Source organism: Micromonospora sp. NPDC047762 (assembly GCF_043204655.1).
In the GTDB taxonomy this organism is placed as follows: Bacteria; Actinomycetota; Actinomycetes; order Mycobacteriales; family Micromonosporaceae; genus Micromonospora.
Genome location: NZ_JBIDCQ010000001.1, coordinates 851,878 through 966,086, shown reverse-complemented (window position 1 = coordinate 966,086; position 114,209 = coordinate 851,878). Strand labels below are relative to the sequence as shown.

Here is a 114,209-nt window from a genome sequence, read left to right as displayed (position 1 = left end):
AACTCGGCGTCTTCCTCCAGGACCCGCCGGGCGGCCTGGCGGGTCCACTCGTTGCGCTCCTGACGCTCGAGGTATTCCTGGATCGCCACCTCGACGGTCTTGTGCATCGAACGGTGTTCCGCCTCGGCCAGCTCCCGAAGGCGCTGCTCGACCTCGGGCTTGAGCGTCAGGGTGAAGGCCATACCGTTTTTGTATAACTCTTCCGGGGGTACGTCAACCAGACTCGACACCGTCTCTTGCCTCCATCTCCGCAGCCAGCACGTTCGCGTTTCGACCAACGCACATGCAGAGACCGAGGTACGGAGACAAAGGGTCGAAATGTGTAGCGATCGTCACGTGTTCATCTCCCGGCGCGGCGGCCAGGCGTGACGGCATCGGTCGAAGGTCAGGACCACGCGTGTCGCAGCGCGACAGCGGCCTCCAACTCCAGCAGCTTGATCTTGCGCGGCAGGCCTCCGCCGAAGCCGACCAGCTTGCCGCCCGCCCCGACGATCCGGTGACACGGCACGATCACCGGGACCGGGTTGCGGTTGCAGGCCACTCCCACCGCCCGCGCCGCCCCAGGGTCGCCCACCAGGCGCGCCACCTCGCCGTACGTCAGCGTCTCCCCGTAGGGGATCCGCGTCATCTCCCGCCACACGGCGCGCTCGAAGTCGGAGCCGCGCGGCACCGACACCGGAACAGTGAACGCGGTCAGCTCACCGGTGAAGTACGCCCGCAGCTCGTCGACGGCCTGCCGGGACAGCGCGTCATCGGGCTCGTCGGTGGCCGCCTCGAGCCGGCCGAAGTGGGCACCGCAGACGTTCGTGCCGTCGGTGGCCACGGAGAACTCGCCGATCGGCGAGTCGAGCACGGTCCAGCGCATCCACCGATTCTCCCCGACGCGGACCATCCCGCCGGCCCGGCCTCCGGCGGCGGGCCGAGCGCCACTCCCGACCCGCACCGGTAGATCATCTTCGTGTCCTGTCAGCCCGTTCGGCGTTGCGCGGCGTCGATACCGTCAAGGTCGTGGCAACGGGGACGCTCATCTTTCTGATCATCGGCGGGGCGGGCATCGGTGTGCTCGCGCTCGCGCTGCTCGGCACCGAGCTGCTCCACTTCGGGCACGCCGACGTGGACGGGCCGATCTCGGTCGAGACGGTCGCCGGCTTCGCCGGGGCTTTCGGGTTCGGCGCGGCCATCGTCAACGAGCTGCTCGGTGCGCGTACACCTGGCATGGTCGTCGGGGCGGTGGCCGGCGGCGTGCTCGCAGCCGTGCCCACCGGCTGGTTGGCGTCCCGGCTGAGTCGGGCGGCGCGGAACATGCGCACCGACCCCACCCCCACCCGCGACGACCTGGTCGGCGCGCTCGGCCTGGTCGTCACCCCGGTGCCGGCCAACGGGTACGGCGAGGTCCGCATTCGCCTCGCCGGCCAACCGGTCAAGCTCAGCGCCCGCGCGGACCAGCCGATCCCGATCGGCGCCCAGATCTTCGTCGTGCAGGCGCTCAGCGAGACCAGCGTGCACGTAGAGACCTACTGATCTCCCCCTCACAGACGGGACTATTTATATGGCCCTACTCATCGCCATCGGTGGCGCGGTCCTCCTCGTGCTCATCCTGGTGTTCTTCGTGCTCTCCCGGATCAAGGTGGCCGGCCCGAACGAGGCGTTCATCGTCACCGGTCGCAAGGGCCGCACCACGCAGACCGCCGACGGCGGGCGGTCCACCGACACCTCCGGTCAGAAGGTCGTGCTGGGCGCCTCGGTGTTCGTGCTGCCGGTGGTGCAGAAGCTCCAGTCGCTCGACCTGTCCAGCCGGCGGATCGACGTCGGCATCCGGGGCGCGGTCAGCAAGCAGGGCATCCGCGCCGACCTGCATGGCGTGGCGATCGTCAAGGTCGGCGGGACCGAGGACGCGATCCGGGCCGCCGCCCAGCGGTTCCTGCACCAGCAGGACGAGATCGACAACTTCACCCGGGAGGTGCTGGCCGGCGCGCTGCGCTCGATCGTCGGCCGGCTCACCGTCGAGGAGGTCATTCGGGACCGGGCGGCGTTCGCCAGCGCCGTGGCCGAGGAGGCCGAGCACTCGATGACCAACCAGGGTCTGGTGTTGGACACCTTCCAGCTCCAGGACATCCTCGCCGAGGGCTCCTACCTGCAGGACCTGGGTCGACCTGAGGCCGCCCGGGTGCTCAAGGACGCGGCGATCGCCGAGGCGCGGGCCCGGCAGCAGGCCGAGCAGGAGCGCCTGCTCGCCGAGGAGGCCATCGCCGAGGCGAACCGGAACCTGGCCCTCAAGCAGGCCGGCATCCAGGCCGAGATCGACGCGGCGAAGGCGAAGTCCGCGGCGGCCGGACCGCTCGCCCAGGCCGAGCGGGACCAGGCGATCCTTTCCGAGCAGCAGAAGGTGGCCGAGCGCAACGCCGAACTCAAGCAGCGCCAACTCGACACCGAGGTTCGCAAGCCGGCCGACGCGGCCCGGTACAAGGTGGAGCAGGAGGCCGAGGCGTCCCGCAACGCGGCGGTGCTGCACGCGGACGCACAGCGGCAGTCGGTCATCGCGGCCGCGCAGGCCTCCGCCGAACAGGCGCGGCTCACCGGTGAGGGCGAGCGTGCCCGGCGTGCCGCACTTGCCGAGGCGAACGCGATCGAAGGCGCCAAGGAAGGTGAGGCCGAGCAGCGTCGGCGCTCCGCCATCGCCGAGGCGGTGGAGCGGGAGGGCCAGGCGGAGGCCGCGGCCATCCTCGCCAAGGGTGAGGCCGAGGCCGACGCGATGGCGCGCAAGGCCGAGGCGTTCGCCGCGTACGGAGAGGCGGCCGTGCTGGACCTGCTGGTCAAGGTGCTGCCGCAGGTCGTCGAGGCGGCCAGCGCGCCGATCGGGGCGATCGACAAGATGACCGTGATCTCCACCGACGGCGCGTCGTCGCTCACCAGGTCGGTGGCCGGCAACGTGGCCCAGGGCCTCCAGCTCGGCAGCGATCTCACCGGGATCGACCTGCCCGGACTGCTGGCACGGCTCGGTGCCGGACGGAGCGACGCCACCGCGCCGGTCACCGGGGGCGGCACTGTGGACGGCAGCGCAGTCTCGCGCTGAGCGCGCACAACCGGCCGACAGTCAGGGCTCTGGCCGGCACCGGATGACCCACGAACGGCCGGCGCCCGCCGGCACCGCCTCCCAAGGGAGGGGTGCCGGCGGGCGCCGGTGGTAATTCGGTGGCTAATTCAGGCGAGGCCCAGGACGAAACGCTCGCCCGCCGAAAGGCCGAAGTCCTCGCTCCAGAAGTCGAAGTCCTTGTTCGGGATCAGCTGGCTGGTGCCGGCGCTGCCGGCGCTGACCGCCTGCCCGTCGACGTTCGCGTAGATCCAGCCCGACCCGTCCGTGGTCCCGACACCCCGGTGCCAGAAGGTGAAGGCCTCCCAAGCATTGATTCCGGCGGCCGAGGCAACCATCGGCTTCGATCCGGCGGAGGTCGCCGAGACGAACTTGCCGTTGGCCAGCGAACGCAGGCCGAAGTAGCCGTTGTAGTCCAGGTCGTACAGCTCGAACTTCTCCCAGGTGCTGACCTTCGTGGCCACCGGGATCAGCGGCTTGCTTCCGGCACCGTCAGCGGAGACGAACTTGCCGCTGGCGGAGGACTTGAAGCTGACGAGCAGGTTCGTCTCGAGGTCGAACTTCTCCCAGGTGCTGGCGTTCGTCGCGCTGGCAATCAGCGGACCACCGTTGCTGGGCGCACTGACGTACTTGTTGTTGACAGTGGCCCTCAGGCTCACGGTGCCGTCGGTCTGGTGAACCAGCTGGAACCTCTCCCAGGTGCTCACCGACGCGGCAGCGGCGATCAGCGGCTTGCTGCCGGCACCGTTGGCGCTGACGTACTTACCGTTGACGTTCGCCCGCAGTGCGACCAGGCCGCTGCCGAGGTCGACGATGTCGAGCTTCTCCCAGCCGCCCAGCACCGGGCCGACGGAGGCCAGGGGCTTGCTGCCCGCACCGTCAGCCGAGACGAAATAGCCGTTGGAACGCGCCAGCAGACCGTGCGCGGTACGCGCGGGAGACAGAGCCGCCGCGACGTTGAGCAGACGGTCCACCCCGCCCTGCGGGTTCAACACAGCGCCAGCGAGCCCCCGGGTCACGATCGTGTTGCGCACCTGGTTCGGGGACCACGTCGGGTTCGACTGAAGCAGCAGCGCAGCGGCTCCGGCCACGTGCGGCGCCGCCATCGAGGTCCCGCTGAAGGCCACCGACCCGTTGGTGGTTCCGCTCGCCGCGGAGACGATGTCCACGCCCGGAGCCCAGACGTCGACACACGGACCGTAGTTCGAATCGAAGTACTCGGTCGAGGCCCGACGGTCGAACCTGTCGGTGGCGCCGACGGTGATCGCCGCCGACACCCCGGCCGGGGTGTAGTAGCAGGCATCGTCCGCGTCGTTGCCGGCGGCCACCGCGTAGGTGAGACCGGTGGCGATGGAGTTGCTGACCGCCATGGAGATCGCCGGGTAGTCCGGGTTCTCCGGCCCACCGAGGCTCATGTTGACCACGGCAGGCTTCTGCGCGTTGGCGGTCACCCAGTCGATCCCGGCCACGACTTCCTCGGTGGTGCCAGCACCATCACAGTCGAGGACCCGGACGGCGACCAGGCTCACGTCCTTGGCCACGCCGTACTTCGTGCCGCCGACGGTGCCCGCCACGTGCGTGCCGTGACCGTGGCAGTCCTGCGCCACATTGTCCCGCTCGATCGCGTCGTAGCCGTTGGAGGCACGGCCACCGAAGTCGGTGTGGCTGATGTCGATGCCGGTGTCGACGATGTACGCCTTCACCCCGGCACCGGTGTTGGGGTAGGTGTAGCTGCCATTCGGCTTGGGCGAGACCTGATCGATCCGGTCCAGGCCCCAGGAGGGAGGCGAGCTCTGCGTTCCGCTCGCGTGGACGCGAACCACCGGCTCCACGGATGCGACATCCGGGTCGGCGGCCAGCCGGCCTGCCTGCTTCGCGGTCATCGCGGCGGAGTAGCCGTTGACGGCGCTGCTGTACAGCCGGCGGACGCTGCCGCCGTTCTCCTTGGCCAGAGCCGAAGCGGCGGCCTTGATCTTGGCGGGCGTGGTCTTCTTGTCCTTGAGAACCACGATGTAGCGACCCGGCACGACCTCGGCGGGCTTGGCCTTGGCCAACCGGCCGTCCTGCTTGGGAGCGGTCAACTTGCTGGCGGGCTTCGGTGCCAACGGAGCGGTCGGTTCGGCCATGGCGGCCCCACCGGTCGCAGCGGTGACGATGATGGTTGCGGAGGCGAGAGCAACGCTCGCCACCGCCGAGCGGCGTATTACGCCACGGCGTTTCACTAGGTGATCTCCCCGTTTGATCGTCGCCCGTCCAGTCCGGACGGCGGACGGGCGGTGGGGTCGGCGGCGGTGTCGATGCACCGGTAGCCGACGGACGCCCAGTCATCATGGACGACGATGAAAGCGCTACACCTCAGCCATTCGGTCGATCCGCTCGCGTTTCGTCGTCGACCGGACAGCTGAGCATCGCCGTCGGCCACGTCCTGAAGTGACGGTTCCCGCCACCTCACCGCGGATCGCGCTACCTGACCAGCATCGCGTTGAGCGCGTCAGCCGAGGATGCCCTCGGCGCGGGCCCAGCGCAGCAGCTCGGCCTCGGCGGCGTCACGGTCCAGCGGACCCTGCTCGAGGCGTTGCTCCTTGAGGTGCTTCCAGGCCCGCCCGACCACCGGCCCCGGCGGTACGCCGAGCAACTCCATGATCGCGTTGCCGTCCAGGTCGGGTCGAACCCGCGCCAGGTCCTCCTCAGCCGCGATCCGCGCGATCCGATCCTCCAGCGCGTCGTAATCCGCCGCGAGCTGCGCGGCCTTGCGCCGGTTGCGGGTCGTGCAGTCGGAGCGGGTCAACTTGTGCAGTCGGGGCAGCAGGTCACCGGCGTCGGCGACGTAGCGGCGCACCGCCGAGTCGGTCCACTCGCCCCGCCCGTACCCGTAGAAGCGCAGGTGCAGCGCGACCAGCGCGGTCACCTGCGCGGTGACGTCCTTGGGGTAGCGCATCGCCTTCATCCGGGCCTTGGTCAGCCGGGCGCCGACCACCTCGTGGTGGTGGAAGCTGACCCGGCCGTCGGACCCGACCGCCTTCGTCGCCGGCTTGCCCACGTCGTGCAGGAGGGCGGCCATCCGCAGGATGAAGTCGCAGCCCTCCTCCTCGTAGGAGACCGCGTTTTCGACGACCGTCAACGTGTGCTCGTAGACGTCCTTGTGCTGGGCGTGCTCGTCGATCTCCAGCTTCAGCCCGGTCAGCTCCGGCAGGAACCGCTCGGCCAGCCCGGTGTCGACCAGGAGCCGCAGCCCGGTGATCGGGTCCGCGCCGCAGAGCAGCTTGGTGAACTCGTCGCGGATCCGCTCGGCGGTGATCCGGTCCAGGTCGGCGGCCATCTCGGTCATCGCCCGGTGCACGTCCGGGTGCACGGCGAAACGCAGCTGGGCGGCGAACCGGGCAGCCCGCAGCATCCGCAGCGGGTCGTCGCCGAACGACTCCCCAGGCGTGCTCGGGGTACGGATCACCTTCGCCGAGAGATCGTCCAGCCCACCGTGCGGGTCGGTGAACCGGTGGTCCGGCAGGCTGACCGCCATCGCGTTGATCGTGAAGTCGCGCCGCTTCAGGTCCTCGTCGAGGCTGGTGCCGTACACGACCACCGGGTTGCGGCTGACCTGGTCGTACGACTCCGCGCGGAAGGTGGTGATCTCCAGTCGGAGGCCGTCTCGCTGGGCGCCGATGGTGCCGAACTCCCGCCCGGTCTCCCAGATCGACTCAGCCCAGCCCTTGATGATCCGCAGGGTCTCGTCGGGGTGCGCGTCGGTGCAGAAGTCGAGGTCGTCCCCGAGTCGACCGAGCAGGGCATCCCGCACCGAACCGCCCACCAGGTGCAACTCGTGACCGACGCGGACAAAGCGGCGGCCCAACTCGTCGGCGACCGGGGACACCCGGAGCAGTTCGGCGACGGCGTTGCGCTGCGCGGCGGTGAGTTCGCGGCGGTCGGCGGCGTGAGGAGCGGAGGCTTCGGACATGGGATCGCCAGCTTATCGGGCCGGGGTGTGATCCGATCCGCCGGGCGCGGGTAACGGGTGGGGGTTGACTATGGTCTGTGGCGTGCGGGTCGGTGCCCGACTCGACGTACCCCTGGGAGGCTGGAGATGAGCGGCGGGCTCTACCGCAGCGCCAACGCCACGCCGGACGGTAACGTGCCGCCGGCTGACGGGGCGGTCTTCATCTCCGCGGAGCCGCTGAACCAGCCTGGGGTGGAGGCGACGGCACCCCCACCCGAGGTCGTCGGCGAGACCAGCGCCGCCGCCAACAGCGCGATCATGGCCGTCGGCAGTCTGGTGAGCCGGGGCACCGGCTTCATCCGGAACCTGATGATCGGCGCCGCCCTCGGCAACCTGATCGGCAACGCCTACACGACTGCCATCTTCCTCCCCAACCAGGTGTACGAGTTCCTGCTCGGCGGGGTGCTGACCAGTGTGCTGATCCCGGTGCTGGTCCGTCGGCGCAAGAGCGACGCGGACCGGGGCGAGGCGTACGCCCAACGGTTGCTCAGCCTCGCGGTGCTGGCGCTGGCGGTGGCGGCCCTGATCGCCGTGGCGTCGGCGTCCTGGCTGACAGCCATCTACGCCAGCGGCAAGGACGAGGCCTACACCACACTGATCACACGCCTGTCCTGGCTGATCCTGCCGATGCTGTTCTTCACCGGCGTCAGCGCGTTGATCGCAGCGGTGTTGAACACCAGAGGTCACTTCGCCGCGCCGATGTGGGCCCCCATCCTCAACAACCTGGTGGTGATCGGCGTCTTCGGTCTCTACATCCTGGTCTACGGGGCGAAGGGGCTGCAGCCGTCGGAGGTGGGCACCGGTCGGATCCTGCTGGTCGGTGGCGGCACCCTGCTCGGCGTGGCGGTGCAGACCGCCGGTCTACTGCCGGCACTGCGCAAGGTCGGCTTCCGGTGGCGGTGGCGGTTCGACTTCCGCGAGCTGGGGTTGCGCGAGCTGGCCAAGCTCGGGGCCTGGATGTTCTGCTACGTGGCGGTCAACCAGCTCGGCCTCTTCGTGGTGGTCAATCTCCTCACCCGGGCCGCGGGCACTGACCAGGCCGGCATCCTGATCTACAACAACGTCTTCCTGCTGCTGATGATGGCCCACGGCATCATCGCCGTCTCGATCATCACCGCGCTGATGCCCCGGATGGCAGCCGCCGCAGCCGACGGGCGGTTCCACGACGTCACCGCAGACCTTTCCCGAGGTGTCCGGATGGTGTCGGCGGTGCTCGCGCCGATCGCGGTCTGCTACGCGGTGCTGTCCATCCCGATCTCGGTGGTCGTCTTCCGGTACGGCGCGTTCAGCGCCGAGAACGCGTCAGCCACGTCCACCGTGCTGCTGTTCGCCGCGATCGCGCTGGTGCCGTTCGCGATCAGCCAGCTCTTCACCTTTGCCTTCTACGCCCTGCCGGACACCCGCACCCCGGCCCTGATCAACATTCCGGTGGTGGCGCTGCGGGTCGGCGTACAGATCGTGCTGTTCGCCGCGTTCGCCGCGCACTTCGCGGCGGCCGGAATGATGATCGGCAACGCGGTCTCCTACGTGGCGGCGGCTGTCGCGTCCGCCTGGTTGCTCCGGCCCCGGGTCGGCCGGATCGGCCTGGGCGTCATCATGCGTACCCTCGGCCGGGTCGTGGTCGCCGCACTCGGCGCCGCGCTGGTCGGGTGGTTGGTGATCACTCTGCTGCCCGGCGGCGACGAGCCGAGCTGGTTCGAGGCGGCAACCCAGCTCGTGGTCGGCGGCGTGGTGATCGGCGGGACCTATCTGGGTCTGGCCATGCTGCTGCGGATCGGGGAGATCACCGAGGTGGTCGGTATGGTTCGCCGCCGCCTCGGTCGCTGAAAGTCCGCATCCGATTACAACAAGTTGACACTCATACGGAATGTGACTACGGATCACCAGGCTGGGGATGCGCCTGTGGATAACTCCGCGATTCGCCGGTCAACCGCCGCTTCGGCCTGTGGATAACCAACCGTACGGCTGAGGGTGGCGGCCCGATCGGTGGGAACGCACGGGGCAACGCGAGCGCCACGCCAGCCCAGCCCCGGCGTCGGTCACTTGCGGTGAAGCCGTAGATTAGCTAGTACATGTGCCAGCAACGTGGCTGACAACGGTCGTAACCGGACGAGCTCTTCGACAGCCGGAACCCCGCCAGGTACGGCGGGAAGATGACATGTCGGAGAGACGGGCAACCCGGGTAAGGTCGCTCTCGACGGGTACGGCAGGGGCCGACGCTGGGCGTCGGCACCGGTCGGCCGGTTCCTTCAACGGCAGAGCGGGAAGCCACATGCCCAGCAGTTCGGGTTCATCGATCGACACGATCACCGAGGGAGGACGGGTGACCCAGGTCGGCGAGGGTCAGGAGGCAGACGAAAGCGCTCCTCCGGTCATGACCTTCGGTGCTCCCACGGCCGGTGAAGTCCTCGCCGAGCGGTACGAACTGGTTGAGCACATCAACAACGACAGCGCGGGTCGGCTGGTCTGGCGCGGGGTCGATGTCATCCTGCGCCGTCCCGTTGCCGTCGTGCTGCGTTACCCGGGTGGCGACTCCGCCACCGAGATGCTTCAGGCCGCCGTCGCGGCCAGCCGGGTCATTCACCCCAACCTGGTCGGCGTCTACGACGCCATCGACGAGGCCGACCGGGCCTACGTGGTGCGCGAGTGGGTCGATGGGCAGTCCCTGCGGGACCTGGCGACCGACGGCCCCCTGGACCCGGCTCGGGCCACCGCGATCGGAAACGCCGTCGCGAGCGCGCTCGCCGCGGTGCACGCCACCGGCATGGTGCACGGCAACGTCCACCCCGGCACCGTCATGATCAGCGATGAGGGTCGGGTGGTCCTGGCCGACGCCCGCACCGACGGCGCCGACAGCCAGGAGAACGACATCCGGGCGGTCGGGGGGGTCCTCTACTTCGCGCTGACCGGCTCCTGGCCGCACGCCGAGGCCCCACTGCACGGCGCCACCGCCGGCCACGGCCGCGCCGCCATCCCGGACGCTGTTCGGGACGCCGGGGGTGCCATCGCGGCACCGCGCCAGGTCCGGGCGGGCGTTCCGGCGTACCTGGACGACCTGACCATGGACCTGCTCGACGCCGAGATCGCGCCGCCGTCCTCCGACGTGCTCGCCGCGGAGCTGGCGCGACTGGACGTGCCGGCCGAGGATGAGCACTACCTCGACAACAGCGGGCCGCTGCGGTTCGCCGCCGAGACCGGGGAAGAGCCGTCGCCGCTGGCCGCGGCCGGGGGTCGCAAGGTCGCCGTCGGCATCGCTGGTCTGCTGGCCGTCGCCCTGGTCGGTCTGCTGATCGGGATCATCGCGTTGGGCGGCGACGACGAGGACCCGCAGTCCAACCCGGTCGCCGCGCCGACCTCCAGTGCCCCGGCCGGCGACGCCACCCCGGCCGCCGCGGCGACGCGCAAGCTGACAGTGAAGAACGTCCGGATCATCGACCCGGACAGCAAGGACCGCAGCGAGGTGAAGGACGCCGAGAAGGTCATCGACGGTGACGAGGACAAGGGCTGGGAGACGGAGACGTACGTCAACAAGCCCAACTTCGGCAACCTGAAGAAGGGCATGGGCGTCTGGATCGATCTCGGCGAGCCGCACACCGTCAAGTCGGTGCAGGCAGTGTTGTCGGCCACCAACGCGTCCGCTCGACTGCTCGCCGGCACGACGACCTGGCCGTCCAGCTCCAGCGGTGACAAGCAGTTGGTCGCGAGCTACAAGACCGCCATCGGCCAGCCGTTCGAGGACCACGACGGCACCACAATGACGTTCAACGGCTTCGACGCCGACACGAAATACCAGTACCTGCTGTTCTGGATCACCGAATTGGCTCCGGTCGAGGGTGGGTTCAAGCTGGGGGTGCAGGAGATTACGGTCCAAGGGTCGTGAGCCGGGCGCCACGATCCGGGCATCGCACGCACTGGACGTGGTGATGGACGGGCGCGCGGCCGCGAGTGACCTGGAGCTGCTGCGCGCGCACGTCGCCGGAGACCGGGACGCCTTCGCCGAATTGTTCCGCCGGCACCGGGACCGGCTGTGGGCGGTGGCCCTGCGGACGCTCGGCGACCGCGAGGAGGCAGCCGACGCTCTCCAGGACGCCCTGCTGTCGGCGCATCGGGCGGCGGCCCGGTTCCGTGGCGACTCAGCCGTCACCACCTGGCTGCACCGGATCGTGGTCAACGCCTGCCTGGACCGGATCCGACGCCGGCAGGCGCACCCCACAGTGCCGCTGCCGGACGGCAACCGGGCCGACGGCGGATCGGGCACCGGCGGGCTCGAACCGGCGGCGCCGGCAGCGGACCACGACACCGCGCTCGTGGTCCGCGAGGCGCTCGCCGCACTGCCCCTTGAGCAACGCGCCGCGCTGGTGCTCGTCGACGTCCAGGGTTATCCGGTCGCCGAGGTGGCACGCATCCTCGGCGTCGCCGAGGGGACGGTGAAGAGCCGGTGTGCCCGGGGCCGGGCCCGGCTGGCCGTGCTGCTCGGGCATCTCCGCCCCGCCGTCGTGGCGACGCCTTCGCACCGACCGGACCCCACTGCCCCGATCGCGGGCGTGCCCGGCGTCACGCCCGGGAACCCAGGCCCGGTGGAGGGCGTCGGATCGGGGTCAGGTCGATACCGGCGGGACGCCAACCAGGAGGACACGTGACGACCGAGGGGTTCCGGGCGGTCGACGCCGACCTCCTCGCTGACTACCTCGGCGGGGCGTTGGACGGCACCCCGCAGCAGGACGAGGTCGCTCTGCTGGTCTCCACCGACCCGTCCTGGGCCGAGGCGTACGGGCTGTTGGCCCCTGCCGTGGCCGAGGTGCGGACGGATCTGAGCCGCTGGGCCGAGCCGTCCCCGGAGATGCCGTCGGAGATCACCGACCGCCTCCTGGCCGCGTTGGCCGCCGCGAAGCCGACGAGCGACGCCTCGACCGGGCAGACCGGCGATCCGGGTGTCGACACAACCACGCCGTTCGTCGTACCGGCGCAGGGTGGAGTCGGTCGCCGACCGACCGCTCCGACGCCCGCAGAGCGCTGGGCGTCCACCGGGCCGGGCCGTCGACGGCGCGGCTGGGCCCGCCGTGGCGCACCCGTGGCCGCCGCCGCGATCGCCGTCGTCGCCGTCGGGCTGGGCCTCAACCAGCTCTCGATGCGGGCGTCGGACGACTCCGCCGGCACCGCCATGAACCAGCCGGCCAGCGCGCCGGAGGGCGTCGCGGGGGCCGGGACGGCCCGCACCACCGGCCCGGCACTGCGCAGTGGTACGAACTACACCCCGCAGACCCTTGGGGACGCCCACGGCCCTGATGCTCCGGCTGCCAGCCGGGCGACCGGCAACACCCCGGGCGGGCAGCCGCACGTGGATGCCGAGGGCGGACGCCGTCCGTCTCCCGACGGGTCGGACCAGCTCGCCCGGCTCACCGACGAGGCCGCGCTGACCAGCTGCCTGGCCAGCGTCGCGGCGGAACACGGGTCGGCCCCCCTGGTGGTCGAGGTGATCGACTACGCGCGGTTCCAGGGCGATCAGGCACTGGTCATCCACTTCACCGACGCGAACGGGGCCCGGTGGGCCTGGGTGAGCGGCCCGGAGTGCGGCGTGCCCGGGTCCGGCTCGGACAGCCGGTATTCGGCGCGGGTAGGGTGAATCCACGGTCGATGGCACGATGACCCCCCACGTGACCTGACCCACCGGATGCCCGGCTCGGGAATCCCCGGTTCGTACGATGACGTTCTGGAAGTCAGCTGCCGGCCCCACCCAGGCGTCGGCGACTCGGATCAGCATCGGTGCTCGCGCCGACGCCGAACACACACAACTCGGGAGACGGCAGTGGACGAGGTCCGCAACCTGATCATCATCGGCTCCGGGCCGGCCGGCTACACAGCGGCGGTCTACGCCGCACGTGCCAACCTGAAGCCGCTGATCATTGAGGGCGTGCAGTCCGGTGGCGCGCTGATGACCACGACCGAGGTGGAGAACTTCCCCGGCTTCGCCGACGGCATCCTCGGCCCCGAGCTGATGGACAACATGCGCAAGCAGGCCGAGCGGTTCGGCGCCGAGTTCCTCACCGACGACGTGACCCGGGTCGAGCTGGTGGACACCGGCGACGCCGGCTCCGGCGCGGTGAGCACCGTCTGGGTTGGCGAGACGGCCTACCGGGCGCGATCCATCATTCTCTCCACCGGTTCCGCCTGGCGTCCGCTGGGCGTGCCCGGTGAGCAGGAATTCCTGGGCCACGGTGTCTCCGCGTGTGCCACCTGTGACGGCTTCTTCTTCCGCAACCAGCAGATCGTGGTTGTCGGCGGCGGCGACTCGGCGATGGAGGAGGCCACCTTCCTCACCCGCTTCGCGGAGTCGGTGACCATCATCCACCGCCGCGACTCGTTCCGGGCCAGCAAGATCATGGCCGACCGGGCGCTGAGCAACGAGAAGATCAAGGTCGAGTGGAACAGCACCGTCGAGGAGATCCTCGGCGAGGACGGCAAGGTCACCGGCGTACGCGTCCGTAACGTGCACACCGGCGAGACCAAGGTGATGGACGTGACTGGCGTCTTCGTCGCCATCGGTCACGACCCTCGCAGCGAGCTGTTCCAGGGCCAGGTCGAGCTGGACGACGAGGGCTACGTGAAGGTCCACGCCCCGAGCACCCGCACCAACGTGCCGGGTGTCTTCGCCGCCGGCGACGTGGTCGACCACACCTACCGTCAGGCGATCACCGCAGCCGGCACCGGTTGTGCCGCAGCGCTCGACGCCGAGCGGTTCATCGCGACGCTCAGCTGAAACAAGGAACACATCCCGGAGGAGGGGCATAGTGGGAACAACCAAGGCGGTCACCGACAAGAGCTTCGTCGCTGACGTGCTGCAGGCCGACAAGCCGGTGCTTGTGGACTTCTGGGCGGAGTGGTGCGGGCCGTGCCGCAAGGTGTCGCCACTGCTCGAGGAGATCGCCCGGGAGATGGGTGACCAGGTCACCATCGTCAAGCTCAACATCGACGAGAACCCGGAGACCGCCCGGGCCTACCGGGTGATGTCGGTGCCGACCCTCACCGTCTTCAAGAACGGTCAGCCGGTGCAGTCGATCGCTGGCGCCAAGCCGAAGGGCGAGCTGGTCCGGCTCATCGAATCGGCCCTCTGAGCAGCAGAAACATCAACCGAACCCCGTACCCGCTCGTCGGGTGCGGGGTTCGGTGTCTTCCCGGCCGTACCGTCGACGTATTTCCCGGCCCAGCCACCTCGCCGCCTGAGAGCGCATAGCCTCAAGCCTGGGCCGCCCGGCCAGCGAGTGTCGTGCAGAGGGGGTCGTGCGTGCGTCCGATCCGACCCGGTGACCGGGGACCCGCGGTCACGGAGATCCGTACCATCCTGACCGGCCTCGACCTGCTGGCCGCCGCCGACCCGCACACCGACGAGTTCGACCTCGACACCGAGCGGGCGGTCCGCGCGTTCCAGCAGTCGCGGGGGCTCAGCGTGGACGGCCGGGTCGGAGCGGAAACCTGGCGCGCCCTGGATGCCGCCCGTTGGCGGCTCGGCGCCCGCACCCTCTACCACGCGGTCCCCGAACCGCTCACCGGCGAGGACGTCCGGTCGCTCCAGGAGCGACTGCTGGAGATGGGGTACGACACGGGCCGCGCGGACGCCATCTACGGTGTCCGGACGTCGCGGGCGCTGGCCCAGTTCCAGCGTGAGGTCGGGCTCACCCCCGACGGCTCCTGCGGCCCGCACACGATGAACGCGCTTCGCCGGATCGGCCGCAAGGTGGTCGGTGGCCGCCCGCAGTGGCTCCGCGAATCCGACGCGATCCGGCAGTCCGGGCCGGCGCTGGTTGGCAAGACTGTCGTCATCGACCCGGGGCACGGGGGCACCGACCCCGGGATGGTGGTGCCCGACGGCTCACTGCGCTGGACCGAGGCGGACCTGGTGCACGACCTGGCCAGCCGACTGGAGGGACGCCTCGCCGCCTCCGGAGTGCGGGTGCAGCTCACCCGGGGCCCGTCGCCCGACAGCTGCCTGCCGGACACCGACCGGGCCCTGCTCGCCAACTCGCTCGGCGCCGACGTGTTCATCTCGCTGCACCTGGACGGGCACGCCAACCCGGATGCGGAGGGCGTGGCGACCTACCACTACGGCACCGACAACGGGGTGACCTCGGCGACCGGTGAGCGCCTGGCCGGGCTCGTGCAGCGGGAGATAGTCGCCCGCACCGGGCTGCGGGACTGCCGCACCCACGCCAAGACGTGGGAGTTGCTGCGACTGACGCGGATGCCCGCCGTCCGGGTCGAGGTCGGCTATCTCACCTCTCCGACGGACCGCGCCCACCTCGTCGACCCCCGGTTCCGGGACCGGGTGGTGGAGGCGATCGTGGCCGCTGTGCAGCGGATGTACTACCCGATCGAACGAGACGTCCCGACCGGATCGCTCGACGTCAGCGAACTGCGTGCCGTGGTGACCGCCGGCACCGTGGTGGACTGATCAGCCGGCGTCAGCCGTTGGTGGAGCGGGTGGCCGGGGCGGGACGGACCGGGCGGAGCAGGGTTTCCGGGCTCATCGACCCGAGCAACTTCTCCAGCGCGTACTCGACGTCGGACTTCCAGCTCAGCGCCGTACGCAGCTCAAGACGCAACCGAGGGAAGCGCGGATGCGGACGTACGGTCTTGAAGCCCACGGAGAGGAAGAAGTCGACGGGGGCCACGCAACCGCCGGCAGGGTCGTCCGCGTCGCCGAACTTGGCGTCGCCGAACGCCTCGATCGCCTTGATCCCACGCTTGGTGAGATCCCGGGCGACACCCTGCACCAGCATCCGGCCCAGCCCGCCGCCTGAGAACGCGGCGACCACGTTGGCGGTCATCAACAGTGCCGCGTCCGCGGAGACCGGTGAGGTCGGAAACGCCATCGAACGGGGCACGTAGGCGGGCGGGGCGTACATCACGAAGCCGGCCGGCATGCCGTCGACGTACGCGAGCTTGCCGCAGGAACCCCACTCCAGCAGCGTCTGGGAGACCCACGCCTCCTTCTCCAGGCCCGGATCGCCAGCGGCGCAGGCGCGCTCCGCGGAGACCGGATCGAGCTCCCAGTAGACGCACTGTCGGCAGGGGCGCGGGAGGTCTTCCAACGTGTCGAGGGTCAGGCTGACCAGACGTCGCGACATATGGCGCATCCCCACAATAGGCTCGGTGGTGAGACCGGCATGGAACGACAGCGCCGCCTTCCTGCCCCCGACGAGCGATCGTACGCCGCCGATCGACCATACGGGAGGGGACGCGCGAATGCCCACCGCGACGGGGGACGCCGAGGACGGTCCGCGATGTGGTCGATCTGCTGCGGTACGGCGGCAGCACGACTCAGGCGGACTAGGATCGACAATCGGTGTGTCCGCCGCCATGGTCAGCGGTGTGCGGGGTACCCGGGGCGGGAGCCACTCGAGCAGCGATCGAGGTGAGGTCATGACCGGCACGACACTCGACGACTACACCGACCGGTACGCCCGGCGGGTACGCGGGATGACCGCCTCCGAGATCCGAGCACTGTTCGCGGTGGCCAGTCGTCCGGAGGTCGTCTCGCTCGCCGGTGGCGCACCGTACATCGCCGCCCTTCCGCTGGACGCGGTCGGCGAGATGCTCGGCCGGCTCGGTTCCGAACACGGCGTGAGCACCCTTCAGTACGGCATCGGTCAGGGCACCCTCGAACTCCGCGAGCGGATCTGCGAGGTGATGTCGCTCTCCGGGATCGACGCCGCGTGCGGGGCCTCCCCGGAGGACGTCGTCGTCACCGTGGGCGGGCAGCAGGCACTGGACCTGGTGGCCCGACTCTTCCTCGACCCGGGTGACGTGGTGCTCGCCGAGGGGCCGACGTACGTCGGTGCGCTCGGCGTGTTTCAGGCCGCCCAGGCGCAGGTCGTCCACGTACCGATGGATGCGGACGGGCTGATCCCGGAGGCGCTGGAGACGGCCATCGCCGACCTGGCGCGCGCGGGCCAGCGGGTCAAGTTCCTCTACACGATCCCCACCTACCAGAACCCGACCGGCGTGACGCTCAGCGAGGAGCGCCGGGAACGGGTGCTCGACATCTGCGAGCGCGCCGGCCTGCTCGTCGTCGAGGACGACCCGTACGGCCAACTGGGGTTCGAGGGTGAGGCCCCGGCCCCCCTGCGGGCCCGCCGCCGCGACGGCGTCTTCTACCTCAGCACCTTCTCCAAGACCTTCGCCCCCGGGCTGCGGGTCGGCTGGATCCTGGCGCCGCACGCGGTCCGCGACAAACTGGTCATCGCCAGCGAGGCGCAGATCCTCTGCCCCAGCGGTTTCGCCCAGGCCGCGGTGGCCACCTACCTGAGCACGATGCCCTGGCGGCAGCAGCTCAAGGTCTACCGCGAGGTCTACCGGGAACGCCGCGACGCCCTGCTCGACGCAATGGCCGACCTGATGCCCGAGGGCACCAGCTGGACCACCCCGGCCGGCGGTCTCTTCGTGTGGGCCAGCCTGCCTGACGGGCTCGACTCCAAGGCCATGATGCCGCGAGCGGTCGCCGCCCGGGTCGCCTACGTTCCCGGCACCGGCTTCTACGCCGACGGCACCGGCACCGACGCCATGCGGCTCAACTTCAGCTTCCCGCCTCCGGAGCGGATCCGCGAGGGCGTCCGCCGGCTGGCCGGGGTGATGGAGCAGGAGATCGCGATGCGCCGGGTCTTCGGTGCCGTGGGTGGTGGTGCCGCCGGGCGACGCGGCCGGGCCGGCTCCGACGTGCCCGGGCCCGACTTGGCATGATGCCGGCATGGCTACGACCGCCGAGCACCTCCTCGTGACCGATTCCGCCATCTCGGCCGACCTGCGCGTCGTGGTGCTCGCCGGTGGGCTTTCCTACGAACGGGACGTGTCGCTGCGCTCCGGTCGCCGGGTGCTCGACGCGCTGCGCGCCGTCGGGGTGGAGGCCGAGCTGCGGGACGCGGACGTGGCGCTGCTGCCGGCGCTCGCAGCCGACCCGCCGGACGCGGTGGTGATCGCACTGCACGGCGCGACCGGCGAGGACGGCTCACTGCGCGGGGTGCTGGATCTGTGCGACGTGCCGTACGTCGGCTGCGACGCTCGGGCCTCCCGGGTCGCCTGGGACAAGCCCTCGGCCAAAGCGGTGCTCCGCGAGGCCGGCATCCCCACCCCCGACTGGGTGGCGCTCCCGCACGATCGTTTCTCCGAGCTCGGCGCGGTCGCCGTCCTGGACCGGATCGTCGACCGTCTGGGCGTACCCCTGATGGTGAAGCCGGCACAGGGCGGGTCCGGGCTGGGCGGGGCGGTGGTCCGGGACGCCGCCGCACTGCCCGCCGCGATGGTCGGCTGCTTCGCGTACTACTCCACCGCGCTCGTGGAGCGGTACGTGCCGGGGATGGACGTGGCAGTCTCCGTCGTCGACCTGGGCGACGGCCCGCAGGCGCTGCCCCCGGTGGAGATCGTGCCGCGTAACGGCGTGTACGACTACGCCGCCCGCTACACCGCGGGGCGGACCACCTGGCACGCCCCCGCCCGGCTGGACCCGGAGGTGGCTGCCACTGTCGCTGACGTGGCCCTCGCCGCGCACACCGCGCTCGGTCTACGGGACCTCTCCCGCGTCGACGTGATCGTGGACGCGGACGGCCAGCCGCACGTGCTGGAGGTCAACGTCTCCCCGGGGATGACGGAGACTTCACTGCTTCCGCTCGCCGTGCAGGCGGCCGGGCTGGACTTCGGCCGACTCCTCGGCACCCTGGTCGCCCGAGCAGCCGCCCGCCTCACCAGGCACTGACCTACCCGCCAACCCCTTCGGCGGGGCGGACCAACCGCGGGCCGACCATGAAGTTGGCCTTGGCCTGCCGAGGTCAACCTCATGGTCGGTTCCAGATCAGTGAGTCGCGCGTACGTCGGGAGTGCCGCTGCCGTCGGTGCGCGCCTCGCCCGGAGTGCCGACGCCCTTCTCGGGAGCGTTCCTGCTGACGGCCTCTCCGAAGGCTTCTCCGTTGGCCGGGTCCGACGCTGCCGCGCTGGCGGATCCAGCCTCGTCGGCGCTGCCGCCGGCCGGGCCGACGTGCGGCCCGCCGGTGGGCTTCTCCGCCGAGCCGACGCCGTGAGGTCTGTCGGTGGGCATCTCCGCCAGGCCGGCGCGGAGTCCGTCGGTGGCCGTCGTGGCGGCGCTGCCGGATGCCCCGCTGCCGGATGGTGCGGTGGTGGAGTCCCGGGTGCTGGCGGCCGGAACGCCGGGCAGGTCGGTGGCAGATGCCGTCCGAGCGGGTTCAGCCGCCGGACGGTTGACCGTGCCCGACTGGGCGGGCTCAGCCGCGCGGCCGGTGACGGTGGTCGTCGTCGAGCCGGCACCGGCGCCGGGGTCCGCTACCGGCTCGGCCCGGGGGGCGCCGTCGGCGTCGGTCGGATCAGGAGTGGAGTCGAGGGGCGGTTCCGGGATCTCCTCTGCCGCCTCGATGACCGAGACGGCCTCCGTCCCGGCTGCTGCCGCTGAGGCAGCCTCCGCTGCCGCAGCGGCGTCCGCGGCGGCGGACTGGGCCAGCAGGCTGGACGGCGCCTGCCACTGGATGCGGGGCGGCTCGGCGAGCGGGCGGCCACCGAACTCGGCGAGCCAGGCCGCGACGAGCGCCAGATTTTCCCGCCACTGCGCCTCGGAGATCGGCGGCAGGATCGAGTCCCACAGGGACAGGAACGTGCCCCGCAACTGAAGGCGGCCGTACGGACGAGCGAGGAACCACATGTGCAGATGAGCCGAGCCGTCGCCCCAGCGATTGACGTGCACCCGTGCCACGCCGTCGAGCGACCGGATGGCCCGCTCCAGACGTACCGTCATCACCCCCAGCTCGGCAGCCAGCAGGTTCGGCAGGTCGCCGAGGTCGAGGTGGGTGCGCGATTCCAGGATGAGCACCATGGGCAGGCCGGTGGGCCGGTCCATCGCGCGGACCCGCCACCGCTCGCCCACCCAGATATAGGCGTCGTCGGGTGCGTTGCAGGCGGTGCATTCCCGGAGACCCTCGCCCTTCCGGGGCGGTTCGACCGGGACCGGATCATCGAGTTGCTTCACGTGGAGGTCACCCTCGAAGGGAAATGACGGCCACTGGGTGAAGTCCGGGACTGAGGGAGGGTTGTCGTGCACGACGCTGACCCTAACCGAGTCTGGCACCGCTGTCCCTACCTGATCGAGCGGTCCCGGGCCACCGGATCGGTGCCCACCGCCGGCCGGCTGCTCGTGCTCGCGCAGGCACCGAGAGGCGATATCCACAGGCTGCCGAGATCCTGAACACAGGCCGTCATCCACAGGCTCACACCCGCTCCCACGCGCTGTTTCACGTGAAACGGGGGGTGCCTGTGGACAACCGGTGTGGATAACTTTTCGGCCAGTCGGTCGTTGTCCGCGAGCCTCCAGATCGGCGGGTTCGACGGCCACCGGAGACGGAATCCAACGGGTGCCTTCCGAGGGGCTCCGCCGTGCCACAGTCGGAGCGGTATCCGGCCGCCGGCGACCGTCCGCCGGCTCATGTGGCCTACGCAGGCACCGACGGGTTGGCTCGTTCGCCGACCCGCACCAAGCACAGACCTCGATCGTGCGGTCTGGATGCCCGGAGGCCCGGATGCTCTGAACGCCGAAGGACGGAGAGATCGCACCGCAGCACCGACATCGAGTCTCTGAGGTGAAGGGGTCACGCCGCTTGTACTAGCCACCCCAACCCCGGGTTTCGATCGGTGCCAGCGAGCCGCTGTCTCGGTTTCACGTGAAACCGCGTGCCCGGCGGCCGAGGCGATCCGGGGGCGGGCTCGCGCTTACGGCCATCACCGCCGACGCCGCGCGTACCCACGGTCGGTAGGCGCGTACGCGGCCTAGCGACGTGTACCTAGTTCACGAGGTGTCGCGGTGTCGCGGTGTCACGCTCGGCGGCCCAGCACCCGGCGGTCCAGCGGCCCAGCCAAGGTCGCTGTGAGGCTGCTCCGGAAGACCCAACCCCGATCGCGGGCCTCGGCCCCCTACCGATAGCCACGGAGACGTCGTTTCGCGCCACTCAGCGGCCCGCTGGCGCTTTGATCGGCGCTAGGGGCAGTTGCGGACGAGTGGACCTTCCCGGAGGCTTCTGCGAGGCGTGTAGAGGTTCCATCAACGCCCGCACTCACCCAGCGGCCGCCGCCAGTCGCGAGCCACGCGCCCCGTCGCCAGTCGCGCCACCGCGCCCGCCCGTCGCTGCGTCCGCTCCGCCACCAGCCGCTCACGACACCAGGCCACGTCGCCCACCGCCGCGCGCACCGCCTAAGGGCGCCCTCGCCGCTCGCCGATTGCTTTCGCACCTGCCGGCCAGCGCGACCAACCGGACCCTCCGGCCCCGCCCCCGTTCAACTTCCTGTTCTCCTGCGGCAGAAGCGGGACCCCTGGTTGGCTGGGCGACCCGAGGATGGCAACGGGTCCACGATCAGGCCGATCTCGGAATCAGGTTTGACGCCTGTTTCACGTGAAACAGGCGTCGACGCCGGGGATGCAGAACGGCCGCGCTCCCGGTGGGGTGGCGCGGCCGTAGGCGAGCGGGCGGGTCAGTCCTCCCCGCTCTCCTCCTGTTGCACTCCGATGATCCCGACGATCCGCTCAAGGTCGTCCACCGTCGCGAACTCGATCGTGATCTTGCCCTTGCTCCGGCCGATGTCCACCTTCACGCGGGTGTCGAACCGGTCGGACAGTCGATCGGCGAGATCGGTCAGGGCCGGCGCGTGCGCCTTGGGTCGCCGCTTCGCGGCCTGACCTTTCGCCGGCCCGTCGTTGAGCGCCAGGGCCACGATCTCCTCGGTCGCCCGAACCGACAGCCCCTCGGCCACGATCCGCAGAGCAAGCTGTTCCTGCGCCTCCGCCTCGTCGAGGCTCAGCAGGGCGCGGGCGTGCCCCGCCGACAGGATGCCGGCGGCCACTCGGCGCTGCACCTGTGCGGGCAGGTTCAGCAGTCGGATCGTGTTGGAGATCTGCGGGCGACTCCGGCCGATTCGGCGGGCCAACTCCTCGTGGGTGGCCCCGAACTCCTCCAGCAGTTGCTGGTAGGCGGCGGCCTCCTCCAGCGGGTTCAGGTTCGCCCGGTGGATGTTCTCCAGCAGGGCGTCGCGGAGCATCGCGTCGTCACGGGTGTCTCTGACGATCGCCGGGATGCTCTCCCGCCCCACCGCCTGGGCGGCCCGCCAGCGCCGCTCGCCCATCACCAGTTCGTACTTCTCGTCGTCGAGCTGCCGAACGACAATGGGCTGGAGGAAGCCGACCTCCTGGATCGAGGTCTTCAGCTCCTCCAACGCCTCCTCATCGAAGACCTGGCGGGGCTGCTTCGGGTTGGGCATGATCGCGTCGACCGGGATCTCGGCGAATCGAGCACCGGGCACCGGGCTCAGCACGGGCTCCGGCTCGCGGATCGGCGCGCCAACGGGCACAGCGGCGACGGCTTCGGTGCTGCCGCCGTCCAGGTGCTCGTTCTCCGGCTCGGCCGTCGCGGTGCCAGCGACACCCGGCGCGGGCCCGGTCGGGATCAGCGCCCCCAGGCCCTTACCCAGACCGCCCCGAGGACGGTTCTTCATGCGACGCCTCCCAGCGACTCGTCCGCACTACGCATTCCGGCCCACCGGCTCCTTGACGCCTCGCTCGGCGATCTCCTGGGCGGCCTCGAAGTAACTCGTGGCGCCCCGCGAACCGGGATCGTAGGTCATCACCGACTGGCCGTAGCTCGGCGCCTCGGAGACCCGGACGTTGCGGGGGATGACCGCCTGGAGCACCTTGTCGCCGAAGTGGTTCCGGACGTCCTGCTCGACGGCGTCGGCCAACCGGGTGCGACGGTCGTACATGGTCAGCAGGATGGTGGAGACATCGAGCTTCGGGTTGAGGTGCTGGCGTACCAGGTTGATGTTGTTGATCAGCTGGTTGAGCCCCTCCAGCGCGTAGTACTCACACTGGATCGGGATCAGCACCTCCTGCGCGGCGACCAGCGCGTTGACAGTGAGCAGGCCGAGCGAGGGCGGGCAGTCGATGAAGACGTAGTCGAACTCGCCCGGGTAGGCGGCGATCGCCCGGTCCAGACGCGACTCCCGGGCCACCACCGACACCAGCTCGATCTCCGCACCCGCCAGGTCGATGGTCGCGGGTACGCACCAGAGGTTGGGGATGCCCTCGACCGCCTGCGCCACCTCGGCCAGCGGCACGCTGTTGATCAGGCAGTCGTACACGTCGGGGATTCCGGTGTGGTGTGGGACGTTGAGCCCGGTCGAGGCGTTGCCCTGCGGGTCGAGGTCGACCACGAGCACCCGGTTGCCGTGCAGGGCGAGCGCCACCGCAAGGTTGACGGTGGTGGTGGTCTTACCCACGCCACCCTTCTGGTTGGCGACGCACATGACCCGGGTCCGGTCCGGCCGAGGCATTGTCACCTCGCCACTGGGATTCAGGATCTGCACGGCGCGCATCGCCTCCATAGCCAACGGTGGGTCATCCTCTTCGCGCGTCGGGGTTTCACGTGAAACGTACGTGGGATCGGCCGCCACGGCGGCCAGCGACTCGGTCGAAGCGACCGGGGCGTCGGCGACCACCGGCCCGGCGTCCCGAACGGCCGCCGCAGTGGGTTGGTGGGGGACGGCCGGCTCGAAGCGAACCGCCGCGGCGGTGTTTCGGCGACCTGAGGTGGACCGCACCTCGGCGGCGTTGACGGGTCGACCCGACGCCTCCGGCGTCCGGCGACCACTCGCCGGCTCCGGAATGGTCGAGCCCTCCGGCCGCCCGGCACCCGAGGGCGGGTCGAGCACGGCCGGCGGATCGCCGTCGGTAGGTCGGGTAGATGGCCCGGTCGCGCCGGGCGACCAGCTCGGGTAGTCGGTTTCACGTGAAACGGGATCGCTGGGCGACCCGGTCACGCGTGGATCGTCGTACCTGCCGTCGTCATGCACCTGTCATCCCTGCCCGCTTCGGATGGTCGGTCCGCGCCCCGGTCAACTTGGCCGCATCCTCGCCCGCAGCCCCGGGGCGTACGGCCCGCGGGAGCGGTCGGAGACCCGCGACGTCCGTCACCCGCTCCACACTATCGACGCGCGGTCAGCCTACGGCGGACGGGCGCGGCCGGTCCACGTCGGGTTCTCATCCCCTCGTCCATCCGTACCGGTACAACGAGGCAACCCACCGGCCGGAAGCCCGATGGCGCGAAGTGTCAACCTCGGCGGGAGCGTCCACTCCGGGCGCGCTTCTTGGCCGCCGGGCGGGCCGGGCCGACCATCCGCTCGCGCACGATCTCCACGACCGTGGTGGGCGGATCGATCACGCCGACGCCGCAGAGCTGCACGGCCGGCTCCCCGCCGCCGAGTCGCGCCACCACCTCGGCGTGCTCCTCGATCTCGGTGGCGGCGGACGAGCCCTTGAGCGCCAGCAGCCGACCACCGCGAACCGCCAGAGGAAGGCTCCAGCCCGCGAGCCGATCCAGGGGCGCGACGGCGCGCGCGGTCACCACGTCTCCGCTGATCGGCTCCCGGCCGCTCGACCCGCTGGCCGCCTCGTCGGCCCGACCGCGGAACACCCGCACCGACCTGGCCAGCCCGAGTCGCTCGACGACCTCGATCAGGAACGACGTCCGCCGGGCCAGCGGCTCGATCAGGGTGACAGTGAGGTCGGGGCGGGCGATGGCCAGGACGAGACCCGGCAGACCGGCGCCGGAGCCGACGTCGAGCACCGTCGCCCCGGCCTGGATCCGCTCCGCCACCGCGGCGCAGTTGAGCAGGTGCCGGTCCCAGATCCGGGGTGCCTCCCGGGGGCCGATCAGGCCGCGGACCACCCCGTCGGTGGCCAGCAGTTCGGCGTACGCGGCAGCCAGGTCGAGACGGTCACCGAAGAGCGTCAGCGCGGCCGGGGCCAGCTCGGGCGGCAACGCCGCGTCGGCCGGGGACGGGGCGGTGTCGCGCCCTGCCGAGTCGGCATCGGCGTCGCCCGTGGCGGGGTGGACAGCGGACGGCCCGGGCGGCGTGCCGCCCGGGCCGGACACGGCATCGGCCGTGTTGTCGTCGTGGGTCACCCGGTCAGTCCGCGGGCCGTACGACGATGCGCCGGTTCGGCTCCACACCCTCGGACTCGCTCGCCACGCCGGACATGGCGTTGACGACGTCGTGCACGCACTTGCGCTCGAACGCGGACATCGCCTCCAGGCGGACCGGCTCGCCGTACTCCTTGACCTTCTCGACGGCGTTCTTGGCGACCGCGGCGAGTTCCTTACGGCGGTTCGCCCGGTAGCCACCGACGTCGAGCAGCAGACGGCTCGGCGTACCGGTCTGCCGGAAGACGGCAAGACGGGTCAGTTCCTGGAGCGCCTCCAGGGTGGCGCCGCGCTGACCGACCAGATTCTGCAGCCGCTCGCCGACCACCTCGACCATCGGACGGCCGGCGGCGACCAGCTCGTCGATGTCGCCGTCGTAGTCGAGGATGTCAAGCAGGCCCTCGACGTAGTCGGCGGCGATCTCGCTCTGCCGGAACAGGTCGCCCTCGCCCAGAGCCTTCTTCACCCGGGTGCCGGCGGCGGTGTCGGTGTCGTCGTCCGCCTCGGTGTCATCGGCTTCGGTGTCGTCACCGTCCACCGCGATCGTGGCGGTCTCCTCCTCGTCCACTGACTGCTCGGCGCGGGGGATGCTGGTCTCGGTCACGGTCTCATCTCCGTACTCGCTCGGCCGGACCGTCGGGTCCGACTGGTTTCCCGGGGCCGGCTGGAGGTTGCCGGTGCCCACAGGCACGTCTGTACGGGCAGTGTCGCCCGTGGCCGCGCGGTGCGCGGTCGGTTCCGCCCGGCGCCGGCCGTACGGCGGCTGCGCGGTGCGGAACGGGCCGCCGCCGGATCGCCGGCGACGGCCCTCGCTGGTCAGCCCTGCCGCTTGGCGGGGCGGCTCTTCTTCGGGTTGTTCACCGGCTTGGCGCCCGGCTTCGGCCCGGCAACCTTGGGCGCGGTCGCCTTGACCGGGGCCGGCGGGGTGGCCTTTCCGCGACCGAACAGGCCACCGGACTTGGCCGGCTGCACCGGGTTACGGCTGGCGGCGGGCGCGACGGCCTTCTTGGCGGTCACCGGCGGCGGGAACTTCCGCAGCACCCACTGCTGCTGGCCCAGGGTGAAGAGGTTGTTGGTGACCCAGTAGATGATGACGCCGATCGGGAAGATCGCGCCGGAGATCAGCAGCGACGCGGGGATGCCGTAGAGCATCAGTCGCTGGATCATCCGCTGCTGCGGGTCCTCGGCCCAGCCGGTCTTGAGGATCATCTGACGGCTGGTCAGGTAGGTGGTGGCGATCATGACCAGGACCAGGACACCAGCGATGATCTTCACGGTGTTGCCGTTGGCGCCGAGGCTGGCCAGTTCGTCGGCCGTCGAGCCGAACTTGCCGGCGATCGGGGCGGTGAAGAGCTTGGCCTGCGAGGCGCTCTGGAACTGGTCGGCGGTCCAGCCGTAGAGGGTCTGGTTCTGCTTGTCCGGGTCGAGCCGGCGCAGCACGTGGAAGAGGCCCAGGAAGACCGGGATCTGAAGGAACATCGGAAGGCAACCCATCAGCGGGTTGGCCTTCTCCTTCTTGTAGAGCTCCATCATTTCTTTCTGGAGCGTCTCCCGGTCACCCTTGTGCTTCTCCTGAAGCTCCTTGACCTTGGGCTGGAGCGCCTGCATCGCCCGCTGGGACTTGATCTGCTTGACGAAGACCGGGAACAGGATCACCCGGACGGTGACGACCAGGAAGATGATGGACAGGATCCAGGCGAAGTTGGTGCCGATCACCGCCCCGACGGGCACCCCGATGGCGTCCCAGGCAGAGTGCCAGGTCAGCAGGATCCACGAAATCGCGTAGTAGATCCAGTCGAGACTCAGACTCAATTCGGGGCTCCAGTCACATCAGCACGGCGGCGGCCGCCCGGCTCCGGCACCGGGTCATGTCCACCAGGGTGAAAGGGGTGGCAGCGCAACAACCGCCGGGCCGCCAGTACGGCTCCCCGGAGCGCGCCGTGCCGAACGACCGCCTCCTGGGCGTACGCACTGCACGACGGGTAGAACCGACAGCGAGCCGGCAGTGCCGGACTTATCCACCGACGGTACGCGATGATGGGCGCGATCAGCACCTTGGCACCGGTTGTCGACGGCCGTCGGCTGCTCTGCTCGGTGCCGCTCATCGGGCCCGCCGTTCGCGCGGCGACCGGGCGACCGCGATGGCGGCGTCCAGGTCGGTGGCGAGCCGAGGGTACGACGCCTGCGCGGCGGCGGGGAGCGCCCGGACGACAAGGGTGCTGCCGGCGGGCAGGTCGGTCAGCCGTTCCCGGACCAGCGCCCGCAGTCGGCGCCGGACCCGGTTACGGGTCACCGCGTTGCCGACCGCCTTGGACACGACGAAGCCGGCACGGGACGGCACGGACGACTGCTCCGCACTGGTGTCCCGTACCGGCTCCGGCAAGGTCGGTGTGCTGGGGTCGACGGTCACCGGCACGCTCAGGTGGACCACGACGGCACCACGTCCGGCGCGTCGACCACCGCGAACCGCTGCGGCGAAGTCAGTGCTGCGCCGCAGTCGCTGTGCGGCGGCCAGCACGACTGCCCACGTCCCCTGGACCGGCCCGGTCGGCTCAGGCCGACAGGGTGGTGCGACCCTTGGCGCGACGGCTCGACAGGATGGCACGGCCGGCACGGGTGCGCATGCGCAGCCGGAAGCCGTGGGTCTTCGCGCGCCGGCGGTTGTTCGGCTGGTAGGTGCGCTTGCTCACGTCAGGCTCTCCGTTTTCGTACGCGCCCCGCGCGACGGGATCGCCGGGGTCGTGTGGTGGTCCAGGCCACCTCGACGGTGGCCCACGATCGGTGCTGTCCGGCGGAGCGGGACCTCGGCGATGCGGGGATTCGACCGCGGACAGCAAGCACCCATCACCCTAGCAGAGGGCGAGAAAGCAGCCATTCCAGCCTACGCAGGGGTGCAATGACCGTCAAACACCCCGAGCAGGGGGACAACGGGACGCGCCCGAGGCCGAAGGGCGGTTTTCACTGATGCCGACAAGGCCGTCGCCGCGTCGCCGGTTGATGGCGCAGGGACAACGCTGTTACCGTGCCCGATTGCGGTGAGCGTCGGAAGCTCCGGTCGTCGCGCAGGCAAGACCGGACATGGCAGTGAATCGTTCGGCACGGTGAACCCGCTTCAGCGCCCGATCAGGCAGGGGCAGGTCCCACCCGCGTCCGGCGGCGGCCACAATCGGTCGGTACACAGGCTGTGGATAACTTGTGGATGACCACCGGTCGACCGTCCGGGTGGGTGTTGTTCCACCCGCGAACGCGGCGGGCCCGGGACGGCCGGCTGGCAGACAGCGGCGGCCGGGAGCAGAAGCGAGGGGGTGGCACGACGGTGGCCGGTACGACCGACCTTGCCGCGGTGTGGTTAGCGGCGACCGACGAGCTCGCCGACGAGATCATCTCCGCCCAGCAGCGTGCCTATCTCCGACTGACCCGACTGCGAGCGATCGTCGAGGACACCGCACTGCTCTCCGTTCCGGACGCGTTCACCCGCGACGTGATCGAGTCACGGCTGCGCCCGGCGATCACCGAGGCGCTCACCCGCCGGCTCGGCCGACCGATCCAGGTCGCGGTCACCGTTCGGGTGGCCGAGGACGCCACCGGCCGACCGGCCGGCACCGTCTACCGCAGCGCCCCGGAGACCGGGCAGCTCGACATCGACGGCCCGGGTGTCGCGCCGTTCGACGACGACCAGGGCCCTCGACCCTCGGCCGACGCGATGATCCCTGAGCAGTCGCCAGCGCCGCGTCACCCCGATCCGGGTCCGCTGCCCGCGCCGGCTGGTCCGCCGCTCGCGCCCCCGGTGGAGGGGCATCGCGCCGGGTTGATTCCCGCCAGCAGGGACGGGCAGGAGGCGCTGTTCAGCGCCTCCTTCGCGGAGCCCCTGCGGCCCTCCCGGCCGGGTCCGGACCGGCGCGGTTACGACGAGCAGGCCGCCCGCCTGGACCCGTCCGGCCCCGACACCCGGCCCTACGATCCCCGCTACCGGGACGACTCGGCGTCACCGCGCGACCAGCACGTGATCCGTTCGCTCCCCCGGGACAGCGGGACGGACAGCGGCCCGGGTCGCAGCGCGGTGGACCATCGGCCCGGTGGCCGGGACGACCGTCGGTTGCCCGGCGCCGACACCGGCGGCAACCGGCTCAACCCGAAGTACATGTTCGAGACGTTCGTCATCGGCTCGTCCAACCGCTTCGCCCACGCGGCGAGCGTGGCGGTGGCGGAGTCGCCGGCCAAGGCGTACAACCCGCTGTTCATCTACGGGCACTCCGGGTTGGGCAAGACGCACCTGTTGCACGCGATCGGGCACTACGCCACGACGCTCGGCAACGCCCGCTCGGTCCGGTACGTGTCGACCGAGGAATTCACCAACGACTTCATCAACTCGCTCCGGGACGACAAGACCAGCGCGTTCCAACGGCGCTACCGCGACGTCGACATCCTGTTGATCGACGACATCCAGTTTCTGGAGAACCGCGAGCGCACCCAGGAGGAGTTCTTCCACACCTTCAACACCCTGCACAACGCCAACAAGCAGATCGTGATCACCTCTGACCGGTCGCCGCGCCAGCTCGCGACCCTTGAGGACCGGATGCGAACCCGGTTCGAGTGGGGGCTGCTGGCCGACATCCAGCCGCCGGATCTGGAGACCCGGATCGCGATCCTGCAGAAGAAGGCGGCGCAGGAGCGGATGTACGCCCCGCCGGACGTGTTGGAGTTCATCGCCTCGCGGGTGTCGAACTCGATCCGGGAGCTGGAGGGCGCGCTGATCCGGGTGACCGCGTTCGCCAGCCTGACCCGGTCGACCGTCGAGCTGTCGCTGGCCGAGGAGGTGCTTCGGGACTTCATGCCCGACGGCGCCGGTCCGGAGATCAACGCTGACCAGATCATGGCCTCGACCGCTGACTACTTCGGGGTGAGCCTGGAGGATCTGCGCGGTCAGTCGAGGTCCCGGGTGCTGGTCAACGCCCGCCAGGTGGCCATGTACCTGTGTCGGGAGTTGACTGAGCTGTCGCTGCCCCGGATCGGGCAGGCGTTCGGTGGCCGGGACCACACCACTGTGATGCACGCCGACCGGAAGATTCGTCAGCAGATGGCGGAGCGCCGCTCGCTCTACAACCAGATCGCCGAGCTGACCAACCGCATCAAACAGAACAGCTGAGGCGTACGACCGCCCGCACGGCGGTGCACAGCCGCAGGACACGCCCGACCGGATCTCCGGTCGGGCGTTCTTTTTGGTCAGTCAGCTGGACTCTCGACATGGTGCAGACCACAGCATTGAGGCCGTGACCGTCTCGATCCCCACTCGTTGTCCACAGCTCGTTGTCCACCGTCGGTGGATAACTACGGACCGTCCTTCGTCAGTTACCCACAGGCTGTGGAGAAACCCTGTGTACGAGGCTGTGGACGCCTGGGGACGACGGTCAGGTTATCCACCGATCATCATCAACCTGTGTACGAGCTGTTGAAGGTTCTGGGGATGACGGCAATGGTGATCTTCCCCGCGATCCACAGGCTTGGGGAGAAAGTCGGTGGATTACCGGTGGACAACCGGTGGACAACGGTGGACAACCGGCCGTCGTCGCCGGGCTGTGGACACACAAGCCGGTTGTACCCCGGGTTCTCCACAGCTAAATCACCGGTGGATAACCTGTCTGACCTGCGCAGACCTCGGTTTTCCACAGTTTGCACAGGTGCGATGAAGACGATGAGTTATCTCTTCTAAGAGAACAAAAACCAATCATCACCGTTGGGCTTTCTGTGGATCGGGCCGAACGCTGTCGGATCAACCGGTCAGCATCGACACGATCCATGGGGTCGGGCGCACAGCCGATGTCCCCGCGCCCTAAGGTGCGATGGGTACCCGCACGGTCGGGCGGGACGGTAGGCAGCGGTCGGCATGAGAGAGTTGTCGCTGACGTCGACGCGGAGGCATTGATGAAGTTCCGAGTGGAGCGCGACGCGCTCGCCGAGGCTGTGGCGTGGACCGCGAAGAGCCTGCCCAACCGGCCATCCGTACCGGTGCTCGCCGGGGTGATGCTCCGCGTCACCGACGGCAACCTGCGGGTCTCCGGGTTCGACTACGAGGTCTCCAGCCAGGTGACCGTCGAGGTGCAGGGCGACGCCGACGGTGCCGCGCTCGTCTCCGGCCGCCTGCTCGCCGAGATCACCAAGGCGTTGCCGGCCAAGCCGGTCGACATCGCCGCGGTCGGCGCGCATCTCGAGTTGGTCTGTGGCAGCGCCCGGTTCACGCTGCCCACCATGCCGGTGGAGGACTACCCCGCGCTGCCCGAGATGCCGCAGAGCGCCGGCACTGTCGACGCCGCGGCGTTCGCCACCGCGGTGGCCCAGGTGGCCATCGCCGCCGGTCGTGACGAGACGCTGCCGATGATGACCGGCGTCCGCGTGGAGTTGTCGGGCGACACCCTGTCGATGCTCGCCACCGACCGTTACCGGTTGGCGCTGCGCGAGATCCAGTGGCGGCCGGACGACCCCGAGGTGAGCATCAACGCCCTGGTGCCCGCCCGCACCCTGAACGACACCGCCAAGGCCCTCGGCCCGCTGGGCGGCGAGGTCACCCTCGCGCTCGCCCAGGGCGCTGCGGGCGAGGGCATGGTCGGCCTCGCCGGCGGCACCCGACGTACCACGAGCCGGCTGCTCGACGGCGCCAACTACCCGCCGGTGCGGTCACTCTTCCCGGCCACCCACAACGCTGCGGCGCGGGTGCCGGTCAGCACGCTGATCGAGGTGGTCAAGCGGGTCGCGCTGGTCGCCGAACGGACCACCCCGGTGCTGCTCAGCTTCAGCGCCGACGGCCTGGTGGTCGAGGCCGGCGGTTCCGAGGAGGCACGGGCCAGCGAGGCGATGGAGGCGACCTTCACCGGTGAACCGCTGACCATCGGCTTCAACCCGCAGTACCTCATCGACGGTCTGGCAAACCTGGGCGCTCAGACGGCCGTGCTCTCGTTCGTCGACGCCTTCAAACCCGCGGTGATCTCTCCCGCTGGCGAGGATGGCGAGGTCATTCCGGGGTACCGGTACCTCATCATGCCGATCCGCGTCTCGCGCTGATCGCGCCCAGCAACACCCAGATCCACGGAGGTAGAAACACATGCAGCTCGGCCTGGTAGGACTCGGCCGTATGGGCGGCAACATGCGGGAGCGGTTGCGTTCGGCCGGGCACGAGGTGGTCGGCTTCGACCACAACGCGCAGATCAGCGACGTCACGACCATCGCGGGCCTCGCAGAGAAGCTTGAGTCGCCCCGCGCGGTCTGGGTCATGGTGCCCGCCGGTGTCACCGACGCCACCATCGACGAGCTCGCCGAGGTGCTCGGCGAGGGCGACATCATCATCGACGGCGGCAACTCGCGCTTCAGCGACGACGCGCCCCGCGCGGAGCGACTCAACCAGCGGGGCATCGGCTACATGGACGTCGGGGTCTCCGGCGGCGTCTGGGGCCGGCAGAACGGCTACGGGCTGATGGTCGGCGGTGCCCAGGAGCACGTGGACCGCCTGATGCCGATCTTCAACGCGCTCAAGCCGGAGGGTGAGTTCGGCTTCGTGCACGCCGGCCCCGTCGGTGCCGGGCACTACTCGAAGATGGTGCACAACGGCATCGAGTACGGCCTGATGCACGCCTACGCCGAGGGCTACGAGCTGATGGCCGCCTCGGAGCTGGTGACCAACGTGCCGGGCGTCATCAAGTCCTGGCGGGAGGGCACTGTCGTCCGTTCCTGGCTGCTCGACCTGCTCGACCGGGCGCTCGACGAGGATCCGGAGCTGGCCGATCTGAGCGGCTACACGGAGGACACCGGCGAGGGCCGGTGGACCGTCGACGAGGCGGTCCGGCTGGCGGTGCCGCTGAACGTCATCACCGCTTCGCTCTTCGCCCGGTTCGCCTCGCGGCAGGACGACTCGCCCGCCATGAAGGCCGTCTCCGCGCTGCGTCAGCAGTTCGGTGGCCACGCCGTCCACAAGCGCTGAGCGGTATCCACAACCTGTGTACGTTCACCGGCTGGAACTGGTCGACTTCCGCTCGTACGAGCGGGTGGCCGTCGACCTCCAGCCGGGAGCGAACGTCCTGATCGGGGCAAACGGCGTCGGCAAGACCAACCTCGTCGAGGCGCTGGGCTACGTGGCGACCCTGGACTCGCACCGGGTCGCCACCGACGCGCCTCTGGTCCGGATGGGTGCCACGTCCGCGGTGATCCGCTGCGCTGTGGTGCACGACGGCCGCGAACTCCTGGTCGAGCTGGAGATCGTGCCCGGCAAGGCCAACCGGGCGCGACTGGGCCGGTCACCGGCGCGGCGGGCACGGGACGTGCTCGGTGCGCTCCGGCTGGTGCTCTTCGCCCCGGAAGATCTTGAGCTGGTCCGGGGCGATCCGGCTGAGCGCCGCCGCTACCTGGACGACCTTCTGGTCAACCGGCAGCCCCGGTTCGCGGGCGTGCGGGCCGACTACGAGCGGGTCGTCAAGCAGCGCAACGCCCTGCTGCGCACGGCGTACCTGGCCCGCAAGACCGGTGGCTCCCGCGGTGGTGATCTCGGCACCCTCGCGGTCTGGGACGCCCACCTGGCCCAGCACGGGGCGGAGCTGCTCGCCGGCCGCCTGGAGCTGGTGGCCGCGCTCACCCCGCACGTGGCCAAGGCGTACGACGCGGTAGCCGCCGGTCGGGGTGCGGCGAGCATCACCTACCGGCCCTCGATCGAGCTGGTCGAGCCGACCACCGATCGGGCCGCGCTGGCCGAGGCGCTGACGGCGGCTCTGGCCGCGTCCCGCTCCGCCGAGATCGAGCGGGGCACCACCCTGGTCGGCCCACACCGCGACGAGTTGGCGCTGAGTCTCGGTCCACTGCCCGCCAAGGGGTACGCCAGCCACGGCGAGTCGTGGTCGTTCGCCCTCGCGTTGCGGCTGGCCGGGTACGACCTGTTGCGCGCCGACGGCATCGAGCCGGTGCTGGTGCTCGACGACGTCTTCGCGGAGTTGGACACCGGCCGCCGGGAGCGGTTGGCGGAGCTGGTCGGCGGGGCGAGTCAGCTGCTGGTCACCTGCGCCGTGGACGACGACGTGCCAGCCGCCCTGCGCGGCACCCGCTACCAGGTCGGCGAAGGGACGGTACGCCGTGTCGGATGAGTCAGGCAGCAAACGACCAGCGGCCGGCGACGGCCCTGCTGCGCGTACCCCGAAGGCGGCGCAGGGTTCGGCGGGCGGTGAGCCGGCGGCGGCCGCCAGCGGGCCGGAGCTGGCCCGGGCGGTGCTAGACGCGGCGCTGTCCCGACGGCAGGCGGCGGCCCGCGCCCGGCGTACCCCCGGCGGCGGCGACGCTGCCGGCGGCTCGGGGCGGCGGTTGCGCGGCTACTCCGGCCCCGGGCCCGACCCGCGCGATCCGCAGCCGCTCGGCGCCGTGCTCAACCGGCTGGTGAAGGCGCGTGGCTGGCAGCAGCCGGCCGCTGAGGCCACCGTGTTCGGCGCCTGGGAGCGGGTCGTCGGCGCGGAGGTCGCGCAGAACAGTCGCCCGGTGAAGTTGGAGAACGGCGAGCTGACGGTGGAGGCGCGTTCGACCGCCTGGGCCACTCAGCTGCGGCTGCTCGCCGGCTCGCTGCTCAAGCAGATCGCCAGCGAGGTCGGGCACAACGTGGTGCGCAAGTTGCACATTCACGGCCCCGCCGCGCCGTCGTGGGGAAAGGGGCCGCGCCGGGTACGCGGCCGGGGTCCCCGCGACACCTACGGCTGAACAGCGCCGTTCAGCCTCGCCGGTCGGCCTCGCGTGCTGCCCGCTTGCGTTCCCGCTGTTCCCGGGTGAAGCGCTTGCGCTCGGCCAGGTCCCGTTTCCACGCTTCGCGGGCCTCGGCCGAGCCGCCCTGCACCGCGCCCTGCACACCCTCGGCCGGGCCGGCGAGGTGCCGGAAGGCCCACCGCATCAGTCGGCCGCCCTCGCCCGGGGTCCTGGTGACCGCGCCGTCCTCGCTCATCTGCCGCCCTCTTCCGCGCGTCGCCTCGCCGGTGCTCGCCCGTCGTCCGAGCAGACCTTTGGGGCACCAATGGTTGGTGTGCCAATGATCGGTACGATAGTCACCGTGCGCAGAGAGGGCAACCGATGAGCGAACGACCTGGTGGCGTCGACCCGCTGGCCCTGGAGCAGCAGGTCTGCTTCGCCCTCTCGGTCGCCGCGCGCAGCGTGGTGGCCGTCTACCGGCCGCTGCTGGAGCCGATGGGGCTGACCCATCCGCAGTACCTGGTGATGTTGGCGCTCTGGCAGCACGCGCCACTGTCCGGTCGTGACCTCAGTCGCCTGCTCCAGCTCGACCCGGGCACGCTGTCACCCCTGCTCAAGCGGCTGGAGACGGCCGGCTACCTGCGCCGGGAACGCGACCCGAGCGACGAGCGCAGCCTCGCCGTCACCCTCACGGCCAGCGGTGCCGCGCTGCGGAGTCAGGCCGAGCTGATCCCGGCCGCGATCGTGCAGCGGCTCGGGCTGCCCGTCGAGGACCTGCAACATCTGCACGCCGTGCTCACGCAGGTGATCTCGGCGGCCAACCGGCCGGCCGCCTCGGAGTCTGACGCGGCGGCTCAGGCGTCGGCGTAGACGGCGAACCCGCGCTCGGCGCAGCGCCGGTAGAACGCCGCCAGCACGCCCAGCTCGGCGCAGGTGAAGTTCCACTGCGGCGGGTCACCGCTCTCGTCGCGCAGCGCGTCGAGCCGGCTCTCCAGCCAACGCAACTGCTGCTCGGCCAACCGACCGTCGCCGAGCAGAGAGCGCAACACGATGCTCACCGACTCGAAGGTGACCGCCTCGCCGGTCGGACGGTGCGCGGCCACGAACCGTTCGATGCCGCCCGCGATCCAGGAGCAGCCGTCCGGGTCGATCACCGGGTCCTCGTCCTCGGCGGCGGCGTCTGTGGCGTACAACACACCTTCGAGGCCGAGAAGCAGATCCACCAACTCGGTGTACGCGGTCGCCCGGATGGTGCCGGTCTTCGCGATCAGCTCGGCCAGGGCCGCGGTCGGCGCGGAGATGCGCGGCAGGTCGACGATCTCGCCGAAGTCGACGAACTCGGCCGGCGCGACCGGATCGTAGAAGCGGCCGGTCCGCGGCCAGTGCACCGCGACGTTGTCCAGCCCCATCTGTCACCTCTTAAAGAGCACGTGTCGGGTCGATCGGGTCGATCGTCCCGGTTCCAACCGGTAAAGATCAAGGCCGGTTCCGGGGCGCCGCAAACGTACGGCACCGACGCTTCGGCCGCGACCCCCGACCCGCCCGACCGCGGGTCAACCCGTCCTGGGGCGGCGCGTGCGATGGGGGTCAGGCGTGTGGGGGGAGTCGTGGGCGGCAGGGTTCTGCCGGCTATGGACTTCTCAGCCGCCTCGCTGAGGGTGCCGAGTGGTGGTTCTGTCCCCCGCGCACAGTAGGATTGACAGCGAGACGAAGACCCGGTGCGGGAGTGCGACGGGGCCGGTGGGCCCCAGATTCATTCTCCACGTCGGGTCGAGCCGATCGCGATCCGCGGGCAACCGCGGCGACCGGCGCGTTCGACCCGCTGTCCGGAGTTCTTCGGCACAGGTCTGCGCGCCGACGTCGCGTCCTGTCCGCCGAACCCGCGCCCGACGCGCCCTACCGGCGTGGCTGACGCGAGAAAGTGGCCGAGGGTGGCAGCGCAGGACAAGCAGGAGTACGGCGCAGAGTCGATCACCGTTCTCGAGGGGCTGGAGGCCGTTCGCAAGCGGCCCGGTATGTACATCGGGTCCACCGGCGAGCGCGGTCTGCACCACCTCGTCTGGGAGGTCGTCGACAACGCGGTCGACGAGGCGATGGCCGGCTACTGCGACACCATCGACGTGGTGCTGCTCGCCGACGGCGGCGTCCGGGTCACCGACAACGGCCGTGGCTTCCCGGTCGACCTCCACCCGAAGCTCAAGAAGCCGGGTGTCGAGGTCGCGCTGACCGTGCTGCACGCGGGTGGCAAGTTCGACGGCAAGGCGTACGCGGTCTCCGGTGGTCTGCACGGCGTCGGCGTTTCCGTGGTGAACGCGCTGTCGACGAAGATGGCCGTGGTGATCCACAAGTCCGGCTTCGTCTGGCGGCAGCAGTACACCAACTCCAAGCCCAGCCAGCTGGAAAAGGGCGAGACCACCGACAGCACCGGCTCGGCCGTCTCCTTCTGGCCCGACCCGGACGTCTTCGAGACGGTCGACTTCGACTTCCAGACCATCTACCGCCGTCTGCAGGAGATGGCCTTCCTCAACCGGGGCATCACCATCCACCTGCTCGACGAGCGGGTCCCGGAGGACGAGGAGGGCAAGACCCGCGAGGTCACCTTCCGCTACGACGGCGGTATCGCCGACTTCGTCCGGCACCTCAACGCCTCCAAGAACCCGATGCACAAGACGGTGGTCGAGTTCGAGGCCGAAGAGGAGGGCATGTCCCTCGAGATCGCCATGCAGTGGAACGAGTCGTACGGCGAGTCGGTCTACACCTTCGCCAACAACATCAACACGCACGAGGGCGGCACCCACGAGGAGGGCTTCCGGTCGGCGCTGACCAGCGTCGTCAACCGGTACGGCACCGACAAGAAGCTGCTCAAGGGCGACGAGAAGCTCTCCGGCGAGGACATCCGCGAGGGCTTGGCCGCGATCATCTCGGTCAAGCTGACCAACCCGCAGTTCGAGGGCCAGACCAAGACGAAGCTGGGCAACACCCCGGTGAAGAGCTTCGTGCAGCGGGTCTGCAACGACCGGCTTGTCGACTGGTTCGACCGCAACCCGGCCGAGGCCAAGACGATCATCCAGAAGGCGTCCCAGGCGGCCCGGGCGCGAATCGCCGCCCAGCAGGCGCGCAAGCTGGCCCGACGCAAGTCGCTGCTGGAGTCCGGCTCGATGCCGGGCAAGCTGGCCGACTGCCAGTCGACCGACCCCCGCGAGTCCGAGGTGTTCATCGTCGAGGGTGACTCGGCCGGCGGCTCGGCCAAGCAGGGCCGCGACCCGCGGACCCAGGCGATCCTGCCGATCCGCGGCAAGATCCTCAACGTGGAGAAGGCCCGGATCGACCGGGTGCTGAAGAACAACGAGGTCCAGGCGCTGATCACCGCGCTGGGCACCGGCATCCACGACGACTTCGACATGGAGAAGCTGCGGTACCACAAGGTGGTGCTGATGGCCGACGCGGACGTCGACGGCCAGCACATCCAGACGCTGCTGCTCACCCTGCTGTTCCGCTTCATGCGTCCGCTTGTCGAGATGGGGCACGTCTACCTGGCCGCCCCGCCGCTCTACAAGATCAAGTGGAACAAGAAGGGCGACGACGCCCAGTACGCGTACTCCGACCGCGAGCGGGACGGTCTGATCGCGCTGCGCCAGCAGAAGAAGCCGAATGCGAAGCCGGACGACATCCAGCGCTTCAAGGGCCTCGGCGAGATGAACTATCCCGAGCTGTGGGAAACCACGATGAACCCCGCGACGCGTACCCTGCGTCAGGTCACTCTCGACGACGCGGCGACCGCCGACGAGTTGTTCAGTGTGTTGATGGGTGAGGACGTCGAGGCGCGCCGGTCGTTCATCCAGCGCAACGCCAAGGACGTGCGGTTCCTGGACATCTGACGGGCTGCGCCGGATCGGCTGGGCATCGCTCGGCCGATCCGGCGGTCCACAGAGTTATCCACAGCTTGGCCGGTATCCACAGCCGTTATCCACAGCACGAAAACGACTCTGAGTCTGATAAGGGTACACAGTGACTGATTCGCCCGAGTCCACACCGAACGAGCCAGAGGTCCCCGCCGAGGCCATCGCCGCGGTGGTCGCGCACGACCGGATCGAACCGGTCGGGCTCGAGGTGGAGATGCAGCGCTCCTACCTCGACTACGCGATGAGCGTCATCGTCGGTCGCGCGCTGCCGGACGTCCGGGACGGCCTCAAGCCGGTCCACCGCAAGATCCTCTACGCGATGTTCGACTCTGGCTACCGCCCGGACCGCGGCTACGTGAAGTGCTCCCGCGTCGTCGGTGACGTGATGGGTCAGTTCCACCCGCACGGCGACTCGGCGATCTACGACGCGCTGGTCCGGATGGCGCAGCCCTGGTCGCTGCGCTACCCGCTGGTCGACGGCAACGGCAACTTCGGCTCGCCGGGTAACGACCCGGCCGCCGCCATGCGATACACCGAGTGCAAGCTCGACCCCCTCGCCATGGAGATGCTGCGGGACATCGACGAGGACACCGTCGACCTGCAGGACAACTACGACGGCCGGGCCAAGGAGCCCACCATCCTGCCGTCGCGGATCCCCAACCTGCTGGTGAACGGCTCCGAGGGCATCGCGGTCGGCATGGCCACCAAGATCCCCCCGCACAACCTGCGGGAGATCGGCGCGGCGGTGCAGTGGTGCCTGGAGCACCCGGAGGAGGACGAGGAGACCACCCTCGAAGCCCTGCTCGGCATCGTCAAGGGCCCGGACTTCCCCACCTACGGCCTGATCGTCGGCACCACCGCGATCCAGGACGCGTACCGCACCGGTCGCGGCTCGATCCGGATGCGTGCCGTGGTGGAGGTCGAGGAGGACAAGCGGGGCCGCCCCTGCCTGGTCGTCAGCGAGTTGCCCTACCAGGTCAACCCGGACAACCTCGCCGAGCGGATCGCCGAACTGATCAAGGAGGGCAAGCTCGCCGGGATCGCCGACATCCGCGACGAGTCCTCCGGTCGTACCGGCATGCGGATCGTCCTGGTGCTCAAGCGCGACGCGGTCGCCAAGGTCGTGCTGAACAACCTCTACAAGCACACCCAGCTCCAGGAGACCTTCGGCGCCAACATGCTGGCCCTGGTCGACGGGGTGCCCCGCACGCTCAACCTGGCCCAGTTCATCCGCTACTACGTCGAGCACCAGATCGACGTGATCCGCCGGCGGACCGCGTACCGGCTGCGCAAGGCCGAGGAGCGGGCACACATCCTGCGGGGTCTGGGCAAGGCGCTGGACGCGCTGGACGAGGTGATCGCCCTGATCCGGCGCTCTCCGACGGTGGACGACGCCCGGCAGGGCCTGATCCGGCTGCTGGAGATCGACGAGATCCAGGCGACCGCGATCCTGGACATGCAGCTGCGCCGGCTCGCCGCCCTGGAGCGGCAGCGGATCATCGACGACCTGGCCAAGCTCGAGATCGAGATCGCCGACCTCAAGGACATCCTCGCCAAGCCCGAGCGGCAGCGGAAGATCGTCTCGGAGGAGCTGGGCGAGATCGTCTCCAAGTGGGGCGACGACCGCCGGACGCAGATCATCCCGTTCGACGGCGAGGTCTCGATGGAGGACCTCATCGCCCGCGAGGACGTGGTCGTCACGATCACCCGCACCGGGTACGCCAAGCGGACCAAGGTCGATCTGTACCGCTCGCAGCGGCGCGGCGGCAAGGGCGTCAGCGGCGCCACGCTGCGGCAGGACGACATCGTCAGCCACTTCTTCGTCTGCTCGACCCACGACTGGATCCTGTTCTTCACGAACAAGGGCCGCGTCTACCGGGCCAAGGCGTACGAGTTGCCGGAGGCCAGTAGGGTAGCCAAGGGCCAACACGTGGCCAATCTGCTCGCCTTCCTACCCGACGAGCAGATCGCGCAGATCATTGAGATCCCGAACTACCAGGTAGCCCCCTATCTGGTACTGGCCACGAAGAACGGCCTGGTGAAGAAGACGCGGCTCGAGGAGTTCGACTCCAACCGTTCCGGCGGCATCATCGCGATCAACCTGCGCGATGAGGACGAGCTGGTCGGTGCTGCGCTGGTTGCGCCGGAGAACGACCTGCTGCTGGTCTCCAAGAAGGCACAGGCGATCCGGTTCAACGCCTCGGACGAGGCGTTGCGGCCGATGGGCCGGGCCACCTCCGGTGTGATCGGCATGCGCTTCACGGACGACGACGTCCTGCTCGCCATGGAGGTCGTGCGGGAAGGTCTGGACGTTCTGGTGGCCACGAACGGGGGATACGCGAAGCGGACCCCGATCGAGGAATACCCGGTGCAGGGCCGGGGAGGTAAGGGCGTGTTGACTGCAAAGATCACCGAACGGCGCGGTGGTCTGGTTGGCGCTGTGGTGATCGATCCGGACGACGAGCTGTTTGCGATCACCAGCAACGGTGGTGTCATTCGGACTCCGGTGAAGCCTGTACGGCGTACACGTGACCGGAACACAATGGGGGTCAAGCTGATGGACCTCCCGGACGGCGTGACTATCGTGGCGATTGCTCGCAATGCCGACGAGCCTGACGAACAGGACTAGTTGAATGACGGAGACACAGGCGAAGTCGGGGAACACGGGGACCTCGGCCAAACCGGTCGACGAGGAGGCCGCCAAGGGCGGCACACCAGCGACCGGCCGCGCGGCCGTGGGCCGGGCGACGGTCCCCGCCGACGCGCCTGCCCCGAAGTTCACCAGGGCTCCAGGTATGACACCCCCGCCGGAGCAACCGGGCGAGGACGGCGAGTCCGGCGACAAGACCGAGGCGTCCAGCGCCGAGGCGCCGACGTCGGCCGCCGCCAGTCCTCCGGGTCCGGCGGCGGCACCCTCGGCACGTCCGGCGACCACCCAGCCGATCGGTCTCCGGCCCGGTCAGGCGGCGTCAAGCGGGTCCACCGGCACTCAGCCGCGGATCACACCCGGGATGACCCAGCCACAGCCGGACGCGGCGCGGGCGACCGCCACCGCCGGCCGCCCGGCCAGCGGCGGTGGCCTGCCACCGGGGATCGGCAACGCGTCCGCCGTCGGCGCTGCCCGCGTCGGTGACGCGGTGCGTGCGGCGCGTACGTCGGTCAGTTCGGCCGCCTCCCGCGGACCGCGACGGGCCCGGCTGAACCTCAAGCGGATCGACCCGTGGTCCGTGATGAAGTTCGCATTCGCGGTGTCGGTGGTGCTCTTCATCGTCGTGGTGGTGGCCACCTCGGTGCTCTACCTGGCGCTGGACGCGATGGGTGTGTTCCAGAGCGTCAACGAGAGCCTGAGCGATCTGGTCAACGCCGGCGGTGGACAGAGCACCAGCGGCTTCCAGATCACCGCCAAGGGCGTGATCCTCAGCTCGGCGCTGATCGGCCTGGTCAACGTGGTGCTGTTCACCGCGCTGGCCACCCTTGGCGCGTTCGTCTACAACGTCTGCGCCGACCTGGTCGGCGGGATCGAGCTGACCCTCGCCGAGCGGGACTGAGCGACCGGGACGCCGGGGCACCGCGGAAAGCGGTCGCTCCGGCGTCCCGTACTCGGGTAGGTTTTCCAGGCGGCGACGGGCCTGGCTCGCAAGCCGGACCCCCGATTTGGGGCCGGCGGAGCGGATGGGTTAATCTTGCTCGTCGCAACGCGGGGCTATAGCTCAGTCGGTTAGAGCGCAGAGCTGATAACTCTGAGGTCGATGGTTCGATTCCATCTAGCCCCACCGCATGTCGTCCGACGGTAGTCGAGCGCGAGGGGTCGCCCCATGTTCAAGAAGCTGCTGATTCTGGCTGGCGTCGTCGGTGTGGCCGCCGTCGTGTTCAACAAGATCAAGGCGTCGAACGACGAGCGTGCCCTGTGGCACGAGGCGACCACCGCGCCCGACCTGCGCTGACGCTCGCGCCGCGCGCCAATCGCCGCGCAATTCGCGGGGCCCTAGCTCAACTGGCAGAGCACTGCCTTTGCAAGGCAGGGGTTAGGGGTTCGAGTCCCCTGGGCTCCACCACTCACAGCCTGTGAACTGCACCGGAGCTAAGTTCGAGATCATCGGGCACAGATTCGGCACAGACCAGGAATGATCCCTGTTGCTGGCACGGCGACTACCGCCGCCGGGCATACAAGAAGATGACTGTGTGCGCTGGTTGCGGCAGCCGGGCTGCTCGGGGCGAAGTGCTCCGGTCGGCGCCCGACCCGCTTTGCTCGGACCCGGCGCCTGAGGCTCAGAGTCAGTCGCGCTCCTGTGACGAGGCGGGCACTTCGGGCGCCTTGGTGCTTTCTGCAACCCGCGCCGTCCATTGACGGAGAGCCTCAGCGAAAAGTTCGGCGTCTCGGCGCCGGCCGGCTTCGATCTCGAACTCCCGGTCGCCGTCCCGGATGCGGAGGCGCAGGCCGGGGCGTCGGGTGCCGAGCCAGGCAGTGATCGCTGCGACGATGCCGGCGACCACTCCTTCCGGCTGCAAGACGATCTCGAGGAACTGTAGCCAGCCGTTGTTCAGCTCGCCAGGGCGAGCGGGTTGGCGGCCTTCGTAGATGGTGACGGCTCGGGTGTCCTCGTCGTCGCGCAGCCAGCGGCGTAACGAGCCCAACTGTTCACCGGTCTCGTCGCCTGGAACACTGATCTGGAGCCGCAGAGCCGCTCCGTCGGTATCGGTCACGCTGGCCCCATCCGCATCCATGTGGTCTTGACGTCAAGGTACTTCTCCACCGCCATCCGGCCTTTGTCCCGACCGAATCCGGACTGTTTGACGCCGCCGAACGGCACGCGGACATCGTCGTCTTCGAAGCAGTTGATCCAGACTGTGCCAGAGCGCAGCCGGCGGCTCATGGTGTGGGCGGTGACGAGGTCGGCGGTCCAGACGGCGGAGGCCAGGCCGTATCGGGTGCCGTTGGCGATGGTGATCGCTTCCTCGACGGTGTCGAAGCGGAGGACGGCCAGGACCGGGCCGAAGATCTCCTGTTGGGCGATCTCCATGTCCGGGTCGACGCCGGTGAAGATGGTCGGTTCCAGGTAGTTGCCGCCGGGCACAATGCCGAGGCGGTTGCCACCGGTGTTCAGCGTCGCGCCCTCGACAATCGCCCGTTCGATGTACCCCTGCACCTCACGAAGGTGTTCCTCGCTCACCAGGGGACCCATCGTGGTCGAGGTATCGAGCGGGTCGCCGACCACCACGCGGGTCATCCGGTCGAGGAGCCGCTCCAGGAAACGGTCGTGGATGTCGCGGTGTAGCAGCAGGCGCGAGCCAGCCGTACACATCTCGCCCTGGTTGAAGAAGACAGCCCAGAGCGCCATGTCGACCGCCGCGTCGAGATCCGGGCAGTCGGACATCACGATGTTGGCGGTCTTCCCGCCGAGCTTCAGCCAGACCCGCTTCAGGTTGGAGTCCGCCGCGTACCGCAAGAACTGCCGGCCGACGTCGATCGAGCCGGTGAAGGTCACGACGTCGATGTCGGGGTGCAGGCCGACCGCCCGGCCGGCCTGCTCGCCGGTACCGGTGACGACGTTGAGTACCCCTGGCGGGATACCGGCGTCGAGGGCCAACTCCGCGACCCGCAGTGTGCTCAGTGGGGTGTGCTCGTCGGGCTTCACGACCAGCGAGTTGCCCACCGCCAGGGCTGGCGCGACGTTGTAGCCGATCATGGAGAGCGGAAAGTTCCACGGCATTACCGCGCCGACCACACCCGCCGGTTGCCTGGTCACCAAGGCGAGGACGTCGTCGCTGCTAATGGCCTCGTCGACGAGTTTGTCCGCGAGCTCGGCGTACCAGCCCAGGGTTCGGCTGAGACCGTCGACCTCGATAGTCAGCGCGTCCTGAACGGGCTTGCCCATCTCCCGGCAGATCAGCTCCGCCAGTTCCTCGCGATGTGCCGTGACGAGGCCGGACCAGGCCAGCATCCGCGTCTTCCGCTCCCGGACAGGTAGCCCGGACCAACGGCGGTCGGTAAACGCGCAGCGTGCCGCGGCGACGGCCCGATCGACGTCCTCGGACCCACCGGCGGCGACTGCGGCCAGGGGTTTGCCGTCGCGCGGGGAGCGGCATTCGTAGGTCGTCTGGGATAGCCCCGAGCGGCGTTCCCCGTCGATCAGCATGCCGACCTGGGGAAGCCGGCCGGTGTCGGGTTCGAGGGACAGGACCATGGCAGTCTCCGTTCTCTTCCGCGGACTACTGGCGGGACGCCTTCCAGACCTGCAGCAGGCGCCATAGCTCAGCGATCGGGGTGACGTGGTCGTCGACCCGCAGGTCGACGAGACGATCGGTGTAGCCGCCGTATCCGCCGTCCTTGCTGACGACGAGTAGCGACGCCGACTGCTGACCGTTCCGGTCACCGCCGGCGGCCTGGGCGGCCTCCAAACCGGCGACCAGCCGGCGGGCCAGCGTGTCGCCGCTGCCGGCTTCGTACCTGGCCAGGCAGGAGTTGAGTGTCGCCTCGCTGACCAGCGTGTTTCCGGTGCAGATGACTCCATGTCCGGAGATGTCGCCGGCCCACGAGACGCAGGCCGGCCCGGTGTAGGAGGCGACCGTGCCGTCCGCGCTCAGCACCGCGAGTTGCCGGCGGACTCGGTGCTCGTCAGCGAAGAGCAGCCGCTCGATGACCTCTTCCGGCGTTACACCATCCTCGAGCAGGTCCAGGCCGAGGTTGCCGAACCGAGGGTTGGCAAAGAACTGGGTCGTGATCACCCCGACATCGGCCCGCGCGAACGGAACGATGGATCCAACCGCGAGGTATTTGGACTCGACGGCCACGCCGATTTCGCCGGTCGCGTGGTCGACAGCGGCGATGGAGAACGTCATGCCACACCACCGTTGCGCCGCACGGTCAGGGTTCGCATGGCTTCTACGTGCAGGCGCCCGGTGTCCGCGTACGTCATCTGGCCGTCAATGATCTGGCCGGCGAGTGAGGTGTTGGCGAAGAGCGTGCCGTCTCTCCAAAGGCCGGCGACGAGTGCGCGCAGCGCCTCGTCCGGAGCGAAAGCTCGGTAGAACCCTTCCTCGAAGGCATGGTGGGTGATCCCGCGCCGCTGGTTGCTTACCCAGTCGGCCATGTCGTGGACGGTGGGCATCTTCCAGCGATAGATGCCCGAGGAGAGGACGGTCGAGGTCAGGCCGGGCACCGTCTCCGAGACGAACGGTAGGCCGGCCGCGTCGCAAGCGGCACGCAGCTGTTTGCTGCAGGTCATCACCACCTCGGCGGAGCCGATCACCGCGCCGTCCTGCCCGCGCAGTTCCAGGTCGTCGGGATAGCCTGCCCGGAACAGGGCGCGATCGTGGAAGTGGGCCACCCGGTCGAGCAGCCCCAGCAATGTCGGCCAGAAACCAGGGCGTGCCCCCAGCACCGCACCGAACACGTGCTGAGCACCGGCCCGGGCCATCGCCTCGACCAGATCGCGCAGCCCGGCCTCGCTGTCCAGGCCGGGGATAAGGGGGGCCACATGGAAGGAGACCGGAATCCCCCGGTCGGCGAGGCGACGAGCTGCCGCCAGCCGCTCCAGCGGTGGAGGCGTACGGCCTTCCAACACATCAGTCGTGTACGGGTCGAGAGTGATGAGCGAGAAACAGACCTCGACCAGACCGCGTTCGGCGAGTCGGACCAGCAGGTCTGCGTCCCGCTCGACAAGAGTGCCACGGGTGAGCAGAAAGATCGGTTGCTCGTCGGCGAGCACTTGGCGGAGCAGTTCACGGGTGCGTTCCTGCTGTTCTTCGATCGCCTGGTACGGGTCTGTCGTCGCTCCGATGTCGACGATGCCGTCAAGCTGAGACACCGCGCGGTCCAGGCTTACCGGCCCGGCGGTCATCGGCCGTACGTGTGCCCCGTAGTCGGAGGGACCTCGGTAGAGGCAGTAGGCGCAGCTGAACTGACAGCCCTGATACACGTCGGTGAAGTACCGCCAGTGATGGCCGCGCAGTGTCTCCAGACTTGTCTGAAAGGCGTGCACTGGCAGGTGTCGATAGACGGTCAAGATGCTTCCTTTCCCCGGCCGCCCCGTAGGAGCGGCGCACAAGGCGGAACCCGATCGAATCGAGCGCGGTGCTCATCGAGTGGCTAGCGGAGAAGTCGACCCGGGCGTGGTGTGTGTAGTCGGCCCAGGAACCACCCCGGACCGTCGCGACGCCGACCGCTGGGTCATCGGGCAGACACCACTCCCAGACATTCCCGCAGAGATCCTCGGCGCCACAGGCAGCCGCGCCTTCCGGAAAGATGCCCACCGGTGACGTTCGCCCGATCGACGAGGGCCGGGTGTTGCATCTGCCCGGCTGCCAGTCGCCCCAGGGAAACGGCAGGCCCAGAGCCGAACGGGCGGCCGCGTGCCATTCCCGCTCGGTGGGCAGGCCGACCGTGGAGCCGGTGCGCCGCCCCAACCACTCGGCGAAAGCCGCCGCCTCGTACCAGGTCACCGATTCTCGGGGTGCGTGCGGATCGTCGGCGAATCGGCCGGACGAACCGTCCCGGCCGTCCGGCGCCGAGCGAAAGGCCTCGAACTGTGCGTTGGTGACCGGGTATTTCGCGATCTGCAGATCCATGCCGGGCACTCGGACCCAGGTGATGTCCGGCAGCCCGTCCGGTCCGCATCCGACGCCCCGGCGCCGGTCCTCGCCGAGCTGTCCGAGCACGCGCCATGTATGGGCACGTCCCGCTGGGTGCGGGTCGCTCTCCCGGTTACGGCAGGCCCGCACGATGGCGGAGTGGGTGTCTGCGTCCAGCTCGGCTGGGGTGCGGCGCTGGGCGCCCGCAGTCAGGGCGAGCCGGAGAGCCAGCACCGGCTCGGCCGGCGCCAGCCAGCGCGCCACCCGGTCGACCGGCTGGACAGCGTCGCCCAGCAGGGCCGCGGGGGCCAGCCAGTCGTTCGGCACCCACCAGGCGTCGCGCGGGAAGAACTCCTCGGCGTCGAGGTCGAGGTCCATCGCGGACCGAAGGCAGACATACGCGAAGACGTCGCGTATCAGCCGATGCGCGAAGCTGATTCGGTTAAGACCCAGTCGCAGCACACCGGCATCCACGGCGGCCTGCAGATAGCTGTCGGCCTGGCGATCGCCGATCAGGATGCGAGCGTCGGCGTGGCTCAGGACCAGCACACCGGCCTTGTTCATTGCGTACGCCAGCGGTCTCATCGCCTGATGCACCGCCGCCGCGTTGCCCGCCGTACCGGTGCGGCTCGCGTGTTTACGCAGCAGCGCCCACACGAATCGATCCAGCAACTCGGCGCGGGCGCTCGGCAAGTCGCCCTCGAGCAGGTACAGCTTCGCGACCAGATAGGCGAGGTACGGGTTGCGGCAGAGTCGGAGCAGTGACGAGGATCCCGCCACTCGGTGCAGAGTCTCGCTCTCCGCCGGATCGGTCAGTCCGGAGAGGCCAGGTCCTTCTGCCCAGAACGCCTCGGGGTGCCCCGCGTCGGCGAACCGCTGCCACAGCGCGATGATTCGATCGTCGCCGCCGACGCGATACCAGGCCTCGCTCCCCGCTTTTGCGCCGCCGTGCAGGACGAGGATGTCACGTATCTGCGGCGGATCGAGCTCGCGCAGGTGGAAGATCTGGGCCCGCGCGGTGACAGCCGGAACCCCCGCTGGTGAGCGGGTGGTGAGCAACCAGCGCGGGCGGGTGGCCAGGAGGTCCAGAACCTCTGTGCGCAGGGCCTCGCCCGCGACATTGTGGGGAAGCTCATCCAGGCCGTCGATCAACAGACGGACGGCAGAACGGTCGGCCCCGGCCGCCTGCTGACGGGTCAAGTCGGCGACGAACTGGGCGAATCGCTGCCGATGGCCGTCAGTGTGCCGGCCGGTGAACTGCTGGAGCGGCACCAGCACCGGGATCGGGTCATCATCGGTCCGACCGGCGAGCACGGTCAGCAACAACGTGCTCTTTCCGCTGCCCGGCGGCCCCACCACCACGGCACGGTCCAGGTCACGCAGGGCGGCCCCGACATCGGGTATCCGCTGCGGTGTGGCCGTGGCCTCCGCACTCGCCTCCTCGGGCGGCAGAGCGAAGAGCTCCTCCGGGCCGGGGTCCACGTCCGCTCCGGCCACCGCCGCCGGCATCTCACCGGTGCCCCATCGGTCGGCGCTGAGCACGATCGTTGACGGCGGCTCCTCGAGCCGTTTCGCGCGCTTCGGTGCGCGGAGCGGGACATCGGAGATCGGTGGGCGGGCACCGGCCGGCGCACGAAAGCGAGGGTTGCGGACCAGGGCCAGTGCACCGCCCTGATTGCGGTGGCGTTGCTGCGGTGCAGGGTGACCGCGCCGGGCCATGCGTGCGGCTACCGCATCGAAGGCCACGATCAGCGGTAGCAGCTCGCCGGCAGTGCCGAGCCCTTCCTCGAAGACCTTGATCAACTGACCGGTGAAGGCGGTGTACAGCTCGCTGTCGGGTGCGAGCGCCGGCTTGGTGGCGGACGTAGAGGTCATCACGTACGAGCCTTCGACGTCGGCCTGCTCGACCCCGCCGGTGCCGGCGTCGCTGAGCACCTGACCCAGCACTCGGCCGCTGTAGCAGCAGTCGAGGATGACCACCTTGGTTGTGGCTGATGAACCGTTGATGATGCGCGCCACCTGGGCGAACTCCGCAGAGGTCCAGAAGCGGCCGATCCGAGTTCCACCTACCGCGAGATGCAAGGTCAGATCCTCGCCGACAAGAATGCCGTGCCCGGAGAAGTAGACGGCTAGGACGTCGTTGGCGGTGGAGGCGGCTTCGGCGATCGGGCTGAGAAGCTCGTCGACGGTTTCCGGGTTGTCGACCGTACGGCAGGTGGTCTCGTCGAATCCACTGTGCCGTTCGTCGCGCAATAGGGTGGCGAGCCGGTCGACGTTGCGCCGGATGGACGGCACATCGGGCAGTTCGGGATCGGTGTAGGTGTGCGCGCCGATCAGTACGGCACGCGAGCGGGCGAAGTCCGGAAGACGGCTGCCGGTGCCGGCCACCCGGTCGCTCACTTGCCCTCGAGCAGCGCATCGACCAGCTCGACTACATGAGCGAGGGCCCGGTCGAGCAAAAGCGGCTCCATGGTCAGCGGTGGCGCGATCCGTACCCGGGTGCCGCCGGCGCCGGTGAGGAGCAGTAGACCGCAGCAGAGTGCGCGGTCAACGAGCTCGACCGCGTACTTGTCCGGCATGGCGAAGCTCAGTACCGGTCCGACGCGGAACACCGGAGAGGCACCGGGACGGTCGGCGAGGCGGCCCGCGGCGACGTCGAGCTGGGCGGCGATCCTGGCGACCGGCTCGGTCTGCGGAACCCGATCCAGGTAGCGGGCCACCGCCCAGGCGGCGTACATGCCGAGCGCACTGGTCTGAAAGGTGTGCATGAGCGCGTGGCGGCCGGGGAAGGTCTCCTCGAACCTGCGGTCATAGAAGATCACCGAGAGCGGGAAAAGCCCGTTCGTCATCGACTTGCCGAAGAGCAGGATGTCCGGGTGCAGCGACAGGGCCATCGACGGGCTGAGCGATCCGTGTCGATAGAAGCCTGCCTGGATCTCGTCGGCGATCACCGTCACGCCGGCCTGGGCAGCGGATGTGGCGCACTCGCGCAGCCAGTCGACATCCAGAGGCACGTAACCGTTCGCACCCTGCACCGGCTCGTAAAGGAAAGCGGAGATCCCGCGCCAGTCCGTCGGCACCTCACCCGGCCTGATCGTCAGGATTCGTGCCTCGAGGTCGCTGACAAAATCGGTGTGCTGCAGGACGCCCGGCCGGGACTCGGACATCGCGACGGTGTCGACACCGAGGCCGTGGTATCCACCGCGGACCACCACCACGGTTCCGGGCCGGCGATGCTGCGCCAACGCGATCGCCGTGGAGACCGCGAAGCTGCCGCCGATCTGGTAGAGCGCGCGGTGCTCCGGGAGGTCCAGGCGATCACGCAACCATTGCGCGAACAGCTCGCCCTCGGCCGGCTGAAAGTACGGTGCGAGGTCGGCGCGGGCAGCGCCGAACGGGTCGATCTCCGGGTTGCGGTGTCCGAAGTTGACAGCGCCGTAAGTGCTCACGCAGTCGAGGATCCGGCGTTCCGCACCGCTCGGATCGGTCAACGTCAACCACGCATTGTCCGCGTCGGTGAGCGTCCATTGTTTCGCGAAGAGAGGAGTTTCGCTGAGCGCCGAAGGAAAGGGCGGCATGCCGTGACCTCGAGTCAGACGGTCGGGGGATCCGTCGCTACGAGTACACACGTTACAGCGATGGGTGATCGGTTGCTATAGGGCAGAGCTCCGTTGTGGACTTCCGATCGCGCCCACCTCCTGCCGCTCCGGTACCCCGGTGAACCGTCGGCATGCGGCTCACCTCCCGGCGCCGCTGACGGGCCGACCAGAGCCTGCGAGTGGGTCAGGGGTCGGCTGATTTATGGACCACGAACGGGGTCCCAGTGACGGTTTGATGAGGGTTTGGGCCACTCGAGGACGGGCATCTTCGAATGTGCAGATCAATATCGACGAGCCGGATGCGACCGAACAGTTCTGGGCCGGGATGCGGGAGGCGGCCGCCGCAGCGGCACGCCACCGGGACAACAGCCTGTATGAGGCCATCGTCAAGATCGGCAAGTCGGCTCTTGCTCAGGGCGTCGCGCTGGTGCCGTCTGGCGGCCTCTTCCTCTGGTGTCCGGTCTGTAGTGCCCAGAGCGGCCAACAGTGCATCAACACGCCTCGCCACCCGTTGGGCGAGAGCAGGCTCCACCCGGAGCGAACGGAATTGGCGGAGAAGGCGATGAGCGGAGAGGTTCCGCTTCCCAAGCCCTTCGATTGAAGGACGGGGGCGGCAGGGCTTTTCGCCGGCCGCCCCGTCACCTACCGCAACGCCGCCCGAGCGCAACGCCCGATGCTCAGCCCCTGGAACCGCTCGCGCCGTCGCTGTCCGCAGTGGTGGTGTGAGGTCGGGCCGGCGGCACATGTTCCACCAGCTTGGTGAGCGCGCCGTTGGCGAAGGTCGCGCCGAGCGCCGACCCGGCCCCGATGGTCCAGCCCACCGGCCCGAGCGGGGTGCAGCCGAAGAACTGGCTCACCCCCGGGGTCTGCACCACCACGACCAGGACGCCCAGTGACGCCACCGTGGAGGCCAGCACGGTCGGGCTGGTGCCGCCGGCCAGGATGGTCTGCCCGAGTTGGGTGCCGACCAGGGAGACCAGGGCGACGGTGCCGGCCCGCTGGCGGCGTCCGGTGTAGCGGGCCAACGTCCAGCCTGCGGTGGCGCCCAGCGTGGTGGCTGCCGCCCGCAGGCCGATCTCCCTGGTCAGGCTCTCGCCGAGTGCCGTGTCCGGACCCTCCTTGAGTAGCGCGTCGGTCCGGTCCGACGCGGGTGGCCGGACCGCGATGGCCAGCGCCGGCGCCAGGTCGGTGAGCAGGTTGACCAGCAGGAGTTGTCGTCCGGTGAGCGCGGAACGGCCGGTCGCGGCAGCGGTGAGCACACTGAACGCGATCTCGCCGAGGTTGCCGCCGACCAGGATGCTGAGCGCGTGCCGCACCGACGACCACATGGCCCGCCCTTCGATCAGGGTGGCGATGATGGTTTCCAGCCGGTCGTCGGTGACCACCAGGTCGGCTGCGGCGCGGGCGGCCGGGGTGCCCCGTTGGCCCAGGGCGATGCCGACGTCGGCCAGCCGGATCGCCGGGGCGTCGTTGGCGCCGTCACCGGTCATCGCCACGGTCCGTCCGCACTTCTGCAACGCCTGGATGATCCGCACCTTGTGCGCAGGGGTGCAGCGGGCCACCACGTCGGTGTTGGCCAACCGTTCGGCGAGCGCGTCGTCGTCCAGCTGGTCGAGTTCAGCGGCGGTCACCACCCGCTGCTCGTCGTGTTCACTGATGGTGGCGGCGATCGCCTCGGCGGTGGCCGGGTGATCACCAGTGATCATGATGGTGTGCACGCCGGCCTGCCGGATCCGGCGTACCGCCGGGGCTGCGCTCTCCCGGACGCCGTCCGCCAGGGCCAGGAAGCCCACGAAGGTCAGCCCTCGGACGTCGGAGTCGGTCACCTTCGGGTCGTTCACCGGGCACTCCGCGACGGCCAGGATCCGGTTTCCCGCACCAGCCCGGTCGGCGAGCATCCGCTCCAGCTCCGCGCGGCCGGCGTCGTCCAGTGGCTCCTGACGACCGTCCATGCGTCTGGACGAACAGCGCGGCAGCACCGTCTCCGGAGCACCCTTGACGCTCAACAACAGGTGACCATCGGTCTGTCCGATGCTCGCGTGGTAGCCGCGGGACGGCTCGAACGGCAGCCCTCCGGCGGCCCGCCACCCGGCGGCGCCAGTCTGCTCCACCACCCCGGCCTCCCCGGCGCCCCGACGGACCGCCCGGTCGGTCTGCAACGCCAACTCCTCCGGGTTCTTCGCGGCCGGGGTGGCCCGCAGCGCCGCGGCCAGCGTCATCCGGAGGCGGTCGTCCAACCGGTCCAGCGGGGCGTACCGGTCGCCGACGCTGTCGCCGACCCCGGCCAGCAGCAACTGGCCCTCGGTGAGGGTGCCGGTCTTGTCGAAGCAGAGCACGTCCACCCGGCCCAGCGCCTCGATGGTGCGCGGGTTGCGGACCAGCGCGCCGTGCTCGGCCAGCCGCCGGGCCGCGGCCAGCTGCGCCGCGCTGACCAGAAACGGCAGCCCCTCCGGCACCGACGCCACGGCGAGGTTCGCGGCGGTCGCCGCCGTTTCGGCCAGGGGTACGCCTCGAAGCAGGCCCGCGCCGGCCACCGCCACCGCGGAACCGGCCGCCAACGGGATGGCGGCGCTGGTCAACGCGCCCAGCCGAGCCTCCACCCCACTGGTGGGGGGTGCCTGGCGCACCAACGCCAGGCTGCGCCCAGCCTCGGTGTCGTTGCCGGTCGCCACCACCACGGCGGTGCCGTGCCCGGCGGCGACTGTGGTGCCCTCGTAGAGCATCGAGTGTCGGTCGGCGATGGCGGCGGCGACCACCGGTCGGTTGGACTTGGCGACCGGCAGCGACTCGCCGGTCAGCGACGACTCGTCGGCCTCCAGTCCCACCGACTCGAGCACCCGGCAGTCGGCGGGCACCGAGTCGCCCGGTTCGAGGGCGATGACGTCCCCGAGGACGAGGTCTTCGGCGGCGAGAACCTGCTCGGCACCGTCCCGACGGACCCGGGCGGTCACCGCCGACCGCGACAGCAGCTCCGCCAGCGACCTCTCCGTGTTGCGCTCGTGCACCGCGCCGATCAGGGCGGACCCACCGACCACGCTGCCCACCAGCGCGGCGTCGACCAGTGAGCCGAACGACGCGGAGAGCACCGCCCCGGCGGCCAGCACCGGCGTGAGCGGGTTGGACAACTCGTCCACGAAGGCACGCAGCAGCCCACCACTTCCGGGGGCGCCGCCGCCGTTGTCACCGGAACCATGGCTTCGGCGCTGCGCCTCGGCGCTGGTCAGGCCGTCCGGGGTGGAGCGCAGGTGGTCGAGCACGGTGCCGGCCGGCATCAGGTGCCAGGCGGTTGCCACGGGCGCCGGGGTGTCCGACTGGTCGTGCAGCCGGCGGGCCTGCCAGACGCCGTTGGCGAAGGCCAGCCCGGCCGCGCCGTTGACAGCGACGAGCGCCCGGTGCGGCAGTTGGGTCGGTGGGGCCGTGAAAGCGCCGAGCGCCCCGAGACCGGTGCCGGCCATGGCCAGCCGGATGTTCTGCTGAGCCGTGCGCCGCGCCACCCCGGTCGCCTCGATCACCAGCGCCACCACCCGCAGGTCGGCACCGACCAGCAGGTGCGCACCCCACGGCGGCAGCTCCTCCGGTGCGGCGAACCCGAGACCGCAGTCGGACGCGCCGAGTGCCTTGCGGTCCGCGGAAACCAGCATCACCACAGCGCCGTCGCGCTGCAACGCGCGTACCGACTCGGCCAACTGGTCCCCGCCGGGGAGTATCGCGTCGGCGAAGCCGTACCGCTGCTCGTCCCCGCCGGCGACGAGCAGCCGCAGGCCGGCATGTCGGGCGGCGGAGGGCAGGCCGTCGACGCCGGGCGCGGGTTCCGGCTCGACCCGCAACAGGGCGGCGAGCCGGTCGCCGTGGACGAGCCCGAGGAGTTGGCCGCCGGCGGAGCGCAGCCGGGCCGCGTCCGGGATGTCGTCGAGGTCGTTCGCGGGCATCCGGTCCAGCGGCCCGAGCCGCCAGCCGTCTGCCGTGCGGGAAGCGGACGGGTCGTCCGGGTCGAACAACGCGAAGGCCCGCTCGGCCACCTGGTCGACGTCCGCGTCGGGGGCCGGCGCGAGATCGGCCAGGACGCCCCGGTCCGAGCCGAGCACGGCGGCGTCGAGCACGAGGGTGTCGATCCGGTCCAGTTCGCGCAGCACACTCCGGTCCATCGCGATCACACCACGCCGGGCCAGCATCCGGCCAAGCTGAGCCGCGTACCCCTCACGACCGCTGCCCGGCGCCTTCGGCAGTGCGGACAGTCCCAGCGCGGTGGCCCGCTTCGGCCCGGCGAACGGCACCGCCGCCGCACCTGCGGCCGCACCGGCGGCGAGCATGCGGTTGATGTACCGCTCGACCGGGCCGTCCGGCTTCGGCCGCGGACGTTCGATCACCGGCCAGCGGGCGGTGGCCCGTTCGGCGTCGCCGGTCAGCCGTGGTTCGGCCTTCTCCCAGGCGGAGAGCTGGGCCCGGTCCTCACCCCACTGCACGACCCGTTGGGCGCCGTCCAGGACGATGCCCGTCCAACGGCCGGTCAAGCCCTGCACCACCGCCTCGGCCAGCGGAAACAGGATGTCGGCGCGCGGGTCGGAGCGCAGCCGTCTGCCGAGGAACCCGTGCAGCTTCGGCTGAAGATCCACTGCGGAGAGCAGGCCGGCCACCTCACCGGGCAGCGGCGCGAACGGCAGGATCCGGGTGGCCGCCGAGATGGTCAGGCCCAGTGCGTCCGAGGCGAGCGCGCCGAGGGTGCGCGGAGTGCGCGGCCCTTCCTCCGGTGGGTGCGGGGGTGGGATCTCCGGGTCGGGTTCATGGTCGCAGGTCCGCTCGACGCGGTCGATGGTGGCGATCAGGTCCCGCAACGTCGGCTCGGGGGTCTGAACGGCGACCACCACCCGGCCGGAGGGTGCGTTGACCCGGGCCCAGGCCACCCCGGGCATCTTCTCCAGCGCGCCCTCCACCTGACGGGCCAGCCGGTTGCCACCGTCCTGGCAGACACCGTGCACCTCGATGTGGTGCCGGCCCGGCCGGGACCAGACCCGACGCCGCGTCAGCCCGGCCGTCCGGGCCAGCCGGACCGCGGCCGAACTGACCGACCGGGACGCCTCGCCGACCAGGTGCGGCACGCCGAAGGACGGCAGGATGCGGCCGGCAGCGCGACCCGCCGCCGTCATCGAGGCGTACGGCTGGACGGGCGCCGGCCCGGCTCCCTGTTGCCGCTCGTCCTGACCTTGGTCATGTCGCCCTCCCACCGCACTCACGTCCGGCGGCCTGGCTTCCCGACCTGCCATCCGTTATGCCCCCTGAGTGGCGGAATTTTCCGCCGTCGCTGGCGCATGGACGGGATGGGCCGTGGAACCCGACGACCATCACCGGACATGGGAGGCCGGCATGAGCACGCTGACGCGACATCTCAACGGTTCACGCGAGAACGTCACGATGTACAACCGGCGGGTGCAACTGCCGATGCTGGGTGAGGTGGCGGTGCCGCCACCGGACAAGGTCGTCTACTACGCCGGGCTCGGAGTGCTCGCCGCGCTACAGGTCATCGAGTGGCCGATAGCTGTGGTGATCACCGCTGGTCACGTGCTGGCAGACCAGCATTTTTCCGGACTGGCGCGCGGTCTCGGAGAGGCGCTGCAGGACGCCTGACGAGAGCCAGTTCACCGGACGGTTGACATGAATCAGGGTTGAAGTCGCATGCTCGGTCGATGTCGAGCACAGCCGTCACCGCCACACCCGCCACACCCGCCGCACCGGGACTCTTCGCACCCCGACTGCGCGCGATGACGGTGGGCAGCGTCGCGCTGATCTCACTCCTCGCGTTCGAAGCGTTGGCGGTCGGCACGGCGATGCCCACCGTCGCGCGCAGCCTGGACGGGCTGGCGCTCTACGGGATCGCGTTCGGCGGCCCGTTCGCCACCGGTGTGCTGGCCATGGTGGTCTCCGGCATCTGGTGCGACGCGCGGGGGCCCAGGGGGCCGATGTGGCACGGCGTCGCCTGGTTCGTGGTCGGGTTGCTGATCGCCGGGACCGCCCCCGTGATGAGCGCGCTGGTCGTCGGGCGGGTCGTGCAGGGTTTTGGCTCCGGGCTGCTTTCGGTGGCGCTGTACGTGATCGTCGGGCAGGCGTACCCGCCGGACCTGCACCGGCGGATCTTCGCGGCGTTCGCGGCGGCGTGGGTCGTACCGTCGCTGGTCGGGCCGGCGGTTGCCGGCCTGATCGTGCAGCACCTGGGCTGGCGGTGGGTCTTCCTGGCGGTGCCGGCGGTGGCGGTGCCGGCGGGGCTGCTGATTCATCCCGGCCTTCGGTCGCTGGGCCGGATTGCGGCGACGAGCCCGCCGGCGGGTGCGGCGGCACGGATCGGTTGGGCGTGCGGGGCCGCGGTGAGTGCCGCACTGCTGCACATCGGGGGACAGCAGCGCGGCGCCACGGCTTTGGTTCTTGTCGCGTCCGCCGTGGTCGGCCTGCTGGTCTGTGCCCCGCGCCTGTTGCCGGCCGGGTTCCTTCGGGCCGCACGGGGGCTGCCCACCGTCGTGGGGCTGCGTGGCCTGGCGTCGGCGGCCTTCGTCGGCAGCGAGGTGGTGATCCCGTTGATGCTCTCCCGGGAACGGGGTCTCTCGCCGACCGCGGCCGGGCTGGTCCTCACGGTCGGCGCGCTGGCCTGGTCGGCGGGCTCCTGGTTGCAGGGCCGAATCCCGGTGCCGGCGTCGCGGGCCAGTCTGCCGCGAGCCGGGTTGAGCTGCATCACCGTCGGCACCGCGACTGTGGCGCTGGCCGTCCGGCCCGAGCTGCCGGTGGCCGTCGCCGTGCTCGGTTGGGCGATCGCCGGCCTGGGCATGGGGTTGCTCTACCCGCCGTTGTCGGTGCTCACCCTGGAGTTGTCCGCGCCGGGTGAGCAGGGCCGCAACAGCTCGTCGCTGCAACTGAGCGACTCCCTCTTCGCGGCGACCGTGCTCGCGCTGACCGGGGCCGTGTTGGCAGCAGGAAATGCGCCGGGCCCGGCCAACTACACGACGACGCTCGTGGTCACCGCGGGGCTGGCGCTGCTCGGGGCGCTGCTGGCCGGCCGGGTCGTGGTGGGCGGGGGTGTGCGACCGGCCGGGTGATCAGCGGATTCGGCAGCGTCCCACCTGCTCGTACCGGAAAGATGGCGGGCGATGAACCTCCTGACCATTCTGCCGCTCGCCGTGGTCATGGTCGCCGGGACGCAGTTGGTGGTGGCGGTCTTCCTCGCCTCGTCGGATCGGCCCCGGGCTGCGTCGCTGGGCTTCCTCGCGGGCGCGGGGCTGGTGGTCGCCGCCGGGGTGACTGTGGCCTGGCTGGTGGCCAAACTGGTGGGTGGAGTGGCCGCCGACGCCAGCGCCGTCGCCGGGAGGGTCGATCGCGGCCCCGCCATCGACCTCGTCGTGCTGGCCCTGCTGGTGTGCCTGGCCGTGCTGATCTGGGTCCGCCGGGGCCGCTCCGGACCGCCGCGCTGGCTGGGCAGCATCGAGCATGCCGGTCCGCCGCAGACGTTGCGGCTGGGTGCGCTGCTCTTCGTGGCGACGCCGACCGACGACCTGACCATGGCCACCGTCGGGGCGAGCGTGGCCCGACACGATCTGCCGTGGTGGCACCTGGTGCCGTTCGTGCTGCTCACCGTGCTCCTGCTCGCGCTGCCTCTGCTGGCGTTGCTGCTGTTGGGGAGCAGGGCCTCGCGGGTGCTGACCCGGATGAGGGAATGGGCCGAGGGGCACGCCTGGATCGTCAACGAGATCGTGATCGCGTTCTTCGCGCTGCTCACCGCGTTGGACCTGATTCGATCGGGATGAGTGGCCGCCCGCCGTCACGGGTTGCCGCAATGTCTCGTCAACGCCAGGTAAGGGCCGCACGGGTTTGCAGGAGGACGAGATGAAGGTTCTGGTCACCGGGGCGTCCGGCAATCTGGGCCGTGCCGTGCTGGGCCGGTTGCGCGACGACGGGATCAGCGTCCGGGCCACCAGCCGCCGGCCGCCCGCCGGCTCGGACGTGGAGTGGGTGGCGACCGACCTGGCCACCGGGGACGGGCTGACCGAGGCGGTGACCGGGGTGGACGCCGTGCTGCACCTGGCGTCCGCGCCGCGGGGTCGGCAGACCTACCAGGTGGACGTGTTGGGCACCCGCCGACTGGTGGTGGCCGCCGGCACGGCCGGTGTGCGGCACATCGTCTACATCTCGATCGTCGGGGTTGATCGGGTGCCGATCCCGTACTACCGCCACAAGCTCGCCGCCGAACAGGTGATCGCGGCCGGTCCGGTGCCGTGGTCGGTGCTGCGGGCCACCCAGTTTCCCCAGTTCCTGGACGAGATGCTGACCGCCTGCGGGCGGCTGGGCCCGGTGATCGGGGACCGGGCGGTGCTCGCCCAACCGGTCGACCCGGGCGAGGTGGCGGCGCGGCTGGCGGCCCGACTGGTCGCCGGCCCGTTGGGCGGCGTCGAGGAGCTGGGTGGGCCCCAGGTGCTCCGTTTCGACGAGGCCGCCAGGGCGTGGCGGTCGGCCCGAGGCTCGCGCCGACCGCTGCTGCCGGTGCGGATTCCCGGCCGGCTCGGTCGCGAGCTGCGGGCCGGTGGTCTGGCCACCGAGGCGCTGCCCCGGGGCGTGCGTACCTGGGCCGACCATCTGGCCGACACGTACGGGGGAACCGGCCGGAAATGAGAGCAACAACGGTTCATGTTCGTCTTACCGTGACGCCATGTTCGCTGTCGTCACCACTGTGATCCTCTACGTCTTCGGCTTCGTCTTCCTCTACGGCGTGATCCGGCTGGGTGTCCGGCACGCGTTCGAGGATCTGGAGCTGCAACGGGCCAAGGCCCAGCGCGAGGAGGAGGTGGCGGCTGCCCGCGACCGCTCCTTCATGCGCGACAACGCGTTCCTCGCCGGCAGTTGAGCGCCGGATCGATCCGGCCCAGGCCGGTGGCGTCGCCGGGGGGCCGGGGAGCCGCTGGGCGGTTCAGCGTCGCGGATGCGAGGATCGCACCCGTGATGGGAACGCTGAAGACCGAACCGGCCCGCGCCCGCCTGGATCTGCTCGCCCCGCCGGTCGCGGAGGCCATCGCGCAGTGGCCGGCCGACGCGCCGGTGGACGTCAACGACGTGCTGGTCGCGCCGATCGACGCCGACCTCGCCGACACCGCGGCGTTCTGCGCGGCGTACGAGGTGGGGTTGGACGTGTCGGCCAACTGTGTCGTGGTGGCGGGCAAGCGCGAGGGAGTGGTGCGCTACGCGGCGTGCATCGTCCTGGCCACCACGCGGGCCGACGTGAACGGGGTGGCCCGCCGGACGCTGGACGTCCGCAAGGCGAGCTTCGCCCCGATGGACGACGCTGTCGAGTTGACCGGCATGGAGTACGGCGGCATCACCCCGATCGGGCTGCCGGCGCAGTGGCCGATCCTGGTGGACTCGCGAGTCATCGCCACACCGCACGTGATCGTCGGGTCCGGCGTACGGCACAGCAAGATAGCGCTGCCGGGGCCGGCGTTGGGCGCGCTGCCGGGAGCTCAGGTGGTGGAAGGGCTGGCCAGGCCGGCCTGACCAGGCATCGGCATCGATGTTGTTGCACGTGAAACATCGTGATCATCGATGCCGGACGCCCGGCCCCCCGGTGACTCAGTGTGAGTGCGCTGCGGACTCGCGCTGCTCGACCTCGGCGAACGCGGCGAGCAACGTCTGCACCTCCTGCGCGCCGGAGACCGCGTACTTCCCGGCCAGCACGAAGGTCGGCACGCTGGTGATGCCCAGGTCCCGTGCGGTGGCCAGCGCGGCGGCGACGTCGGCGACGCGCTCGTCGGAGTCGAGGAACCGGCGCGCGTCGGCCGCGTCCAGGCCGATCTCGCCGGCCAGGGCGGCCAGCGCCTCCCGCGAGCCGACGTCGACAGCGTTGTTGAAGTGCGCCTGGTAGAGCGCCTCCACCATCTCGGCCGCCCGGCCCTGGTCGGTCGCCCACGAGACGAGGCGGTGCGCGTCGAAGGTGTTGGCGATCACCGCGCGGTCGTAGTCGAGCCGCAGCCCGTCGGCCGCCGCGACCTGGGTCACGTGGTCGACCATCTGCCGGGCGCGCTCCGGGCCGCCGAACTTCCCGGCCAGCGCCTGCACCAGCGGCAGGGGCTGCGGCACCGGCGACGGGTCGAGCTGGAACGGCCGGTAACGGACCGTCACCTCGCCCTCGTAGCTGGCGAGGGCCTCATCCAGGCGGCGCTTGCCGATGTAGCACCACGGGCAGATGACGTCCGCGTAGATCTCGATCTCCATGCTCGGTGGCAACCCCTAGGTCAGCCGAGTTGTTCCCGGATCTGCCGCTTGAGGCGGCCCAGGATCGCCGTGCCGCCACGGACTCGCAGTGGGCTGATCGCCTGGGCCAGCCCCATCCGCTGATAGAGGTCGTCCGGCACGGCCAGCACCTGCTCGGCGCTCGCCCCCGCCAGCCCCACGGCGAGGATCCCGGCGAACGCCCGGGTGGTGGGCGCTTCCGGAGGGCAGTCGAAAAGCGTCTCCACCGTGCCCTCCGCGGTCACCTTCGCCCGCAGGAAGAACGCCGTCTGACACTCGGGCACCTGCTCCATGCCCTCGCGCTCCGCGGCGCCCTCCGGCAGTGCTGGGATGACGTCCGCGTACTCCAGGAGCATCTCCAGCACCAGGTCGCGCGGCGCGGCGGCGAACTCGTCGACGATCTCGGCCAGTCGGGCCGGCATGTCAGCCATGCGTCGAGGCTACCGCCGTCATGCCGGGGCCCCGTTCACACCGTCGGTGACTGCTCGCTGATCTCGCTGAGCGCGCTGGTGGGGTCGAGCTGCATGGCCAGGTCGCCGAGCGAGACGATCCCCACCAGCTTGCGGTCACTGTCACAGACCAGCACCCGTCGGATGCCCCGATCCCGCATGAGCGCCGCCGCCTCACCCGCCGTGCAGTGCTGCTCGATCATGACGACCTCGCGGGTGACGATCGAGCCGATGGTGGTGGCCGCGGGGGAGCTGTTCTCCGCCACTGCCCGCACCACGATGTCCCGGTCGGTGAGCATGCCGGCGAGGCTGGCGCCGTCGGTGACCACCACATCACCGATGTCGGCCTCCTTCATCACCCTGGCCGCCTCGTCCAGGGTGGTCTCCACCGGCAGGTACACGACCTGCTTGGTCATCACGTCGCTGACCCGGTAACCGGTCATGAGAGCCTCCGAAGACGTATCCACCCGATCCGACTGCACTACCCCGTGACGCCGTCGCTACACCAGGTTCGCATGTTCCCGCCGCACCTCGTCGACGAGTCGATCCACCGGACCGGCCAGCGGCGGCCGACCACGACGGCCCGGGGATGCCGATCAGCTCGGCGTCGGTGAACTTGACCCGGCCGAGACGTGCGGCACCTCCGCGTCGGCCGGATCCTCGCGCAGGGTCCGCTGCAACAGGGTCGACATGCGTAGGAGCATCCGCGCAGCCTGCGGCCGGTACGGCAGGATGAGCGATCCATTTCGATCCGAACCGGACCCGACGCCGGCAACCATCGACGCCGTTGCTCGCGTCTGCAAGGACACCAAGCCCTCGTACCTCGACCTGAAGGATTGGCCCGTGTGGACCCTCTGCTGAGTGAGTTCGACTCGTTCGTCCGTGCCCGCACCCCGGCGTTACTGCGCTCGGCCTACCTGCTCACCGGCGACCAGCACCTGGCCGAGGACCTCGTCCAGTCGGCCCTGGCCCGGACCCACCGCTCCTGGAACCGCCTGCACCACAGCGGCAACGCCGAGGCGTACACCCGCAAGACCATGTACCACCTACAGGTGTCCTGGTGGCGACGGCGCCGGGTACCCGAGTCGATGCCGGGCGATCTGCCCGAGCCACGCGGAGGCGACTCGGCCCCGGACCACGCCCACCAGACCAGTCTGCGGCTCACCCTGCGGGCGGCACTGGCGAAGCTCTCCCCGAAGCAACGTGCCGTGCTGGTGCTGCGGTTCTTCGAGGACCGCACCGAGGCTGAGGCGGCGGACCTGCTCGGCGTCACGATCGGCACCGTGAAGAGCCAGACGGCCAAATCACTGGCCAGGCTGCGCGCCGTCGCGCCCGAACTCGCCGAGCTGTACGTCCTGGAAGGGAGTACCCAATGAACGACCAGCGCCTCCGGCTCGACCTGACCGCCCTGGCCGACGAGGTCACCTCCGTCGACCTGCGGGACCGGACCCTGCGTACGTCCCGTCGGCTCGGTATCCAACGGGCGGTTGCCACGTCGGCCGCCGCGCTGGTGCTGATCGCCGCAGCGGCCGGCACCGCCTTCGCCATCCGGCCGGACCAGTCCCCACCCCCGCTGCCGGCTGACACCCCGTCGGTCACCGCGTCGCCGTCGCCGACTCCGACGCCCACCCCGACGCCGTCCGGCAGCGCCGGCGACACGCCCGGCGCCCCGCCCAGCGGCGGGTCCAGCACGAGCACCCCATCCGTGCAGTTCGGCAAGCTCTTCTACGGCCCCGCGAGCGTCGCCCAGGTAAAGATCGCGAACCTGCGGTCCTGGCGTCCGGGTGACAGTTCGGTGCGTTTGCTGGCTCTGCCCGACATCGCGTTCAGGGGCAACTTAAGCGTCTCGTCGGACGGCCACCGGGTGGCTTGGGTGGACGACAACGCCGACCTCGTCGTCGCCGACGTTGACGGCTCGGACAAGCAGAAGATCCGCTCGAGTGTCGATCCGTATTGCGTCGGCGCGGCTTGGTCGCCGGACCGGCGGCAGTTGCTGTTCCGCGAGTTGGCGGAACGGGGCGGACCCGGTCGGCACGGCATGTTGGACATGCGCTCGACGGAAAAGGCCGTGCGCTGGTGGACCAGTGAACTTGAACCTTGTAACGCCGTCTGGTCGGCGGACGGTCAGACCATCGCCATGACGATCGACTACGGGGTCACGCTCTACGGTGCGGACGGCACGAAGAAGCGAGTCGTCCCCGGCTTCTCCCGGGACGGATGGCAAACCGACGACGTCGTCAGTCTCGCCCCGGATGGCTCGCTGGTCGCGCTGCTGCGGCACAAGCCGGATGGGGATGCCGGCGACGTGGCTCGCGATCTGCGGGTCAACGTGGTGTTGGACACCCGTACGGGCAAGCAGGTCTCGTTGCCGTTGGGCGGGCGCACCCTGCACCAGGTGTACTTCCAGTCGGACGGTTCGATGGTCGTGCGGGTCAAGACCAGTAACGGGTACGCGGTGCTGCTGGTGGACGAGGACGGCAGGAAGATCTCCGAGACAGCCGAGCCGGCGAGCCTGAAGGACATGCAGATCCTGGCCGTCGTCGACTGACCGATCAGCGCGGAAAAGGGCGGGTCACCCTCAGGTGGCCCGCCCTTTCTGCGTCTGCGCACCGCCGGAAAGTCGGTGTTGATCACGGTCGGTGAACTGCGGAAAAGGTTGCCGGTGCGAGTGGATCCGACTGTCCGGTAGTAGCGCGCCGCGACGGCAACTAGCCACGGCCAGGCGCTCGTCTTGGGTGGTGTCAGGCACGGTAAGCCTCCACAAAGGACAACGACGATGAACCTCGGCCCGTTCACCCACACCACCCGTCCCGCCTCGGCCCGCCGTTCCGGCGCGCTCGCCGGTACCGCCGCACTGCTGCTTCTGGCGTTCGGCGCTGCGGCCTGCGGCACCGCCGACCCGAAGACCACGCCCGCTCCGACCGAAACCGCCGCCGCCACCGCCGTTCCCGCGACCGGTGACACCCCGGCCGCCGGCACGGGCGGCTCCGTGCCGGATGCGGCCTCGGCCGTCGCGCCGGCCCGCCCGGCGGTCGGCTCGACGCAGTGGCCGCAGCTCACCTGGTACACCGCTGAGGAGCACGGCCAGAAGCAGAACGATCCGGCCCGGATCTGGCGGCGTACCCCCGGTGGGAGCTGGCAGTTGGTGCGTTCGGGCCGCCCCGAGAACAGCAAGAACCTCAATGGCCCGCTCGCCGTCTCGCCGGACGGCCGACGGGCAGCCTGGATGGAAGCCTCTGCCCGCCGACTGGTGATCAGCGAGTTCGACGGCACGAAGCGGCACGTCATCCCAACCCAGGGTCAGCAGACGTGCGCGCCGAGCTGGCTCGACTCCGGGCGGGTGCTGTACGGCCTGGGGCCGGAGAAGGAGCTAACGCTCATCGCGGTCAACGCCGACGGGACCGGGCAGAAGGTGCTCGCCACCCACCACCCGAAGTGCCCGACGGTGTCCGGTGGATGGATCGCCCAGGTCGGCGCGCAGACCGTGGCGATCGCTGACGAGCGAGGCGTCCGACGTGCGATCAGCCCGCGCCTCCCCGCCGGCCTCGTCATCGGCGGAGTGGCGGCGATCTCCGGCAACGGCCGGACGCTGGTGATCAGCGCCCACACGACCAGCCCCGGGGGATGTGCCTGCAGCGAGCGGTTCCGCAACTACCGGATCGACGCGGTCAGCGGGGCCGTCACCGAGCTGGCGCCGCTGGACCCGGCGTGGAAGCAGCCGACCGGGCACGGCGAAGCCATCGACGGGGTCGTCCTGGCCGACGGCGGTCTGGTGGTGCAAGTCAACGCGGCGACGCCGGCGGACGGCGCGCCGGCGTACCGGCTGGTCCGTTACGCCGCCAGCGGTCGGGTGCTGGCCACCGCGTCGGTGCCCGCCGGCCAGCCGTGGGGTGGTCTGCTGGGCTGAGCTCCCGGTGCAGCGTCACCGGGTATGAGGGACCGGCCACTCACGGGGGTGGCCGGTCCGCCCGTCGTCGTCCGCGCAATGACCTCCGACACGTAGTGGATTCGGGGCGGTGCCGGGCGTTGCTGCGGTGACAGACTGGTCGCCGCAGGCAACGGGTGGCGTGAGGAGGCGCGGGTGCGCTGGGGCAGTTTTGTCGCGGTCGGGGACAGCTTCACCGAGGGTATGGACGACGCGTACCCGGACGGCACTTTCCGAGGCTGGGCGGACCTGGTGGCGACCCGGCTCGCCGCCGACGCGGGGCCCGACTTCCGGTACGCGAACCTGGCCATCCGGGGCCGGCTCTTCCCCAGCGTGGTCGCCGAGCAGGTGCCCTCCGCCGTGGCGATGAAGCCGGACCTGATCAGTTTCGCGGCCGGTGGCAACGACGTGCTGCGGCGCACCTTCGACCCGGACACGCTGGTCGCCCGCTTCGACGAGGTGGTCCGGCAACTGCGTTCGGGTGGCGCGGACGTGCTCCTCTTCCGGTTCGCTGACGTGATGGCCCGACTGCCCGGCCAACGCCTCGTCGCCCCCCGGGTGCAGCTGCTCAATCAGGCGGTCGGTGAGACCGCCGAGCGGCACGGCGCCATCATGGTCGACCTGTACGCCGACGACACGTTCCTCAACCCCATGCTCTGGAGCACCGACCGGCTGCACCTCTCCCCGGCCGGGCACCGCCGGGTCGCCGGGCAGGTGCTGAACGCCCTCGGGGTTGGTTGCGACGAGGAGTGGCTGATGGTTCCGCCGCACCCGGCGCCGTCACCATGGTTGGCCGCCCGCGCTTCCGACCTGCGGTGGGCCGGTCAGTACCTCGCCCCCTGGGTGAAGCGGCGGCTGACCGGTCGGTCGTCCGGCGACACTGTGACGGCGAAGCGCCCGCAACTCGGCCCGCTCGTCGACTGATCATGCTCACAGTGCACACGGCGGCCCTGCTGCGCCGTGACCCGGACGGCGAGCCGTTGCCCGACCACGCCGTGCTGGTCAGTGGCGACCGGATCGAGGCCGTCGGCCCACTGGCCGAGCTGAGTTCGGCGTACGCCAACGCCCGGGTTCGCCGCTGGCCCGGCTCGCTGGGGCCGGGTCTGCTGCACGACAGGCCGCTGCCGCCCGCCCCGACCCCGCGTGAGCGGGTGCACGCGCTGCTGCGTACCGGGGTGACGGCGGTGCTGGCGGAGCACCTGACCGACCCTGCCCTGCGGGCCGCAGCCGAGCGTGGCGACCTGCTGGTGCTGGCCACCGCCGTGGCGCCGACGCTGCGTCCGGGCGGGCGGGCCGACCTCGCGGTGCACGGCCTCGACGGCACCTGCCTGGTGACAGTCGTCGCTGGTCGGATAGCCCACCGACGCGCCTGAACGGCGTACCTTGGGGATCATGTCTGTGCCGAACGATCCCGATCCCCGCCTCCAGTCGTACGCGGACCCGCAGCGGCTGGTCACCACCGAGTGGCTGGCCGAGCATCTGGGCGATGAGGGCCTCGTCGTCGTCGAGTCCGACGAGGACGTGCTGCTCTACGAATCCGGTCACATTCCCGGTGCGGTCAAGGTCGACTGGCACCTGGACCTGAACGATCAGGTGACCCGGGACTACCTGGACGCCAAGAGCTTCGCCGAGATGTGTGCCGCGAAGGGCATCGGCCGGGGCGACACCGTCGTCTTCTACGGCGACAACTTCAACTGGTGGGCCGCGTACGCCCTCTGGGTCTTCTCGCTCTTCGGTCACGCCGATGTGCGACTGCTCGACGGCGGCCGGCAGAAGTGGATCGCCGAGGGGCGCGAGGTGACCCGCGACAAGACGGCTCGCCCGCGCGCCGACTATCCGGTGCCGTTGCGTGACGACGCCCCGCTGCGGGCCTTCCGGGAGCAGGTCATGGCGCACGTCGCGTCCGGCCGGCCACTCGTCGACGTCCGGTCGCCGGGCGAGTACACGGGCGAGATGCTGCACATGCCGGACTACCCGCAGGAGGGCGCGCTGCGCGGTGGGCACATCCCGGGCGCGGTCAGCAAGCCGTGGAAGTCCGCCGCCAACGAGGACGGCACGTTCAAGTCGGCCGACGAGCTGAAGGTGATCTACGCCGACCAGCTCGGGCTGAGCCCGGACGACGACGTGATCGCGTACTGCCGGATCGGCGAGCGGTCCAGCCACACCTGGTTCGTGCTGCGGCACCTGTTGGGCTACCCGCAGGTGCGCAACTACGACGGCTCGTGGACCGAGTGGGGCAACCTGGTCCGGGCACCAGTGGTCAAGGGTGACCAGCCCGGTGGCCTGACCGCCTGACCGGTTCGTCGTGTGATCGACTCGGGTTCCCTGATGTCGGGCTGTCCCCTTCGCTGGGACACCGCGGTATCTGTGAACCCGAGTCGATCACGCCGACCCGACGCGACCCGTCAGCTGGCCAGCGCGATCACGCCGCGCAGGTCGCGGACGATTCCGGTGATCTCGCCGGTCTCCGGATACCAGCGCGCCAGGGCGGCCGGTTCCAGTCGGAGCAGCACCGCGCCCCTGTTGTCCCAGCCCAGCACCTCGCAGCAGCCCTTGCCGCGCTCCCGGCCCAGGTCGAGCAGGTGGAGCACGGCGCCGGTACGCGCGTCCAGCACCGCCGCTCCCTCGGCGCCACTGATCTCGCCGCTGGTGATCCAGGCTGCCCGGGCCAGTCGCTCGCCGTGCAGCCAGCCCCGGCCGTAGAACTCGTTGACCTGGTAGGGCGACGGCAACGCCGAGGCGTTGATCGGCTGTTCGGAGCGAAGTTCACCCTCCCGGGCGGTCCGGCTGCGGAGCTTCAGGCTGGTCCCCTCGCCGTACATGTCGATCAACGGGGCCTCGCGGCCGGCGGCCGGGTCGGGCGCGATCAACTCCCAGGTCGAGACGTCGATCGCGCTGGCCGCCCCGGTGGCGCGGTCCACCGCGTACGTCCGGTCGTCGCCCCCGACCAGCACCCGGTCGTGCGCCCACACCACCTGCTCCAGGTAGCCGTCGAGCGGTATCCGGCGGACGGCCGCCGTGGTGAGATCGATCATGATCAGCTCTTTGGTCTGCGCGAACGCGGCCGACCGGCCGTCCGGCGACAGCACTCCCGGCTTGAGGGCCGCTGCCTCGTTGCCGCTCGCGTCCCGGGTGGGTGCCAGCGGCACCACGTCGAGGCTGCGCACCACGCCGTCGTTGCCGAGCACCCGGACCGGGCCGTCCTCGCGACCCTCCTCGTCAAGCGGCTGGAACAGTGCCAGTGCCCGCTGGACCGGTCGCTCAGAGAGCGGCACCGTCGCCGGGGCACCGAGCTTCGCCAACGGATCGGGCGGGTAGGTCAGCTCGGCGGGCGGTTTCTGCACCGGACCACCGTGGGTGGGATCGGCGGTCGGGGTCACCGTCGGGCCGACCGGTGGAACCGGCGCCGGATCGGCGGGCGGTCGCAGCGCCGCAACAGTGCCACCGCCGAGAAGGAGCACGGCCAGCGCGACAACTCCGACGGCCCGCCGGTTACGCCGGGTACGCCGAGCCCGCTCCCATCCGGCGGCGGCCGGCTGGCTGGGGAGCACGTCCTCGACGCTGACGGTCAGCAGTTGGCGCAGTTCCTGCTCGTTCACGGGTTCACCTCCAAGCCGCTCGCCAGATCGGCCGAGCCCTGGCTCGGTCGGGCATCGCGGGCGAGGTCCGGGGCGACCTCGCGGAGTCGGCGCAGCGCCGCGTGGCACTGGCTCTTCACGGTGCCGACGGTCACCCCGAGCGCCTCGGCGGTGGCGACCTCGGTCAGGTCCTCGTAGTAGCGCAACACCAGCACGGCCCGCTGCCGTGGTGGCAGCAGGCCCAGCGCGTCGTGCATCGTCAGCCGTAACGCGCCGTCACGGTCGTGGGCCACCTGGTCCGGCGGTGCGGCGCTGAGCCATTCCCGCCGTCGGCGACGCCACCACGACACCGAGTCGCGGTAGAGGATGGCCCGCACGTACGCGGAGGGGTCGCCGTTGCGGACCGAGGACCAGCGCAGCGCCAGCTTCAGCAGCGCGTCCTGGAGGAGGTCCTCGGCCTGATGCTGGTTGCCGCAGATCAGGTAGGCCGCGCGGAGCAGCCGGTGCTGGTGGTTCTCCACGAAGGCGAGGTAGCCGTCGCGTCCGTCGTCCTTCGGCGGCGCCATCCGCCCCCCTCCCGGCCGTCGCGCTGTACGCGTCAACTGGCAGACGCACGGGAGGTGGGAAAAGGTTGGGTCAGCCCGGTGGCGTTCCGGTCAGATAGCGCTGGAGCGTCGGCGCGATCCAGGAGACCAGGTCGTCCGGCGTGGTGTCCACCATGGGCGGCAGGTGGACGATGTACCGGGTGAAGGCGAGGCCGAGGATCTGACTGGCCACCAGGCCGGCCCGTCGGGCGGTCAGCGCCGGGTCGCCGCCGAACGTGGCCACGGCGGCGGTGAGCTGGTCGGCGAAGATGCCGCGCATGCGTTCGGCCGCGCCGGGGTTGGTGCTGGCGGCCCGCAGCAGCGCCACCAGGGTCTCGTCGCCCTCCCAGCGGGCGAGGAAGTGCCGGACCAGCACCTCACCGAGTCGGGCGGGTGGCACCGAGGTCAGGTCGGGCAGGCGTAGGTCGAACTCGGCCGCCGCCGCGAACAGCCCCTCCTTGCTGCCGTAGTAGCGCATCACCATCGAGGGGTCGATCTGGGCGTCCGCGGCGATGGCTCGGATCGTGGCGCGCTCGTAGCCGTCCGCCGCGAACCGTTCCCGGGCCGCTCGCAGGATCGCCGCCCTGGTGGTGTCGGAGCGTCGGGGCGGGGTCGACTGGGCGGACTGGGTCATGCCAACGACCGTAGGCCAACAAGTGTTGACACGCAATTAGGCGGGCCCTAGCGTTGCCAACAAGTGTTTGCCAACAAGTGTTGGCAACGGTCTTCTGGAGGTGGCCATGCTGCCCACGAGCACCGACGTCCTGGTGGTGGGCGCGGGCCCCACCGGTCTCGCCACCGCGTTGACGCTGGCAAGGCGCGGCGTCGAGGTGACAGTGCTGGACCGGTTGGCCGCGCCGCCGACGACCTCCCGCGCCGCCGTCGTGCACGCGTACACCCTGGAGGTGCTGGACCGGATCGACGCCGCGGCGCCGCTGATCGCCCAGGCGGTGCGGACGCCGCGCTTCACGGTGCGCGACCGGGACCGGGTGCTGCTGTCGGTGCCGTTCCACGAGTTGCCGTCCCGCTTCCCCTACGCGCTGCTGGTCTCCCAGGCGGTCACCGAGGCCGTGCTCAGCGAGAAGTTGGCTGAACGCGGTGTCCAGGTACGACGGCCGTGCCAGCTCACCGGGCTGAGCCGCGCCGGTGACGGCATGCTCGCGCAGGTCGACGGGGCGGCGCTGCGGGCCCGGTTCGTGGTCGGCGCGGACGGCCTGCACAGCACCGTCCGACAGTTGGCCGGCATCGGCTTCACCGGCAGCAGCGACGAGGAGTCCTTCGTGCTCGCCGACGTGCGGGTGCGCAGCGTGCTGCCCCGCGACGAGGCGGCGCTCTTCCTCGCCCGCCCCGGGCCGCTGGTCTGGGCGCCGCTGCCCGGCGGGGTGGTCCGGCTGGTCGCCGCCGTGGCGGACGCCCCGCCCGAACCGGACGCGACCTACCTCCAGGCGCTGCTCGACGAGCGCGGCCCGGCGCGACGACCCGACCGGGTGACCGAGGTGCTCTGGGGCTCCCGGTTCCGGGTGCACCACCGGATCGCCGACACCTTCCGAGTCGGACCGGTGCTGCTGGCCGGCGACGCCGGGCACGTGCACAGCCCGGCCGGCGGGCAGGGCATGAACCTCGGGATCTGCGACGCGGTGGCACTCGGCACCGCGGTGGCGGACGTGCTCGACGGTGGCCCGGAGACGCTGCTCGACGACTACACCGCCCGGCAGCGGCCGATGGCCGAGGACGTGCTGAGCTTCGCCGCCGGGCTGACCAGGATGGCCGGTGTATCCCCGGCTCGTCGGCCCGCCCGGGACGTGCTGCTCCGGCTGCTCGGTGCCGTTCCACCGGCCCGCCGACGCATCGCGCTGCGCCTGTCCGGGCTGTCGCACCGGGAGCGGACGCCGGGCTAAGCCGCGCCGCTCGACACGGCGGACACGGCGGACACGGCCGGTCGCAGTGTCCGCCACGCGGCGACGGTGACCAGCGCGAACGTCGCCGCCGCAGCACCCGCCACCGGCGCCGTGCCGTACGACGCGGCGGCCAGCCCGGCGAGCGCCGCCCCGAGCGGTGCGGTGAGCAGACCAACCATCCGCTGGGCCGCACCGACCCGGCCCAGCAGTTCACTCGGCACCTGCCGCTGCCCGTACGACGCCCACAGGCTGTTCCACACCACTGTGCCGGCGGCGAACACGGCCAGCGCGATCCCGCCCGACACCGGATGCCGAGCCAGCGCGAAGCCGGTCAGCGCCACGGTCTCCACGGCCAGCACCGCCCGCAGCGCCGGCACCGTGCCGAGTCGGGCGGCGAGCCGTCCCGCCCCGAGCGCCCCCGCCACGCCCCCGACGATGGCTGCGGCGGCGAACAGCCCGTACCCGGCCGGTGGCACCCGGAGCACGTCCAGCGCGTAGAGCACCAGCACCGCCATGATTCCGCTGATCGCCAGGTTGCTCGCGGCGGTGAGCACTGTGACCCGCCACAGGGTCCGGTGCGCCACCAACCACCGCAGCCCCTCGACGATCTCGCACCACACCGAGCCGCGCCGCCGTGCCGTTCCCGGGGTGCTGGCGGGAGGTGCACCGAGGGCCAGCACGAGCAGGGCCGCCGCCGCGAAGGTGACGGCGTCGACTGCGAACGGAAGTGCCGGGGCGGCGGCGAACAGGACACCGGCGGCGGGCGCCCCGAGGAAGCCACCGGCCACCGCCGACCCCGCCTGGAGGCGACCGTTCGCCCGGGGCAGCGCGTCCGGTGGCACCAGCGCGGGGAGCAGCGCGAACGACGCGGAGTCGAAGAGAGTGCCAAACGTGGCGAGCAGAAACGCCGCCACCAGCAGCACCAGCACGCTGACCCGGTCGAGCGCGACCACCACGGCCAGCGCCGCCACCACTGCCGCGCGTACCCCGTCGACCACCGCCATCGTCCGACGGCGGTCCCAGCGGTCCGCGTACACGCCGCCGAGCAGGCCGAAGAGCAGCGGCGGCAACTGCCCGGCCACGGTGACCGCCGCGATGATCCGCGGATCACGGGTCACGGTCGCGGCCAGCAGGGCCAGCGCCGGGGCACGCAGCGCGTCCCCGAACCGGGATGAGACGGCCGCGGACCACAGGAGTTGGAAGTCCCGGCCCAGAGCGGAGGAAGTCATGCCGGCGACCGTGCCGGTTCGACCGGGTCGAGGGTCAAGCCGCCGGGCAGCGAGGGGACCGCGCCGGTCGGTGATCATGGGTACGGTGAGCGCCGGTATCGGGACGGGGAGACAACAGGCGTGGATCACACTTTCCAGGTCGACCTACGTGGCGTGGTTGACCTGCTCAGTCATCACCTCTACGGCAGCCCGCGGGTCTACGTCCGTGAGCTGCTCCAGAACGCGGTGGACGCGATCACCGCCCGCCGCAGGACCGAACCGGACGCCCCGGCGCTGGTACGCATCGAACCTCCGGACAGCACCGGCGACGGCACCCTGCGGGTGCACGACACCGGCATCGGCCTGACCGAGGCGCAGGTGCACGAGCTGCTGGCCACCATCGGCCGCAGCTCGAAGCGCGACGAGCTCGGCTTCTCCCGGCACGAGTTCCTCGGCCAGTTCGGCATCGGTCTGCTCTCCTGCTTCCTGGTGGCCGACGAGATCCAGGTGCTCACCCGGCACCGCGACGAGCCCACGGTTCGCTGGACCGGGTACGCCGACGGCCGCTACGCGGTGACGGTGGCCCCGCCGGAGGCCGCTCGCGCCGAGCCGGGCACCACCGTCACGCTGGTGCCCCGCCGCGACGCGGACCAGTGGTTCACCACCGCGACCGTCACCGACCTGGCCCGGCTCTTCGGCGCGCTGCTGCCGGTCACCGTCCGCGTCGGCGACGTCGTCACCACCGCCGGGGATCCGCCCTGGCCGACCACGCCGGGTGCGCCGCTGGACCGCGCGGCGCTGATCCGGTACGCCCGGGAGACGCTCGGCGTGGACCCGTTCGACGTCCTGCCGCTGGCCGTGCCGGAGGCCGGGCTGACCGGTGTCGCCGTCATCCTGCCGACGCCGGTGAACCCGGCGGCCCGGGCCGGGCACCGCGTCTACCTCAAGCGGATGCTGCTCACCGAGAACGCCGACGGGCTGCTGCCGGAGTGGGCGTTCTTCGCGCACTGCGTGGTGGACGCGACCGAGCTGCGCCCGACCGCCAGCCGGGAGGCCCTCTACGAGGACACCCTGCTGACGGCGACCCGGGAGGCACTCGGCGACCAGGTGCGCGGCTGGCTGGTCCGGTTGGCCCGGCACGACCCGCACCGGCTGGCCGAGTTTCTCCAGGTGCACCACCTCGGCGTGAAGGCCCTGGCGCTGCACGACGACGAGATGCTCCGCCTGGTCGACCGGTGGTGGCCCATGGACACCAACGTCGGCACGCTCACCCTCGCCGAGTTCCGGGAGCGCTACGGAGTGGTCCGTTACGCGGCCAGCCTGGACGAGTTCCGTCAGCTGGCCGCTGTCGCCGCCGCGCAGGACCTGGCGGTGGTCAACGCCGGCTACACGTACGACACCGAGCTGATCGAGCGGCTGCCGGTGGTGGACCGCTCGGTGCTCATCGAGCGGCTGGAGCCGAGTGACCTCACCACCCGGTTCGACGCGCTCGACCCGCAGGTGGAGTTGGCGTTGCGACAGTTCCTCGCGGCGGCGCAGCGGGCCGTCGAGCGTTCCGGCTGCGAGGTGGTCATCCGGGCGTACGACCCGGTTTCCCTGCCCGCGCTCTACCTGGTCAGCCGGTCGGCGGCGTTCAACGACCAGCTCGCGGCCAGCCGGGACCGGGCCGACGAGCTGTGGGGTGGAGTGCTCGACGCGCTCGCCGCCACCGCCCCGCCGGACCGTCCGCAGTTGGTGCTCAACCACCGCAACCCGCTGGTCCGACGGGTGACCATGCTGAGCGACCCGGAGCTGGTCGGTCTGGCCATCGAGGCGCTGTACGGGCAGGCGCTGCTGCTCGGCCACCATCCGATCCGCGCCGCCGACGCGGCGTTGCTGAACGATTCCTTCCTCGGCCTGCTCGGCCGGGCTGTCCCGGGACGGGAGTGAGCATGAGCGACGAGGATCTGTGGCGGGTGCTTCGCGGCATCGCCGACATGCCGTACGGGGCGGGGCAGATCGCCGCCCTGGAGCAGTTGCTGCGCCGGGTGGATGCCGCCGACGACCGGCACCTCGCATTCGTCACCCGGATGCAGGCCACCACCGGCTACATCTACGGCGGTGAGCCGGCCAAGTCCTTCGTGACCTTCTCCTGGTGCCTGTCCGAGTTCGACAGCGACCCGCAGCCGTACCACCAGGGGCACCTGCACAACCTGCTCTGGCACTTCAAGTACATGATCAACGGCCTGCTGAACTTTCCGGAGGTGCCGCTCGACCGCACGTACGCCGTGCTGGACGACATGGAACGCCGCTACCGGGCCGGCGGGCACAGCCTGCAGGCCGTGCACAAGCACCGGTTCCGGGTCGCCGACCACGTGGGTGACGTCGAGGCCGCGGCGCACTGGTACCGCCTCTGGCAGACCACCCCGCGCGACGCCCTGTCCGACTGCGCCGGTTGTGACCCCACGAGCCAGGTGGGCTACCTCGCCGACACCGGGCGGGACGTCGAGGCGGTGGAGCTGGCCGAGCCGGTGCTCGCCGGCCGGCTCAACTGCAACGAGCAGCCGCAGTCGATCCTCACCGCGCTGCTCCTGCCGTACCTGCGGACCGGGCGGGTCGAGGAGGCGCGGGACGCGCACCGGGAGGCGTACCGCCGGCAGCGCGGCAACCTCGCCAACCTGTGGGACATCGCGGACCACGTCGAGTTCTGCACGCTGACCGGCAACGAGGCGCGAGCGATCGAGCTGGTTGAGCGGCACCTGGACTGGCTGGACCGGCCGCCGTCGCCGGCCGCCGCCATGCACTTCGCGGCGGCGGCCGCCGCCGCGCTGCGTCAGGCCGGCCCGTCGGCCGTGTACCGCCGGGCCGCCGAGGGCCGGCCGGCCGCCGAGGTGTCGGCGGCCTCGTTGGCGGACGAGCTGGCTGAAACCGCTGCCGGTCTGGCCGCCCGCTTCGACGCCCGTAACGGCACGAGCCACCAGTCGGAGTGGATCGCCAGTCGGCTGGCCGTGCAGGCGAGCGGCGAGCATGTGCCGCTGTCCGCGAGCGTCCGCCGCCGTCCAACCCGACCGGTCGGGGACGAGCCGGCCGGCGCGCCGGGGACACCAGCGTCGTCCACGGACCGGGCCCGGCGGGTGCGAACCGGCAGGGCTGAACCACAGGTCGTGACAGTGCCCGCAGACGCCGGCCCGGACGATCTGCTGGACCTCGCGGAGCAGAGCTGGGGCCGGCACGACCGGGGCACCTTCCGGGCGGCGCTGGTTGCCTTCGACGACCGGTTCGGCTCCGCCGAGCTGCCCGCCCGCACGTCCGCGCACCGCCTGGCCCTGCGCGCGTCGGAGCGTGGCGACGAGGACGACATCGAGGGTGCGATCACGCTGAATCGGGCGGCGTTGGAGCTGTACCGGGAGGCGGGCGAAGAGGTGGCGGCCCAGACAGTCGCCGGGCGGCTCGGCGTGCTGTTGACCCGGTCCGACGAGGACACCGAGGAGGGCCTGCTGCTGGCCCGGGAGGCGGCCGACGTCCTGGACCGGCTCGGCGACGCCCAGCAGCGGGCGGCCGGACACGACCGGGTGGCGTTGGCGCTGCTGCACCGCGAACGTTGGGCGGAAGCGCTCGCCGCGCTCGACCGGGTACCGGCCGACGCGGGCGGCGATCGGCACCTGACCGCCCGGATCGCCCTGCACCGGGGGCACCTGCTGGAGCAGTTGGACCGCGTCGACGAGGCCCGTACCGCTGTCGACGAGGCACGCCGGATCGGCCGGGAGTTGGGTGTCGGCGAGGTGGTCACCGGTGCCTGCCTGGCGTACGCGCGGCTGGTCGACGATCCGGCGGACGCCGTGGCCGCCTGCGACGAGGCGTTGGAGGCGGCACCGGCGGACGCGGAGCTGCCGGTCCGGGTCGCCCGCGCCCGAGCGTTGCTGGCGGCCGGCCAGGCTGCGGACGCGGTCGACGACTTCGTCGAGGCGGTGACGCTGTGCGTGGAGCGAGGCGCCGAGGGGGACGCGTTCCTGCGGTGGGAGCTGGCGAACGCGTACCGGATCGTGGGCCGGCTCGCCGAGGCCGCCGAGGTCGCCGAGGAGGCCGTGCTCGGTCTGGACCGGTTGGGCGCTCAGGCGGAGGCCGACCGCTGCCGGCACCTGCTGGCCGGCGTCTACGCCGGACTTGGTGAGATCGATCCCGCGTTGGCGCTGTTGGAACAGTTGGCCGGCAATCTGGACGGACCGGACAACCTTCCGCACCGGGCGCAGGTTCTGGAGGAGGCCGGGGGGATCCTCTACGACGCAGACCGGGACGCGGCGGCGGCCGAGCGGTTCGCCGCTGCGGCCGAGGCGTACCGGCTCGGTGACCTGCCGCTGGACGAGCTGCGTGCCCGGCGACGGGAGACGTACGCCTGGTTCTGGGCCGACGACCGGGACGCGGCGTTGCGCACCGTCGAGGTGGTGGACGCGTTGGCGGCGAAGCTGGCCGGGCAGACCGAACCGCCGGTGCTGTACGAGCTGGCACTGGCGGCCGAGGCCGGAGCGCGGGTGCTCACCGGTGAGGACCGCCCGGACGAGGCCCTGGACCGGCTCACCGGGGTGCCGGACCGGTTGCGCTCGATCGAGGCGTTCGGCGAGGCCGCCCAGGTGGAGGCCCTGATCGGTGAGTTGCTGCTGCGCCTGGACCGGCCGGCCGAGGCGGAGCCGCTGCTGCGCCGCGTACTCGGCGGGTTGCCGGCCGCCTCGCGGCAGGTCCGCCAGACGGCCTGGCTGCTGGCTCGGGTGTTGGATCTGCTCGATCGGCCCACGGAAGCCGCGGCGCTGCGCGCGGAACACGACCTGGACGAGGGCGATTGACCTCGCCGGCCGCCCCTGGCCAGGTCAGGGGCGGCCCGGTCCGGGACGGACGGGACTGACCGGCAACCATCGCGGGCGCCTCGCGGTCTAGGCTTGTCCGGTGACGGTGGAGCAGCAGGCACGGGGTGCGGCGGGCGCGGGCCGGCGCAGGTCCCGCAAGGACGAGATCCTGGAGATCGCGGTAGGTCTGTTCGCGGCGCGTGGCTATCACGGCGTCTCGATGGACGACATCGGCGCGGCCGCCGGGGTCACCGGTCCGGCGCTCTACCACCACTTCGCCGGCAAGGAAGCCATGCTGGCCGCCGCGCTGATTCCCGTCAGTGAGGGGTTGCTGGCCGGTGGGCGGGAACGCGCCGTCGGGCGCTCGGACGACCCGCGCGGCGTCCTGGAGTCGCTGATCGACTTCCACGTCGAGTTCGCGCTGGCCAACCCGGCCGTGATCGCGTTGCACCTGCACGAGCTGGACCGCCTGCCCGAGGAGCCGCGGCGGCGGATCCGTCGCCTGCAACGGCTCTACGTCGAGGAGTGGGTGACAGTGCTCACCGCGCTGCACCCGGGGATGCCCGACGGTGAGGCCCGGGTGCTCGCGCACGCCGCGTTCGGCCTGATGAACTCGACGCCGTTCCTCGGTGGTGAGGTGGACCGGCGACGCCGCGCGGAGCTGCTGCGCGGGGCGACACTGGCCGCGCTGCTCGCCTGAGCCGACTCGTCAGAACCGTGCCGGTCATGATTCCCTGACATCGTCCCACCATCCGGACGCCGGGAGGAAACATGATCGAGTCACTGCTGGTCGCCAATCGGGGCGAGATCGCCCGCCGGATCATCCGGACCGCCAAGCGGCTCGGCATCCGCGTGATCGCGGTGCACTCGGAGGCCGACGCCGACCTGCCGTTCGTCGCGGAGGCGGACGAGGCGGTCCTCATCGGCCCACCGAACCCGGCGCAGAGCTACCGCAACACCGAGGCGATCCTCGCCGCCGCCAAGTCAACGGGCGCGCAGGCGATCCACCCCGGGTACGGCTTCCTGTCGGAGAACGCCGAGTTCGCCCGTACCGTCGAGGCGAGCGGCCTGATCTGGGTCGGACCCGACGCGGACGCGATCACCGCGATGGGCGACAAGATCAACGCCCGGAACCTGATGGCGGCGGCCGGTGTTCCGGTCGCGCCGGGCACCACCGACCCGGCCGCCGACCTGGACGCTGCGGTGACGGCCGCAGCCGAGATGGGCTACCCGGTGATGGTCAAGGCCGCCGCCGGCGGTGGCGGCATGGGCATGGGCGTGGCGGTGGACGAGGCCGCGCTACGCACCGAGTACGACAAGGTGCGCGCGTTCGCCGAGCGGATGTTCGGCGACGGCTCGGTGTTGATCGAGCGGTACTTTCCCCGGGTACGGCACGTCGAGGTGCAGATCCTCGGCCTGGCCGACGGCCGGGTGGTGGCGCTCGGCGAGCGGGAGTGCTCGGTGCAGCGGCGCAACCAGAAGTTGGTCGAGGAGTCCCCGTCGCCGGCTGTCTCGCCGGAGCTGCGATCCCGGCTCCTGGCGGCGGCGGTGCGGGCCGGCGAGGCGGTCGGATACCGCAACGCCGGCACCGTGGAGTGCCTGTTCGACCCGGCCACCGGCGAGTTCTTCTTCTTGGAGATGAACACGCGGTTGCAGGTGGAGCACCCGGTGACCGAGTACGTGTACGGCATCGACCTGGTCGAGGAGCAGTTGCGGGTGGCCTCCGGGTTGGCGCCGACGTTCGACCCGGACGCGTTGACCCCGAGTGGGCACGCCATCGAGATGCGGATCAACGCGGAGGACCCGAAGCGCTTCCTGCCCGGCCCGGGTGTGATCAGGACGTGGGTGGAGCCGACGGGTGAGGGTGTCCGGGTGGACTCCGGCTACATCGAGGGCAACACGGTCACCCCGTTCTACGACAGCCTGCTGGCCAAGCTGATCGTCAGCGGCGCGACCCGCGACGAGGTGCTCGATCGCGCGAAGGCAGCCGTCGCGGCGTTCCAGATCGAGGGTCCGAAGAACAACGTCCCCTTCTTCACCGAGTTGCTGGACAACGAGGAGTTCCGCTCCGGCGCCTACGACACGGGCATCGTCTCCCGCATGCGCTGACCCCCCGCCCCCACTCCCCGGTGATCAAGAGGTCTGCGTCAGGTTCCGCGCCGCGGGTGACGCAAACCTCTTGATCAACAGCCGGGGGTGGCATGCTGGGAGGACCCCCTAGGCACTGCTTTCGTCACAGTGAGGTGACCCCTTATGGCGGACCTGCCAGATTTCGTCTCGATCCGCGAGGTCGGGCCGCGCGACGGGTTGCAGAACGAGGACCCGATCCCGACCGACGCCAAGGTGCGACTGCTCGATGCCCTCTCCGGCACTGGCGTACGCCGAATCGAGGCGGTGTCGTTCGTGCACCCGAGAGCGATCCCGCAGATGGCCGACGCCGACGAGGTGTGGCAGCGGGCGGTGAAGGCCGACGGGGTGCGGTACTCCGCGCTGGTGCCGAACACCCGGGGCGCCCAGCGGGCCCTCGCCGCCGGATTCACCGAGATCGAGGTGGTGGTTTCGGCCAGTGACACGCACAACCGGCGCAACGTCAACCGGTCCACTGACGAGTCGCTGGACGACATCGCCGAGCTGATCGACCTGCTGCACGGCGCGTCGGCGCGGGTCGAGGTGATCGTGGCGACCAGCTTCGGCTGCCCGTACGAGGGGGACATCGACCCGCAGCGGGTGGCCGGGATCGTGGACCGGGTCGTCCGCGACGGCGCGGACCGGGTCGCGTTCGGCGACACCACCGGCATGGGTACCCCACGTCGGGTCCGCGAGCTGCTGACCGCGGTACGCGACCGCAACGCGCACGTGCCGGTCCTGCTGCACTTCCACAACACCCGGGGTACGGCGCTGGCCAATCTGCTGACCGCGCTGGAGCTGGGGGTGACCGAGTTCGACGCCAGCGTCGGTGGCCTCGGTGGCTGCCCGTACGCGCCGGGGGCGAGCGGCAACCTGGCCACCGAGGAGGCCGTGCACATGCTGCACGACATGGGCATCGACACCGGCATCGACCTGCCGGCGCTCATCGAGGTGGCGGAGTTGGCCGAGGAGTTGCTCGGCAAGAAGCTGCCGTCGGGTGTGCTGCGGGCCGGTCCGCGTACCCGGCTGACGCCGCTGCCGAGTTGAGGACGCGACGAAGGGGCCGACGCACGCGCCGGCCCCTTCGTTTTTTCGCGGGTTCGGTCAGTTCACCGTGGTGAGCGCGCTCGGCCAGCTGTCGCGGAAGATGTCCGCGCTGCGGTCGGTGGCGCTGAACGTGCCGGCGAAGAGGTTGCTGACCCGGTTCGCCTCGGCGCTGCTCGGGTACGGGTTGGTGCAGCTGGTGCCGGCGCTGCCGCCGGACATCAGCAGCGAGCAGTTCCCGTTGTAGTTGTCCGGCAGACCGAGGATGTGCCCGATCTCGTGGGTCATGATCCGCAGCACGCTGTACTGGGCGGCCTGCTGGGTGTCGATGTAGACCCGGCCGTTGCCGAGGCTGGTCCGCTGGGCGTACGAGCCGCCGCCGGTGATCTGGTAGATGCGCAGGTTCGAGCCGCAGTTGGCGGAGAGCGTGAGGTTGACTGTGGCGTTGTTCCAGATCGAGGCGGCCTGGTTGGCCGTGCCGGCGTAGCTGCCCGCCTGGCTGGTGTTGTAGCAGATCGTCATGGCGGCGGACGCGGGCGACGGGTTGGCGACCGTGACGCCGAGGGTGGCGAGTGTCGTCGCGAGCACCGCGACGGCGAGCCGATTGAGTCGTGAGGTCATCGCTGACTCCAATCTGAGAGGGGTGCCAGGAGCCTAGCGATATGTATTCACGTTTTTCAATGTCTTGCTCTCGGCTCAACTGTCTGGTTCGCTCGTAGGTCGCCGACAGTCGCGCCGATGCGCTAGCCTAACGATCGTTCAGGTCAGTATGGCGGAGGAGTCGGCGTGACGCTCGACGGTGAGGCACTGGAGCAACTGCGCAAGCGGGCCCGGTCCGGCGGCGCGGACAAGTACCACGCGGCCAACGCGGCCAAGGGCAAGCTCTTCGCCCGTGAACGGGTAGCGCTCCTGGTCGACGAGGGCTCGTTCGTCGAGGACGGCCTCTACGCCAACACGATGGCCGAAGGGCTGCCCGCCGACGGCGTGGTGACCGGCACCGCCACCATCGACGGCCGACAGGTCTGCCTGATGGCCAACGACTCCACGGTCAAGGCCGGCAGCTGGGGCGCCCGCACCGTCGAGAAGATCATCAGGATCATCGAGCGGGCGTACGGCGCCGGCGTGCCGATGGTCTACCTGGTCGACTCGGCCGGCGCCCGGATCACCGACCAGGTCGATCTCTTTCCCGGTCGCCGTGGCGCCGGCAAGATCTTCTGGAACCAGGTTCGTGCCTCCGGCTCGATCCCACAGGTCTGCGCGCTGTTCGGCCCGAGCGCCGCCGGTGGTGCGTACATTCCAGCATTCTGCGACGTGGTGGCGCTGGTCGACGGCAACGCCAGCATGTACCTCGGCTCCGACCGGATGGTCGAGATGGTCACCGGCGAGAAGACCACACTGGAGGCGATGGGCGGGGCGAAGGTGCACACCGCCGAATCCGGCGTGGGGCACTTCCTCTGCAAGACCGAGGCCGACGCGCTCGACGTCGTGAAGACCTACCTGTCGTACCTGCCGGCGAACTGGACGCAGGCGCCGCCGACCGCACCGGCGGTCGCCGCGCCCGCGAAGGCCGACCTGGCCGCCTTGGTGCCGGCCAGTGAGCGGCAGGCGTTCGACATGCGGCGGTACGTCAAGGGCCTGCTCGACGAGGGGTCGTTCTTCGAGATCCAGGCGCTCTGGGCCAAGGAGCTGACCATCGGCTTCGGCCGCCTCGACGGCCAGGTCGTCGGTGTGATCGGCAACAACTCGATGTTCAAGGGCGGCGTGCTCTTCGTCGACTCGGCCGACAAGGCCACCCGGTTCGTGCAGCTCTGCGACGCGTTCAACGTGCCGCTGCTGTTCCTCAGCGACGTGCCCGGCTTCATGGTCGGCAGCGCGGTGGAGAAGCAGGGCATCATCCGGCACGGCGCCAAGATGATCACCGCGATCTCCGAGGCGACAGTTCCGAAGATCTGCGTGGTGGTCCGCAAGGCGTACGGCGCCGGTCTCTACGCGATGGCCGGGCCCGGGTTCGAGCCGGACGCCACGATCGCGCTGCCGACCGCGAAGATCGCCGTGATGGGTGCCGAGGCCGCCGTGAACGCGGTCTACGCCAACAAGATCGCCGCCATTGCCGACGAGGACGAGCGGGCGGCCTTCGTCGCCGCCAAGCGGGCCGAGTACGAGCAGGACATCGACGTCGTCCGGTTGGCCAGCGAGCTGGTGGTGGACGCCATCGTCGAGCCGCAGGACCTGCGCACCGAGCTGGTCCGTCGATTCGCGGCGGCGCGTACCAAGGATCGGCACTTCTCCCGCCGTCGGCACGGCGTCACCCCGGTCTGACCATCGACTCAGGCCCGCACAGCGACCCGCCCCCGGCGTCACGAGCGCCGGGGCGGGCCGTCCTTACAGGAGGATGAGATGGACTTCCGGCTCACCGACGAACAAGCGGCGCTGCGTGAGAGCGTGCGGGAATTCGCCCGCGAGGTGATCGCTCCGGTCATCGCCGAGCACTACGAGCAGCACACCTTCCCGTACGAGGTGATCCGGCAGATGGGCAAGATGGGCCTGTTCGGTCTGCCCTTCGCCGAGGAACACGGCGGCATGGGCGGCGACTACTTCGCGCTCTGCCTGGCCCTGGAGGAGCTGGCCCGGGTCGACTCCAGCGTGGCCATCACCCTGGAGGCGGCGGTCTCGCTGGGCGCGATGCCGATCTACCGCTTCGGCACCGAGGAGCAGAAGGCGACCTGGCTGCCCCGACTGCTCAGCGGCGAGGCGCTGGCCGGCTTCGGTCTCACCGAGCCCGGCACCGGCTCGGACGCCGCCGGCACGCAGACCCGGGCGGTGCTGGACGGCGACGAGTGGGTGATCAACGGGTCGAAGGCGTTCATCACCAACTCGGGTACCGACATCACCGCCATGGTCACCGTCACCGCGGTGACCGGCACGAACCCGGACGGCTCCAAGGAGCTGTCGACGATCATCGTCCCCACCGGAACGCCCGGGTTCGCCGTCGCGCCCGGCTACTCCAAGGTGGGCTGGACCGCCTCGGACACCCACGAGCTGACCTTCGACGACTGCCGGGTGCCGGCCGCCAACCTGCTCGGCGCCCGGGGTCGGGGTTTCGCGCAGTTCCTGCGGATCCTCGACGAGGGCCGGATCGCGATCGCCGCGCTCGCCGTCGGCCTCGCGCAAGGCTGTGTCGACGAGTCGATCAAGTATGCGAAGGAGCGGCACGCCTTCGGTCAGCCGATCGGCGCCAACCAGGCCATCCAGTTCAAGATCGCCGACATGGAGCTGAAGGCGCACACCGCTCGCCTCGCGTACTACGACGCCGCCGCACGGATGCTGGCCGGCGAGCCGTTCAAGCGGCAGGCCGCCATCGCCAAACTGCACGCCAGCACGATCGCCGTGGACAACGCCCGGGAGGCCACCCAGATCCACGGCGGGTACGGCTTCATGAACGAGTACCCGGTGGCCCGGTTCTGGCGGGACTCCAAGATCCTGGAGATCGGCGAGGGCACCAGCGAGGTGCAGCGGATGATCATCGCTCGGGATCTGGGTCTTTGAGCGGCCAGGCCGAGCTGATCGGCCGCTCGTCCCGGACGGGCTGTCCGTACGGCTGTCGGGTTTCGGCGAGCGGACGTCAGTAGCCCGACGTTCGACTGCCGACGGTCGTAGTCCATCCGTACTCTTCGAGCCCATGACTCCGGATCATGAATGGTCGCGGAGCCCGGCTGGACGTACCACCCTGCCGGAGCTGCTCCGCGGGCATCGACGCGCAGCCGGCCTCACCCAGGCCGAGCTGGCGTCCCGGGCCGGGGTGGGTGTGCGGACGGTCCGTGACCTGGAGCGTGGCCGGTCGAACCGGCCACAACGCACCACTGTGGAACTGCTCGCCGGGGCACTGGCGCTGACCGGCACCAGTCGGGCGGCGTTCCTGGCCGCTGCCCGCGGCGCCGGTGCCGAACCGGCCTCGCCGGACGCCACCTCGACGGCGCTGGCGGTCGGCGGGGGCAACGCCACGTCGGCCGCCGCCCCCGCCGACAGGTCGGTCGCGCTCCCGCCGCCGGTGGAGTTGATCGGCCGGGAGCGCGACCTCACCGAGCTGGCCGAAATGCTGACCGCGGAGCGGGGACCCCGGTTGGTGAGCCTCGTCGGGTTGGCCGGCGTCGGCAAGACCGCCCTGGCGACGTCGGTGGCGCACCTGGTGGCCGCCGCTCACCCGGCCGGTGTTGCCGGGGTGCTGGTGGGCGAGGGCGCCGACGGTCCGGACGTGCTCGCCGCCTCGATGTCCGTGCTCGGCGTGGCGCGCCTGTCCGAACTCGTGGCGCTGCTCGCCGGGCGGCCGACGCTACTGGTGATGGACGCTGTGGAGCGCGCGCCCGGCCCGGTGGCCGCGACCCTGCACCGGTTGCTCGGAGCGCTGCCGTCGCTGCGGGTGCTGGTCACCGGGCGGCACCCGGTCGGGTTGCCCGGCGAGCGGGTCTGGCCGGTCGCGCCACTCGACGTGCCACCACCGGAGGCCGAGCACTCCGGGCTCGAATCGTGGCCGGCTGTCGCGTTGTTCACCGCCCGGCTCGCTCAGGTCCGCCGGGAGCCGCCCGCCCCCGCTGAGCTGCCGGCGCTCGCCGCGTTGGTGCGCCGGTTGGGCGGGCTGCCGTTGGCCATCGAGCTGATGGCCGCCCGGGGCCGTCTCCTCGACCTCACCGAACTGCTCGACAGGTACGGCGACCGGGTGCTCGACCTGGCCACCCACGCGGACGCGTCCGCCCACCCGGCCTGGGACGCACCGGAGGCGCTCGGCAGCCGGAGGAGCGGACCCGACACCAGTGCGGCGGTCTCGGTCGCCGTCACCCTGCGGGACGCGGTGGCGTTCAGCTACCGCCTGTTGGCGTCTGACGAACAGGCCGCGCTGCGGCAACTGGCCGTCTTCGGTAACCGCTGGTCGGTCGAGTTGGCCGAGGAGATGCTCGTCGACGAGGCCGACCGGGACGGCACCGTGGCGATCGACCCGGTTCCACTGTTGGACCGCTTCGTCGAGTTGGGGCTGCTGAGCGTACGCGGAACCGGGTCGTTCCGGTTCCGGCTGCTCGACGCGGTTCGGGACTACGCCGTCGAGCAGGCGGCCGGCGGAGGTGAGCTGACCTGCATCCGGCGTCGACACGCGGAGGTCATCGCGCGCCTGGTGGCCCGTACCGCCAGTGACCTGATCGGCCCACGGTTACCCGACGCGGTGCACCGGCTGGACGAGATGAGCAGTGACATCAGCTCGTCGTTGGCCCACGCGGCCACCGACGACCCGTTGACAGCGCTGCGGCTGGCGGCCTGTCTGACCCGCTGGTGGCGGTTCCGTGGACGCGACGTCGTCGGGCGGCAGTGGCTGCGGCGGCTGCTGGCGGACCCGCGGACCGCCGACGCCGATCCTCTCCTGCGTGGCTGGGCCGCCCTCGGCGTCGCCCGGCTCGCCGCGGAGCACGGCGCCGGTGCCGAGGAGTTGTCGACGGCCCGTGCGGCGTTGGACACCTTTCGGCAGGCCGGCGACGTCACCGGGGAGTTGGAGGCGAGAAACGTGCTCGGCACCCTGCTGATCTCCGTCCGGCGGCAGGACGAGGCGCGCGAGCAGGCCGAGGCCCTGCTGCGGTTGGCCGCCCGCAACGGGCGGACCCGGGACCTGGCGGTGGCCCAGAACAGCCTCGCCTGGCACGAGATCCGCGCGGGCGATCTGGCTGCGGCCCGCCGCCGACTCGCCGCGGTGGACCGACTCGCCGCCGAGAGTGGGGAGCAGCGGCTGCGGGTGCTGGGCTGGGCCAATCGAGCCGAGGTCGCCCGACTGGAGGGCTGGTACGCGGACGCCATCGACCGTGGTCGGCGAGCGATCGCTGCCCTGTCCGAGCTGGGTGATCCCGGGCGTCGCCGTCGGGTGCTCGGGACCGTCGGGCTGGCGCTCGCCCAGGACGGGCGGGCCGCGGAGGCGACAGCGGTGCTGACCGAGTTGCGCGCCGGGGGCGGGGAGGCGCTGCCGGCGCGGAGCGTGCCGCGACCGCGCTCGGACGACTCGGAGCTGGTCTGGGGTGGCCCGGAGGCCGGGCTCTGTGCGCTGATCGAGGGGAACCTGGCGCTGCACCGGGGGGACCGGGAGTTGGCTGCCGAGTGGTTCGCGGCCGCCGCCGACCATGCGGGGCAGGATCGCCGTGACGTGGTGGAGGCGCTGGTGGGGCTGGCTGCGAGCACTGCGGACCCGTCGGTGCTCGATCGACTGGACCGGGTCTGTGTGGAGAGCGGCATCCGGCTGTTGCCGCAGGAGTCGGGACTGCTCTACGCGCTGATCGCCGCCCGGGGTGGACCGGCTCAGTAGCCCTGCGCTGTCTCCGAGCGGATCGAGCCCTGCGCTGTCCCCGAGCGGATCGCGACGGGAGAGTGGCGCGGGCGAAGAGCCCCCTTTGGTGCTACCCCTCGCTGATCGCCCGCGCCGTCACCCCCCGGTGATCCCCGGTGCCCGAAGCCTGCCACCGATGGGGTGGCAGAAAGTCGGCTTGGACCGAATTCTCCAGCTTGGCTGGATCAGTTCTGCCGGTCTTTCTGCCGCTGCCACCGCCCGACGGCGAGTGGTGATCAGCGCCGTCGGGTGGCGTCGTCGGTGGCGGCGGCCTGCTCTGGGCTGACGTCGTCACTGCCGGCGGTTGCGCACGGATGAGCGGCGTCGCGGACGCGGCGCAACCCGTCGAGGAGTGCCACCAGCGCCTCTGGGTCGAGTTGCCCGGTGAACCACTGCTCGATCATCTGCAGATGCCCGGGCAGCGTCTCGTTGAGGCGTTGCATCCCGGAGGCGGTGACCACCGCGTACGAGCTGCGGCGGTCGTTCGGGCAGGCCCGGCGGGTCAGCAACCCGTCGCGCTCCATCCGGTCCACGACCCGGGTCACTCCGCTTGTCGACAGGGAGGTCTGTGCGGCAAGGTCGGTCATGCGTAGTTGGTTGCCCGGCGAGCGGGCCAGTCGCGTGATGACCTCGAACTCGACCGCGGAGAGGCCGTGCTCCTCGAGTTGGGCGTTGAACCGGGCGGACAGCCCGGCGTGTGCCTCGAAGAGCAGGCCGACGGCGGTGATCCGGGGATCGTCGAAGACGTTGGTCACCCGTTCATCATACCAGTGCTTGACACGGGGAATATTGTTGCGGTTATAGTTGCTCAGGCAGTCGTTGGGCTATTAAACAATCCCCTGGAGGACAGCAGCATGACCAGCAGCATCGAGACGGTTACCCGCGACTGGGACGGCCTCACCATCCCGGCGGCCGGCACCTACGCGCTCGACGTGGCGCACAAGCGGGTCGGCTTCGTTGCCCGGCACATGATGGTGAGCAAGGTTCGCGGTGAGTTCAACGACGCGACCGCCACCATCACAGTCGCCGAGGACCCGCTGCAGTCGTCGGTCGTCGCCACCATTCAGGCCGCCAGCGTCGACACCACCCAGGCCGACCGGGACGCGCACCTGCGCAGCCCCGAGTTCCTGGACGCCGAGAAGTTCCCGACGCTCGAGTTCCGCAGCACCGGGGTCAAGTCCCGTAGCGGCAGCGAGTTCGTGCTCACCGGTGAGCTGACCATCAAGGACGTCACCCGTCCGGTCGAGCTGGAGGTGGAGTTCGAGGGTGTCGGCCGCAGCCCGTTCGGCCAGGACATCTTCGGCTTCTCCGCGAGCACCGAGATCGACCGCGAGGAGTTCGGCCTGACCTGGAACGTCGCCCTGGAGACCGGGGGCGTGCTGGTCAGCCGCAAGATCAAGATTGAGATCGAGGGCGAGGCCGTACGCCAGGCCTGATCCCCGGGGATCGCCGGAGGGCCAGGGGAATCCTCCCGGCGATCCGGTACGCAGGGCCCGCGCCGCACGTCGGCGCGGGCCCTGCGTCGTTCCCACTGGCGGTGGTAATTGTCACGGGTTGTTCTCACCGCTTTCGGGTCCAGTCGGTCGACGACGGGGTACAGATGGCGCCACGAGCGCGTCCACCCCGGTCGACGTCGGATCACCGCCGTCGGCCTCTGGCCCCGGTCAGGTGGGCGCTCTTACCGTGGATGCTTCACAAAGCGCTTCCGGGACGGGATGATCCCGACCGCGCCGGCCGTCGGGAGGACACATGGGCAGGGACGTCTCAGAGGGCGCCTTCACCCGGGATGATCGCGTCCGATATCGGCAGAAGGTGCGGCGGTGCCTGGACGTCTTCGCCCTGATGCTGGACGACTTCGGCTTCGACGCCGACCGGCCGATGACCGGTCTGGAGATCGAGCTCAACCTGGTCGACTCGGCCGCCGAGCCGGCGATGCGCAACGAGGAGATCCTCGCCGACATCGCGGACCCCCTCTTCCAGACCGAATTGGGGCAGTTCAACCTGGAACTGAACGCCGAGCCCCGACTCATCGAGGGCAACGGCTTCGCCGACTACGAGCACGACCTGCGCGGCAGCCTCTCCCGGGCCGACGAGCGTGCCGCCAGATCCGACGCGAAGATCGTCCTGGTCGGCATCCTGCCCACCCTCACCGAGGGGCACCTGGTCGAGGACAACCTCTCCACCAACGAGCGTTACCGGGTGCTCAACGACCAGATCGTCGGCGCCCGGGGCGAGGACATCGAGCTGGACATCCGCGGCGTCGAGCAGTTGCGCACGCACACCGACTCGATCGCCCCCGAGGCCGCCTGCACGAGCCTCCAGTTCCACCTCCAGGTCGCCCCGGACAGCTTCGCCGACTACTGGAACGCGTCCCAGGCCGTCGCGGGTGTGCAGGTGGCGGTCGGGGCGAACAGCCCCTTCCTGTACGGCCGTCAACTGTGGGCCGAAACGCGGATCGCCCTGTTCCAGCAGGCCACCGACACCCGTCCGGACGAGCTGAAGGCCCAGGGCGTACGGCCGCGGGTGTGGTTCGGCGAACGGTGGATCACCTCGATCTTCGACCTGTTCGAGGAGAACGTCCGGTACTTCCCGCCGCTGCTGCCGATCTGCGAGGACGAGGACCCGGTGGAGGTCCTGCACGCCGGCGGTGTGCCACAGCTCGGGGAGTTGCGGTTGCACAACGGCACGGTCTACCGGTGGAACCGTCCCGTCTACGACATCATGAACGGCCGACCCCATCTGCGGGTGGAGAACCGGGTGCTGCCGGCCGGCCCGACTGTGGTGGACATGCTGGCCAACGCTGCCTTCTACTTCGGGCTGGTACGCGGCCTGGCCGAGGCCGACCGCCCGATCTGGAGCCAACTCACCTTCAGCTCCGCCGAGGAGAACTTCCACGCCGCCGCCCGACGTGGTCTCGACGCCGTGCTGCACTGGCCCGGGCTCGGCGACGTGCCGGTCACCAAACTGGTCCTGGACCAACTACTGCCCACCGCCGCCACCGGCCTGGACGGGTTCGGCGTCGCCCCGGCGCAGCGGGACCGGTTGCTCGACATCATCGAGCAGCGCTGCCGTACCGGCCGCAACGGCGCCGTCTGGCAGACCGAGGCGGTCTGGGCGGCGGAGCGACGCCACGGCATGGACCGGCCTGCCGCGCTGCACCACATGGTCCAGCGCTACGCCGAACTCCAGCGCACCAACGAACCCGTCCACACCTGGCCAACCACCTAACCCCCCCCGCACCCCCCCACACCCCCCGCACCCCCCCACCCACCGCCCCCATCCCCACCAAGCGCGTTGATCATGAAGTTGTTGCCATGACACGCCGAGCCAGGTGGCAATAACTTCATGATCAACAGGGTGAGGGCGGCCGGGCGGGGTTAGTCGGTGGTGGGGCGGCGGGCTGCACGGGTGCGGCGGCTGCTCGGGGCCGTGTCCTCCGTCGTGGATCCGGTAGGAGGGGTCGGATCCGAGCGGTCGGGGTCCGTACGCGGAGCGGGCACCTGCGCTGCGGCGGTGGCTTCGCCCGGCTGCGAGCCCGTCCTGGGCATCTGCGACGGCACGCTGACTTTCCTGCGCCGTCCCGTGGTTCCAGCCGTCGAGGCCGAGGCTCCGGCAGTTGACGCAGTGGGTTCGGCCGTCGCGCCGGAGACCGGCGGCGCGGGCTCGGTCCCGGTCACCGGGGCCGGGTCGGTCACCGTGCCCCGAGGCGCAGCACTCCGCCGGGCCGGGCGGCTCTGTTCGGCCGGGCGGTTCCGGTCGCTTCGCTCGCCGAGGCGGGCGGCCAGCACCGAGCCGCCGATACCGGCGATCACCGCGTACGGGGCGATCAGTTGGGTGGACAGCTGCGCGGGGCCCAGCGTCGACCAGTGCGGCAGAGTGGTCAGGTAGGCGAGCGCGACGAGCACCGGGCCCGCCGCGCCGGAGGCCGCCGCACCCACGCGGTGTCCGCCCGAGCGGGCGGACCGCCGAGCGGCCAGTACGCCGATCAGCAGCGCGGGCACCAGCGCCAGCAGCGCACCGGGCCAGTAGAGCTGGCCCCCGATCCAGTAACGGGCGTGGTCCGGGTCGAACTGCCAGGTACCGAGCTGCGCGCCGGTCAGCCCCCGTCCGACGCGTACCCCGTCGATGACGGAGATCACCGCGAGCAGCCAGAGCCAGGCGGCCGTCGCTGTCACGTTGACCGCGGCGGCTCGGGAGCGAAGCGCCCAGATCGCGACGAGGACGCCGATCAGGATGCCCAGCGTCGCCTGTACGGCGGCCGTGCGTTGCGGGGCGCCGGTGTCCGCGCCGGTCGCGACCCGCGCGGGTACCGCGATCAACAGGACGGTGACCAGCCCGCCCAGCCCGGCGCCAAGCGCCACTGCCACCCGGCGCAGCAGGCCGCCCCGGTCGTTGACCGGTGGGTCGGCCGCCGCTGGTGGCGTGCCTGCCCTCTCCGCGCGGGCGGTGTCGACGACCGGTGAAGGCCCGTCGACCGGGCTGTCGTGCTCCGGCCGCCGCTCGTCGAGCCGCGGGCCCTCCTGAGGGGCAGCACCGTCTGGCGAGGTTTCCGTAGAGATCACTGTCTTCGCCGGGGCGTTGCGTTGGTGCAGCCGCTGCGCGCAGACCGCGCCGAGGACCGTCGAACTGGCGGCGAGCCAGGTGGCCCAGGCGAGGCCGTCCGCCCAGGCTGTGTCGGTCGCACCGGCATCGGTGGGCGTCCAGGTGATGACGCCGAGCCCGTAGCCGAAGCCCAGTTGTGCGGCACCCGCGCCGGCAGCGACCCCGATCGCCGTCGCGATCGACACTCCCCAGCCCTGTCTGGCCATGCCGGGCAGCGTAACGTCCCGTCGTCGGCGCGGCGAGTCGCAGAGACCCGCCGGTGTGGACCGCCGGTGCGGGCGGGTTGGGCGGCGGGCGGTACGGTCGCCGGTGATGAGGCGGTGGGCGTTATGACGGACACGAACACGGGCCAGCAGAATGCCGCCGGTGGCGGCGCGGGCCGGGCCAGCGTTGTGCTCGGCGGTGGGTTGGCAGCGGTGCTGCTCGCCGCCGTGGGTGCGACCGGCGGCTGGTTGCTGGCCGGTGAGGACGACGCATCCTCTGGTGACCCGCTGGCCGTTGCGACCACGGCTGGCGCGTCGACCACCCGGCCCACCGCACCCCGGCCGAGCAGCGGCCGACCGACACCGTCGGCGGTCCAGACCTCCGCCGCCCCGACCAAGGCAGCCGGCCTGACCGTGCCGCCGGTGATCGGCACCGACTTCGAGCAGGCCCGGGATGCGCTGCGCAAGCAGCGGCTCGGTTGGCGGCTGGTCTTCGGTGGCGGCGTCGGCCGTACGGTCGAGAGCACCACACCGGACGTTGGCACCGAGGTCGCCCGGGGGACGACGGTGCAACTACAGGTTGCCGGGCCGGCGCCGGCCGCCGAGGTGCCGGACGTGGTCGGCGAGAGTTGCGCCGACGCCGCCGACGAGTTGGTCGACGAGGGCCTCTACCCGCGCTACCTCAGCGGACGTACTGGAAAGGTCAGCCGGCAGGAGCCCGCCGAGGACGGCCCGGCCCGGTGGAACGACCAGGTCAGCATCTGGTGTGGCTCCGACGGCCAGCCGACAGCGAAACCCACTCCCTGATTCCAGGCCGGCGGGTTCGCGCCTCGCGGCCCGTACCGCGTCCTGTCTCGCCGACAGCCGGCGCGGCTCGGCACGCTGATCCCCACCGATGGTGGTGTGGGCGACTAGGTTGGCGGTCGAGGGCCATGACGCCCGTCCGGGTTCGGGAAAGGACGTGCGATGAGCGACGACCGCCAGGAGCCTCCCGCCGACGAGCACGACGACGACCGGACCCGACCTCTGCCCTCCGCCGCTGATCGGCCGGCCCCGACCGGGCCCGCCGCCGACGGACCGGACGAGACGGCACCGATCGACCGGACCGTCCCGGCTCGTCCCGATCTTTCGCCCGACCAGACAATGCCGATCGACCGGTCTGCCGGCACCCGGCCGGGCCCGCCGGCCGACCGGACGGCGCCGATACCGCCGGCCTGGTCCGGCCGGGCCGAGGTGCGCTCGCCCCGACCGGATGACGCCGGCGGTGAGTGGTACGTCGAGGAGCAGGGTGGCCGGCGGTGGTGGTCGCCGATCCTCTGGGGCGTACTGGCGCTGCTGCTCGCCGGCCTGCTCGGGGGCGCGCTCTGGGTGGTGCTCGCCCAGCAGGACGACGACCGGGACGATCGAGGGCCCACCCCGTCGCCTCCGCCGACCAGTGCCCCCAGCGCCCTGCCGACCAGCGCAGCCCCCACGTCGGCGGCGCCCACCAGTGAGTCGCCGAGCAGCTCGCCGACGACGGAAGCGCCGGACGAACTGCCGGTGCCACCGCTCGCCGGCCTGCCGCAGGCCACCGCCGAAGGGCTGTTGGCTCGGCTCGGCCTGACCTACCGGGTGGTGTACCGCCCGTCGGAGTTGCCACCCGGGACCGTGGTGGGCACCGAGCCGGACGCCGGCACGTCGGTGTCCACCGACGACGAGGTGTTGTTGATCATCTCCCAGGCCCAGCCCTCGACCGGGGCGAGCCCGACCACACCGAGCCCCACTGTGACGAGCACGTCGTGACCGTTGGTCACCACATCCGGCGGCGGGTGCCGACGAGGCCGATGCCGGCCAGCGAGATGGCGAGGCCGAAGATGCCGGACCAGAAGAGGGAATGGCGGATGTCCGTGGCGCTGTGCCCAGCCGGAGCGGCCTCGGTGAGTTCCTGACGGCCGTCGGACTGGCCGCCGGCACCCAGCCCGGACACCGGCCCGGTCCGGTCGGTACCACCAGCCTGGTCGGCCGGGGTGTCGGTGTCGGTCCAGCCGGGTTTCTCGTAGACCGACTGACCGTCGCCCGTCGGCGGGTCGGAGTCGAGCACGGTGATCTCCGGCGCGGGCACCGGTGCGGTCAGCCGGGTGGACGACATCGCCGGGTCGCGGGCGAGGACCAGGAGTGTCGCCATCGCCCCGAGGAGGGCGAGGAGTCCGAAGGCATAGGCGATGAGAGAGCGGTGGTGCCGCCGCAGGGCGGGCTGATTGACCATGACCATCCCAGGGTCAGGGTCCTGGACGAGCGGGTGGAACGTGCCGGGGTGGGCGTACCGATTCTATGGCGATGGCACGCCCACCGGCGGCGGTTCGGGTCGGTCAGCCCACCCGGAGCGGGGTACGCGCGACCGGGCGGCGGGCCCGCACGGTGTGCGGACGGGGTTCGGGGGCGGCCTGCAGTTGCTGCAACCCTTCCCGCTGAACGAAGATCGACCGTCGGGTGACAGCGTCGCCCGCGGTGTTCAACTCGTAGCCGTCGAGCCACAGCCAGCCGTCATAGGTCGGCCAGTCGAGGACCCGGATCACCCGGAACTTGATCGGCCTGAGGAACTGGACACTCGCCGCGCGTGTCACATGCAGTACGTCACCGGTGCGGGGAAGCACATGGGCTCCTGGGGAGGATCGGCCGGCGATTGCGCCGGCGGTGCCTGAACGGGGGACGTCTCGGCCGGTGACGGGGTCGTGCCTCGTGAACCGGTGGTGCGGATGGCGGTGGTCGGGCCGTACCCCGCTGGTGACGTGCCGTCACCCGACCACCACCCGGTTGCTTCCGGGAACGCGCCCGCCGCCGCAGCTTGCCGGCTTGCAGCGGCGGGGTCCTTACCCCGGAGCAGGTCGCGTTGTCGTCGGCCGGGCCCGCGTCGTGCCCGGCCTCCCCGAAGCGGTGGGGTCACCACTCCGAGGGACCGAACGGAGACGCTGAGTGATCCGTGCCATACGGACAGAGTGCATCAGGGACGTGCTTCATGCAAGTTGCACGTCGACTTTTGCCGATACGTGAGCGTGTCGCGCGAAAGGCCTATTGAAGCCATCCGCGTCCGGGCGGCAGACTGGGGATCGGTTTCGCCCGTCGCGGCCGGCCGAGGACCGGCACCACCCCCTTCGTCGCGAACGCTCGCCGGTCGACGGTCGCGCCCCCGGCGGGTGTCACCCAGTGGCGCGTTACCGGAGGTAGCCCGAGTGGGGTCGAGCAGCCAGCGGCGGAGACCAGTGACTCACGGGGTTGCGCGATGAGTGAGCGGCGCAGTCCCACCATCAGACGGCGGCGGCTCGGGGCCGAGCTGCGTCGCCAGCGGGAGTCCGCCGGAATCACCATCGAGGTGGTCGCCGAACAGTTGGAATGCTCGGCGTCCAAGGTCTCCCGGATCGAGACCGGGCACACCACGGCCACCCCACGCGACGTGCGGGACATGCTGCGGATCTACGGCGTCGTCGGCGCCGAGAGCGACGAGCTCGTGCAGATCGCCCGGGAGGCCCGCCAGAAGGGCTGGTGGCACCCCTACAGCACTGTGCTCGTCGGCGCGTACGTCGGGCTGGAGGCGGCGGCCAGTTCGATCCGGGCGTACGAACAGCAGGTCGTTCCGGGTCTTCTGGAGACCGAGGAGTACGCCGGGGCCATGATCCGTGCCGCCCGTCCGGACTTCACCGCCGATCAGGTGCATCAAAGAGTGCGTGTCCGTTTGGGCCGTCAGTCGTTATTGACCCAGGACGATCCGGTCGATCTGTGGGTGGTGCTCGATGAGGCGGTGGTAAGTCGGCCGGTGGGCGGGGACGAGGTGATGCGCGGTCAACTCAAGCGGTTGGTCGAGGTGGCCGAGTTGCCGAACGTGACGCTGCAGATCCTGCCCTTCGAGGTGGGTGCGCATGCCGGCATGGACGGCACGTTCACGATCCTCAGCTTCCCTGAGCCCGGTGATCCGGATGTTGTGTACGCGGAGAACGCCACGGGTGGGCTCTTCCTCGAGAAGAGCGACGAACTACAGAAGTACAGCTTCATCTTCGATCACATCCGCGCTGCGGCCATACGTCCGGAGGAGTCCGTCGCACACATCGCAAAACTGGCAGAGGAGCCGTTGTGGAAATGGCGACCAAAGGGTTCCCCGTGGACCTGACGCAGGCAGCATGGTTCAAGAGCTCGAAGAGCGGGCCGAACTGTGACAACTGCGTGGAGGTGGCGTACGTGACGGGCGCGGTCGGAGTGCGGGACTCGAAGGACAAGGCGGGCCCCGCCCTGGTGTTCGCACCGGGTGACTGGCACTCCTTCGTTTCAGGCACCCGGGGTGGTGTGTTCGGCGCGATCTGACCGACTGGTCAGTGGAGTCCCCGTCCGGTTCGCCGGACGGGGACTCTGCCGTGTCCGCGGTAGGCGCGGCTGACTGCCGCGTCGCGGCAGGAGTCGGCCAGGTTCCGTCGGGATTCCCGTCGCCAGAGCGTCCCCGTCTCGTTGAACCGGTCGGTACGGCGCTGGTCGACGACCCGCCGCACCGACCCGCAACCGAGCGAGTAGGCGAGACGGATGACGACGATCGGTTCAGACAACCTCACCACCGGTCCGGCCAAGCCGGAGCGGTTCGGTGGCAAGTATCGCGGCGCTCGTCGGGACACGGTTCTGACCGAGGTGGTCTCGACCGACCAGGAGTTGAGCGGGCGGGAGGGTGCTTCCGAGACGACGGATCCTCCGCTGTCGCTGCCCTCACTGGACCCGAACCCGCTGATCGAGCCGTCGTTCCCGCCAGCGGGCTGGCCGATGGAGCCGCCCGAGTCTTTGGCGGACCACCCGTTGCTGCGTGGTCTGCTGATGGAGTTGCCGCCGAAGGGCACAGTGCCCTCGCAGGACTGGCTGGACCGCTGGTTCGAGGCGACCAGGTCGATCCTGGAACTGCTATACGTGCAGAGCGCCAGCCGCCCGCGTTGACCCTGCGACGGCGGGCCGGGCCCGCTCCGCGAGGCGGTTGTGGCGTAGCGCGTGCCGGACCCCGATGGCGATCACCGCAAGCGCGCCCACGGTGATCGCCGGCCCGGTGACGCCGGGGTCGGCCCCGAGGTCGGCGCCAGCGGCGGCGATCAACGCCGGCACCGTGGCCAGGGCGGTGACCTGTAGCGGCAGCCCCACGAGGGGGTGGGCGGCGGCGGCGCGCAGCCCGTGCGGCGCGGGGGTGGCGGGGGCACTGGCGAACGCGCCCGCGCCGGCCCACAGCCGGCGGATCCGTCGTACCGAGCAGACCGTCGCAACGAGCGCCGGGCCGGCGGCCAGTGTGAGCCCGGCGGCGGCCCGGTCGATCGGAGCGGTGCCGGCGCTGAACAGTCCGCCGCCGAGCACTGCGGCGGTGAGCGCCACGCCGGTGAGGGCCAGCACCAGCAACCATCCGGTACGCCGACGCAGCATGCGGGTGTTGCGCAGCCGGGGAAGGCCGTCGGCAACGACGCCGGCGGCCAGCCAGACGGCGGCGACCGGGAGCAGGATGCTGAGCTGACTCTCCATGTTCGAGAGTCTTTCCCGAATCCGGGCGGAGCGAATCCGGGCGTGCCCCCCGTTCGCCCCGGACGCCGGGCCCGTAGGGGGTCATCACTCGAAGGTATGGCCGTTTCGACATGTTCAACTGCCCGACGGCTGACTTACCCTCAGCTAGATCGGCAACTGTCGATTGATGTTGGGACCGGCGGTCACGTTCCACCGCCGGTCAGAGGGAGGTAGGAAATGGGTCTTCCACGAAGGTCCGTACTGATCGGGGTGGCCGCGGCGACCGTGCTGGCCGTCGGTACCCCAGCCCTGGCCGCCGAACCCGTGGGTGTGGTTCGGGCCGCCGGCGGAGCCACCGCCGTGCCGGACAGCTACATCGTCGTACTCAAGGACAGCGCCGTGGCCCGGGACCGGGTCGGCGACACGGCGAAGCGGCTCTCCGGCCGCCACGGCGGCACCGTGGCCCGCACCTACGGGGCGGCGCTGCGCGGCTTCGAGGCCAAGGTGAACGCACGCGCGGCGGCGCGGATCGCGGCCGACCCGGCTGTGGCGTACGTCGAGCAGAACCACACCGTCTCGATCTCCGGCACGCAGGCCAACCCGCCCTCCTGGGGCCTCGACCGGATCGACCAGCGCAACCTGCCGTTGGACAGCTCCTACACCTACCCGAACACGGCGAGCAACGTGCACGCCTACATCATCGACACCGGCATCCGGTTCTCCCACAACGACTTCGGCGGCCGGGCCACCTCCGGCTACGACGCGGTGGACGGCGGGTCGGCCGACGACTGCAACGGGCACGGCACGCACGTGGCCGGCACCGTCGGCGGGTCCGCGTACGGGGTGGCCAAGGCCGTCCAGCTCGTCGGCGTACGGGTGCTGAACTGCTCCGGCAGTGGCACCAACGCCGGTGTGATCGGCGGCGTCGACTGGGTCACCGCGAACGCGATCAAGCCGGCGGTGGCGAACATGAGCCTCGGCGGCGGCGCGAACAGCTCGCTGGACAACGCCGTCCGCAACTCGATCGCCTCGGGTGTCACGTACGGCCTGGCGGCCGGCAACGACAGCGGCGCGAACGCCTGCAACACCTCACCGGCGCGCACCACGGAAGCCATCACTGTGGGCTCGACGACCAGCACGGACGCCCGGTCGTCGTTCTCCAACGTCGGCACCTGCCTGGACATCTTCGCGCCGGGCTCGTCGATCACCTCGGCCTGGTACACCAGCAACACCGCCACCAACACGATCAGCGGCACCTCGATGGCCACCCCGCACGTGGTCGGAGCTGCGGCCCTGGTGGCCAGCGCCAACCCGACCTGGACCCCGGCTCAGGTCCGCAACCAACTGGTGGCCAACGCCACGCCCAACGTGGTGAGCAACCCCGGCTCGGGCTCGCCGAACCTGCTGCTCTACGTGGGCACCGGCAGCACCCCGCCGCCGCCCACCGGCTGCACCGGCACCAACGGCACCGACGTGTCGATCCCGGACGCCGGCTCGGCGGTGACCAGCTCGATCACCATCTCCGGCTGCGGTCGCAACGCCTCCTCGGCCTCCACCGTGGCGGTGAACATCGTGCACACCTACCGCGGTGATCTGGTCATCGACCTGCTCGCCCCGGACGGCAGCTCGTACCGGCTGAAGAACAGCAGCACCTCGGACAGCGCCGACAACGTGAACGCCACGTACACGGTGAACGTGTCCGGTGAGGCCGCCGACGGCATCTGGCGACTCCAGGTGCGGGACACCTACTCGGCCGACACCGGCTACATCAACACCTGGACCCTGACCGTCTGATCGGGTTCCGACGACGCAAGGCCCCACCCGGCGTTCCGGGTGGGGCCTCGCGTCGTACGGATCGGGCTCAGACCGAGAAGGTGGCCGGCCGCTCGGTGGCCGGGGCCGGCGGGCGGGCCTTCCACAGGCCGATCTTCTGCGCGGCGAGCCTGCTCAGGTAGGCCGGGTTGAGGATGACGTAGCGGCGCCAGAGCCGCTTCGGCTCCAGACCGAGGCGCCAGAACCACTCAAGGCCGGCGCGCTGCATCCACGGCGGGGGCTGGCGCAGCAGCCCGGCGTGGTAGTCGAAGGCCGCGCCGACCGCCATCAGCGGCATGTCGAGCAGCGGCCGCATGGCGTACGTGAAGACCTCCTGGCGCGGGCAGCCGAGCCCGACCAGCACCAACCGGGCGCCACTGGACCGGATCCGGTCGGCGATCTCGGCGTCCTCACCGGGTTGGACGGCACGGAACTTGGACGGCTCCACCCCGGCGATCTTCAGCGCCGGGAACATCTGCTCCAGGGCCGGGATCAACCGGGCGAGGGTCTCCTCGGTCGAGCCGTACAGGTAGACCGGTAGCCCTTCGTCGGCGAAGCGCGACAGCACGTGCAGGGTCAGGGTCGGCCCGTACACCCGGTCGCTGAGCCCCGCGTGGTGCAGCAGGTTGAGCGCCCACCGCACCGGCTGCCCGTCCGGCGTCACCACGTCGAAGGAGTTGAGCCGCGCGTTGTGCGCCGGGTCGAGCACCCCGGTCATCACACCGTGCACTGCCAACGCGGTCAGCGCGAGGGGACGCCGTTCGTGTGCCGCGGTCACCACCGCGTCGGTCGCCGTGGCGTAGTCGGTGGCGTCGACCAGGACGCCGAGCACGTTGCGCTTCGTCCGGGCGCTCATGGCTGGGCCACCCACTTGTCCACGTTGGCCTCGTAGATCTCCCGCAGGATCATCGGCACGTCGTAGGTGATCTTCCAGTCCGGATACTGCGCCTCGAACCGGGCCATGCTGCTCACGTACCACTGGTGATCACCGGTGCGGTTCTGCTCGACGTAGTTGATCTGCGCCTCGCGGCCGGTGATCTCCTCCGCGATCCGGAACGCCTCAATGTGCGAGGTGTTGGAGTGGCGGCCGCCACCGAGGTTGTAGACCTCCGCGGATCGCGGGGCCCGGAAGAACGCCTCGAACGCGGTCAGCACGTCGTGCGAGTGGATCGCGTCCCGGACCATCTTGCCCTTGTAGCCGAAGAGGTTGTACGTCCGGCCCTCCATGACGCAGCGCATCAGATAGGCCAGGAACCCGTGCAGCTCGGCCGCGGAGTGCGCCGGGCCGGTCAGCGTGCCGCCCCGGAAGCAGGCGGTCTTCATGTCGAAGTAGCGCCCGTACTCCTGGACCATCACGTCCGCGGCGACCTTTGAGGCGCCGAAGACCGAGTGCAGCGAGTGGTCGATCGACATCTCTTCGGTGATGCCCTGGTACCAGCGGTGGTCCTCGGGCAGCTCGTACCGGGTCTCCAACTCGATGAGCGGCAGGCTGTTGGGCCGGTCGCCGTACACCTTGTTCGTCGAGCAGTGGATGAACGGCGCGTCGATCGCGTGCCGGCGGGTGTTCTCCAGGATGTTGAGCGTGCCGCCGGCGTTCACGTCGAAGTCCGTGTACGGCTCCTTGGCTGCCCAGTCATGGCTCGGCTGGGCAGCGCTGTGGATCACCACTGCGATGTCCGAGCCGTACTTCTTGAACACCTGCTCCAGGCCGTCCCGGTCCCGGATGTCCACCGCGAAGTGGGTGTACGCGTTACCCAGGTCACGGCCGAGCCGTTCCAGGCTCCACGAGGTGGAGCCGTCCTCGCCGAAGAAGTACCGGCGCATGTCGTTGTCGATGCCGACGACGTCCAGACCGAGGCCGGCGAAATGCCGGACCGCTTCGGAGCCGATCAGACCACCCGACCCTGTCACCAACGCGACACTCACACGCCACTCCTGGTCCATCGGAGGCAGAATCCATCGGAGCATAGCGTGACGTCCAGCACGCCCCGATATGACGGAAGGGCCCCGCATAAAGCGGAGCCCTCGTCAGTGGTGGGGATGGGGGGAGTTGAACCCCCACGCCCTTTCGGGCACACGGACCTGAACCGTGCGCGTCTGCCATTCCGCCACATCCCCGTGGCACAACCCGGAACACTCTAGCTGCCCGGCCCCGCTGTCTCCAACGGGCCTCGGGAATACTACGCTGTCCCTGACGCTCGCCACGAGCGATTACCGTTCGTGGCGGACGAAAGATTAGCACGACAATCCCGGCCCTTCCGAACGGGTCGAGAGCAGCCGGCCGAGCGGCGTGTGAGCTGCGCGCGCGCCGGCCGGATACCATCATGTCCTCGGGACCCGAGGAGGAGCCGGTGAGCGTGCTGCAACGCTTCGAGAAGCGTCTGGAAGGCCTGGTAGAAGGGGCCTTCGCCAAGGTCTTCAAAGGGGTGGTCCACCCCGTGGAGATCCTCAACGCCATGCAGCGGGAGGCCGAGGCGCACAAGGCGATCCTGGCCGGTGGGCGCACGTTGGTGCCCAACCGCTACGTGATCGATCTCTCGCCGTTCGACCACAGTCGGCTGGCGCCGTACGCCGCCGCGCTGGCCCAGGAGTTGGCCCAGTCGCAGGCGGAGTTCATCGGCGAGCAGGCGTGGACGGTCTACGGCGACGTGATCGTCGAGATCGAGCGAGGCGAGGGCCTGGACACGGGCATGTTCCGTGTCACGGCCGAGGTCTACACCGGCGGCGAGGTCGCCCCGGTGTCGGCGCCCGGCTACGACGCCGGCCCGCCCGCCTACCCCGCGTACGACCAGGGCGGTGGCTACGGCCCGCCGCCCGGGCACGGTGGCGGTCGCAACGTGCGGCTGGTCTCCGGCGACGGTCGCACCTACCCCCTTCAGATGGGGTCGACGGTGATCGGTCGCGGCGACCAGGCCAACCTGCGCCTGCCCGACGTCGGCATCTCCCGGCGACACGCCCGGCTGGATTTCGACGGGGGCCAGGTCGTGCTGACCGACCTGGGTTCGACCAACGGCACCATGGTGAACGGGCAGCGGGTCTCCGCCGTCGCGCTCAACCCCGGTGACATGGTCCAGCTCGGGACGACGACGCTGACCTTCCGCGTGGACGGCTGACCCGCCTTGCCGGAACTGGTCATCACCGTTGCCCGGTTCGGGTTCCTGATCCTGCTGTGGATCTTCGTGTTCACGGTGGTCGGGGTGATCCGCAGGGACCTCTTCGCGGGCGCCCGGTCCGGTCGTCTGGTGGCCGCGCCACGCGCGGTGGGCGCCTCGACGGGGCAGGGGGCCAAGCCAGCGAAGGTGAAACGGGGCAGAGCGGCGCACCAACTGGTGGTGACGGCCGGTCAGCTGGCCGGCACCAAAATCACTCTCGGGGAAGCGCAGATCACCATCGGTCGGGCTGAGGACTCCACCCTGGTCATCACCGACGACTACGCCTCCGCGCGACACGCCCGGCTCATGCCGCGTGAGGGGCAGTGGTACGTCGAGGACCTCGGCTCGACTAACGGCACGTACCTCGATCGCGCTAAGGTCTCCGGACCAACCCCCGTCCCCCTCGGCGTGCCGATCCGGATCGGCCGCACTTCCCTCGAATTACGGCCATGACTCTGACCCTGCGCTATGCGGCCCACAGCGACCGCGGTCTGATCCGAGACGGCAATCAAGACTCCGTCTACGCCGGGCCGCGGTTACTCGCCGTTGCCGACGGCATGGGCGGTATGGCCGCCGGTGACGTCGCCAGCAACATCGTCATCGGTGCCATGGCGCCGCTCGACGAGGACGTCCCAGGGGACGCTCTCGTCGACGCGTTGCGTTCGGCAGTGGGCACCGCCAACCAACAACTCCGCGACACAGTGGACGCCAACCCGCAGTTGGAGGGGATGGGCACCACGCTGACGGCGACCCTCTTCACCGGCAGCAAGCTGGGGATGGTCCACATTGGCGACTCGCGGGCCTACCTGCTGCGCAATGGCGAGTTCGCGCAGATCACCAAGGACGACACCTACGTCCAGATGCTGGTCGACGAAGGCCGCATCAGCGCCGAGGAGGCGAGCAGCCACCCGCAGCGGTCGCTGCTCACCCGTGCCCTCGACGGTCGGGACATCGACCCGGAATACTCGGTCCGCCAGGTCATGCCCGGCGACCGGTACCTGATCTGCAGCGACGGCCTCTCGGGTGTGGTCAGCGCCGAGACCATCGGCGAGACCCTGCGGGAGTACACCGACCCGCAGCAGTGCGTCGAGCGGCTGGTGCAGCTCGCGCTGCGCGGCGGTGGGCCGGACAACATCACGGTGATCATCGCCGACGCCACCGACCAGGACATCGTCGAGGCGACCCCGATCGTGGGCGGCGCCGCCGCCCGGGACCGGGGCATGGCGACCTCCGCCGACGACTCGACTCCGGCCGCCCGAGCCTCGGCGCTCTCCGCGCCGCGTCCGGCCGCGCCCGAGGAGCCGGCGGCCTCCGACGATGACGCCGACCGGCCGAAACGACGTCCGGTCCGGACCGCCGCCATGGCGCTGGCCCTGCTGGTGATCGTCGGCGGTGCGTCGTTCGGCGGTTGGACGTACACCCAGCGGCAGTACTACGTGGGAGCCACCGAAGAGGGCCAGGTTGCCGTCTTCCGCGGTGTCCAGGGCCAGATCGCCGGGATGGACCTGTCCAGCGTTCACCGCCGCAGCGGCACCCGCCTGGACGACCTCACCGTCGCCGCCCAGGACACCGTCAAGGTCGGCATCCGGGCGAAGAGTGAGCCGGACGCCGAGCGTCAGCTCGCCGAGCTGACCAGCGACACGCCGAGCAACCCCAACCTGAAGCCGCTCTGCCCGCTCGACCCGACCGCCGTCGGGGTCACCACGCCGACGCCGACGCCGACCCCACTCGGTTCGACGCCGACCCCGAACGGCAGCCCGAGCGCCAACGCGTCGCCGACCCCCAACGGGGTTGTCAGCGCAAGCCCGACCGCAGGTGCCACCACCGCTCTCGGTGCTGCCGGCGCGACCACCACACCCGACGTCACGCCCTCCGACTCGGCCCCGCCGGCGCTCGACCCGGCCGGCTGCCGGTCTCCTGAGTGAGCGTCGGCTGAGATCCTGAGGACTCCACCCGTGACCGTAGCGGCCACACCGGCACCCTCGCCCGCCACCGCGGGCGAGCAATCCGGCGTACGCCTGGCGCGGTCGCGCCGCAACGCCGAGCTGTACCTGCTGTTGCTCGCGATGGTGCTGGTGGCCGCGTACGGGGCGACCGTCGAGGCGAACCTGCTGGACACGGTCACCCCGGACTTCTGGATGCCGGCCGCCGCGCTCGGCGCGGTCTTCCTCGGCCTGCACCTGGTCATCCGGTTCCTGGCCCCGTTCGCCGACCCGGCGCTGCTGCCGGCGGTGGCCCTGCTCAACGGGCTCGGGGTGGGCTTCCTGCGCCGGATCGACCTGGGCGACGCCCCGGTGGCCGAACGGGAGAGCCTTGCCGTCTTCGCGGGGCAGGGCGGGCGTCAGCTGGCCTGGACGCTCGGTGCGGTGATTCTCGCCGCCGCTCTGCTCGCGATCATGCGCGACCACAGGTCGATCTCGCGGTACGCGTACACCCTGGGGTTGGCCGGCATCGTGCTGGTGATGATCCCGGCGGTGCTGCCGTCGAGCATCTCCGAGATCAACGGCGCGAAGCTGTGGGTCCGGGTCGGCAGCTTCTCCATCCAGCCGGGTGAGTTCGCCAAGCTGGCGCTGCTGGTCTTCTTCGCCTACTACCTGGTGCGCAAGCGTGAGGTGCTCTCGCTGGCCAGTCGGCGCTTCCTCGGCATCGACTTTCCGCGTGGCCGCGACCTCGGGCCGGTGGTCGGCGTCTGGCTGATCAGCGTCCTGGTGCTGGTCTTCGAGAAGGACCTGGGCACCTCGCTGCTCTACTTCGGCATGTTCGTGGTGACGCTCTACATCGCCACCGAACGGGTCAGCTGGCTGCTGATCGGCCTGGTCCTCTTCTTCGGCGGCGCGTACCTCGCCTACGTCCTCGGCTCGACGGTCGGCGGGCCGTTCGCCAACTTCTACGTGCGGGCGGAGATCTGGCTCGACCCGTTCGCCGACCCGACCAACAAGGGCTACCAACTCGTGCAGGGCCTGCTGGCCCTGGGCACGGGCGGGCTCTTCGGTGCCGGACCGGGCGGCGGTCAGCCGGAGATCCTGCCCGAGGTGCAGAACGACTTCATCTTCGCCGGCATCGGTGAGGAGATCGGCCTCTTCGGCCTCTCCGCGCTGCTGGTCGTCTACCTGCTCATCGTGGAGCGCGGGCTGCGCGCCGCGCTGGCGGTACGGGACTCGTTCGGCAAGCTGCTCGCCGGCGGTCTCGCGTTCACCCTCGGCCTCCAGGTCTTCGTGATCGTCGGCGGGATCAGCAAGCTCATCCCGCTGACCGGTCAGACGACCCCGTTCCTGTCCGCCGGCGGGTCGTCGTTGATGGCCAACTGGCTGCTCATCGCGGTGCTGCTGCGGGTCTCCGACGGCGCCCGCCGACCGGTGACCGGAGGGGGCGGCGGCAAGGCGGCTCGTCCCAGCGGTGGCCCGCCCGAGCAGCTGCACGGTGCTCCCACGGAGGTGATCAAGCCGTGAACGCACCCCTGCGCCGCGTTGGCGTCGTCGTCATGGTCCTGTTCGGTCTGCTCTTCGCCAACCTAAACTGGATCCAGGCCTACAAGGCGGATGAATACCGGACCAGCGACTACAACGGTCGGGTCCAGGTCGCCGAGTACGACCGTAAGCGCGGCAACATCGAGGCTGGCGGCACGGCCCTGGCCACCAGCAAGGAGACCACCGGCAACCTGAAGTTCCGGCGCATGTATCCCAGCGGCGCCAAGTACGCCCACGTGCTCGGTTACAAGCCGGTCAACCTGGCCGACCAGGGCATCGAGCGGGCGGAGAACGACTTCCTGGCCGGCACCAGCGACCAGCTGATCGGCGACCGGTTGAAGGACATGTTCACCGGCGACGACACCGGCGGCGGCAACGTGCTGCTCTCGCTCTCCAAGCGGGCCCAGGACGTGGCGTACGACCAGCTGCGCAACAACGAGGTGGGTGCGAAGCGGGGCGCGGCGATCGCCATCGACCCGCGTACCGGTGCCGTCCAGGCGCTGGTCTCCATGCCGAGCTTCGACCCGAACCCGCTGGCCAGCCACGACACCAACGAGGCGACGGTGGCGTACAAGAAGCTGGAGCAGGACCCGGCCGAACCGCTGAAGAACCGCGCGCTCGACGAGACACTGCCGCCCGGCTCCACCTTCAAGATCGTGGTCGCCGCGGCGGCGCTGGAGAACGGCATCACCAAGTCCACCCAGATCCCGGCCGGTTCCAGCTGGACCCCGCCCACCTCGGGCACCCCGATCCGTAACGCCGCGGCCTCGATCTGCCCGGAGCCGAAGGTCACCCTGCTGGAGGCGGTCACCGAGTCGTGCAACACCGGCTTCGCGCAGCTCGGCGTGCGACTCGGAGCCGACGCCATCAAGGAGAAGGCCCGGCAGTTCGGCTTCGAGCAGGAGGACCTCACCGTCGGTCATCTCGGTGAGGGCGGCCTGCCCACGGCGGCCAGTCGGACCGGCGACATCCAGAACCCGGACGGCAGCACGGACCCGGCCGCGCTGGCCCAGTCCTCGATCGGCCAGAACAACGTCCGGATGACCCCGCTCGAAGGCGCCATGATCGCCGGCGCGATCGCGAACAACGGCAGTCAGATGCGGCCGTACCTGGTGCGGCAGCTGCTAGCGCCGGACCGGACCACCAGCTACTACAGCGCGAAGGCGCGGGAGCTGCGCCAGCCCGTCGAGCCGCAGGTCGCCGCCGACCTGCGCGAGATGATGGTCAGCGTGGTCCAGAACGGCACCGGCAAGAAGGCCGCGATCAACGGCTACACGGTCGGCGGCAAGACCGGTACCGCCCAGTCCGCTCCGGACCGGCCCGACCACGGCTGGTTCATCGGCTTCGCCCTGGACAAGAACGGCAACCCGGTCTCCGCTGTCTGCGTGATGCTGGAGCAGGCCGGCCCCGGTGGTAGCGCCGAGGCGGCGCGGATCGCCGGCCAGATCATGAAGGCCGCCATCGCCGACCCAGGGGGTCGCTGACATGCTCAGCCCCGGCGTGCAGCTCGGCAACCGCTACCGTCTCGACGAGCGGATCGCCAGCGGCGGCATGGGCGACGTCTGGCGCGGCACCGACCAGGTGCTCGGCCGGACGGTCGCGGTGAAGAGCCTGCTCCCCGCCCTGCTCGACGACCCGGACTTCGGCGAGCGGTTCCGCGGCGAGGCCCGCACCATGGCCACCATCAACCATCCCGGCGTGGTGGACGTCTACGACTTCGGCAACGACCAGCAGATCGCCTTCCTGGTCATGGAGTACGTCGAGGGTGACGCCCTGTCGTCCACGTTGAGCCGGGTCGGCCGGCTCACCCCGGCGCGGACGATGGCACTCGTCGCGCAGGCCGCCGACGCGCTGCACGCCGCCCACGAAAAGGGCATCGTGCACCGCGACGTGAAGCCGGGCAACCTGCTGGTCCGGCCGAACGGCACGCTGGTGCTCACCGACTTCGGCATCGCCCGCTCCGACATGGTCGGCCAGCTCACCGCCGCCGGCTCGGTGCTCGGCACCGCCTCGTACATCTCACCGGAGCAGGCCACCGGCGGCGTGGCCACCCCGGCATCCGACGTCTACGCCCTGGGCGTGGTCGCCTACCAGTGCCTGGCCGGTCGGCGGCCGTTCGAGGGCGACAACCCCCTCGACATCGCGATGCGGCACGTCCGGGAGACCCCCCGGCCACTGCCGGCCGACATCCCTCCGCAGGTGCGCGCTCTGGTCGAACGGGCGTTGGCGAAGGATCCGGCCGCCCGCTGGCCGAGCGCCGCCGCACTCGCCGGGGTCGCCCGTCAGCTCAAGGCCGCGCTCTCCCAGCAGGCTCGGGCCGGCGCGAACTCCGGGCCGGTGTCCGCGGCGCCCGCCTCGCCGGCCGCGCCGGGCCGGGCCCAGGTGCCGCAGGCGCACCAGATGCGTCCGCCGACCGCCCGCCCGCCGGTGGCCGGAGCGAGGCCGACCGCGATCGCACCTGCCCAACAGCCACGCCCCACAGCCGTCGCGCCGGCCGTCCAGCCCGTCCGCCCGCAGGGGGCCCCGAACGGCTACCCACGCGGTGCGGCAGCGGTGCCGTCCGGGCCGCCCCGGCAGGAACACCCGCCGGCGTACGCCCGGCAGGCCGGCCCGGCGACGCCGTCACCCCAGCCCCAGCGGTCCCGGCCTGGAATGGTGCTTCTCGCCATCCTGCTGGCCGTGCTGGTCCTGCTCTGCTCTGGCGTGATTTCCTACAACCTGCGGAAGCAGTCGCAGGACGGCGCGTCAGCCGGGCTTGCGCCGCGCACCGTGACGTCCGGCGCGCTACGACTCGACGGGCGCGACGATCCGACCCGGACGTCGTACCGTCGAGAGGTACGACTCCAGCCGGGCGACGGCGGGACGACGACGAGCGAAGGACGACAGACGCGATGACAGCGCAGGCCCGCCTGCTCGGTGGCAGGTACCAGGTCGGCGAGCTGCTCGGCTATGGCGGCATGGCCGAGGTGCACCGTGGTCGCGATCTCCGGCTCGGTCGGGACGTCGCGATCAAGATGCTCCGCACCGACCTCGCCCGGGACGCGACGTTCCAGATGCGGTTCCGTCGCGAGGCGCAGAACGCCGCCTCGCTCAACCACCCGGCCATCGTGGCGGTCTACGACACCGGCGAGGAGACCGCGCCGACCGGTGAGACGCTGCCGTTCATCGTCATGGAGTTCGTCAACGGGCGGACCTTGAAGGAGGTTCTCGGCGCCGAGGGGCGACTGCAACCGCGCCGTGCGCTGGAGATCTGCGCCGACATGTGCGCCGCCCTGGAGTTCAGCCACCGGCACGGGATCATCCACCGGGACATCAAGCCCGGCAACGTGATGCTCACCCAGACCGGCCAGGTCAAGGTCATGGACTTCGGCATCGCCCGGGCGTTGGCCAGCGGTGCGACCACCATGACCCAGACCAGCGCGGTCATCGGTACGGCGCAGTACCTCTCCCCGGAGCAGGCGCGCGGCGAGGCCGTCGACGCCCGCTCCGACGTGTACGCGGCCGGGTGTGTGCTCTTCGAGTTGGTCTGCGGGCACCCGCCGTTCGTCGGGGACAGCCCGGTCAGCGTCGCCTACCAGCACGTACGGGAGACGCCGCCGACGCCGAGCGACATCAACCCGGACGTCACCCCGGCGGTCGACGCGATCGTGCTCAAGGCGCTGTCGAAGAACCCGCTCAACCGCTACCAGAGCGCTGGCGAGATGCGGGCCGACCTGCTCCGCGCCGCCGCCGGCCGGCCCGTGCTGGCCACCCCGGTGCTGCGCGAGGCGGAGACGGTGGCGATGGCCCCGGCCGGCGGTGGGGGCGGCTATCCGGCTCCCGGCCGTGGGCCGCAGACCGGGCAGATCCCGGCCCGGGTGGGCGATCCTCGTCAGCGCAAGGCGTCCTCGTTCCTGATCGCGTTGTTCAGCGCGGTCGGCGTGCTGGCGGTGATCGCCCTGGTCGCCGCCCTGCTCTGGGACCAGCAGAAGGGCAACGAACTGAAGTCGGTGCCCACCCTCACCGGCAAGGCCCGGGACGTGGCGATCGCCGAGATCCAGAAGGCCGGTCTGTCACCACAGGTGGGTGACCCGGTGTTGGCAAGTGACTGCACCGAGGGCACTGTCGTTCAGCAGAACCCGCTGCCGACCACCCAGGTGAGGCAGAACGGCACGGTCACCATTCAGATCTGTGGCGGTAAGCCCGAGGTGCGCGTTCCCGCCGGGCTCAAGGGCAGCAAGCGGGAGAGCGCCATCGCCCGACTCACCGAGGCGAAGCTCAAGTACGACATCAAGACGGTGGACGACGAGGCGAGCCAGGACGAGGTTCTCAAAGTCGATCCGCCCGAGGGTGAAAGCGTTCCCGAAGGCACGAAGATCACGCTCACGGTCTCGAACGGCAAGGTCCGCGAGGTGCCCGACGTCGTCGGGTTGAGCCAGGAGGAGGCCACCCGGGTCCTCCGGAACGACGGCTTCGTTGTCAACGTGCAGGACGGGCCGGAGGTGCCGGCCGCCGAGGCGGGGAAGGTCACCGACCAGAGCCCGAACGGCAAGGAAAAGAAGCCCACCGGCACGAGGGTGACCATCAAGGTGAGTCAGCCCGAGCCGGAGACCGACCCGACGCCCACAGTGACGCCGACGGGCACGCCGACGGGCACGCCGACCACTCCCGGCAACGGGGGCGGCATCGGTCTGCCGTTCCCACCTCCGCCGGGCCGGCCCCAGGACTAGGCCACCCGCGGGCATCGGCATGACCAAGGTCGAAGCGTCAGCGGTCGGGGCGGTACGGCGGTGGCCTCGACGGCTGCGCCGGCTGGCCGTCGCGGGCCTCGTCCTCCTGGTGCTCGCCAGTTCCCCGTGGCTGTGGACGACGCTCGCCGCACGTGGGCACGTGTACGCCGCCGCCGACGCGCCCACCGCCGACGTGGTGATCGTGCTGGGCACCGAGGTGGCAGCCGACCGTCAGCGGCCGGGTGACCGTCTCGCCGGCCGCCTGGACACCGCCGCCGAGCTGGTGACCAGCGGGCGGGCCACTGTGGTCCTCGTGTCGGGCGACGGCGGCGGGGCGTCCGGCGACGAGCCGGCGGTGATGACGACGTACCTCGCCGAGCGCGGCGTCGACAGGCGTCGGGTGGTGGCCGACCCGTTCGGCCTGGACACCTACGACAGCTGCGCGAGAGCGCGCGAGGTGTACGGCGTCGAGCGGGCCCTGATCGTCACCCAGTCGTACCACCTGTCCCGGGCGGTGACGCTGTGCCGGCAGCTCGGCGTCGACGTCGACGGGGTGACCGCCCGGTGCGACGGTTGCGGCGCTGCCCTACTGGCCGAGAAGTCGGTCCGGGACTACCTAGCAAGCGGCAAGGCGGCGTGGGACGCGGTGCGCGGCCGCCCCCCGGCGGTGCGTTCGCCAGCTAATTCCGCGGTCCAGGACGCGCTGCGAGGCTGACCGGGCAGGCGCGGGGTCCCGACGATCCGGTGACCGGGCGCTGACGTCCCGCCCTCAGGCGGTGGCGAAGGCCGCCAGACGACGCGCGTCCACCTCGGCGGCCAGCGCGGGTGCCCGCTCCAGCGCCTCGGGGTGACCGCAACTGGCCAGCCAGTTCGCCAGCATCAGGTGGCCCCCCTCGGTGAGCACCGACTCCGGGTGGAACTGGACGCCCTCGATGGGCAGCGTCCGGTGCCGCATCGCCATGACCACGCCGGAGCCGGTCCAGCCGGTGACCTCCAGCTCGTCGGGGAGCGTCTCGGGCAGCACGGCGAGCGAGTGGTACCGGGTGGCGGTGAACGGGTCGGGCAGACCGGCGAGTACGCCGACGGAGTTGTGGCGTACCTCGGAGGTCTTTCCGTGCAGCAGTTCGGGGGCGCGCGTCACTGTCGCCCCGAACGCTTCGCCGATCGCCTGATGGCCGAGGCAGACGCCGAAGATCGGCAGCTTGCCCGCGTACTCCCGGATGACGTCCAGGCAGATGCCGGCCCGGTCCGGGCTGCCCGGCCCTGGCGACAGCAGGATGCCGTCGGCGCCAACCGTGCCGACCTCGGCGACGTCGATCTCGTCGTTGCGGCGGACCTCGCAGTCCACGCCGAGCTGGCCCAGGTACTGCACCAGGTTGAACACGAAGGAGTCGTAGTTGTCGATCACCAGGACGCGCATGGTCACCTGCTCGGGGAGGGGGGCGCTGGGTTGTTCTGGTCGGTGTCGTACGGCAGTTCGTGCTCGTCACCGGCCGGGGTCTCCCCGGTCACCGGGTCACCGCCGCCACCCGTCTCGGCAGGTACGCCGGACTCGACCTGTACGTCGTCGAAGGGCAGCAGGGGCTCGGCCCACGGGAAGGCGACGTACCACAGCAGGGCCACCGTGGCGGCCACCAGGAGCACCGAGCCGGTTAGCTTCCCGACCACGCCGAACGGCAACTTGCGCCAGATGAACGCGTACATCGGGTCAGCCTTCCAGCTCCGCCGGGCGGCCCGCGGACTTGGGTTGGGTGCGGTCCAGTTCGGCGTGGATGATCAGGCGCTGGTAGTTGTCGAACTTCGGGTTGCACGTGGTGAGGGTGAGCATCCGCTTGGTCGCCTTCTTGTCCGGTTGGCCGGGCACCGGCGCCACCACCTCGACCTGGGTCGGCCGGACGATCCGGGACTGCGACACCCGGTAGACGTACCAGTCGGTCTTGCTCTCGACCACGATCGGGTCGCCCTCATTCAGCTCGTCCAGCCGCCAGAAGGTGGCCCGGTTGCGGTGGCCGGCGACGGAGAAGTTGCCGACCTGGCCGGGGAGCGCGCTGGTCGGGTAGTGGCCGGGGGCGAAGCGGATGTCCTCCTGCGTGACGCCCTCGACTACCACCCAGTTCTTGTCGAGCTTGGGGATGTAAAGGCCCGCGAGCGGCTTTCCGCGTACCGGTGGGGACGGTTTGACGCTCGGGCCGACCGACGGGGCAACCGTGGGGTCGTCGGTCGGAGCCCACGCCTGGGTCAACTCGTTGTTGAGCTCGTTCTGGTGGGCGTCGACGATCGCCGACTTGCCCCAGACCTCGTAGCCGGCGAAGAGCAGGACGACCAGGCCGAAGGTGATCAGGACTTCGCCGGTGACACGGATGCCGGTGCGCAGTCGCGAGCCGAACGACGGGCGGGTCAGCTCGGAGTAGACGCTCTTGTAGCCCTCGCCGGTCTGGTGCGGCCGGAGTTGCACCACCCGCTCGCCGCGTCGGGGTTGGGGAGGGTCGGCAGGGCTGGCACCGGTCGGCTCATCCGGGACGGCGATGCGGGGGACGGCACCCATCAACGCTGTCGAGTCCATGGTCGGCGGCCTGGTGGCAGGAGTGGCGGGCACGGCCGGAATCATCGCGGTGGCGGCCGGGTCGGCGCCGCGATCCCCGACAGCGCTCGGCGGCACCCGGCCCGGCCCGGTCGGCGGCACCCGGCCCGGCCCGGTCGGCGGCACCCGGCTGGGGCCGGTCGGCGGGAAGCCTTCCGGCCCGGCCGCTGCGACGCGGTCGGGGGCGGGCGGGGAGACCGGGGAGTCGGTGGGTCGGGCCGGCCGAGTGGTGACCTGCGGGATGTACGCGGTCGGCGAGTCGGCCAGCGGCGGCGTCGAAGGGCCGGAGGAGACCGGGCGGCCCGGCGTGCCGGCGGCCGCCGGACGGGTTGGCATCGGCATCCCGCCGGGCGTGGCCGGAGGGGTCGGTGCGGCACTTGGTGGGTTGCCGGCACCCGGCGGGCGGGTAGTTGCGGCGCTGGGCGCGGGGGGGCGGGTCGGGGCGTTGCCGGGGGCAGCGGGCCGAACCGGGCCCTGGTTGCCGGCGGACGGCCGGCCGGGGGTGGTCGCGGGGGGAACCCCGGCTCCGCCGCGCGAGCCCGACCCGGCAGTCGCGCTGCCCGGCCAGGGCGGCGGCGCTTCGGCACCCGAGCGGCCCGGGGGCCCGGTCGGCTCGGGTCGAGGGGCGCTCGGTGGCGGCTGCTGGCTTCGCGGCGGCTGCTCAGGTCGTGGCGGCTGTTCGGCTCGTGGCGACTGCAGCACCGGCTCGGGCCAGTTGCTGGCCGGGGTCGGTCGGCCCGGCGCCGACTCGGGCCGGTCGACCTTGGGCAGAAAGGCGGTCGGCTCGTCGGTGTGGTCCCGGTGTCGCCCGTCGCGTTGCTCGTCCGGCCCGCTCACTTGGGCACCGTAGCCGAGCGTAGGGCTGTGGAATCCTCGAATGCGGGAACTCGCACCGTGGAGGCAGTCTCCTTGTAGCCAAGCTGGTAGTCGTCGACCGCGTCCTTGAACAACCGGACTCCCTGAGAGCTGGCGAGGCCCTGCTGGAGGGCAGCGGGATCGCCGATCGCTACGATCTTGAACGGTGGGGAGTACACCCGGCCGTGAAGTAGCAGGGTGTTACCGACGCAGCGTACCGCGCTGG

Annotated in this window: 99 protein-coding genes, 3 tRNA genes and 3 pseudogenes (2 of these 105 only partly in view); 62 read left to right on the top strand and 43 right to left on the bottom strand. The window is 70.7% G+C overall.

What is annotated here, in order from left to right; translation table 11 throughout:
- Together ACGF3C_RS04700 and ACGF3C_RS04695 are read right to left on the bottom strand one after the other, a co-directional pair.
- Positions 1–182: the 5' portion of a ribbon-helix-helix protein, CopG family gene (locus ACGF3C_RS04700; RefSeq protein ID WP_088987059.1), read on the bottom strand. It extends 25 nt beyond the left edge of the window; 182 of the gene's 207 nt are visible here — the first part of the coding sequence; its start codon is at positions 180–182; the stop codon falls past the left edge of the window.
- A gap of 203 nt (positions 183–385) precedes the next feature.
- Positions 386–865, bottom strand: coding sequence for a methylated-DNA--[protein]-cysteine S-methyltransferase (locus ACGF3C_RS04695; protein WP_393218724.1), 480 nt, complete (start codon positions 863–865; stop codon positions 386–388).
- A gap of 143 nt (positions 866–1,008) precedes the next feature.
- Here ACGF3C_RS04695 and ACGF3C_RS04690 point away from each other — a divergent pair, with 143 nt between their 5' ends.
- Positions 1,009–1,521 (top strand): hypothetical protein, encoded by a 513-nt coding sequence (locus ACGF3C_RS04690; protein ID WP_393218721.1) that lies wholly within the window; start codon positions 1,009–1,011, stop codon positions 1,519–1,521.
- A gap of 28 nt (positions 1,522–1,549) precedes the next feature.
- Positions 1,550–3,073 (top strand): flotillin family protein, encoded by a 1,524-nt coding sequence (locus tag ACGF3C_RS04685; protein WP_393218718.1) that lies wholly within the window; start codon positions 1,550–1,552, stop codon positions 3,071–3,073.
- Between the two features lie 128 nt (positions 3,074–3,201).
- On the opposite strand, the gene ACGF3C_RS04680 is transcribed toward ACGF3C_RS04685, so the two are convergent.
- The gene (locus tag ACGF3C_RS04680) at positions 3,202–5,280 is read right to left on the bottom strand and encodes a S8 family serine peptidase (RefSeq protein WP_393218715.1); all 2,079 of its coding nucleotides are present in this window, start codon (positions 5,278–5,280) and stop codon (positions 3,202–3,204) included.
- Positions 5,281–5,582: 302 nt separating this feature from the next.
- Positions 5,583–7,043, bottom strand: a complete 1,461-nt coding sequence (locus tag ACGF3C_RS04675; RefSeq protein WP_393218712.1) for a CCA tRNA nucleotidyltransferase — start codon at positions 7,041–7,043, stop codon at positions 5,583–5,585.
- A gap of 126 nt (positions 7,044–7,169) precedes the next feature.
- On the opposite strand from ACGF3C_RS04675, the gene murJ reads away from it, so the two are divergent.
- The 7 genes from murJ (at position 7,170) to ACGF3C_RS04640 (ending at position 15,528) form a co-directional block, all read left to right on the top strand.
- Positions 7,170–8,909: a murein biosynthesis integral membrane protein MurJ gene (gene murJ, locus ACGF3C_RS04670; protein ID WP_357226069.1), complete on the top strand. Its 1,740-nt coding sequence runs from the start codon at positions 7,170–7,172 to the stop codon at positions 8,907–8,909.
- Between the two features lie 445 nt (positions 8,910–9,354).
- Positions 9,355–10,962, top strand: a complete 1,608-nt coding sequence (locus tag ACGF3C_RS04665) for a protein kinase family protein (RefSeq protein WP_357226065.1) — start codon at positions 9,355–9,357, stop codon at positions 10,960–10,962.
- A gap of 43 nt (positions 10,963–11,005) precedes the next feature.
- Positions 11,006–11,722: an RNA polymerase sigma factor SigM gene (sigM, locus tag ACGF3C_RS04660; protein WP_357226061.1), complete on the top strand. Its 717-nt coding sequence runs from the start codon at positions 11,006–11,008 to the stop codon at positions 11,720–11,722.
- Positions 11,719–12,705 carry a hypothetical protein gene (locus tag ACGF3C_RS04655; protein WP_393218707.1) on the top strand — a complete coding sequence of 329 codons (987 nt, stop codon included), beginning with the start codon at positions 11,719–11,721 and terminating at the stop codon, positions 12,703–12,705. The genes sigM and ACGF3C_RS04655 overlap by 4 nt, the downstream gene beginning before the upstream one ends.
- A 183-nt stretch (positions 12,706–12,888) precedes the next feature.
- Positions 12,889–13,839, top strand: a complete 951-nt coding sequence (gene trxB, locus ACGF3C_RS04650) for a thioredoxin-disulfide reductase (protein WP_091396582.1) — start codon at positions 12,889–12,891, stop codon at positions 13,837–13,839.
- Between the two features lie 31 nt (positions 13,840–13,870).
- Positions 13,871–14,194: a thioredoxin gene (gene trxA / locus ACGF3C_RS04645; RefSeq protein WP_030331849.1), complete on the top strand. Its 324-nt coding sequence runs from the start codon at positions 13,871–13,873 to the stop codon at positions 14,192–14,194.
- A 170-nt stretch (positions 14,195–14,364) separates the two neighbouring features.
- Entirely contained in the window at positions 14,365–15,528 is a 1,164-nt protein-coding gene (locus tag ACGF3C_RS04640) for an N-acetylmuramoyl-L-alanine amidase (RefSeq protein ID WP_357205154.1), read from the top strand.
- Between the two features lie 10 nt (positions 15,529–15,538).
- On the opposite strand, the gene ACGF3C_RS04635 is transcribed toward ACGF3C_RS04640, so the two are convergent.
- Positions 15,539–16,204: a GNAT family N-acetyltransferase gene (locus ACGF3C_RS04635; RefSeq protein ID WP_355004547.1), complete on the bottom strand. Its 666-nt coding sequence runs from the start codon at positions 16,202–16,204 to the stop codon at positions 15,539–15,541.
- Positions 16,205–16,499: 295 nt separating this feature from the next.
- Between ACGF3C_RS04635 and ACGF3C_RS04630 the strand changes: the two genes are divergently transcribed.
- Both ACGF3C_RS04630 and ACGF3C_RS04625 read left to right on the top strand, forming a co-directional pair.
- On the top strand, positions 16,500–17,816 hold the full coding sequence (locus tag ACGF3C_RS04630) for a PLP-dependent aminotransferase family protein (protein ID WP_393218702.1): 1,317 nt from the start codon (positions 16,500–16,502) through the stop codon (positions 17,814–17,816).
- Positions 17,817–17,823: 7 nt separating this feature from the next.
- Positions 17,824–18,825 (top strand): D-alanine--D-alanine ligase, encoded by a 1,002-nt coding sequence (locus ACGF3C_RS04625; protein ID WP_357226049.1) that lies wholly within the window; start codon positions 17,824–17,826, stop codon positions 18,823–18,825.
- Between the two features lie 96 nt (positions 18,826–18,921).
- Here the strand turns inward: ACGF3C_RS04625 and ACGF3C_RS04620 are convergent, their stop codons facing one another.
- From ACGF3C_RS04620 to rpmH, 9 genes are all read right to left on the bottom strand, one after another.
- A complete protein-coding gene (locus ACGF3C_RS04620; protein ID WP_393219096.1) occupies positions 18,922–19,950 on the bottom strand; it encodes a hypothetical protein in 1,029 nt (342 codons plus the stop codon).
- A gap of 1,646 nt (positions 19,951–21,596) precedes the next feature.
- Entirely contained in the window at positions 21,597–22,613 is a 1,017-nt protein-coding gene (locus ACGF3C_RS04615) for a ParB/RepB/Spo0J family partition protein (RefSeq protein ID WP_393218698.1), read from the bottom strand.
- 27 nt (positions 22,614–22,640) lie between these two features.
- Entirely contained in the window at positions 22,641–23,612 is a 972-nt protein-coding gene (locus tag ACGF3C_RS04610; RefSeq protein WP_258395651.1) for a ParA family protein, read from the bottom strand.
- Between the two features lie 611 nt (positions 23,613–24,223).
- Entirely contained in the window at positions 24,224–25,078 is an 855-nt protein-coding gene (gene rsmG / locus ACGF3C_RS04605) for a 16S rRNA (guanine(527)-N(7))-methyltransferase RsmG (RefSeq protein WP_357225355.1), read from the bottom strand.
- A 4-nt stretch (positions 25,079–25,082) separates the two neighbouring features.
- A complete protein-coding gene (locus tag ACGF3C_RS04600; RefSeq protein ID WP_393218695.1) occupies positions 25,083–25,700 on the bottom strand; it encodes a protein jag in 618 nt (205 codons plus the stop codon).
- A 212-nt stretch (positions 25,701–25,912) separates the two neighbouring features.
- On the bottom strand, positions 25,913–26,902 hold the full coding sequence (yidC, locus tag ACGF3C_RS04595; protein ID WP_357225384.1) for a membrane protein insertase YidC: 990 nt from the start codon (positions 26,900–26,902) through the stop codon (positions 25,913–25,915).
- A gap of 2 nt (positions 26,903–26,904) precedes the next feature.
- A complete protein-coding gene (yidD, locus tag ACGF3C_RS04590) occupies positions 26,905–27,201 on the bottom strand; it encodes a membrane protein insertion efficiency factor YidD (protein WP_393218692.1) in 297 nt (98 codons plus the stop codon).
- Positions 27,198–27,614: a ribonuclease P protein component gene (gene rnpA / locus ACGF3C_RS04585; protein WP_357225364.1), complete on the bottom strand. Its 417-nt coding sequence runs from the start codon at positions 27,612–27,614 to the stop codon at positions 27,198–27,200. The genes yidD and rnpA overlap by 4 nt, the downstream gene beginning before the upstream one ends.
- A 34-nt stretch (positions 27,615–27,648) precedes the next feature.
- Complete coding sequence (gene rpmH / locus ACGF3C_RS04580) at positions 27,649–27,786, bottom strand: 50S ribosomal protein L34 (protein WP_007453904.1); 138 nt, start codon at positions 27,784–27,786, stop codon at positions 27,649–27,651.
- Between the two features lie 626 nt (positions 27,787–28,412).
- Between rpmH and dnaA the strand changes: the two genes are divergently transcribed.
- The 5 genes from dnaA to ACGF3C_RS04555 all read left to right on the top strand — a co-directional run bounded on the left by dnaA (position 28,413) and on the right by ACGF3C_RS04555 (position 34,816).
- On the top strand, positions 28,413–30,242 hold the full coding sequence (gene dnaA / locus ACGF3C_RS04575) for a chromosomal replication initiator protein DnaA (RefSeq protein ID WP_393219091.1): 1,830 nt from the start codon (positions 28,413–28,415) through the stop codon (positions 30,240–30,242).
- 776 nt (positions 30,243–31,018) lie between these two features.
- Positions 31,019–32,152, top strand: a complete 1,134-nt coding sequence (gene dnaN / locus ACGF3C_RS04570; RefSeq protein ID WP_210782097.1) for a DNA polymerase III subunit beta — start codon at positions 31,019–31,021, stop codon at positions 32,150–32,152.
- A 40-nt stretch (positions 32,153–32,192) separates the two neighbouring features.
- Positions 32,193–33,065, top strand: coding sequence for a phosphogluconate dehydrogenase (NAD(+)-dependent, decarboxylating) (gene gnd, locus ACGF3C_RS04565; protein ID WP_091396544.1), 873 nt, complete (start codon positions 32,193–32,195; stop codon positions 33,063–33,065).
- A gap of 16 nt (positions 33,066–33,081) precedes the next feature.
- Complete coding sequence (gene recF, locus ACGF3C_RS04560) at positions 33,082–34,215, top strand: DNA replication/repair protein RecF (protein ID WP_393218687.1); 1,134 nt, start codon at positions 33,082–33,084, stop codon at positions 34,213–34,215.
- Positions 34,205–34,816, top strand: coding sequence for a DUF721 domain-containing protein (locus ACGF3C_RS04555; RefSeq protein ID WP_393218684.1), 612 nt, complete (start codon positions 34,205–34,207; stop codon positions 34,814–34,816). Before recF ends, ACGF3C_RS04555 begins: the two co-directional genes overlap by 11 nt.
- A 10-nt stretch (positions 34,817–34,826) precedes the next feature.
- Here the strand turns inward: ACGF3C_RS04555 and ACGF3C_RS04550 are convergent, their stop codons facing one another.
- The gene (locus tag ACGF3C_RS04550; protein WP_357204834.1) at positions 34,827–35,054 is read right to left on the bottom strand and encodes a hypothetical protein; all 228 of its coding nucleotides are present in this window, start codon (positions 35,052–35,054) and stop codon (positions 34,827–34,829) included.
- A gap of 125 nt (positions 35,055–35,179) precedes the next feature.
- On the opposite strand from ACGF3C_RS04550, the gene ACGF3C_RS04545 reads away from it, so the two are divergent.
- Positions 35,180–35,668: a MarR family transcriptional regulator gene (locus ACGF3C_RS04545; RefSeq protein WP_357225375.1), complete on the top strand. Its 489-nt coding sequence runs from the start codon at positions 35,180–35,182 to the stop codon at positions 35,666–35,668.
- On the opposite strand, the gene ACGF3C_RS04540 is transcribed toward ACGF3C_RS04545, so the two are convergent.
- Positions 35,653–36,207 (bottom strand): hypothetical protein, encoded by a 555-nt coding sequence (locus tag ACGF3C_RS04540; protein ID WP_357225379.1) that lies wholly within the window; start codon positions 36,205–36,207, stop codon positions 35,653–35,655. The genes ACGF3C_RS04545 and ACGF3C_RS04540 overlap by 16 nt on opposite strands.
- Before the next feature lie 522 nt (positions 36,208–36,729).
- On the opposite strand from ACGF3C_RS04540, the gene gyrB reads away from it, so the two are divergent.
- From gyrB to ACGF3C_RS04510, 6 genes are all read left to right on the top strand, one after another.
- Positions 36,730–38,676 carry a DNA topoisomerase (ATP-hydrolyzing) subunit B gene (gene gyrB / locus ACGF3C_RS04535; RefSeq protein ID WP_357227020.1) on the top strand — a complete coding sequence of 649 codons (1,947 nt, stop codon included), beginning with the start codon at positions 36,730–36,732 and terminating at the stop codon, positions 38,674–38,676.
- A 130-nt stretch (positions 38,677–38,806) separates the two neighbouring features.
- On the top strand, positions 38,807–41,329 hold the full coding sequence (gene gyrA, locus ACGF3C_RS04530; RefSeq protein WP_357227017.1) for a DNA gyrase subunit A: 2,523 nt from the start codon (positions 38,807–38,809) through the stop codon (positions 41,327–41,329).
- Between the two features lie 4 nt (positions 41,330–41,333).
- The gene (locus ACGF3C_RS04525; RefSeq protein WP_357227014.1) at positions 41,334–42,248 is read left to right on the top strand and encodes a DUF3566 domain-containing protein; all 915 of its coding nucleotides are present in this window, start codon (positions 41,334–41,336) and stop codon (positions 42,246–42,248) included.
- A 151-nt stretch (positions 42,249–42,399) separates the two neighbouring features.
- Positions 42,400–42,473: transfer RNA gene (locus tag ACGF3C_RS04520), tRNA-Ile, on the top strand.
- A 42-nt stretch (positions 42,474–42,515) separates the two neighbouring features.
- A complete protein-coding gene (locus ACGF3C_RS04515; protein WP_209444550.1) occupies positions 42,516–42,644 on the top strand; it encodes a DLW-39 family protein in 129 nt (42 codons plus the stop codon).
- Positions 42,645–42,679: 35 nt separating this feature from the next.
- Positions 42,680–42,755, top strand: a tRNA-Ala gene (locus tag ACGF3C_RS04510).
- A gap of 220 nt (positions 42,756–42,975) precedes the next feature.
- Here the strand turns inward: ACGF3C_RS04510 and ACGF3C_RS04505 are convergent.
- The 6 genes and pseudogenes from ACGF3C_RS04505 to ACGF3C_RS04480 form a co-directional block, all read right to left on the bottom strand.
- Positions 42,976–43,404: a hypothetical protein gene (locus tag ACGF3C_RS04505; RefSeq protein ID WP_357227011.1), complete on the bottom strand. Its 429-nt coding sequence runs from the start codon at positions 43,402–43,404 to the stop codon at positions 42,976–42,978.
- Entirely contained in the window at positions 43,401–44,885 is a 1,485-nt protein-coding gene (locus ACGF3C_RS04500; protein ID WP_357227008.1) for an aldehyde dehydrogenase, read from the bottom strand. Before ACGF3C_RS04500 ends, ACGF3C_RS04505 begins: the two co-directional genes overlap by 4 nt.
- 25 nt (positions 44,886–44,910) lie before the next feature.
- Positions 44,911–45,540 carry a DUF1028 domain-containing protein gene (locus ACGF3C_RS04495; RefSeq protein ID WP_393218676.1) on the bottom strand — a complete coding sequence of 210 codons (630 nt, stop codon included), beginning with the start codon at positions 45,538–45,540 and terminating at the stop codon, positions 44,911–44,913.
- Complete coding sequence (locus ACGF3C_RS04490; RefSeq protein ID WP_393218673.1) at positions 45,537–46,619, bottom strand: radical SAM protein; 1,083 nt, start codon at positions 46,617–46,619, stop codon at positions 45,537–45,539. Before ACGF3C_RS04490 ends, ACGF3C_RS04495 begins: the two co-directional genes overlap by 4 nt.
- A gap of 133 nt (positions 46,620–46,752) precedes the next feature.
- Positions 46,753–49,659 (bottom strand): annotated as a pseudogene (locus tag ACGF3C_RS04485) (SUMF1/EgtB/PvdO family nonheme iron enzyme); the annotation flags it as partial.
- 8 nt (positions 49,660–49,667) lie between these two features.
- A complete protein-coding gene (locus ACGF3C_RS04480; RefSeq protein WP_393218670.1) occupies positions 49,668–50,849 on the bottom strand; it encodes an aminotransferase class III-fold pyridoxal phosphate-dependent enzyme in 1,182 nt (393 codons plus the stop codon).
- 295 nt (positions 50,850–51,144) lie between these two features.
- Here ACGF3C_RS04480 and ACGF3C_RS04475 point away from each other — a divergent pair, with 295 nt between their 5' ends.
- A complete protein-coding gene (locus ACGF3C_RS04475; RefSeq protein WP_393218667.1) occupies positions 51,145–51,471 on the top strand; it encodes a hypothetical protein in 327 nt (108 codons plus the stop codon).
- Positions 51,472–51,547: 76 nt separating this feature from the next.
- Here the strand turns inward: ACGF3C_RS04475 and ACGF3C_RS04470 are convergent, their stop codons facing one another.
- Positions 51,548–56,014: an HAD-IC family P-type ATPase gene (locus ACGF3C_RS04470; RefSeq protein ID WP_393219088.1), complete on the bottom strand. Its 4,467-nt coding sequence runs from the start codon at positions 56,012–56,014 to the stop codon at positions 51,548–51,550.
- A gap of 217 nt (positions 56,015–56,231) precedes the next feature.
- Between ACGF3C_RS04470 and ACGF3C_RS04465 the strand changes: the two genes are divergently transcribed.
- The 6 genes from ACGF3C_RS04465 (at position 56,232) to ACGF3C_RS04440 (ending at position 60,392) form a co-directional block, all read left to right on the top strand.
- Complete coding sequence (locus ACGF3C_RS04465; RefSeq protein WP_357227333.1) at positions 56,232–56,492, top strand: hypothetical protein; 261 nt, start codon at positions 56,232–56,234, stop codon at positions 56,490–56,492.
- Between the two features lie 59 nt (positions 56,493–56,551).
- Positions 56,552–57,949, top strand: a complete 1,398-nt coding sequence (locus ACGF3C_RS04460) for an MFS transporter (protein ID WP_393218663.1) — start codon at positions 56,552–56,554, stop codon at positions 57,947–57,949.
- A gap of 51 nt (positions 57,950–58,000) precedes the next feature.
- Positions 58,001–58,654 (top strand): GAP family protein, encoded by a 654-nt coding sequence (locus tag ACGF3C_RS04455; RefSeq protein WP_357227327.1) that lies wholly within the window; start codon positions 58,001–58,003, stop codon positions 58,652–58,654.
- 79 nt (positions 58,655–58,733) lie between these two features.
- Complete coding sequence (locus tag ACGF3C_RS04450; RefSeq protein WP_393218659.1) at positions 58,734–59,516, top strand: SDR family oxidoreductase; 783 nt, start codon at positions 58,734–58,736, stop codon at positions 59,514–59,516.
- Positions 59,517–59,553: 37 nt separating this feature from the next.
- Positions 59,554–59,748, top strand: coding sequence for a hypothetical protein (locus tag ACGF3C_RS04445; protein ID WP_357227320.1), 195 nt, complete (start codon positions 59,554–59,556; stop codon positions 59,746–59,748).
- A gap of 95 nt (positions 59,749–59,843) precedes the next feature.
- A complete protein-coding gene (locus ACGF3C_RS04440) occupies positions 59,844–60,392 on the top strand; it encodes a YbaK/EbsC family protein (RefSeq protein ID WP_357227317.1) in 549 nt (182 codons plus the stop codon).
- A 75-nt stretch (positions 60,393–60,467) separates the two neighbouring features.
- Here ACGF3C_RS04440 and ACGF3C_RS04435 read toward each other — a convergent pair whose 3' ends face one another.
- From ACGF3C_RS04435 to ACGF3C_RS04425, 3 genes are read right to left on the bottom strand one after another with little or no spacing between them, the layout of a single operon-like run.
- A complete protein-coding gene (locus tag ACGF3C_RS04435) occupies positions 60,468–61,109 on the bottom strand; it encodes a DsbA family oxidoreductase (protein ID WP_357227314.1) in 642 nt (213 codons plus the stop codon).
- Between the two features lie 20 nt (positions 61,110–61,129).
- Positions 61,130–61,558, bottom strand: coding sequence for a SufE family protein (locus tag ACGF3C_RS04430; protein ID WP_393218655.1), 429 nt, complete (start codon positions 61,556–61,558; stop codon positions 61,130–61,132).
- Between the two features lie 35 nt (positions 61,559–61,593).
- The gene (locus tag ACGF3C_RS04425; protein ID WP_354945799.1) at positions 61,594–62,019 is read right to left on the bottom strand and encodes a CBS domain-containing protein; all 426 of its coding nucleotides are present in this window, start codon (positions 62,017–62,019) and stop codon (positions 61,594–61,596) included.
- Between the two features lie 402 nt (positions 62,020–62,421).
- Here ACGF3C_RS04425 and ACGF3C_RS04420 point away from each other — a divergent pair, with 402 nt between their 5' ends.
- From ACGF3C_RS04420 to ACGF3C_RS04395, 6 genes are all read left to right on the top strand, one after another.
- Positions 62,422–62,952: a SigE family RNA polymerase sigma factor gene (locus ACGF3C_RS04420; protein ID WP_357194714.1), complete on the top strand. Its 531-nt coding sequence runs from the start codon at positions 62,422–62,424 to the stop codon at positions 62,950–62,952.
- Positions 62,949–64,124, top strand: coding sequence for a TolB family protein (locus tag ACGF3C_RS04415; RefSeq protein WP_393218650.1), 1,176 nt, complete (start codon positions 62,949–62,951; stop codon positions 64,122–64,124). Before ACGF3C_RS04420 ends, ACGF3C_RS04415 begins: the two co-directional genes overlap by 4 nt.
- A 228-nt stretch (positions 64,125–64,352) precedes the next feature.
- A complete protein-coding gene (locus ACGF3C_RS04410; protein WP_393218647.1) occupies positions 64,353–65,483 on the top strand; it encodes a hypothetical protein in 1,131 nt (376 codons plus the stop codon).
- A 174-nt stretch (positions 65,484–65,657) separates the two neighbouring features.
- The gene (locus ACGF3C_RS04405) at positions 65,658–66,425 is read left to right on the top strand and encodes an SGNH/GDSL hydrolase family protein (protein ID WP_357194723.1); all 768 of its coding nucleotides are present in this window, start codon (positions 65,658–65,660) and stop codon (positions 66,423–66,425) included.
- A 2-nt stretch (positions 66,426–66,427) separates the two neighbouring features.
- Positions 66,428–66,874: a hypothetical protein gene (locus ACGF3C_RS04400; protein WP_357234187.1), complete on the top strand. Its 447-nt coding sequence runs from the start codon at positions 66,428–66,430 to the stop codon at positions 66,872–66,874.
- A 19-nt stretch (positions 66,875–66,893) separates the two neighbouring features.
- Positions 66,894–67,796, top strand: a complete 903-nt coding sequence (locus ACGF3C_RS04395) for a sulfurtransferase (protein ID WP_393218642.1) — start codon at positions 66,894–66,896, stop codon at positions 67,794–67,796.
- A 110-nt stretch (positions 67,797–67,906) separates the two neighbouring features.
- On the opposite strand, the gene ACGF3C_RS04390 is transcribed toward ACGF3C_RS04395, so the two are convergent.
- The 3 genes from ACGF3C_RS04390 to ACGF3C_RS04380 all read right to left on the bottom strand — a co-directional run bounded on the left by ACGF3C_RS04390 (position 67,907) and on the right by ACGF3C_RS04380 (position 70,297).
- Positions 67,907–69,100, bottom strand: coding sequence for a hypothetical protein (locus ACGF3C_RS04390; RefSeq protein ID WP_393218639.1), 1,194 nt, complete (start codon positions 69,098–69,100; stop codon positions 67,907–67,909).
- A complete protein-coding gene (locus tag ACGF3C_RS04385) occupies positions 69,097–69,645 on the bottom strand; it encodes a SigE family RNA polymerase sigma factor (RefSeq protein WP_357260229.1) in 549 nt (182 codons plus the stop codon). The genes ACGF3C_RS04390 and ACGF3C_RS04385 overlap by 4 nt, the downstream gene beginning before the upstream one ends.
- Before the next feature lie 70 nt (positions 69,646–69,715).
- A complete protein-coding gene (locus ACGF3C_RS04380; protein WP_393218635.1) occupies positions 69,716–70,297 on the bottom strand; it encodes a TetR family transcriptional regulator in 582 nt (193 codons plus the stop codon).
- A 106-nt stretch (positions 70,298–70,403) separates the two neighbouring features.
- Between ACGF3C_RS04380 and ACGF3C_RS04375 the strand changes: the two genes are divergently transcribed.
- Positions 70,404–71,561, top strand: coding sequence for an FAD-dependent oxidoreductase (locus tag ACGF3C_RS04375; RefSeq protein ID WP_393218632.1), 1,158 nt, complete (start codon positions 70,404–70,406; stop codon positions 71,559–71,561).
- On the opposite strand, the gene ACGF3C_RS04370 is transcribed toward ACGF3C_RS04375, so the two are convergent.
- Entirely contained in the window at positions 71,558–72,790 is a 1,233-nt protein-coding gene (locus tag ACGF3C_RS04370; protein WP_393218629.1) for an MFS transporter, read from the bottom strand. The two genes, ACGF3C_RS04375 and ACGF3C_RS04370, sit on opposite strands and share 4 nt — an antisense overlap.
- A 120-nt stretch (positions 72,791–72,910) precedes the next feature.
- Here ACGF3C_RS04370 and ACGF3C_RS04365 point away from each other — a divergent pair, with 120 nt between their 5' ends.
- From ACGF3C_RS04365 to ACGF3C_RS04345, 5 genes are all read left to right on the top strand, one after another.
- Complete coding sequence (locus ACGF3C_RS04365) at positions 72,911–74,698, top strand: HSP90 family protein (protein WP_393218626.1); 1,788 nt, start codon at positions 72,911–72,913, stop codon at positions 74,696–74,698.
- Positions 74,699–74,700: 2 nt separating this feature from the next.
- The gene (locus ACGF3C_RS04360) at positions 74,701–77,586 is read left to right on the top strand and encodes a tetratricopeptide repeat protein (RefSeq protein ID WP_357222318.1); all 2,886 of its coding nucleotides are present in this window, start codon (positions 74,701–74,703) and stop codon (positions 77,584–77,586) included.
- 100 nt (positions 77,587–77,686) lie between these two features.
- Positions 77,687–78,286 carry a TetR/AcrR family transcriptional regulator gene (locus ACGF3C_RS04355; RefSeq protein ID WP_238669677.1) on the top strand — a complete coding sequence of 200 codons (600 nt, stop codon included), beginning with the start codon at positions 77,687–77,689 and terminating at the stop codon, positions 78,284–78,286.
- Positions 78,287–78,357: 71 nt separating this feature from the next.
- On the top strand, positions 78,358–79,695 hold the full coding sequence (locus ACGF3C_RS04350) for an acetyl/propionyl/methylcrotonyl-CoA carboxylase subunit alpha (RefSeq protein ID WP_393218622.1): 1,338 nt from the start codon (positions 78,358–78,360) through the stop codon (positions 79,693–79,695).
- A 144-nt stretch (positions 79,696–79,839) separates the two neighbouring features.
- Positions 79,840–80,760 (top strand): hydroxymethylglutaryl-CoA lyase, encoded by a 921-nt coding sequence (locus ACGF3C_RS04345; protein ID WP_357222314.1) that lies wholly within the window; start codon positions 79,840–79,842, stop codon positions 80,758–80,760.
- Between the two features lie 57 nt (positions 80,761–80,817).
- Here the strand turns inward: ACGF3C_RS04345 and ACGF3C_RS04340 are convergent, their stop codons facing one another.
- Positions 80,818–81,378 (bottom strand): snapalysin family zinc-dependent metalloprotease, encoded by a 561-nt coding sequence (locus tag ACGF3C_RS04340; RefSeq protein WP_357222312.1) that lies wholly within the window; start codon positions 81,376–81,378, stop codon positions 80,818–80,820.
- Between the two features lie 165 nt (positions 81,379–81,543).
- Here ACGF3C_RS04340 and ACGF3C_RS04335 point away from each other — a divergent pair, with 165 nt between their 5' ends.
- From ACGF3C_RS04335 to ACGF3C_RS04320, 4 genes and pseudogenes are all read left to right on the top strand, one after another.
- Positions 81,544–83,076: an acyl-CoA carboxylase subunit beta gene (locus ACGF3C_RS04335; protein WP_393218618.1), complete on the top strand. Its 1,533-nt coding sequence runs from the start codon at positions 81,544–81,546 to the stop codon at positions 83,074–83,076.
- Between the two features lie 78 nt (positions 83,077–83,154).
- Positions 83,155–84,303, top strand: a complete 1,149-nt coding sequence (locus ACGF3C_RS04330) for an acyl-CoA dehydrogenase family protein (RefSeq protein ID WP_238669691.1) — start codon at positions 83,155–83,157, stop codon at positions 84,301–84,303.
- Between the two features lie 133 nt (positions 84,304–84,436).
- Positions 84,437–86,735 (top strand): annotated as a pseudogene (locus ACGF3C_RS04325) (ATP-binding protein); the annotation flags it as partial.
- Positions 86,736–86,821: 86 nt separating this feature from the next.
- Positions 86,822–87,091: pseudogene (locus ACGF3C_RS04320) on the top strand (hypothetical protein); the annotation flags it as partial.
- 257 nt (positions 87,092–87,348) lie between these two features.
- Here the strand turns inward: ACGF3C_RS04320 and ACGF3C_RS04315 are convergent.
- The gene (locus ACGF3C_RS04315) at positions 87,349–87,867 is read right to left on the bottom strand and encodes a MarR family winged helix-turn-helix transcriptional regulator (protein WP_393218615.1); all 519 of its coding nucleotides are present in this window, start codon (positions 87,865–87,867) and stop codon (positions 87,349–87,351) included.
- A 99-nt stretch (positions 87,868–87,966) separates the two neighbouring features.
- Between ACGF3C_RS04315 and ACGF3C_RS04310 the strand changes: the two genes are divergently transcribed.
- Both ACGF3C_RS04310 and ACGF3C_RS04305 read left to right on the top strand, forming a co-directional pair.
- Positions 87,967–88,548, top strand: a complete 582-nt coding sequence (locus ACGF3C_RS04310) for a YceI family protein (RefSeq protein ID WP_357222303.1) — start codon at positions 87,967–87,969, stop codon at positions 88,546–88,548.
- A gap of 313 nt (positions 88,549–88,861) precedes the next feature.
- Positions 88,862–90,340, top strand: coding sequence for a glutamate--cysteine ligase (locus tag ACGF3C_RS04305; RefSeq protein WP_357222301.1), 1,479 nt, complete (start codon positions 88,862–88,864; stop codon positions 90,338–90,340).
- A 149-nt stretch (positions 90,341–90,489) separates the two neighbouring features.
- Here the strand turns inward: ACGF3C_RS04305 and ACGF3C_RS04300 are convergent, their stop codons facing one another.
- Positions 90,490–91,920, bottom strand: a complete 1,431-nt coding sequence (locus ACGF3C_RS04300; RefSeq protein ID WP_393218610.1) for a hypothetical protein — start codon at positions 91,918–91,920, stop codon at positions 90,490–90,492.
- A 123-nt stretch (positions 91,921–92,043) separates the two neighbouring features.
- On the opposite strand from ACGF3C_RS04300, the gene ACGF3C_RS04295 reads away from it, so the two are divergent.
- Together ACGF3C_RS04295 and ACGF3C_RS04290 are read left to right on the top strand one after the other, a co-directional pair.
- Complete coding sequence (locus ACGF3C_RS04295) at positions 92,044–92,724, top strand: PASTA domain-containing protein (protein ID WP_357222297.1); 681 nt, start codon at positions 92,044–92,046, stop codon at positions 92,722–92,724.
- A 159-nt stretch (positions 92,725–92,883) separates the two neighbouring features.
- Complete coding sequence (locus ACGF3C_RS04290; protein ID WP_393218606.1) at positions 92,884–93,699, top strand: PASTA domain-containing protein; 816 nt, start codon at positions 92,884–92,886, stop codon at positions 93,697–93,699.
- A gap of 7 nt (positions 93,700–93,706) precedes the next feature.
- On the opposite strand, the gene ACGF3C_RS04285 is transcribed toward ACGF3C_RS04290, so the two are convergent.
- Together ACGF3C_RS04285 and ACGF3C_RS04280 are read right to left on the bottom strand one after the other, a co-directional pair.
- Complete coding sequence (locus ACGF3C_RS04285; protein ID WP_357222293.1) at positions 93,707–94,162, bottom strand: hypothetical protein; 456 nt, start codon at positions 94,160–94,162, stop codon at positions 93,707–93,709.
- A 103-nt stretch (positions 94,163–94,265) separates the two neighbouring features.
- Positions 94,266–94,550 (bottom strand): hypothetical protein, encoded by a 285-nt coding sequence (locus ACGF3C_RS04280; protein WP_355004603.1) that lies wholly within the window; start codon positions 94,548–94,550, stop codon positions 94,266–94,268.
- Positions 94,551–95,176: 626 nt separating this feature from the next.
- On the opposite strand from ACGF3C_RS04280, the gene ACGF3C_RS04275 reads away from it, so the two are divergent.
- The 3 genes from ACGF3C_RS04275 to ACGF3C_RS04265 all read left to right on the top strand — a co-directional run bounded on the left by ACGF3C_RS04275 (position 95,177) and on the right by ACGF3C_RS04265 (position 96,861).
- On the top strand, positions 95,177–96,058 hold the full coding sequence (locus ACGF3C_RS04275) for a helix-turn-helix transcriptional regulator (RefSeq protein WP_091396372.1): 882 nt from the start codon (positions 95,177–95,179) through the stop codon (positions 96,056–96,058).
- The gene (locus ACGF3C_RS04270; protein ID WP_357222291.1) at positions 96,028–96,249 is read left to right on the top strand and encodes a DUF397 domain-containing protein; all 222 of its coding nucleotides are present in this window, start codon (positions 96,028–96,030) and stop codon (positions 96,247–96,249) included. Before ACGF3C_RS04275 ends, ACGF3C_RS04270 begins: the two co-directional genes overlap by 31 nt.
- Before the next feature lie 213 nt (positions 96,250–96,462).
- Positions 96,463–96,861 (top strand): hypothetical protein, encoded by a 399-nt coding sequence (locus tag ACGF3C_RS04265; protein ID WP_238658498.1) that lies wholly within the window; start codon positions 96,463–96,465, stop codon positions 96,859–96,861.
- On the opposite strand, the gene ACGF3C_RS04260 is transcribed toward ACGF3C_RS04265, so the two are convergent.
- Entirely contained in the window at positions 96,829–97,428 is a 600-nt protein-coding gene (locus tag ACGF3C_RS04260; protein WP_393218600.1) for a hypothetical protein, read from the bottom strand. The two genes, ACGF3C_RS04265 and ACGF3C_RS04260, sit on opposite strands and share 33 nt — an antisense overlap.
- Positions 97,429–97,644: 216 nt before the next feature.
- On the opposite strand from ACGF3C_RS04260, the gene ACGF3C_RS04255 reads away from it, so the two are divergent.
- A complete protein-coding gene (locus ACGF3C_RS04255; RefSeq protein ID WP_357222287.1) occupies positions 97,645–99,201 on the top strand; it encodes a S8 family serine peptidase in 1,557 nt (518 codons plus the stop codon).
- A 67-nt stretch (positions 99,202–99,268) separates the two neighbouring features.
- Here the strand turns inward: ACGF3C_RS04255 and ACGF3C_RS04250 are convergent, their stop codons facing one another.
- From ACGF3C_RS04250 to ACGF3C_RS04240, 3 genes are all read right to left on the bottom strand, one after another.
- A complete protein-coding gene (locus ACGF3C_RS04250; protein ID WP_357222285.1) occupies positions 99,269–100,075 on the bottom strand; it encodes a WecB/TagA/CpsF family glycosyltransferase in 807 nt (268 codons plus the stop codon).
- Entirely contained in the window at positions 100,072–101,187 is a 1,116-nt protein-coding gene (locus tag ACGF3C_RS04245; protein WP_238687678.1) for an NAD-dependent epimerase/dehydratase family protein, read from the bottom strand. The genes ACGF3C_RS04250 and ACGF3C_RS04245 overlap by 4 nt, the downstream gene beginning before the upstream one ends.
- A 64-nt stretch (positions 101,188–101,251) precedes the next feature.
- A tRNA-Leu gene (locus ACGF3C_RS04240) sits at positions 101,252–101,337 on the bottom strand.
- Positions 101,338–101,543: 206 nt separating this feature from the next.
- Here ACGF3C_RS04240 and ACGF3C_RS04235 point away from each other — a divergent pair.
- Genes ACGF3C_RS04235 through ACGF3C_RS04200 form a run of 8 tightly spaced genes read left to right on the top strand, consistent with a single transcriptional unit; the run spans position 101,544 to position 111,262 of the window.
- On the top strand, positions 101,544–102,332 hold the full coding sequence (locus ACGF3C_RS04235) for a DUF3662 and FHA domain-containing protein (RefSeq protein WP_007454122.1): 789 nt from the start codon (positions 101,544–101,546) through the stop codon (positions 102,330–102,332).
- A gap of 6 nt (positions 102,333–102,338) precedes the next feature.
- Complete coding sequence (locus ACGF3C_RS04230) at positions 102,339–102,824, top strand: FHA domain-containing protein (RefSeq protein WP_355004608.1); 486 nt, start codon at positions 102,339–102,341, stop codon at positions 102,822–102,824.
- A complete protein-coding gene (locus ACGF3C_RS04225) occupies positions 102,821–104,296 on the top strand; it encodes a protein phosphatase 2C domain-containing protein (RefSeq protein WP_357227259.1) in 1,476 nt (491 codons plus the stop codon). Before ACGF3C_RS04230 ends, ACGF3C_RS04225 begins: the two co-directional genes overlap by 4 nt.
- Positions 104,297–104,326: 30 nt before the next feature.
- Positions 104,327–105,820: an FtsW/RodA/SpoVE family cell cycle protein gene (locus ACGF3C_RS04220; protein ID WP_112601214.1), complete on the top strand. Its 1,494-nt coding sequence runs from the start codon at positions 104,327–104,329 to the stop codon at positions 105,818–105,820.
- Complete coding sequence (locus ACGF3C_RS04215; RefSeq protein ID WP_393218593.1) at positions 105,817–107,322, top strand: peptidoglycan D,D-transpeptidase FtsI family protein; 1,506 nt, start codon at positions 105,817–105,819, stop codon at positions 107,320–107,322. Before ACGF3C_RS04220 ends, ACGF3C_RS04215 begins: the two co-directional genes overlap by 4 nt.
- Position 107,323: 1 nt before the next feature.
- Positions 107,324–108,733 (top strand): protein kinase, encoded by a 1,410-nt coding sequence (locus ACGF3C_RS04210; RefSeq protein WP_357227253.1) that lies wholly within the window; start codon positions 107,324–107,326, stop codon positions 108,731–108,733.
- The gene (gene pknB, locus ACGF3C_RS04205; RefSeq protein WP_393218589.1) at positions 108,730–110,547 is read left to right on the top strand and encodes a Stk1 family PASTA domain-containing Ser/Thr kinase; all 1,818 of its coding nucleotides are present in this window, start codon (positions 108,730–108,732) and stop codon (positions 110,545–110,547) included. Before ACGF3C_RS04210 ends, pknB begins: the two co-directional genes overlap by 4 nt.
- A 19-nt stretch (positions 110,548–110,566) precedes the next feature.
- Entirely contained in the window at positions 110,567–111,262 is a 696-nt protein-coding gene (locus tag ACGF3C_RS04200; protein ID WP_393218586.1) for a vancomycin high temperature exclusion protein, read from the top strand.
- Between the two features lie 54 nt (positions 111,263–111,316).
- On the opposite strand, the gene ACGF3C_RS04195 is transcribed toward ACGF3C_RS04200, so the two are convergent.
- From ACGF3C_RS04195 to ACGF3C_RS04180, 4 genes are all read right to left on the bottom strand, one after another.
- Positions 111,317–111,967 carry an aminodeoxychorismate/anthranilate synthase component II gene (locus ACGF3C_RS04195; RefSeq protein ID WP_357194813.1) on the bottom strand — a complete coding sequence of 217 codons (651 nt, stop codon included), beginning with the start codon at positions 111,965–111,967 and terminating at the stop codon, positions 111,317–111,319.
- Between the two features lie 2 nt (positions 111,968–111,969).
- Positions 111,970–112,251, bottom strand: a complete 282-nt coding sequence (locus ACGF3C_RS04190) for a hypothetical protein (RefSeq protein WP_238687886.1) — start codon at positions 112,249–112,251, stop codon at positions 111,970–111,972.
- A gap of 4 nt (positions 112,252–112,255) precedes the next feature.
- Positions 112,256–113,464 carry a class E sortase gene (locus ACGF3C_RS04185; protein ID WP_393218582.1) on the bottom strand — a complete coding sequence of 403 codons (1,209 nt, stop codon included), beginning with the start codon at positions 113,462–113,464 and terminating at the stop codon, positions 112,256–112,258.
- A gap of 497 nt (positions 113,465–113,961) precedes the next feature.
- Positions 113,962–114,209: the final stretch of a DUF881 domain-containing protein gene (locus ACGF3C_RS04180; RefSeq protein ID WP_393218579.1), read on the bottom strand. 553 nt of this gene lie beyond the right edge of the window; the window shows 248 of its 801 coding nt (coding positions 554–801); the start codon falls outside the window, past its right edge; the stop codon is at positions 113,962–113,964.

Bases quoted from the DNA above. Each gene is read 5' to 3' on its own strand.
- ACGF3C_RS04695 (WP_393218724.1), bottom strand. From the start codon at position 865: ATGCGCTGGACCGTGCTCGACTCGCCGATCGGCGAGTTCTCCGTGGCC.
- ACGF3C_RS04685 (WP_393218718.1), top strand. From the start codon at position 1,550: ATGGCCCTACTCATCGCCATCGGTGGCGCGGTCCTCCTCGTGCTCATC.
- ACGF3C_RS04675 (WP_393218712.1), bottom strand. From the start codon at position 7,043: ATGTCCGAAGCCTCCGCTCCTCACGCCGCCGACCGCCGCGAACTCACC.
- murJ (WP_357226069.1), top strand. From the start codon at position 7,170: ATGAGCGGCGGGCTCTACCGCAGCGCCAACGCCACGCCGGACGGTAAC.
- ACGF3C_RS04665 (WP_357226065.1), top strand. From the start codon at position 9,355: ATGCCCAGCAGTTCGGGTTCATCGATCGACACGATCACCGAGGGAGGA.
- sigM (WP_357226061.1), top strand. From the start codon at position 11,006: ATGGACGGGCGCGCGGCCGCGAGTGACCTGGAGCTGCTGCGCGCGCAC.
- ACGF3C_RS04635 (WP_355004547.1), bottom strand. From the start codon at position 16,204: ATGTCGCGACGTCTGGTCAGCCTGACCCTCGACACGTTGGAAGACCTC.
- ACGF3C_RS04630 (WP_393218702.1), top strand. From the start codon at position 16,500: ATGACCGGCACGACACTCGACGACTACACCGACCGGTACGCCCGGCGG.
- ACGF3C_RS04625 (WP_357226049.1), top strand. From the start codon at position 17,824: ATGGCTACGACCGCCGAGCACCTCCTCGTGACCGATTCCGCCATCTCG.
- ACGF3C_RS04620 (WP_393219096.1), bottom strand. From the start codon at position 19,950: ATGGTGCTCATCCTGGAATCGCGCACCCACCTCGACCTCGGCGACCTG.
- ACGF3C_RS04615 (WP_393218698.1), bottom strand. From the start codon at position 22,613: ATGAAGAACCGTCCTCGGGGCGGTCTGGGTAAGGGCCTGGGGGCGCTG.
- yidD (WP_393218692.1), bottom strand. From the start codon at position 27,201: ATGAGCGGCACCGAGCAGAGCAGCCGACGGCCGTCGACAACCGGTGCC.
- dnaN (WP_210782097.1), top strand. From the start codon at position 31,019: ATGAAGTTCCGAGTGGAGCGCGACGCGCTCGCCGAGGCTGTGGCGTGG.
- gnd (WP_091396544.1), top strand. From the start codon at position 32,193: ATGCAGCTCGGCCTGGTAGGACTCGGCCGTATGGGCGGCAACATGCGG.
- ACGF3C_RS04550 (WP_357204834.1), bottom strand. From the start codon at position 35,054: ATGAGCGAGGACGGCGCGGTCACCAGGACCCCGGGCGAGGGCGGCCGA.
- ACGF3C_RS04545 (WP_357225375.1), top strand. From the start codon at position 35,180: ATGAGCGAACGACCTGGTGGCGTCGACCCGCTGGCCCTGGAGCAGCAG.
- ACGF3C_RS04540 (WP_357225379.1), bottom strand. From the start codon at position 36,207: ATGGGGCTGGACAACGTCGCGGTGCACTGGCCGCGGACCGGCCGCTTC.
- ACGF3C_RS04525 (WP_357227014.1), top strand. From the start codon at position 41,334: ATGACGGAGACACAGGCGAAGTCGGGGAACACGGGGACCTCGGCCAAA.
- ACGF3C_RS04515 (WP_209444550.1), top strand. From the start codon at position 42,516: ATGTTCAAGAAGCTGCTGATTCTGGCTGGCGTCGTCGGTGTGGCCGCC.
- ACGF3C_RS04500 (WP_357227008.1), bottom strand. From the start codon at position 44,885: ATGGTCCTGTCCCTCGAACCCGACACCGGCCGGCTTCCCCAGGTCGGC.
- ACGF3C_RS04495 (WP_393218676.1), bottom strand. From the start codon at position 45,540: ATGACGTTCTCCATCGCCGCTGTCGACCACGCGACCGGCGAAATCGGC.
- ACGF3C_RS04480 (WP_393218670.1), bottom strand. From the start codon at position 50,849: ATGCCGCCCTTTCCTTCGGCGCTCAGCGAAACTCCTCTCTTCGCGAAA.
- ACGF3C_RS04470 (WP_393219088.1), bottom strand. From the start codon at position 56,014: ATGACGGCGGCGGGTCGCGCTGCCGGCCGCATCCTGCCGTCCTTCGGC.
- ACGF3C_RS04465 (WP_357227333.1), top strand. From the start codon at position 56,232: ATGAGCACGCTGACGCGACATCTCAACGGTTCACGCGAGAACGTCACG.
- ACGF3C_RS04460 (WP_393218663.1), top strand. From the start codon at position 56,552: ATGTCGAGCACAGCCGTCACCGCCACACCCGCCACACCCGCCGCACCG.
- ACGF3C_RS04455 (WP_357227327.1), top strand. From the start codon at position 58,001: ATGAACCTCCTGACCATTCTGCCGCTCGCCGTGGTCATGGTCGCCGGG.
- ACGF3C_RS04450 (WP_393218659.1), top strand. From the start codon at position 58,734: ATGAAGGTTCTGGTCACCGGGGCGTCCGGCAATCTGGGCCGTGCCGTG.
- ACGF3C_RS04445 (WP_357227320.1), top strand. From the start codon at position 59,554: ATGTTCGCTGTCGTCACCACTGTGATCCTCTACGTCTTCGGCTTCGTC.
- ACGF3C_RS04440 (WP_357227317.1), top strand. From the start codon at position 59,844: ATGGGAACGCTGAAGACCGAACCGGCCCGCGCCCGCCTGGATCTGCTC.
- ACGF3C_RS04435 (WP_357227314.1), bottom strand. From the start codon at position 61,109: ATGGAGATCGAGATCTACGCGGACGTCATCTGCCCGTGGTGCTACATC.
- ACGF3C_RS04430 (WP_393218655.1), bottom strand. From the start codon at position 61,558: ATGGCTGACATGCCGGCCCGACTGGCCGAGATCGTCGACGAGTTCGCC.
- ACGF3C_RS04425 (WP_354945799.1), bottom strand. From the start codon at position 62,019: ATGACCGGTTACCGGGTCAGCGACGTGATGACCAAGCAGGTCGTGTAC.
- ACGF3C_RS04415 (WP_393218650.1), top strand. From the start codon at position 62,949: ATGAACGACCAGCGCCTCCGGCTCGACCTGACCGCCCTGGCCGACGAG.
- ACGF3C_RS04410 (WP_393218647.1), top strand. From the start codon at position 64,353: ATGAACCTCGGCCCGTTCACCCACACCACCCGTCCCGCCTCGGCCCGC.
- ACGF3C_RS04400 (WP_357234187.1), top strand. From the start codon at position 66,428: ATGCTCACAGTGCACACGGCGGCCCTGCTGCGCCGTGACCCGGACGGC.
- ACGF3C_RS04395 (WP_393218642.1), top strand. From the start codon at position 66,894: ATGTCTGTGCCGAACGATCCCGATCCCCGCCTCCAGTCGTACGCGGAC.
- ACGF3C_RS04385 (WP_357260229.1), bottom strand. From the start codon at position 69,645: ATGGCGCCGCCGAAGGACGACGGACGCGACGGCTACCTCGCCTTCGTG.
- ACGF3C_RS04380 (WP_393218635.1), bottom strand. From the start codon at position 70,297: ATGACCCAGTCCGCCCAGTCGACCCCGCCCCGACGCTCCGACACCACC.
- ACGF3C_RS04375 (WP_393218632.1), top strand. From the start codon at position 70,404: ATGCTGCCCACGAGCACCGACGTCCTGGTGGTGGGCGCGGGCCCCACC.
- ACGF3C_RS04370 (WP_393218629.1), bottom strand. From the start codon at position 72,790: ATGACTTCCTCCGCTCTGGGCCGGGACTTCCAACTCCTGTGGTCCGCG.
- ACGF3C_RS04360 (WP_357222318.1), top strand. From the start codon at position 74,701: ATGAGCGACGAGGATCTGTGGCGGGTGCTTCGCGGCATCGCCGACATG.
- ACGF3C_RS04350 (WP_393218622.1), top strand. From the start codon at position 78,358: ATGATCGAGTCACTGCTGGTCGCCAATCGGGGCGAGATCGCCCGCCGG.
- ACGF3C_RS04345 (WP_357222314.1), top strand. From the start codon at position 79,840: ATGGCGGACCTGCCAGATTTCGTCTCGATCCGCGAGGTCGGGCCGCGC.
- ACGF3C_RS04340 (WP_357222312.1), bottom strand. From the start codon at position 81,378: ATGACCTCACGACTCAATCGGCTCGCCGTCGCGGTGCTCGCGACGACA.
- ACGF3C_RS04330 (WP_238669691.1), top strand. From the start codon at position 83,155: ATGGACTTCCGGCTCACCGACGAACAAGCGGCGCTGCGTGAGAGCGTG.
- ACGF3C_RS04310 (WP_357222303.1), top strand. From the start codon at position 87,967: ATGACCAGCAGCATCGAGACGGTTACCCGCGACTGGGACGGCCTCACC.
- ACGF3C_RS04305 (WP_357222301.1), top strand. From the start codon at position 88,862: ATGGGCAGGGACGTCTCAGAGGGCGCCTTCACCCGGGATGATCGCGTC.
- ACGF3C_RS04300 (WP_393218610.1), bottom strand. From the start codon at position 91,920: ATGGCCAGACAGGGCTGGGGAGTGTCGATCGCGACGGCGATCGGGGTC.
- ACGF3C_RS04295 (WP_357222297.1), top strand. From the start codon at position 92,044: ATGACGGACACGAACACGGGCCAGCAGAATGCCGCCGGTGGCGGCGCG.
- ACGF3C_RS04290 (WP_393218606.1), top strand. From the start codon at position 92,884: ATGAGCGACGACCGCCAGGAGCCTCCCGCCGACGAGCACGACGACGAC.
- ACGF3C_RS04285 (WP_357222293.1), bottom strand. From the start codon at position 94,162: ATGGTCAATCAGCCCGCCCTGCGGCGGCACCACCGCTCTCTCATCGCC.
- ACGF3C_RS04275 (WP_091396372.1), top strand. From the start codon at position 95,177: ATGAGTGAGCGGCGCAGTCCCACCATCAGACGGCGGCGGCTCGGGGCC.
- ACGF3C_RS04270 (WP_357222291.1), top strand. From the start codon at position 96,028: ATGGCGACCAAAGGGTTCCCCGTGGACCTGACGCAGGCAGCATGGTTC.
- ACGF3C_RS04265 (WP_238658498.1), top strand. From the start codon at position 96,463: ATGACGACGATCGGTTCAGACAACCTCACCACCGGTCCGGCCAAGCCG.
- ACGF3C_RS04260 (WP_393218600.1), bottom strand. From the start codon at position 97,428: ATGGAGAGTCAGCTCAGCATCCTGCTCCCGGTCGCCGCCGTCTGGCTG.
- ACGF3C_RS04255 (WP_357222287.1), top strand. From the start codon at position 97,645: ATGGGTCTTCCACGAAGGTCCGTACTGATCGGGGTGGCCGCGGCGACC.
- ACGF3C_RS04250 (WP_357222285.1), bottom strand. From the start codon at position 100,075: ATGAGCGCCCGGACGAAGCGCAACGTGCTCGGCGTCCTGGTCGACGCC.
- ACGF3C_RS04245 (WP_238687678.1), bottom strand. From the start codon at position 101,187: ATGCTCCGATGGATTCTGCCTCCGATGGACCAGGAGTGGCGTGTGAGT.
- ACGF3C_RS04235 (WP_007454122.1), top strand. From the start codon at position 101,544: ATGTCCTCGGGACCCGAGGAGGAGCCGGTGAGCGTGCTGCAACGCTTC.
- ACGF3C_RS04225 (WP_357227259.1), top strand. From the start codon at position 102,821: ATGACTCTGACCCTGCGCTATGCGGCCCACAGCGACCGCGGTCTGATC.
- ACGF3C_RS04210 (WP_357227253.1), top strand. From the start codon at position 107,324: ATGCTCAGCCCCGGCGTGCAGCTCGGCAACCGCTACCGTCTCGACGAG.
- pknB (WP_393218589.1), top strand. From the start codon at position 108,730: ATGACAGCGCAGGCCCGCCTGCTCGGTGGCAGGTACCAGGTCGGCGAG.
- ACGF3C_RS04200 (WP_393218586.1), top strand. From the start codon at position 110,567: ATGACCAAGGTCGAAGCGTCAGCGGTCGGGGCGGTACGGCGGTGGCCT.
- ACGF3C_RS04195 (WP_357194813.1), bottom strand. From the start codon at position 111,967: ATGCGCGTCCTGGTGATCGACAACTACGACTCCTTCGTGTTCAACCTG.
- ACGF3C_RS04190 (WP_238687886.1), bottom strand. From the start codon at position 112,251: ATGTACGCGTTCATCTGGCGCAAGTTGCCGTTCGGCGTGGTCGGGAAG.
- ACGF3C_RS04185 (WP_393218582.1), bottom strand. From the start codon at position 113,464: ATGCCAACCCGTCCGGCGGCCGCCGGCACGCCGGGCCGCCCGGTCTCC.